The sequence below is a fragment of the [Clostridium] aminophilum genome, assembly GCF_900101295.1.
Taxonomy (GTDB): Bacteria; Bacillota; Clostridia; order Lachnospirales; family Lachnospiraceae; genus Clostridium_R; species Clostridium_R aminophilum_A.
On the sequence record NZ_FOIL01000007.1, the window covers coordinates 1 to 91,734 of the forward strand.

The following is a 91,734-nucleotide window of genomic DNA, read 5'->3' on the forward strand; positions in this document are numbered from 1 at the left end:
CACATGTGTAGACTTTTCTATCAAGGAAAAACAACATCACCTAATTTAGAAACCATTATTGCAAGAAATATTATACCGATTAGACCCGACAGGCACCGGGAACGAAAGCTAGCAGTAAAAATATTTCATGGTTTCCTCTACAGAGTAGCATAAAACAGATAAAATGAATATTTATTTTAGGCAGATATGAATCTGTCTTATTTGTGTGTCATAAATCAAGAAAAAGCAGGAAAGTCATTCACTTTCCTGCTAGTTTTTCTTTAGAGACGTCCAATAGCCAATGTTAACTTAATGACATTGACCGATTCGGTGGGAATCTTTTTTTGTTGAAAAAGGTAATCTATAAATGAAGTAATGACATGTTTACGTAGAGTAAACAAGAAGTAATTTGATAACTGCCGACAGACAGACTAATCTAAATATAGAAAATTGCAGAATCATTTTGATAAATTTACATACCAAATGCGATCATGACAGACGTTTTGAATGGTCGTGTGACAATTCTGGAAATGCAGGACGTATATGTACGGTATCGGATGCTGATTTCACTACAGCGTGCAGCCGTTGTCAACATGGTGAGGGGAAGGACGTATGAAAGAGCAAAGCTTGGGAAGGTTTATTTCAGCAAGAAGGAAAAAAATGCGACTCACACAGGAAGAATTGGCAGACAAAGTCAATGTATCCAAATCTGCAGTTGCGAAGTGGGAAACCGATGGCGGCCTGCCGGACCGGGATAATCTGAAAAGAATTGCAGAAGTGATGAATGTCTCCGTGGACGATCTCCACCGCGTGATCAAGAAGGAACCCCCAAAAACGTTTGATTTGAGCATAAATATTACGCCGGAAGTGATCGCAGTGCTGGAGGCACACGGATATAAAGTGATCCGTCCGGATAGGGAAGGAGAGATGTAAGATGGCAGTGGAATTTATTTCTGTAAAGTGTCCGAGTTGCGGTGCCGATCTGTCTGTTGAACATGGGCGCGGAATCACATACTGTAATTATTGCGAAACCAAAATTTTGATTCAAAATGATCGGGAACACGTTTAGCGCAGCATTGATGAAGCGCGGATTAAGGAAGTGGAAAGCGAACAGCTTCTTAGGCTGCGTGAAATGGAAATTGAGGAGAAGGATAAAGAGCGCGAAAGTAATGATTACATATCATTGCAAATGAAAGTGACAATTCACGATAGAAATAAGGAAGATCGTGAAAAGTGAGGAGGAAGGTTATGAAAAAAATGTTTCAGAAACTGCTGATTCCGAGTGTGGTGTTATCGATGGCTCTTCCGATGACAGCATCCGCCGGCTGGGAGCAGAACAGCATTGGATGGTGGTATACACATCCGGATGGCACGTACACGACCAACAACTGGGAGCAAGTCGACGGAAGATGGTACTACTTTGACGGAAGCGGATATATGCTCCATGATACATCGACGCCGGACGGGTTCTGGGTCGGATCAGACGGGGCATGGGTGGAATCTGTGGTGATTGGACAAACTGCAGTGTCCGGTCCGGCGGGGAACGGACAGATCAATCCGGGAAATGCTTCCGAGTACAGGAGACTGAATTCGACCAGTCAAAAGAGTTCGTATCAATCAAATGCTACCTTAAAAAAGAAGAGTTATAAGTCAACGAAAAAAAGGACGGAAGAAAAAGAGAAGAACGCAGAAGAGAAAGCGGAATCTAAATACGAATCGATCTATAAGAAATACAAGAAAAAACTTCAGAAATGCGATGGGAGCATTGAGGATTTAGCGGAGATCCAGGTTGAAGGAACAGAGAAGATGGCGGATGTTTGGCTGAAAAACGGAGGAAAATATAAAGTATATGAAGACTGGGCCATGAAGTTATATGCCGTCTATGAAAAAGAGGCAAAGAAGAGATTTTGAAACTGACGGAATGATTAGATTGAGAAGGAGGAATAACAATGACTGCTAAAAATATTATTGTTTGGTTGTGTGCAATGATTGTTTCGGTTTTTTGTTCGTTTTCCGCAATTGCAGATGAAAATGTTCCGCAGTCTCTGGAGAAGATGAGTGATGGCGGATATTTTGATCCTGATTTCTTTCAACAGATGTACCCTGAACTGATCGCATCCATCGGGACTGATCCGACAATCAATTATCAGCATTATCTTCGGTATGGTCAGTGTCAGGGATGGAAGCCTTTTTCGGATGAGGTAGCATCAAAGATTCAGTCATTAACCTATCAGCCCGGAAAAATCGTGGTTCCAGCATCGGTAAAGAGTCATCCGGAAGGAAAGCATACGTTGGTATACACGGATTCCAATGTGGATATTTTCTATCAGAGCATCAGTTCCGCTGCAAGCAGTCTGAATGGAACAAAGAAAATGGGGTTATGTTTTGACGTAGTCAATAAAACATCAGATACACTTCATATGCACGGCGATTTACTGTCTATCAACAATCAGATGCGTAAGAATATTTTTTCGGTTACTTCTTTCCCGAATTCTTCCTCGGAGGAATACTGCCGCACCGATTATCCGGATGAGGAATTTGATCAGATTGCAAATGCAACTTTTCAGGTACAATACAAAATCGGTGACGATGGATATGATTATACACCTGTCAAATTCAATCTGATTTTCTATCATTGAGAAAGAAAACGTTTTTATCAGTGAATATTTGATTTCGGAGGAATGAGAAGGATGAAGATTAGAATATTTGCGGTAATGATTGCAGTTATGAGTCTTTTAATGACAAACATTGTTTTGGCAGGGGTATATGGTAATTCAAATCAGGAAATGTTTGATAATCCAGCCTTTCGAGAGTATGTAGATAGTTTTATGACGGATGCATATGGAGAAGGAAATTATCGCCTTGAGTGGCTGAATCAGGAAACACCAAAAGTTGATATCCTTTCTATCTATACGCAAAACGGAAAGTATGACGATCGTATCTCTCTGCGAGTTGACGGATATGCATTAGTCGCCTCATATTATCACACGGATGGGATGAAATGTGAGGACAAAGATTATGCATATGGCGCAAGAATTGCGTTAAGGGATGTCGATTTCGGCAAGTTTTTTAAACCGGATCCGTAAAAATGCAAATAAATAATAGGAAAAGAGGTCTCAACTGACAATAGAAATCCCACATTGGCAGAAGAAATGTCAATGTGGGATTTTGAGATAGAAATGGTGTTTGGGAGAGTGCATGAATTGTGATGAAAATAAAAATGATATCGTAGGAATCCAGAAAAAATGATAGAATTATTCTTGCATAAAACATTATTCTCGAGAGTATAGAGGACGTGTTTTTGGACTTGTTTTTCTACGCACAGTTCATAAAAATGTGATAATAGTTGTCAACGTTATAATCAGGGGGGAATTATGCAAAAAGAAGAGGAGTCTTTAAAAAAATCGAGAAAGCAGCGGCAAAAGGCGCAAGAAGAGGAAGATTCTCATCCTGGATTATCACCAGCCTGCTGCCAATCGTCATTGGAGTAGTCGTTTTGAGTATAATCATGAACGTGATGCTGACCAATGCAAGTAATATGCTTCATGATACGATCAGCAGTATTCCACAGGCGATCAAAGAGCAGTTCTCTTTTGAAGATCCGGCAGATTCTCATGACAAAGTACTGGAGAATCATGGTATTTTGGGATATACGGCAGCTGATTTTGAAGAAGCGATCCTTGGAGAACAGAAACAGTTAAGGAAAATTGAAGTATATGAATCGAAGGTTTCGGATGCTGTTACGTTAACAGAAACAGGATTGGCTAATCTGGCGATTTTTACAAAGTCTCAGGTGATTACCTATAATGGAATTGCAACATACACGGTTGACTTATCAAAATTAACAAAGGATAGCGTAATTCTGGATGAAACTCACAAAACAGTGAAATTACTTATTCCGCACGCGGAATTGGGTGTGATAAACATTCCGAGTTCCGGAATGGAATTCAGCGATACAGAACATGGCTGGTTGGCTTTTGGTGAAATAAAGCTTTCAGCAGATGATTTAGCCGATGTTCAGACAGAGGCAAGCGGTCGAATGGAGAAAAAACTGGAGGAATTGAACGAGAAAGAGAAGGCGGACCGATTTGCAAAATTGTCCGTCTGGGAGATTTATCAGCCGGTTGTATCTGCAGTATCAGCCGAATATAAACTTGAGGTAGAGTTCGAATAAAAGTTGGGGGAAACGGACATAATCAGGTTATTCCTTGAGCATTGAGGCTTGATTGCTGAACAAAAATGAGCCGGTGAGGATGAAGGGTCTCATCGGCTCATAGTTTTTTCTACCATCAGGGAAATCAGCATTCGTGCTAACGGAAGGCTGGATCTGATATATCACGATTAGTATTTTTATGATGCAGAAAAAATCGTGCTATTTACAAACGGCCCTCCTATGTACCATCATCCGCCGAATTCCTGAACCCAGTAATATACCCCGTCTGCATAATTGACGCTAATGCCGATTTCGGTGATTTTTGAATTCAGGATGTTTTTCCGGTGGCCGGAGGATCCCATCCAACCGCTCATGACGCTGTCCGCCGTTGAAAAGCCGCTGGCAAGGTTTTCGGCGATGATACGATAGTTATCGTATCCGTTCTCTTCAAAGGCGGTACTGAAAGAACTGCCGTCCGGGCGGTTATGGGTTTGATCCATAAAGATCGGGATTTCCTGCGCACGGACACCGGCAACCGCATCCAGAGTGTCGTCCCGTTTCAGAGATCGGAGTCCTTCCTTTGCCCGTTCCTGGTTGACGAGCTGAAATACCTGATCTGCAAGCTGATTTCCGACCGAAACGGTGGAGCCTGCGGATTGATCGGATGCAGCTCCAGCTGCCTGTTTGTCATAAGCGGAAGAAGCAGCGGAAGGAAGCCATTTGCCGGAACCATCGACATAACAGCCGTCCGGAAGGAGTGTGTCGGCTGCCATCGCGCCGCTGTCATAGAGAAAATACCATTCATTGCCAAGTTTCTGCCAACCGGTCATCATGGCGCCGGAGGGGGCGAGATAGTACCATGTTCCGTCAATCTTCTGCCAGCCGGTCATCATGGCGCCGGAGGAAGCGAGATAGTACCACGTTCCGTCAATCTTCTGCCAACCGGTCATCATGGCGCCGGAGGGGGCGAGATAGTACCATGTTCCGTCAAGTTTCTGCCAACCGGTCATCATGGCGCCGGAGGGGGCGAGATAGTACCACGTTCCGTCAATTTTCTGCCAGCCGGTCTGATGGGTGCCGTCTGTGCCGGTGTAATACCAGACGCTGCCGTCCTGAACCCAGCCAGTCTGCAATTTTCCTGCTTCTCGGGACGAAGGCGCCTTGTCGTGAACCGGGCCGGTGCTGTGTGCAAATGCAGTCAATGGGGTGAGGGAAGAAAGCAACAGGCCGAAAACGGCAATCCGTGTCATTTTTTTGCGAAGGGTTCTTTTGTGCATTGGTGACTCCATACTTGATATTTTTGCTGAAAGTATTCGTTCTGAAAGATGATATCTCAAATCCATCCCGGCTTAATCGGGATATGCTTTTCGGATAATTTCGATGTCGTTATAGCATGAACAGAACGCATCGACAACAGCCGGAGAAAAGTGCTTTCCCGTCTGATTCAGGATCTCTGCTTTCGCCGTCTCCGGGGGCCAGGCGTCTTTGTAGGCGCGTTTACTGGTCAGGGCGTCATACACGTCGGCCACGGCGACGATCTGTGCAGTAAGGGAGATCTGATCTCCGTGAAGACCGCGGGGATATCCGGAGCCGTCCCACTTCTCATGATGCTCATATGCGATATCTCTCGCAATATTCATGACCGTTCCGTCCGAATGGGAGAGCAGCTGATCGCCGTATGTCGTGTGTGTCTTCATAATCTCAAATTCTTTTTCATCCAGAGAACCTTGTTTTTCCAAAATCTCCAGAGGGATCATCAGTTTTCCTACATCGTGCATCATGGACGCAACGCGAATGTAAGCGGCATTTTCCGTATCCTGCCCGAGTTTTTTTGCAAGGAGCTGAGAATACTCGGCAACACGGCGCACGTGTTTGCCGGTTTCACCGGACTTGGCCTCCATGATCTCCGCGAAGGTCTGGATAATGTTCTCCTGCGCATGGAGGAATTTATTCATATAATCCAGTTTGATATCCGATTCCCGCGCACTGCTGATGCCCATTTTGAAAAAGGCGGAGAAAAATGCTGCGACGATCAGGGCGATGAAATCAATCCAGAGCATCCGGAAAGTGAACTGAGACTGTCTTACCGTAAAAATCATACTGGCAGACAGCATTTCCGAGAGGACGACTTTGAGTGCAACCATGTAACCGGCGATTACCTTCCGGTTGATGGAGTTATCGGATGCCATAATGTAGGAGAAACAGCCCTTGTAATCCACATACACGATGAGCTGAAGTACCGTGAATGCGAGGAGTTTCGTGGGCAGATCAACCGAAAGGATCGTGGACATGGAGTCGGCACAGGAAAACTCCAGACAGAGCACAAGGGCCAGCCAGTAATTGGAACTTTTGATTACTTTTCGGTACAGAAAAATCGGAAGGCTCAGTACAAGGATTTCCAGCGTGATGGAAATCTGTGAGAGGATGGAAATCAAGTGTTCTTCCGCTGTCCAGCCGGTGATTTGATGGAAGGTGCCGAACCCGAACTGATAGGAAATCAGGGTCAGGACGGAGGGAGAAACGAACAGCAATGCCAGGGATTTCCAGCTGAGGCGTTCATGTTCGGGATGATATTTATAGATAACATGTGAATTCGCCACAGCGAACCAGATGGATATGAATATCGTTGAGATCAGATGATCTACTATCGGTGGATGCATAATGAGTACTCCTTCGGTATAATGGCGCTGTTTCTACTTTAATGAATGATTTTTCGTTGGAACAGTGAGATATACTGTATTAATTATACATTGAAAATGAAAAAATGAAAAATGATCTTTTTGCAATTAATTGAATAAAAAAGCGGGATTATACGTCATTGGAGAGGATATGACAGAATTGAAGGCGGCGGAAGAAAAAGATAAGAACATTGCCGGATAAAAAGGCAAAAGAGAAAGACAGGACCGGATGGCATACCCGGATAAAAAGACGAAATGAAGGATAGAGCGGGAAAAACAAGAAAATAATAACCGTATGAAAAAAATGAATTTGGTCAGAAAGAATTGGATGACGAATAACAGAAACAGGAAATGGCGCAGTCAAAAATCCGAAGGATATTATGACTGCGCCATTTCCTTTGAAAAACCGTGGAGATAATTTGCGTTTTCTCAGAGGTCCAGTTTCAGATCTCCTTCCCGGATCCATCCCATCTTCCGCATCATTCCGCAGAAGACATAGGAGAGAACTGCCGGAAGGATAAAGCAGATCAGCATCATTCCGATCCAGTCAAAGGAAGTGATGGCGGTTTTAGTTCCCTCTGCGATGTCACTCAGCCAACCGGTGTAGACACCGATCTGACCGACCAGACCGCAGGTTCCCATTCCGGAGGAAACCGCCGCGCCGTTCATCCGGAAATCAAAGATGCAGGTCGCAATGGGTCCGGTGATGGCACTGGCAAGGATCGGCGGAAGCCAGATCCGGGGATTGCGGACAATATTTCCCATCTGGAGCATGGAGGTTCCGAGTCCCTGAGCGAAAAGTCCGCCCCAGCGGTTTTCTTTGAAGCTCATCACCGCGAAACCGATCATCTGCGCACAGCAGCCGGCTACCGCAGCGCCTCCGGCCAGGCCGGTCAGACTGAGTGCCGCGCAGATCGCTGCGGAAGAAATCGGAAGGGTGAGGGCGATTCCGACGATCACCGACACGAGAATGCCCATGAAGAAGGGCTGAAGTTCGGTTGCCCACATGATGGCATTGCCGACACTGGAAGCAGCAAAGCCGATGGCCGGTGCAAAAAAGATAGAGAGAACGGCACCCACGATGATCGTAACGGCCGGAGTCACGATGATGTCAATCGGGGTTTCTTTGGAAACGGCTTTTCCGAATTCGGCAGCGACAATGGTGATCAGAAGAACCGCCAGCGGGCCGCCGGCACCGCCAAGAGAATTAGCGGCGATTCCGACTCCGGCAAGCGTAAAGAGAACGAGAGGCGGTGCCTGAAGCGCATAACCGATGGAAACGGCCATCGCCGGTCCGGTGGCCTGGGATGCGTATCCGCCAATCTCCGTCAGAATCGGAATGCTGAGCTGCTTTCCGAGGGTGGAGATAATGGTTCCGATCAGGAGTGACGCGAAAAGGCCCTGCGCCATGGCTGAGAGCGCATCGATCCCATACCGCTGCGGGCTGAATTTAATGTTCTTTTTCTCAAGAAAACGTCCGAGAGAGGACGGTTCTTTCCCTGTGTTCTGCGCATTCATACTGAAATCCCTCACTTTGTTGTTCCTGAACAGGCTTCCGTCACGGATCAAAGCACTTCTCCATCGCCGAACCCCCGATTCCATCTGTTGAAAATCGTTCCACATTCTGCAGGACGGTTTCGCGATCCAGCACGGAATTATTTTCCGGCAGCTTCGGGATCATGTACGGAACTGTTCTGTGGGACGATTTCGCAATCAGATACTGAAATGTGAAATAAACGGAGAAAAATCAGTAAGATTTGTGATCAATTTGTGCTATCATGAAACCATGACAGAGGTTATTCTGATGTCTTTCGGTCAAATGTTATGGTTTTGGATGACCGACGGGGTCAGTATATCAGAGCGGAATTTGATTTTCAACCGATTTTCAACCATTTGTTTAACAAATGTATAACAGGTGACAAGACAGTACACGGAGCAGCGTACCGGATGAAACACATCGGTTCGCGAGAGAGGACGGTACTGCTGCCGCGGTACGGGAGTCATGCCGCAGAAAGGGACGGGACATCATGAGTTCAAAACAGATTAAGCTGGCGGTCGGTGAACTGACCGCGATACTGACCGGAAGAAAATTCCTCAATCGCACGGGACTTACCGCCAAAAAGGTTCGCTCCCTGATCAGCGGAAACTATCTGGAGAGCTTTATTTCGGGTGTATGGCCGGTAAAGCGTCGCTTTACGTGTGTGGAAGTTCTCAATCTGTGTCTGCCGATTATGAATGAACTGGTGGAAGATGCATTTTCCCGTCAAAAGACCGAGAACAGCGGGAAATCGTCCTCACAGCCTGAGGTACGGGGGGCAGAGCTTACACCGGAAAAAGGATGGCTCTCCTTCATTTATCAGTATGTCTGCCATATTGTATACCCGGATGATGAGTTTTCGGAGCAGAATGGGATATACCATGCCGCTGTGCTGTTTTATCTGACGGTTCTCCAGTTCTTTCTGGATGCGGAGCGGGAATCGCTTCCCTTCGACCGGTTTGTGGATTTCGACTTTCTCACAGAAGATGAGGCAAGAGTCTGTGAATCCTATGAGGAGTATCGAACCTTCCGCAAGGAATGGCATGATCAGTTTATCTATGAAATGATGCGCATCAACATGGAGGCGACTTCCTTCAAGACCCTTGAGCACATCGCCGGTGTTCATTTTGTGGCGATGCACTGTGCGCGGGATCTCAAAGCAGCCGGTGTTCCGGTGGATCTGACTCTTGTCAGCGGTGCGGCAGCAGGTCATGACCTGGGAAAATTCGGCTGCAAACCGGGCGAGGCTGTTCCCTACATGCATTATTATTACACAAATGTCTGGTTCAGCAAATTCCGCATGCCTTATATCGGCCACATTGCGGCCAACCACTCGACCTGGGATCTGGAGCCGGAGGCGCTTTCGGTGGAGGCGCTGCTTCTGATCTACGCGGATTTCCGTGTCAAGCAGCACCGGGAGGGCAATGAGACCGTCACCCACATTTCGACGCTGAAGGAAGCCTTCGACGTCATTTTGGCAAAGCTTCAGAATATGACGCCGGAGAAACTGGAGCGGTATCGGTTTGTCTATTCCAGACTGCATGATTTCGGTGAATACATGCAGTATCTTGGCGTGGATACGGATCTGGACGGGGACACTCCACTTCCGGAACGGATGCCCGAGATCACGCTCCGCAATGTGCAGGACACCATCCGTTCACTGGTATTCATGGGGGTGGAACACAATATTGTTGTGATGCACCGGATGAGTGCGGAACGGCAGTTCGGTATCTTTCTGGAGTCGGCCAGAAGCATTAAGAAATGGAAAAATCTACGCGTTTACCTGAGTATTTTCAATCAGTATACGGCGTATACCAATGACGAGCAGAAGAAACAGACACTGGCGTTCCTGTATGAGCTGCTCATGCATCAGGAAGGAGAGATTCGCGCGGAAGCGGCGACCCTCATCGGGAAAATTCTGGCGCAGTTCAACTTCGGATACCGGAAGCGTTTCCCCAGCGGAATGGCGGACCTCAATACCATGCAGGCGGTTGCCCTGAGCCGGGAGTATTTCCTGAAAATTCTGGAACCGGATCTGAAACTGACTCATGTTCAGAAGTACCGGATACGCTATAACCTGAAGAATGTTCTGATCGGTATTCTGCAGAATGCGGTGGAGGAGGACCGGGAGATCCTGCTCGGAACATTTCTGGAACTGTTTAAGAATCCGGGAAAATGGAAGCCGGCGGCACAGTTTGTCATCCTGAATGCGGTGTTCGATCTTCCGCTTGCGGAGATGAGCCGGGAAGCACTCAATGACGTCGGTGTTTTTGCCGAGGAGGTTGCGGCGTCTCCGGATGTGGAGGCGTCCATCGCCGCGTGGAGAGCGGAGAAGGTGCTCACATCCTACACGGCGGATCTTCCGGTATGCACGAAAATCGCGGAGCGTGTGGAGACTTTTGATCCAAAGGGGAATATCACATTGACTTTCCTCAAATACCGCATCCTTCAGAATCTCGGAAAGGATACGACGGAAGAAGAGAAGATCATCTGCGGACCGGATGTGATCTCGGACATCTTTCTGGATAATCTCAAGGCCGCGACGCCATGGATTATCAAAGCAGTGAATATCAAGCTTCTGAAGCACTGCAGCATGCTGATTAAAAAAGAACATCACCTTCATATCGCCGCGCACCTGTCGAATCTGATCAAAGTCAGTGAGCACATGGTGATCCGGCGCGATGCGACGGATGCGCTGCTGGATCTGGTCCCGTTTCTGACGTCGGATGAGCGCAATGAGATTGCGGTGGAGCTGATGCGTGCACTGGAACTCGGCGATGCCCAGTATTCGCGACATCTTCCGAGATGTCTCGGCATGACGGCACTCTGGCTTCCGCCGGAGCAGATGGAAGAACTGATTTCCTACCTCGGCCGGATTCTCTCGGCGGGGTCGGATTCGGTTGCATCCGGTGTTCTGGATACCATCGGCATCATTCTGGAGCATTATTCCGAATACGGGATTCATTTCTCTGTGAGTGACGAGATGATGAAATCCGACAGACAGCGGCTTCTCGGCATGATCCTTCGCGGAATGGCGGCGTATCAGCCGATGACGAAGCGGGAGGCAATGCTGGTCCTCGGCAATATTTTCGCCTCGAAGGATATGTCCGCCGATGACAAGTATGCGCTGTTTGAGATGGGATACCGGAAATTCCTGTATCTGCTCAATGAGGGGCAAATGTCTTCCATCGGTATGTTCTACCGGGCGTTTGCGGTATCGGCACTCTCGACCTATATCGTTCGGCTTCGCATGGAAAAGGGAGATGTCTCCATTCCGGAGCGGGAGAAAGTTGCATTTTTCCCGGGAACCTTTGATCCGTTCACCAAGTCACACAAAGAGATTGTGCGGGAGATCCGGGACAAGGGATTTGAGCTTTATCTGGCGGTGGATGAGTTCTCGTGGTCCAAGAAAGCGCAGCCCCACATGGTGCGCCGCAAGATCCTGAATATGTCCGTTGCCGATGAGTTTCACGTCAATGTCTTTCCGCTGGATATTCCGATCAATATCGGGAATCCCGCAGACCTTAAGACCCTCAAGGGGATCTTTGCCGACCGGAAAGTATACATGGTGGTCGGAAGTGATGTGGTCGGAAACGCGTCGTTCTACAAAAAAGATCCGGTGCCGGATTCGATCCACAGCATGAATCATCTGATCTTCCGGAGAGTCGGCAATGACCGGCTGGATTCTCACCGGAACCGCGATATGCTGAAATGCATCACCGGTAAGATTTTTGAACTGGAGCTTCCGCCGGAATTTGAGGATGTCAGTTCCACGGTCATTCGCGACAATGTCGATATGAACCGGGATATCAGCAATCTGATCGATCCCATGGCGCAGGGGTATATCTACAGCAGCGGCATGTATCTGCGCGAACCGGAGTATAAACCGCTGGTGTCCGGAAAGATACTGAGTTTCGAGAAGCTGGAGGAATTTACCGAAGACTGGAGCGCGGAATGCCGCAAAACCGTCTTCGCATATTATGAGAATAAGAATGAACTGATTGAGTCCATACGGAATTCCGGAGAACAGGTTTTGCTCTTGCGGAACCGGCTGAAAAATGACACTCTTGTCGGTCTGATCACGTACCGTATCATGCAGTCCGGCGACCTTCTGGATGTTCTGAAACATGTGGCGCTGGCCGATCAGGTCCGCCGGAGAACCACCGGATCGATTCTTCTGATCAGCGGAATCTATTCCTGCCATGACGATCATATCCGTGATCCGGAGCAGCTGCTTCTGAGTGAAGTGATTGTGAATTCCTTCCGATACGGCTGCACCTTCGGAATGTTCCTTCCGGAGCTGATGAAGCCGTCGACGGCCGCACTGGATGCGGTAAAGAGGCAGGGGTTCGTGCCGCAGGAAAAACTTCACGGCGGAGTACAGATGTGGCTTGTGGATATGCATGAGCCACTGGTCATTCTCCGGAACCTGGGAACCACCATCAAGGCGCCGATGAATGACGACCGCCACGTTCTGCGGATTCTGGACAAGACCCATCACGATCTGCAGATGTCGATGACGGGACTCTATCCGGGACAGCTTGTCCTTTCCCTCAGTTCTGCGGCCATCTATCCGCGGCTGGTGGAAAAAGTGACGAAGCTGAACGGTGTGCCGAATGTTCAGCTTGTGCCCAGACAGCTTGGTCCGTGTATGTGTGTTCCCTACGGAAAGATTCTGCGCGACAGAATCATCCCGAATACGGTGACGAAGACGCTTCACACCGATAAGGTGTTTTCACCGGACCTGAAAGAGAGCTGGATTGAGGCATTCCCGAACTATACGCCGCTGGAAAAACAGATCCGCATGATTCATTCCTTTGACCGGCCGGTCATTCTGGTGGATGACATCATGAACAGTGCCGGCCGCTTTGAAGCGCTGGAACCGATGCTGCGGAAGGAGAACGTGAAGATCCGTCAGGTTGTTCTCGGGGTTCTGACCGGACTCGGAAAGGATACACTGACACAGAAGAATGTTGATGTCGACAGTGTCTACTATATTCCGAACATCCGGCACTGGTATGTGGAGTCCTCGCTCTACCCGTTTATCGGCGGTGATACCGTAAAGAGGGAAATGGCCAAGGTGGCCGGACTTTCACCGTCCATCAATCAGATTTTTCCGTATATGAATCCGCGTCTTCCGGGGGCGGAGCGGGATGCGATGTTCGAGTTTTCCGCCACCTGCATCCGGAATGCAAGGGATCTCTTCCTGGTTCTGGAGGAGACGTATCGCGCGCATTTCGGCCGGAATCTCACGTTGGAGAGACTGTCGGAGGCGGTCATTGCACCGCTTTGCCCAGACCATGGCGAATGTATGGGATACGATCCGACACTTCCGGCCAGCGTCTATCTGGACAATGATCTTCAGATGCTGACCCGGGAACAGTACACGCGATGACGGAAGAAGAAAAAAGGCTGCGGAACAGCAGTTCCGGAATCATGGAAAACACAATCGGAGGAGACAAACGATGTTTTATTACAGGATTAAGGGCTTCATCTGCTGCGCATGGGAGAGTGATCTCCCCTACGCGGCGGCAGACGACAAGGAGAGAGCGGAAGTCAGCAAGTTTCTGTTCCGGAGGGATCCCGCAAAAAGCCGTGCGGTATTTTTGGTAAATCATCCCGCCCTGCTCTATCAGACCGCGGAATCGGCGGAATGGCTTTCCCTCGGCCGGCTGACAAAAGCCGCAGACCGCGGGATTTCCCCGGAGAGTCCTGCCGAGCAGGGAATCCCCGATCCGGAAGTGATGGCCGCCATCGAGGCAGGGCGTCTTGGCGCGGTCAATATAGCACATCCCCGGTTCCCGGAGATCATGGATGAACATCTTCCACTCGGCGAGATGACTAAAAAAACCGTGCATATTCTGGCGATCGGTGATGTCGGAAGCAATGTTCTGACCGGGCTTCATCTGCTCGGCGGAGACTGCATCCGCCGGATCGGGATCTGCGACATTTCCGATAAGGTCACCGCAAGATGGGAGTTTGAGGAGAACCAGATTGCCTATCCATGGGATTATGATGCACTTCCGGAAGTCTATGTCGTGGACAGAGAACATCTCTTTGACTGTGATGTGTTCGTCTTTGTGGCAAGCGCCGGCATTCCGCCGGTCGGTTCGGGGATCAAGGATGTCCGGATGTATCAGTTTGAAAAGAATTCCAGGATCATCGCCGAGTATGCGAAGATTGCAAGAAACGCGAACTTCAGGGGACTGTTCTGTGAGGTGGCGGATCCGGTTGATCCGCTCTGCAAGGCGGCGTATCTTGCGAGCAATACCGACGAAAACGGAAATTTTGACGGAAAGGGCCTTGTTCCCGAGCAGATTCAGGGATACGGTCTCGGTGTCATGAACGCGAGAGCCGCATATTACGCGAAGAAAGATGAGCGGTTCCGCAGTTTTCTTTCCGAGGGAAGAACCTTCGGACCCCACGGACAGGAACTTGTCGTCGCCAATTCCATCGAGCACTATGATGACGGGCTCTCAAAGGAACTGACAAAACTGACCGTGACCGCCAATCTCAGAATGCGGGAGATCGGATTCAAACCCTTTGTGGCGCCGGCCTATTCCTCGGGTGCGCTCTCCATTCTACTGACGATTCGGGGAGAATGGCACTGCAGTTCCGTCTTTCTCGGCGGAATCTACATGGGCGTTAAGAACCGTTACACCATAAACGGACAGGAGACCGAGATCTTAAAAATGCCGGAAGAACTGTTTGAACGCATTCGGGATGCGGAAAAAGCGCTTCATGCGATCAATTAACGGAATATCATCGGAATAAATCATCGGAATAAAGTAAAAGAGAGACCAACGCAGTCGGAAGGAACCGGAGTGAATTACAGGGAGGTGACAGCATGGAACAGACAGGAACGATAGAAAACGGCAGTCTTCTTATGGTCATACCCTGGGATTCAGAGAGCGATTCGGGATCGGAACGGCTTGATTTGGTGCTGAAGTTTGTAGAAACGGTGGAGGTTATGCCGCGGAATATCCGGCTCCACCGCGTTCATACGGCGGAGGAATTCCAAAGTTTTCTTCAGGAGCAGAAGCCGGCCTCCGATCCGAAGTCGCTCCGGCCGGTACTCTTTGCCGTTCGTCTGGGAAATGACGGCGTAAACATCGAATATGCGAGGATTCTGCGGCTTCTCCGCAGGGAACCGCATCTTTTGGAGGGATATATCGGCGGCGTGATTACGGATGCCGACTCCGAACTTTACACAAAATCGACCGCGACGGAACTGGTCCTTGCGGCCAATCAGTCCGGGTGTGCCTTCGTCGGCAAACCTCTTGTGGAGGGCACCGGCTCCCTGGACAATTTCCGCGTTGCGGCGAAAAACCTTGGAACCGCGGATTATCTGGAAGCATACCGCGTATCGGCGAGAAGACTTCTGCAGTCGATTCTGGATTTCCGCGGATATGCGGTTCCGGAGCCGTCGCTCTTATGCCTTCATGCTTCCAGCCATAAGACGTCCAACACCTTTTCTCTCTGGAGGGATGTCCGGGATCGCCTGACGCATACCACCTGTTCCGAGATCGGACTGCGAAACGGAACCTTGTACGACTGTTCGGGATGTCCTTATCAGATGTGTCTGCATTACGGGGAGAAAGACAGCTGCTTTTACGGCGGAGTGATGGTGGAAAACGTTTATCCGGCGATCCGTGAGTCCAATGCCATTCTGATGGTATGTCCGAATTACAATGACGCGCTCTCGGCGAACCTGACCGGTTTCATCAACCGGCTGACGGCGCTCTACCGGAAACGGCAGTTTTATGACAAGGCGCTGTTTGCCATCATTGTGTCCGGATATTCCGGCGGAGACAATATCGCAAGGCAGCTCATCGCTGCGCTGAATATGAATAAGAATTTTTATCTGCCGGCTCACTTCTGCATCATGGAAACGGCAAATGACCCCGGAACCGCCGAGAAGCTTCCGGGAATACGGAACCGGGTGGAAGAATTTGCTGCCCGGATCGAGAAGACTCTGGTATCCGAGTCCCGGCATTCCGATTCCGGGTGATCGGTGCGTCAGTCGTCTTCGCGGCGAAGCCTGACTTTATTTCTGGCACTGCGCCTGCGCTCGTCTTCGAGTGCGGCGTAGTGTTTTTTTGTGGTATTGACATCGGCGTGGCCCAGTACATCCGCGACAAGGTAAATGTCTCCGGTCTCCCGGTAAAGATTTGTTCCGTAGGTGGAGCGGAGCTTGTGCGGAGTGATTTTTTTCAGCGGGGTCACGATCCGCGCATATTTTTTGACCATATTCTCCACGGAGCGGACATTGATCCGTTTGTTCTGGAGCGAGAGAAAGAGCGCGTTTTCATGGCCCGGTTCCGGCGTGATACCTGCCCGCTCATCCATATAATCCCGGAGCGCGTCTTCCACCTCCATGCCGAAATAGATGATGACTTCCTTGCCTCCTTTGCGGTGAATCCGGATACCTCCGTTATGGAAATCCACGTCGTCGAGGTTGATGCCGACACATTCGGAAACTCGGATTCCGGTTCCCAGCATGAGGGTCATCATCGCCAGATCACGGATTTTGGTCTTTTCGTGGAAAAGTTTCTGGCGTTCGGTCATATGTTCGCCGCACTCCACCTCATCCAGAAAACGGGCCACCTCGTCAACCTCCAGACGGATGATCTCCTTTTCGTGAATTTTTGGAAGCTGTACAAGTTCGGCCGGGTTTGTCCGGATGGACTCCCGGCGGTAGAAGAAGTTGTAGAAGCTTTTTAAGGAAGATACCTTCCGCATGATGCCGCGCTCGGTGTTGGTCACATCCTCCCGGGAACCGGTGCTGTAACATTTTAAATATTCCATGTATTCTTCCAGATCCGGAAGGGTAATCTCGTCCAGAACGGAGATCGGAAGGTCCCGGAGCGCTTTTTTGGCAATGACCGGGTTTTCTTTCTGAAGATATTCAAAAAAGGTTTTCAGATCGTAGCCATAGGCAAGACGCGTTCTTGCAGAGGTCCGTGGCTCGATGCCGTGGAAGAAGTCGGTGCAGAACGGCGGAAGATCCCGTATTACCTCGCGGAGACGTTTGGTATTCTCGATGTTTTCCTGATCATGATATGTGAGCGACTTTGCCATAGCCGTAACCTTTCCTTTCTGCTGCATTATTGCTTCTCTATTGTAATCGTTCCTCCGGAAAACGTACAGCGGTGATTTTGGTGCAGCATCTTCCGGGAGCCGGATGACAAAAAATCACCATTGTTGTCATTGATTCTTTTTATAACTGCTATTACCGGTTGCAAATAATGCACAATTTACGCGGTTCAGAATATTATGATGTTGTTAAAAATAACAGGACACGTTTGAACTTGCCATACAAAAGGGGTATGATAGAGCCTGCATGGTATTGTATGAATTTTAGTACATTCCGTGCCGAACAAGGAAATACATCAGGAAGAGAGGTAGTGAAAACATGGAGGAACTGGCTTCCAGACTTCTGGAAGAGCTGAATGTCAAGACCGCTTTTACGATCCCGGTTCTGGGGGGAATCGAGGTCGCGGAATCGGTCACCGTCTCCTGGATTGTGATGGCGGTGCTGATTCTCGGCGCGGTCTTTCTGACGAGGAATCTCCGGGTGCAGAATCCCGGAAAACGTCAGCTTGCCGCCGAATTCATCGTGTCATGGCTGGACGGGTTTACGGGTGAGATGCTGGGAGAACACGGAAAGCAGTACAGCTCTTACGTCTCCACGGTGCTGCTGTACATCGGACTGGCCAATGTCATCGGCGTGTTCGGTCTGAAGCCGCCGACCAAAGACATGAATGTGACCATCGCCCTGTCAGTCATGAGCATTCTTCTGATCGAGGCAGCGGGCATCCGGCAGAAGGGAACCGGAGGATGGCTGAAGAGTTTTGCCCAGCCCATTGCGATTGTCGCGCCGATCAATATTCTGGAGATCGTAATCCGCCCTCTGTCGCTCTGCATGCGGCTTTTCGGCAATGTTCTCGGCGCGTTTGTCATCATGGAGCTGATCAAATACGTGCTTCCGGTGGGACTTCCCGCCGTGTTCAGCCTGTATTTTGATCTTTTTGACGGCCTGATTCAGGCATATGTCTTTGTCTTTCTGACGTCGCTTTTTATCGCGGAAGCGGTGGAGTAAACCGCGGACCGGTCCGTCCGCGGTCAGCGATGCAGACAGAGAAAATGACGGAAATCGAAAGAAAACGACAGAAAACAGTTCCGTACAGAACAGGCTGACGGAAAAGTTTGAAAGTAAACTTTCAAACTTTGATTGACGGCTCAAATAGACAAGCAAGCTTGTCTGCTTGAGCCTGGAGGACAAAAATATGATACGGGAGAACCGGCCCTGGCCGGTCACAGAAAGGATGTATGAATATGAATGTTACAGCTTTGGGAGCAGGAATTGCAGCACTGGCATGCCTCGGTGCAGGCATCGGAATCGGCATTGCGACCGCGCATGCGGTTGACGCCATCGCGCGCCAGCCGGAGGCAGACAGCAAGATTATGAGAAACCTGCTGCTTGGATGCGCACTGGCAGAGGCGACCGCGATCTACGGTTTTGTACTCGGCATTCTGATTATCTTCTTCCTCAAGTAAGGAGGCGGGTGAAATGCTGAGAATTGACTACAACATCCTGTTTACGATTGTTAATCTGCTGATCCTGTTCTGGGCTCTCCGGAGATTTCTCTTTAAACCGGTCCGCGAGATCATGGAAAAGAGAGCGGATGACATCCGGAATTCTTTTGAGGAGGCCGATCAGGACCGCAGAGAAGCGGAAGAATACAAGGAACAGTGCAGAAAACAGCTTGGAAATATCGACGAGGCAAAAAAGCAGGCCGAAGAGGAGGCCCGGCGCGACGCGGCGAAAGAATATAACCGCATTCTTGCGGATGCAAGGAAGGAAGCGGCGCGGATCATTCAGGAGTCCAAAGAGCGCGCTGCGGCGGCAGCAGATGAGGAACGCCGTCAGGCAGAGTCGGACATTGTGAAGATGATCAAGAGCGCGGCGGCCAAGATCGCCGAGTCCGAGGATGATTCGAAGATGTACGATGATTTCCTGAGAGAAGTCAACCAAGAGAAATGAGGCGTCATATATGAGTGAACATATCGGGACATCGGGCGTGCGCGCTCTCTTAAAGTGCGTAACCCGTCCGACCCCGCAGCAGGAAGAACAGTTTCGGATTTTTCTGGACCGGACGTATCATGCGGGCGGAACGGAAAATGTAGAGCTGGAGATCCGGGTCACACCGGAAATTCACGGCGGTTTTATCCTGGATGTGGGCAGTGATGAGTATGACTGGTCCACACACGGCAGAGAGCGGCAGTTTGAGACAGCGATCGATGAGGCGAGAAAAAAGAGCCGCGGCGATCTTTTGCCCATGCTGAAAACCGCGATCAGTGAGTTCCGTGTTCTGGCACAGAAATCCGAGGTCGGAACGGTAGAGACCGCAGGCGACGGAATTGTGACAATTCAAGGTCTGGACCATGTCATGTACGGAGAGATCATTCTCTTCGAAAATGGCGTAAAGGGAATGGTTCAGAATATCGAGCGCGACCATGTGGGCGCCATCCTCTTCGATCAGGAGGGAACCATCGGTGAGGGAAGCCGGGTGACGGGCATCGGAAAGCGGGCCGGAATACCGGTTTCCGACGCATATCTCGGGAGAGTTGTCGATGCGCTGGGCAATCCGATGGATGGTGGCGGCCGGATCGAAGCCGATGAATACCGGCCGATCGAGGAACCGGCCCCGGGAATCATAGACCGACAGCCGGTCAGTGAGCCGATGGAGACCGGAATTCTCGCGATTGACTCGATGTTTCCCATCGGACGCGGTCAGAGGGAACTGATCATCGGAGACCGTCAGACGGGAAAAACCTCCATTGCCGTGGATACGATACTGAATCAGAAGGGAAAAAACTGCATCTGCATTTACACGGCCATCGGCCAGAAGGCATCAACGGTGGCATCACTGGTCAATCAGTTAAAAAAGAGCGGGGCCATGGATTATTCTGTGGTGCTGGTATCCACGGCCGCCGATCCGGCACCGCTCCAGTATATTGCGCCCTATTCGGCGACCTCCCTTGCGGAGTATTTTATGCACCGAGGAAAAGACGTTCTGATCGTGTATGATGATCTCTCCAAACATGCGGTTGCATACCGGACCATATCGCTTCTTCTCGGACGGTCACCGGGGCGTGAGGCGTATCCGGGCGATGTTTTCTATCTCCATTCAAGGCTTTTGGAGCGAAGCGCAAGACTTTCCGAACGCCTCGGCGGCGGCTCCATCACCGCACTTCCGATCATTGAGACCCAGGGCGGCGATGTGTCGGCTTATATTCCGACCAACGTCATTTCCATCACGGACGGACAGATCTTTCTGGAATCCAATCTGTTTTTCCAGGGACAGCGGCCGGCGGTCAATGTGGGCCTTTCCGTATCCCGTGTCGGCGGTGCCGCACAGACGAAGGCGATGAAGAAGGCAGCAGGTTCTTTGCGAATTGACCTGGCCCAGTACAGGGAGATGGAAGTGTTTACGCAGTTCAGCTCGGACCTGGATACCTCGACCCAGAAACTGTTGAAAAAAGGAAAGGCGCAGATGGAGCTTCTTCGCCAGCCGCTCGGTCATCCGATGTCGATGGCGGAGCAGGTTCTGTCGCTGATCGCGGCGGAACACAATCTTTTTTCGGATATGGATCACTTGCCGGTCAAGGAGTGCCAGGGAAAACTCATCCGGTTCTTTCATGAAAGCCACCCGGATCTCATCGCGCGGCTTGAAATGACAAAAACGCTGGAGGATGACCTGAAAGAACGGATTCTCGCGGCGTGCGATGAATTTGCGGCTTCCGTAAAGCCGGAGGACGGCACGAACGAAAAGAATTCGATTTCGATGGAGGATCCGATACGGGCGAAGGATAATCCTGCTCGTGCGTAAACCGGGAGGAAAAAATTATGGCAGCTTTACGTGAGATCCGGGATCGAATCGACAGTGTCAGGAATACGATGAAGATCACCAATGCCATGTACATGATCTCATCGACCAAGCTCAACACGGCCCGGAAAAAACTGAAATCAACGGAACCGTATTTCTACACGCTCCAGTCCATGTTCGAGCGTATCCTGCGTCATCTTCCGACGGGGTTTGCCCATCCGTATCTGGACCGGAGAACAGAGATCCCGGAAGAGGAGCGGTCACGCGCCTTTCTCTGCATTACCGCTGACAAAGGCCTGGCCGGTGCCTACAATGCCAATGTGCTGAAACTGGCGGAATCGCGGATGGGAAACGGAAAACGGGATCACCTGTATGTGGTCGGTGAGGTCGGAAGGCAGTATTTTCTTCACCGGAATGTGGATCTGGACGGAGAATTTCACTATACGGCGCAGAAGCCGACTCTTTCGCGGGCCCGTCACATTTCCATGGAAATGCTGGCACTGTTCCGGGAGAAGAAGGTGGATGAAGTCTATGTTGTGTATACGCGGATGAAGAATCAGGCGGAGTTTGTTCCGGAACTGATCCAGCTTCTTCCGCTTGTTCAGCTCGACAGCGATCTCATGAATGCGGGTAAACTGCCCGTAAACACAATTCAGGAGACCTTTTCCCTTGAACCGACGCCGACGAAGCTTTTGGACAACATCGTTCCGGAATTTGTGAACGGATATATCTACAGTGCGCTGGTTGAGTCCTACTGCGCCGAGCATTTTGCGCGCATGCAGGCGATGGATGCGGCGAACCGGAACGGAAACCAGCTGATCCGCGATCTGACGATTGAATATAACCGAAGCCGTCAGGCGAGAATCACACAGGAGATCACGGAGGTGGCTGCCGGGGCAAGAGCACGCCGAGAGCAGATGGAACGTGCAGGAAAGATGAGAAAGGACTTAGAACCATGAGAATAGGAAAGATCGTTCAGATCATGGGTCCGGTCGTAGACGCGGAATTTGAGGGAAAACCGCTCCCGGAACTCCGGTCCGCCCTTCAGGTGGATAATCACGGAGAAAAAGTCATGATGGAAGCGGCGCAGCATATCGGCGGCAATACGGTCCGCTGTATTATGCTATCCCCGTCCGAAGGACTCCAGAAAGATATGCCGGTACTGGAATTGGGAACACCGATTCAGATTCCGGTGGGAGAAGAGAATCTGGGACGGCTTTTTAATGTGCTGGGAGATCCCATCGACGGAAAGGGAGCGCTTTCCGCGAAGGAAACCTGGGATATGCACCGCAAACCGCCGAAATTTACGGACCAGAGTCCGGTGCAGGAGATTCTTGAGACCGGAATTAAAGTAATTGACCTGATTGCGCCGTACGCGAAGGGCGGAAAGATCGGTCTGTTCGGCGGTGCCGGTGTCGGCAAAACCGTCCTCATTCAGGAACTGATCCGGAACGTGGCCGAGGAGAGAGGCGGATATTCCATCTTTACCGGCGTCGGAGAGCGTTCCCGCGAAGGCAATGACCTCTACAGCGAGATGACGGAATCCGGTGTTATTCGGAATACCGCTCTGGTGTTCGGTCAGATGAATGAGCCGCCGGGGGCAAGAATGCGCGTTGCGGAGACCGGGCTTACCATGGCGGAGTATTTCCGAGACGTTCAGCATAAGGACGTGCTGTTATTCATCGATAACATCTTCCGTTTTGTACAGGCGGGAAGCGAGGTGTCCGCACTTCTGGGCCGTATGCCGAGCGCGGTGGGCTATCAGCCTACGCTGGCCAATGAGATGGGCGCACTTGAGGAGAGAATTGCGTCGACGACGAACGGTTCCATCACATCGGTGCAGGCGGTTTACGTCCCGGCCGATGACCTGACGGACCCGGCACCGGCGACGACATTTACCCATCTGGACGCAACCACCGTTCTGTCGAGAAAAATCGTGGAACAGGGAATCTATCCGGCAGTGGATCCGCTGGAATCCTCGTCGAGAATTCTGGAGGAAAATATTGTCGGCAAAGAGCATTACGAGACGGCACAGAAAGTTCTTCAGTTTTTGGAAAAATACCGGGAGCTGCAGGACATCATCGCCATTCTCGGCATGGAGGAACTGTCGGAGTCAGACCGGAAAATTGTGGCCCGTGCGAGAAGAATCCGGAATTTCCTGTCGCAGCCTTTCCACGTTGCGGAGCAGTTCACGGGCATTCCGGGAGAGTACGTTCCGATTGCGGAGACGATCCGAGGATTTCAGGCGATCATCGCCGGAGATATGGATGCGTATCCGGAAAACTGCTTTTTCAATGTCGGGACCATTGACCAGGTGATCAAAAAGGCAAAGGACGGCAGATGATATGGCTGATAATGCAAAAGCAACCTTTGGACTTCGGGTGATCGCATCGGACAAGACCTTTTTTTCCGACCGCGCCCGGTCGCTGACCGTTCAGACGCTGGATGGCCAGCAGCAGTTTTTGGCGCATCATGCGCAGATTATCCTTGCGGTGGATCCGGGAGAACTCCGGATTGTGGATGCGGAGGGAAAGCTGATCCGCGTCGTGGCCGGTTTCGGCACCATGATTTTTGCCAACAACCGCGCGACGGTTCTGGTCGACACCTGCGAGACCCAGGAAGAACTGGATGAAAGGCGGGCGGCAGAGGCACTGGAACGTGCGAAGGAGAGGATGCGGCAGAAGCAGAGTCTCCGGGAATACATGCTGAATAAGACGGCGATGGCGCGCGCCATGTCACGGCTTCAGTTCAAGGGGAAGAATTATCGATAACACAATTTCGATAAGATAATAAGGGGTTCAAAAAATAACGGTCATAATTTGAATCATAAAAACCATTATTCTGGAATATATATGATTTCTGTGTGGAATAGTACAGACAAGTGTGCTAAATTTATAGACAGAAAAAGCGTGATCTGCAGAGATGACTTGATTCACGCAGAGGATTGGTTCGAGGTGACCGGAATGAGTATGAACTGGAAAAAAAGGTTGATGACTTTTGCTGCGGCAGTCTGTCTGTCCGGAGCGATGAGTATGAGTGCGATGGCAGATGAGGGTACTCCCATTGAGACAACGCCCGTTGTCTACAACGGTTTTACCGCAGTCTATGATTCGGCAACCGGCCTGATGGTTCTTACACCGGCTCTCCCCATGTCCGGCACGGCCGATGAAACGTTTGCAGCAGTGACCTCACCGGCACTTCCGATGTAAAGACGGACGGCAGTGATATATATGAACGATTTTGACTCCCGAAGCGGAAGACAGGTTCTTCCCTTCGGGAGCTTTTTGTGTGATAGGAAAGTTCTTCACTTTTCCCTATCACACAAAAACGCTCCGCGAGGATGCACACGCCGCTGTAAGCAAATTCACTAAGCTCGAAAAGACCAGCCGCAGCACGCTATTTCACTAAGCGGCAAAGCCGCTAAGTGAAATATGTGTCGTTAAGAGCTTCGCCAAGGAAGCTGTCACCTAACGGTGACCAGCGGCGGACTTTGTTCTGTCATTAGGAAGATTTTCCGTACATCCGAAAGAATTTTTTAAAAATATATGAAACAGAATAATACGATGTGGTATAATTAACTGCAGAAGGATAATGTGTGTTATGATATCGGTATGAAATGATCAATGCAGGAGGTGCCATGGATTCATTTTTCTACGGTCGAAAACATGAATTGAATCAGCTGAACGGACTGATCCGGGCGGGCACCGGTGGTTGCGCGCTGATCTGCGGACGGAGCGGAGTCGGAAAAACCGCACTTCTGCGTGAACTTATCCGGCAGAATCCGGAGTTTCACTTTCGGATCTTCAGTGTTCCGAGAGGCGGATACCCAACGGAGGAAGAGAACGGCCTGCGTGATCTGTTTCTTCATGCCGGAGTGTCCAATGAGATTCTTCTGATCGATCAGGCAGAGAATCTGGATGAGACACAGATTCTGCGGCTGCTCTCCGAGACGGCGGAGGGAAAAACGACGGCAGTGTTCTCAGGGATGATCTCCGAAAGAATGACAGAGATTCTCACCGGACGGCGAAGTCCGGTGAGGGAGCAGTTTGCGGTGAAGATCGGGCTCGGGGATTTTTCCTGGTGGAATATAAAGCCGTTTCTGAAAGCAGCGGGAATTACGGATCCGAACGGAATCCTTCCGCTTACCGCTTACGCGGTAAGCGGCGGTAATCCGAAGATCCTGAATGCGTTTCTTCGCACCGTCAGCGAAAACGGTGTGATGACCCGGCTGGACAGTTCCCTGATCAAGGAGCCGTTTTACCGGATGGATTCCTTCGCGCAGGAAAATGCCCCCTATTACCGGATCATGCAGGTGATTTCCGGAGGAGACGACCGCATGAGCAGCATTGCGGAGCGACTGGGCATGGCAACGACTTCATTGCCAAAATATCTGAACATTCTATTGGAAAACGGGCTGATTCTCCGGGAGAATCCCGTGACGGAAAAGTACCGTCAGAATTCGAGAAACGGACGGTATGTCATCCCGGATCCCTGGCTCCGGTTCTGGTTTCGGGCGATATATCCGAACATGGGGGAGATCGAATGCCGCATGGGGGAGGGAATTCCGGACATTGTTTCGGAAATAATGAAGGAAAAACAGATTCCGGAGATTTACGAGGAAATCTGCCGTTCGTCACTGTGGTCGATGTCGGAAAAATGTTTTGATTATGACCGTGTCGGACGCTGGTGGAACCGGGGAAGCATCCGGATTCCCATTGTGGCATACCGTTCGGACGGAACGGACATTCTGTTCGGATTAACCTCTTCGAATCCGGAGCGGAAGATGGATGTGAGTGATCAGAAGGAATTGGAGAAATCTGCGGCTAAGGTCGACTGGAAACCGAAGAGCGGAAGCCGGAGAGAGCATTATATTCTGTTTTCCGAGGGCGGATTCACCAGGGAAATGAAAGAGTACGCAAAAAAGAAAGAGAATGTCATTCTTGTGGATTCTCTTCCGGGAAAATGACGGACGGAAACAGCCGGTATCCTCCGGTTTGGATTCTTTCACAGGAAAGTGCTTCGCATTTCCCGGGAAAGAAACGCTCCGGGAGGATGCGCGCATCGCTGAACGGAAGATGTCACCTTTCTGTGACCGGCGGCGGCGCACAAAATCCGTGGCGATCCTCTCAGGATTGAGTGGGGAGCCGAAATCCGCTCGCAGACTTTGTTCAAACGAATACATTTTTTATGGAGAGGGAAGGTTATAAAGGTTATGAAAATGAACAGCAATCATTTCTATGGAAAAATGGGACTGGTTCTTGCAGCATCCGCGTGGATCGGAATCTCAAATCCGATGAGTGTACCGGCGGCAGTAAAATTTCTTCCGGGCGTCACGGCTGAGATGAGCAATCCGTCTTACTGGGTGAGGGATCTGACCGGCACCGATGACATTCTGGCGGACAGTTCCCGGATCGCTTCGCTGAACCAGAAGATTCGCGCTTCCGAAGGATCCAATATGTTTGATCTTGATTCCATGAGTGCAACATTCAACGCGGCGGAGCTGACAGCGAAGATCCGTGAATCAACACGGAAAGAGCTTGCCGCATACGCGACAGGCGGCAATTATGCCGCTGACGGCTCTGTGATGACACAGGAAATGCTGGATCCGGTGATTGAAAACTGTTTTGATCCGACGGCGACGGCGTCCCAGAGCAGAGGATACGGAATCTGTGTAAAGCGAACGGATATCCGCGCCTATCCGTCATCGATGATTATTGCTGATGATCCCGGCGACAACGATTTTGACAACGGCGTTCTGTCGGCACTTCTAGTCAATGAACCGGTTCGAATCAATTTCCGCTCCGCGGACGGCGCATGGCTCTACATCACATCCGAACTGGTGGCCGGATGGGTTAAGACGGAAGATATCGCGATCTGTCACAGCAGGAATGAGTGGAAGTCCGCATGGGATATCGCGGCACCGACCCGGGTTGTGGTTACCGCAGGAAAAGTGTATCTGGAAGAGTCACAGACGAATCCGGACATCTCTGAGACCATGCTGACCATGGGAACCATTCTGGAGGCGGCCGATACGACGGGAGGAGGTCTTGTGGCGAACCGTTCTCCGTATCAGAATTATCCGGTATACATTCCGGTTCGTCAGGCGGACGGAACCTATGCGAAGAAAAAGGCGCTGATTTCGCAGCACAATGCGGTGTCGGAAGGATATCTGCCGCTGACGACGAACAATATTCTGAAGACAGCGTATTCGATGCTGGGAGATACCTACGGATGGGGAGGAATGCTTTCCTCGGTTGACTGCTCCTTCTATATCCGCAATATTTACCGGTGCTTCGGTCTGAATATTGCCCGGAACACGAGCTGGCAGGCATCCATGCCGGTTCATAACATTGAACTGGAAGGAAAATCGGATTCCGAAAAGCAGGCAATTCTGGATTCATTAAAGCCGGGCGCGACATTATTCTTTAAGGGGCATGAAATGATGTATCTCGGGGAAGTCCGTGGGAGACATTTTGTCCTCAGCGCCGTGAGCTCCATGCGTCAGCCATCCGGAACCGGAAAACTCCGAGTTCGAAGTGTGGTGGTCAGCAGTCTGGAGGATACATACCGCATGAACGGCCTCAGCTGGTTGGCAAGTCTGTACCGCGCGCAGATCCCGTATGAGGAACCAAAAACAGAATAATGCATAAAAATATCGGAGGATCTCTTATTTATTTGAGATGTAAGATCACAAAAAAGTAAAACCCGACGGAAATAGTTAATGAGACCTTTTTAAGGGAATATTTCGAAAAGCCCTTAAAAAGGTCTTTTATTGCGTTCAACTGCACTTTGAATACAACTGCATTTTTGGGATTCTGTATAAAAAGTTGAAAATTTATGTAATTTATTAGATTAGTCGATAAAGTTTAAGGTGATATAATAAGAATATGATTTTGGATTTGCCATGAGTTCAGATTATATTAAATAGGGAGTTAACAGAAAGATGCTTTCTATAGAAGAAAATGATAGCTTAACTCGTGATGTAAGTGTTGATGAGTTAATTGGAATGAGAGTTATGATTGTGCAGAACCATCAGATTGGAACAATCAGATATATAAAAGACGGAGTTGTTTCATTAGACTGTCATGGTTCTGAAAAAAAATATCTGTATCCAGCAGCATTTGCAGGAACACTTGAATTAGAAGATGAAGATCTTAATGAAAGAATTCTGATGCAGGGACAGGAGGCATCATTTGAGGAATTTAAGAAAACTTATCGTTTTGCCCTAACCAATGAGATTGATTTTTTAAAATTAACTGGTGGAAAAAAGTATAGGATTGTTGATGGCGAAAGAATTGCGTCTCGAGATGGTGAATACTTGTATGCTTTTGATACGGATTCAGACCTGCATTTCCCGGATGGTACAACAGTTAAGTTGTGGTTTCCAGAAAAAATAGTGACGGGTTATGTTGTTTCGTGTGAGGATTTTACAATTCTTATCAGAACAATGGAATATATAGGTGAAACTATTGACAGCGTTGAGTTCACATCGGAACAATGGCAATTACTGGAAGCTTTGATGGATCGAATAAAGTGTATGGAACCATCAAGGGATTCTATAGCATATGAAATTGCCTGTAACGGAAGAAAAAAACTTATTCCATGGAGTAATATAAGATGCGGTCAGAATTCTGCAATGAATAGAGCAACTTCTGAAAAAGTCACTTTTATTTGGGGCCCACCAGGGACTGGAAAAACAGAAACACTTGCAAATATAGCATTAGAACATATTGAAAAAGGGCGGAGAGTCCTTATGTTGTCATATAGCAATGTTTCTGTAGACGGGGCTTTAATGAGGGTTGCTAATAAAGCCGATCTTGAAGCTGGAAGAGTAATTCGATATGGTTATCCAAGAATTAAAGAGTTAATTGATAATTGTAATCTTACATCATATCAGTATGTTTTACAGAATAATCCTGAACTATCAAAAGAATACAGGGAACTCAACGAAAAGAAAAGAAGTCTAAAACGAAAGGATCCGGAAAGAATTGAAATAAACAAATGCATAAATAGATTACGGGACCTTTTGCTGCAACAGGAACGGGATCTCATTTATCGAGCGGATTTTATTGCGACTACTGTATCGAAAGCAACCGTTGATCCATCCATCTATATGCAGCAGTTTGATGTAGTTATCTTTGATGAGGCAAGTATGGCATATGTGCCTCAGATTATTTTTGCATCAAGTTTGGCGAAAAGTTTTTTTGTATGTCTTGGGGATTTTTGTCAGCTTCCTGCGATTGTTCAGAATAATACAGATGATCGATTGACAAAGGATATTTTTGAATACACAGGTATCACTTCGGCTGTCGAGGATAATCAGAGTCATGAGTGGTTGGTAATGCTTGATTTACAATTCCGAATGCATTGGGATATAGCGGATTTTGTCAGTCAAAATATGTATCAGGGAAGATTAAAAACAACAGATAAAATAAGTGAAAGCAGACAAGAAATTGCCATGTGCGATCCAGTACCGGGGGCAGCTATGTCTATGGTAGATCTTAGTGGCATGTATTCTGTATGTACAAAAACCATGGATGGTTCAAGAATCAACATTATGTCTGCTTTGATGTGCGTGAGAATAGCTGAAAAGAACTTGAAAAACTATGAAGTAGGAATAATCACCCCCTATAGCGCACAGTCAAGGTTGATAATTGCAATGTTACGAGATTTGCAGGAAAAAAACAAAAAATGGTTGAGGGTATCATGCGCTACTGTTCACCAGTTTCAAGGATCGGAAAAACCGGTTATAGTATATGATTCAGTGGATTGTTTTCGAATGCCTTATCCGGGAATGATGCTCTCCTCGATGAAGAATGATTCAGCGAATCGATTGTTTAATGTTGCTCTGACCAGAGCAAAGGGAAAGTTTGTTTTGGTGACAAATGCTGATTATTTACTTCGAAAGCATCTGTCAAAAAAGTTGGTTTTTACCAAGGCAATTACTAAAATACAAAGGGAGCAGTGCTTGATAAGGGGGGCATCTGTGTTAGATGAAATGATGCCTATAGAAGATGAAGATCCATGTATTTATATCGGAGATCGGGAAAACAGCTGGAAAAGATATATTGAAGATATAAAGAATTCAAAGGATTCAATTCATATGGAGATACCGGATGTAATGGATGAGAATGATACCGCAATGGAACAATTTGGTTCTGTTTTGTCGATAAAAAAGGCGAATGGGGTTCATATTTGTATTCGAACACCTGAAGACATTGATTTGCCGATGGAACTTCAAGAATTTATTAAGCTCAATGATTATGTGACAAATCCGGTAACGGTGATTGATAAAAAAACAGTGTGGTTTGGTCAACCGCTATATGCAGCAGATTTCATATCGGAGGGAGATATTCTAGATACAGAATATTTTCCCTGTATCAGATTTGAAGGAAAACACATGGCAAGGTTGATACAGGCCTTTCTTGAGTTCTGATTAAAGGAGAATAGAGTTGAATCTAAACGAATACCCTGAAGAATTGAAAAATGAAGAACAATTTGCACTTGATAAGCTTATTGCCAAAATGGATAGGGTCCTGAATAGTCTTGATCACAGGATGAAAGAATATGTTCGAGAGGCAAAGAACGCAGACATTTCATTAAACCCTGATTTATATTTGAGCCAGCTTATGGCTCAAAAGGGGATTAAAGATACTGCTGAGTATCGCGAAAAATTGTTGCAGTCAAGGGATGAACTGTATCGTTCACGCTTATTATTAAAGTATAATGATGGGACGGAAGAAGGGATAAGAGAAATTAAGGTTGGTTTACACTCTTGTTCATATGGCTCAAAAAAATACGTAGTGTCGTGGACAATGCCGGTGTGCAGGCATTATCTCTTTGATAATAATAATACAGACTTTGAAAGCATAGTTAAGGATAAGGACGGAAAAGAATATCATACGAAGTATTCGTTACTGATTAAAAATGAAGTCACGCTTAGATTTACGCGAGTAAAAAAAGTAATAAATATGTTTCCGGGCGTTTTTAATGATACTGATTTAGAAAAAATAAAAAATACAGATTTTTTTAGCAATGACTTTATAGAAAAAATGATAAGTAGATTCAATCCGGACGAGTATAAACCCGATCAGGCAGCGGAGATAATTTCAGATGAATTCCTTCAGGAATTATTGCAGAGACGTTCATCACCGGAATTTCGAAATATAGTTTTTTCTATTCAAAAAAAACAGGGCGAAATCATTCAGGCACCATATGAGAGGAATTTGATTGTCCAAGGTTGTGCAGGTTCCGGAAAATCAATGATTATGCTGCACCGGCTACCAATTTTGTTGTACGATAACCCAAACAGCTTTAGTCGGACTTCGCTCTATATTATCTCACCATCTCAAACGTACACGCAATTAGCTGATAATATGAGGCATCAGCTGGAAATTTCCGATATAAACATGGGCACAATAGAACAGTATTATGATTATTGTATTGAAAAATACCCTGGTTATAAAGCGAGCGAATATGGGAGGATAAGTTATAGTGATAAATTAAACAGCGAACAAGAAGCTTATATTTATTCGAAGAAGTGTATTTTTGATATTAAGCAACATTTTGAGGGCATCTTAAATTCTAAATTATCTTTGAAACTAGCGTTCTCTGAATTGGGAATAAATGAGAACGAACGAAGAAATATAACCACTTATTACCAAAAAATCAATTATCGTCTGTTACTTTTACAGAGTGCTCTGACAGCAAATGAAAATGTTATTGAAAGATATTTCGTTTGTATACAAGCAGTGGTCGATTCATTAAAAGATTTAAGCGCTACATTACGTTATCGGAAACAAAAAACAATTCAAGCGCTTAGTAATAGGATTAATTCGTTTGAGAAGGAAATAGAGAGGGCACAAATCGAATTAAAAAAATTGGATGAGAATAAGAATGCGGATGCGATAAAGAATAGATTAAATATAATCGATTACAACAGAAAACATCTTGAGCAGACTATAGAAGAGAAACGCGTTGCAGAGTTAGATGACGATTATTTTAATTCTTTAAGTCTTCTGAATGATAAAGTTGAAGCAGTTATTGATCCTTTTCAGGGATTGAATAATGGATTTACTCAAAATACCATAGAGAGCGTATATCATGCTGTAGGATTAGTTGGTCAACTGATTGGTGGATTCTATATGCTTTCATGGGAAATATCTAAAATTGAAGACAAATATTCGGGATATCTTGGAGCAATAAGTCAAGATGTTGATAAAACTCAGCAGGAAATAAAGAGATTACAAGAAAGAAATGAAAAATATCTTGATTTAGAATACTATAATCGGATTCAAGAAGAACACAATGCTTTGTCCGAAGAAAGCAAAAAGGCGGTAAAGAACGCTTATAGAATTGTGATGGCGAATATTGGCATAGAATCAGATGAAAAGGGAAATATAAAAGCCCTGAAGTGTTCGCCATATGTATATCTTCAGATTCTTTTTCAGTACCGAGGAATCTCATCTATGCAAAAAGAATCACTTTTAGCAATTGATGAAGCACAGGGAATAGCACCGGAAGAACTTAATCTTTTAAAGAATGTCAATGGTGGTAATGTTATCTTTAACTTGTATGGTGATATTAATCAGCATATTGAGGGATCAAAGGGAATTGATAGTTGGGAGGAGTATTCGGATATTATTGATTTTGACATTCAAGAAATGAAAGAGAATTATAGAAATGCTTCCCAAATAACTAATTATTGCAATAGATTTTTTAATATGGATATGGTTCCTATCAACACATCTGGAAAAGGCGTTCATGAGTTGAGCAATATATTTGAGTTTCGAACGGAATTGTACAATCAATTGTTTGACAATAAGAGAACAGGGTTGGCAGCAATCTTAGTTGGAAATGATGCTGAAGCTCGTTATTTGATGGGAGAGTATTCTGAATATGAAAACAAATTCCATGATATGACTGGTGAGGACTTTGGAATCCATAGAACTCGATGGAATATCATTCATATTGACGACGCAAAGGGTCTGGAATTTAGTTCAGTTATCGTGTTGGCTGGAAGAATGAGTCGCAATCAAAAATATATAGCTTTTACTCGTGCATTGGATGACCTTTATGTTTACTCAGAAGTAATTGATGTAAACGGTTATGAAAAACAAGGGCAAAATAAGCAACAGAATAATAATGAACAATCAAAAACGAAACCAGTAATTGTTCATATTGATTACGCAAATGCCTCAAATTGCAAGAAACAAAAAAAAGAAAGCAAAAAGAAGGAATATAAAGATAGTGAACTAAGAAAATTCTTCGAGGAATCCGGTTTAGATGTTGTTGATAAACGAGATAAAGTCGGAGGAAGATTATGGGTTCTAGGCGAAAAAACCGCAATTAAGAGTGTTATTAACGCTGCTATGTCAAAATTTCAGATTTCAGGAAAATATATCAGTTCAAGTAAAGAAATCGGGAATAGGAATGGATGGTGTACAAAGTCAGATAAATGATTTGATGGTGTTTTAAAGATTATAGAATTGCTCACAATATGATATTGAAAAACGATACGCGTGGGGTTACAATCGAGATATGATAAAATCTTTTTCGCACAAAGGATTAAAAGATTTCTTTGAAACGGGCTCCAAAAAGGGAATTCAGCCGGAGCATGCCACAAAATTGGAAAGAATGTTGGATAGGCTTGATGCCAGTATGTGTCCGAATGATATGAATCTACCCGGATATCGTTTGCATCAGCTCAAGGGAGATTTGAGCGAAATGTGGTCTGTCACGGTTAATGGAAATTGGCGTATAACATTTTACTTTGAAGGGAATGATGCCTTTTTGGTGGACTACACGGATTATCATTGAATGGAGGGATGAATCATGACAAGAAAACCGACCCATCCCGGCAGAGTGTTTTTAGAAGACGTACTAAAGCCGTTAGGATTATCTGTCACAGAGGCAGCAAAGATGTTAGGTGTCAGTAGGAAAACTTTGTCGGAGTTTGTAAATGAAAAGGCTGCTTTAAGTCCTGAGATGGCTTTGCGGATCAGTAAGGCGACCAATACCTCGGCAGAAAGTTGGCTCAATATGCAGCAGAAACTTACATTATGGAATGCAAGCCAGCATGAACCGATGAATGTGATAATGTTTCCGATGCCGATAAAAGCAATGGAAGGATGAATCTCGACGAAACGATGTTGGATGGCAGAATCAAGCGAAAATATCGTGCGCCCCTCATCCATCTATTCGATAAAGTGGACTTTCACGAATAGATGGATATCACATCTTCTCTCGCCGGGTTCCTGCTTCTGTCCCCTCTTTTCGGTAAAATGCCCTGGACTGACGATTTACAGCGGATAATCCATCTGATTTTGGGTTATCCGCTGTTTCTCATTTATTGGGATGTTCCGTTGTCTGTGTACCGAAATCCGCTATCTGCAAGGTATTTTAGATTCACTTTATGGATCCATATTCATTTCTTCAGATTCGGCATCACCGGACTCCGGATGATCGCATTTGGCATACAAAATCCTCAGCTCACTGGCCAGTTCATCACGGATGACAAATCGGTCAATGATTCCGTTATTCTGATACCATCCAAGATTCGGATCCATTGTTTCAACCAGAACAATCAAACGGATCTCCGGATTCTGTCTTCGGATAATTTCTGCCAGATCAATCCCGCTCATCGCCGGCAGCTGATAATCGATCAGCATCAGATCGAAACAGTTCGGGTCTTTTGTGATCCGGTCCAGAACCGGCGCAGACTGCTCGAATACAGACACACTCATATCGGGCAGATGAAAAAAGTCCCGGTACTGGCGAATTTTCAGATCTGGAGAAACAATTCCAACATTTTTTATGGAGTTGAGTCGTTTTCGGCCGCCGAAACCACGGTTTTCCGTGATTTCCGGGATCTCAATCCGAAATTCCGTGCCCTCTCCGACTTTGCTGTATACACGAATGGAACCGTGAATTGAATTCAGAATATTCTGAATTACTGACAGACCGAGTCCGGTTCCCTCCCGCGATCCTTTTGTGGTGTAAAACGGATCGAAAATTCTTGAAAGCGACTGCTCCGGAATTCCGCACCCGTTGTCTTTCACAAAAAGGATCGGCTGTCCGCCGTTGTTGCGGCCAAATTGTATACAAAGAGTCGGCTGCTTCGTCTCTTCCATTGCCTGAAACGAATTTTTTGCCAGATTCATCAGGATTTGTTCCACCATCCCCTTTCGGATCAGGCAGAAAATGTTTTCGTCCGTAATGTCGGCGATGAAGGTGATGCGCGCCGGGCAAAGCTGACGGATCAGATTGGAGGCGGTCTGCACTTCTTCCGTCAGATTGAGCTCGCTCAGTCTGATGCCGGTGTCCTGCCGGGAAAACTCCAAAAGCTGGCGGGATAGATCGGAGGCGCGGTCGATGGAGGAAGAAATCTCTCGGACCATCTCTTTTCCGTCTTCGGACAGTGTTTCATCGTTTTGAAGCATATCTGCGTACAGAAGAACCGGCGTCAGGTAGTTGTTGAATTCGTGTGCGATGTGGCTCGACATCATGCCGAGGGACTGAATGCGCTGATAATGCCGGATTTCCTCATTTTTCTGCAGGATGGTCTCCATTCCCCGGTTGATTTCCTGTAAGTAATGGATTTTGTCCTCCTGGGATCGGGCCTGATATGTGATCCGGATGATGAGATACATCACGATAAGCACCAGAAGGACGTAAATCGTCAGAATACGGGTCAGCATGGAAATCATGCTGTTCAGAGGTTCCTGCAGTTCTTCCAGGGGAAGGGTCGAGTTGATGATCCATTGTTCCCCCCGAAATCGTATTGTGGTGAATGCGATCACCCTTGTGATGTCCTGCGGCGGATTCTGATCCCAGTCATAGGTGTGAAGAACCTGACTTCCCGAGTCGTGCTCGGTCTGATAGGTGATCCATTTTTCCAGATCGGACAGATTGAGATTCGGGTAGATCCGGGCACGGTCGGAAATGGCATCCAGACCGATCTGGCTTTTGGCATGGTGCATGAGGATCGTCAGATCCTGATCTTTGACGATGGAATATCCCCCTGTGCCTATGCGGACCGGTGCGACAATCCGGCGATAAATCTCATTTAGATCCATCGCCAAAAGAACGATGCACCGTTCGTTTCCGTAGGAAAAATATTTCCGGATATACATGTGATATCCCTGACCGCCGGAAATCTGCCGTTTTCCGACGATCTCCGCTTCGATCTCCGGTTTGTTTTTTAGGCCGGCTGCTGCCGCCTCTTCCGCTTGGGAATCCGGATCGGACGCTGCTTTTGATAATTCATCCGTGTCGGAAAAATCGCCCGAAAGCCGGTTTTGGCTTTCTGCAAAGGATCGCAGATCCGGATCGGCATCCTTTTGGGATACCGCTTCTCCGTTCCGGTCAAAATACAGGACCGGTCCGTTTTCCCGCCGCAGTATCAGGCCGCTGTAAAGGTCATGTTTCCGGTTCAGAAAAGCGGAATTTTTCCGCTGTAATCCGTCGTCCGGCTCGGTCTGCATGCGCTCGGAAACGATTTCATCATAGAAAAGGTCGATTTCTCCAAGGTTTGCCATGATAAAATCGCCGACATTCTGTCCGATTGTGTCGGCGATGGTCTGAAGCTGTTTTTCTTCGCTGCGGATGATGGAATCGCGGTACCGGACATAAAACAGGTAACATCCGGAAAAGACCGCCAGGGACACCACAATGATGGCGGTGAAAGCGAGAATGATGAAACGGCCGGATCGGCGGGTCAGATTATTATGTCTATTTTTTTTCATGGCTGACGCTGTTTCTCCTAAAAGGAGGTGTGATGTCACACACCCGGAACTTCAAACAGGTACCCGATGCCGCGAACGGTTTTGAGATACTGCGGATTTTTTGGATCGTCCTCTATCTTGGCGCGGATCCGCCGTACATAGACGATGATGGTGTTGTCGTCGACGACGGAATCTCCCCAGACCTGATTGTAAAGCTGTTCTTTTGTAAAAACCTGCCCCGGATGCTCCATGAAAAAACGGAACAGGGTCAGTTCCCTGCCGGTCAGAGCGAGTTCATTTCCGCCTTTCAGACAGGTCATCCGCAGCGTATCCACAGAAAACGGTCCCTGCCGGATTTCATTTGGCGCTAGCCTGTTGTAGATCTCGCTGCGCCGGATGAGGGCCTTCGCTGTCTGGATCAGAACGGAATTGTGAAACGGTTTCGTCAGGTAGCTGTCTGCGCCGAAGCCGAGCCCCAACACCTGATCCATCTCATCGGATTTTCCGGACAGCATCATGACCGGTGTGCTGTCTCCCTTCCCTCTCATGGTCTGAAGGACCTGATAGCCGCCGACCCGCTTCATCATGACATCCAGAATGACCAGATGAAAATGTTCGGACCGGAGAATCTGAAGGGCCTCATCGCCGTCTTCCGCTTCGATCACCGTCATATTTTCTTTTTTGAAGGCCAGCCGGATAGCTGTGCGGATGGCTTTCTCATCGTCGACCACAAGAATTTTCTCGTCACTCATTTTCTTTCGCTTCCTTACATATTGTCATCTGTATCAAGACCGACTGCCGGATGTTCCGGGGCAAAGGATGTCATCATCCGCTCGATTGTCTGCGCTCCGGCGGCAATTCCGCCGCGAAAGGGCGCACCCCGGTATATCTTCTCTGAGTATTTCGTTTGCTTTCACTATAAATATAATGGTTTCGACGAAGTTCGTAAACCGATCCGGCCAATGTGACAAAACTGTCATTATTCTGTCACGTCCTTGTCACTCCGGTCTTCTACGATGTACCTGTAAACATCGATACAGCTCATGGGGGTTAAGACAGGAAAAAACAAGGAGGTACTTTTTCATGACTGCAGCTATTGGTTTTCTCATGATCGTCGCGATCGTGGCTCTCTTACTGAAAGGAAAAATGTCACCGGTCGTTGTACTGGCGGCGATTCCGGCGCTTGCCGCGCTGATTCTCGGATTCGGTCTTCCGGATATCATGAAATTCATTGCCGACGGAATCGGCACAACAACATCGAACGGTATTCTGTTTATTTTCTCGGTGATCTATTTTGGCGTTCTCGCAGATACCGGTCTCTTTGATGTCATCGTCAACTGGCTGGTAAAGAAGGCCGGAAACAATGTAATCGCCATCACGGTTGCGACAGCAATCATTGCTACCATCGCGCATCTGGACGGTACGACCGCAGTGACGGTTCTGATCACCATTCCGTCCATGTATCCGGTCTATAAGAAGATGAACATTGATGAGAGAATTCTTCTCTGCATCACCGGTGCATGCATGGGTGTTATGAATCTTCTCCCGTGGGGTGGTCCGACGGCCCGCGCGGCAACGGTTCTTCAGATGGACGCAAATGATCTCTGGCACATGCTGATTCCGATCCAGGTCATCGGATGCATCATCAATATTGCACTGGCAGTTGTCATGGGAATGATTGCCATCAAGATGGGCGCCGGTGCAGGAAAAGGTGTTGAGATTGAGAGCGCACAGGAAGAGAAAAAAGAGGACGATGCTCTTCGCAAGGGACCGAAGATGCTGTTCTTCAATTTCCTGTTGACAGCAGTTGTGATTGCCGGACTCTCCGTTGGAATCGGGAAATCCTATGTCGTATTCCTTCTGGGACTCTGTGTTCTTCTCGCGGTCAACTATCCGGATCAGAAGACACAGCAGAAACTCATCAAAAAGCACGCACCGAGCGCAATTGCCATCTCCGCTACCCTCTTTGCGGCAGGTGCCATGGTTGGTGTATTTGACGGAACCGGTATGCTGGAAGCAATGGCGTCTGCCATCATGGGAATCATCCCGCCGGCTCTTGGCCAGTATATTCACATCATTTTCGGTATTCTTGCTCTTCCGCTTGGTCTTTGCATCGGAACCGACGCATACTTCTACGGTATCATGCCGCTGGTTATGCAGGTCGGTGAGACTTACGGCGTTGCTTCTCTGAATACGGCAATTGCCATGATTATCGGTAAGAACCTGGCACTTATGGTAAGCCCGCTTGTTCCGGCTACCTATCTCGCAATCGGTCTGACCAACACAGAACTCAAGGATCACATGAAATTCAGCATTCCGCCGTACTACGTTACCAGTGTACTGATGGTATTTCTCGGAATCGTGATCGGTGTTGTGAAGCTTTGATACAGCTTTGATACAATGTTGAACTAAAATCAGAAGTAAAATCAGGATTCATTCAGAGAAAGCCCTGCCGCATTGATGACAGCGATTAAGGTTGATATAAGGATGAAATGAATGAATCCTGAATGGAGGAAAGAAGAATGGATAAACATACTGTCACGGTATTCCGCGGTGACGGAATCGGACCGGAACTGGTGGAAGCAGCGATGAAAGTTTTAGACTGTGCGGGCGCACCGCTGTCTTATGAGGTTTTTGATGTCGGTGAGGCGGAATATGAGCGAAACGGAAAGCTGATTCCGGATGAGGCACTGGCTTCGTTTGAGCGGACGCGCGTGATGCTGAAGTCTCCCATCACCACTCCGGTGGGAAAGGGTTTCCGCTCTCTGAATGTCACGCTTCGGGGCAAATACAATCTCTATGCCAACATCCGTCCGGTAAAGTCGATTCCGGCCATTGAAACACCGTTTAAAAATGTCGACATTGTCATCTTCCGTGAGAACACGGAGGGACTTTACGCGGGAGTGGAGGACGTCATCAGCGAGGATGAGGTTCACGCTTTAAAGATTGTAACCAGACCGGCATGTGAGAACATCATCCGTGCGGCTTTCGATTACGCGGTAAAGAACGGAAGAAAGAAAGTGACCTGCGTTCACAAGGCAAATATCATCAAGCGCGCGGACGGAATGTTCCTCTCCATCTTCCGTGACATCGCAAAAGAATATCCGGACATCGAGGCTGATGACAAGATCATTGACAACACCTGTATGCAGCTTGTCATGCGGCCGGAGCAGTTCGACATCATGGTGATGCAGAATCTTTACGGTGACATCCTCTCCGATCTCTGCAGCGGTCTTGTGGGCGGTCTCGGCGTGGTTCCGTCCTCCAACATGGGTGCGGATCATGCGATGTTTGAGGCGGTTCACGGCAGCGCTCCGGATATTGCCGGTCAGCGCATCGCGAATCCGACCGCATTTCTCTGGTCTGCCTGCCTGATGCTGGATCATCTGGGTGAGAAAGACTGTGCGGACCGGATCCGAAATGCCATTGATCAGGTTCTGAACGAAGGAAAGCATCTGACAAGGGATCTCCACGGCAATGCCGGAATGGATGAATATGTGGATGCGATCTGCGAAAAACTCTGATTGTGTTGAAGTAAAAAAAGGATAAGATTCTTCCCCCTAAGAATTGGATCATAAAAGCAGCGCCCCGGGCAGTCCGTTACGACCCGACCCGGGGCGCTGTTTGCGATAAAAGGCCGTTCGACACGGCCCCGGGGCACTGTTTGCGATAAAAGGCCGGCAGACGGGCCGTTGTGTATGCACTGGCGGTCTGTTGCCGGTCTTTTATGCTCTTATGCAGTTAGAAGAATGCTTTTTCCGGTTCAGCAGGTCTCACAGGTTCCGTCCAGCGCGGACCGGACGGCTCTTGCGAGCTGGTCCGGGCAGGATGTTCCGCGCCCGCCGCAGTCAACGCCCCTTAATCTCTCGATGACGGTCTCCGCTTCCATTCCTTCACAGAGACGGCTGACTCCCTGTGTGTTTCCGTTGCAGCCGCCTACAAAGCGGACATTGTGCAGAATGCCGTCGGTAATCTCGAAGGTGATTTTTCTGCTGCAGACTCCGAAGGTTTTGTATACAAACATGTCTCTACTCTCCTTTTTTCGCATGATTTGTTTCGTTTGTTCAGATGGTCTTTAATTCATTCAGAAACATCTCATAGTAATCGTCTTCTCCCTGAAGAAGCGGTGAATTTTCTCCGCCGCCGTTGGTGGAGCGCCGCATGGCAGCGTAATAATCCTCTCCCGCGCTCAGTATATCCATCTCGTAGAGCGGATAGCCTTCCCCGGTACAGACAGCGCAGAAATCTCTCAATGCGTGCTCGCTTCCTTCGGTGGCGAGAAAACGCTTCCGAAGGGCGTCGTCGTGTCTGGCTTTATTCAGTAATGTGTCAAGGATCTCTCCGGTTGTCATGATTCTTACCTTTCTTTTTTCGGCAGAAGGAACGAACCGATGTGCTGCGAAAGCAGATCAGTTCGAACCGATCCAAAATATCTTGTCAGGCTGCCCTGCTGCAGGAATATATTCCATATAGTACTGTATAGTACTGTCTGCAACAGTATACTATGTTTTTGCATATGTGAACATCCTGTTTTAGCACAAATTCCGTAAGCAGTATTCGGCTCTCCCATCCGTTTATCCATCACACAGGGGAGCTGAATGGATTTTTTCGCGCAGCCGCTGGTCACCGTAAATGGACAGGTTCATTTCGCCTGCGGAATGTCATCATATGGGCCGTACTGTTCTTCTACCCAGGCTTTCGCGTATTCCATGAATACTTTCGCCGCTTTCGGACACATTTCCATGGACCGGGCTCCCATACCGATGGTCCGGTGAACCGGTTCGTCGAATTCCATGGATTTCAGCTGATAGGGACAACCCTCGAGCAGGATTTTCGGATTGATGCAGTATCCGAGATTCTGCTCGGCCATCGCCAGTGCGCCGAGATCATTTTCGCAGGAATAGGCAATCTGCGGTTTGATATGGTACTTCCGGAAGATCGCGTTGGATTCGTCGTCATAGGAAAGACTGATATAGGGATATTTTCCGAGATCGCTTACCGGAAAGACATTGAGACCGGCTGCCGGATGTTCCGGGGCAAAGGATGCCATCATCGGCTCATGCATCAGCGGAATCACGTCGAGCTTACGCGTGAGCGGAAAGACGAAAAAACCGCAGTCCACATTTCCGGTCCAGGTCAGCATTTCCGCCTGCTCCCCGTTGTCACAGGTAACCTGATGAATCCGGATGTTCGGATAATCCCGGTGGAATCGGGCGATGATCTCCGGCATCCAGCGGATGGCGATGCTGTAAAACACGAGAACGCGGATCTCGCCGGTGTCCAGATTCTTCAGATCCCGGATTTTTTCCATAAGAAGCCGTTCCGAACCGGCAAGCTGACGGATTACCGGCAGAAGCTCCCGCCCTTCGGAGGTCAGTCTTATCCCGCCGTATTCTCGGTCAAACAGACGAAGTCCGATGGTTTCCTCCATGGAGGAAATGATGTAGCTGATGCCGGCCTGCGTGTATCCCAGGCGGTCTGCCGTTTTCTTAAAGCTGCCGAGTTCTGCCGCGGCGAGAAAGACTTCCGTGTTGATTTTCTCCATGTCGTTCCTCCGTTTGATGAATGACAGTTGGCCGTAAACGAAGAACGTTTTCGGGAAAATGAACCCGGACAACCCGTCCCGCGTTCTGAACGGCTGATGCTGAGATTTTGTATTTTTATAAAGAAGAATGGATTGATTCGGAATTGAATTAAAGAACTTCTTTAGAATTTTAAAAGAAATCCTCGTTTTACTTTAATTCCTGCCTTCATTATAATTGCTTATAGAAAAGAAGTAAACGCCCGGGCCGGAAAAGCCGATTTACAATCCTAGTTTTTTCCGTTAAGATGTTGCAGTAGTATCGAAGAAGGAGGAAGCAATGAAAGCGATCATCATCGGAAATATCATTTCGTTTTTTGCCATGCTGTGTCTTGTGGCAAGCTGTTCGGCAAGAGACCGGGAAAAGATGTATCGTTTCCAATTGTATGAAACGGTTCTCTGCACGGTTGCGTCTCTGTTTTTCGGTTCTTATTCCGGTCTGTCGACGCAGTTTATCGCTATATACCGTAACTGGAAGGTCTATAAAAAGAGATACACCTTTCTGGACATGATTCTGAGTGCCGTTCTGATCGTCATCATCGGACTGATCGTGAACAACCGAGGCCTGATCGGTCTTATTCCGATCGTCGCGACCATTGAACTCACATTGTGCAACTACTACCTGAAGAATCCGAATGCCATCCATTTCAGTATTCTTCTCAATACCGCCATGTGGATGGTGTACTCGCTTTTTATCTTTGATTTTTCATCCGTTGCGGGACAGATCATTTCCATCAGCGCAGGGATTTACAGCAGTTACCGGGTGTGGAGGAACAATAGACAAGCAAGCTTGTCTGCTTGAGCCTGGAGGACAAAATATGATATAATTCGCGGGTATGTGAGGAAATTCACATACCCGCATTTTTAAGCATGATTTGCAGGAAAACGCTGCCGTTGTACGCAAGATCGTATGTCTATGGCGTCTAACCCCACATGCAGATCATTTACCGAACAGAAAGGCAGTTTCATGGAAATTTTACTGAAAGTAATCCTTGTGCAGGCGATCCTGCTCATGATACAGTGTGTCCTCTACTTTGGCGTAGAGATATTTGAGGGAAAACCGCATAATGTTCTGACCCGGATCGATGATTATCTTCCGTTTTCCCCTTGCTGGGTCTATGCCTATGTTCTCTGGTTTCCGCTGATCGCGGTATTTCCGGTCCTTACATTTTCGGCAAATACCGCGATCTATTCGGTCTACATCACCGCCATTTTGGCAGACATTGTCATTAGTACCTTGATTTATTATGTATGGCCCACATCTTTTGATCGGCCGGTGCCGCCGGAGACATTTACCGGTAACCTGATGAAGAAAGTTTATGAGGGAAGCTTTCGCGGTGTAAACTGCGCGCCGAGCATGCACTGCTCGATGTGCTATCTGGTCATCATCGGCTGCGCTCTTTGTCCGGAACTTGCTGTCGGCGTACGACTGGTGTCGGTTCTTGTGGCCGCTGCCATTGTCCTCTCGACGATGTTTACAAAGCAGCATGCGTTTGTCGACGCCGCTTCCGCTCTTCCGCTGGCGGCGCTCTGCTGGCAGATCGGTCAGCGGTTGCCGGCGCAGTGGCTTGTGAATATGGTCACGGCATAATCGTCATCTGTTGAAATCTGAGGAAGCAAATGAATCGCTTCTATTCTGTGTTTTTCATTCAGACTGCTGCGGTTTCCCGGTAGGATGCCTTCGTTTTTCTTGTCTTCCATTTATGAACGGTCGGAACAAGCGCAAATCCCAGAATGACCAGTACAATGATCATTGATACCGGTCTGGTGAGAAAATACGCAATCAGTCCGCCTTTTGGCGCTGCCATGATCAGTGCTCTGCGGAAATTGGATTCCAGAATGTCGGCCAGAACGACACCGAGAACCAGCGGAGCCGGCTCAAATCCGGTAATCTTCATCAAATATCCAATCAGTCCGAAAATCAACATGATCAGAACTTCCGCCATACTCTTTTGAAGGGAGTAAGTACCGATGCTGGCGAGGGCAACAATGATCGGAACCAGAATGTGGTTCGGAACCATACAGATCCGCGCCATCTGTCGTGCAAGCGCTACACCGATGACACCCATCAGCAGATTTGCAAGAAGATAGCCGATGAAAATGGTATAGGTCGTATTGGCTTTGCTTCCGCTGAACAGACTGCTACCCGGCTGAAGTCCATGCATGATCATGGCTCCGTACAGGATCGCCGTAACCGGAGAACCCGGAATTCCAAGAGTGAACAGCGGAATCATTGCGCCGCCGCAGCAGGCATTATTGGCGGCCTCGGATGCCGCAATACCTGTCTTGGAACCGTGGCCGTATTCTTCCGGATGTTTGGAGAGCCTTTTATCGGTGGAATAACTCATCCAGGATCCGATGGATGCACCGGCAGCAGGAATAAATCCGATGACCGAGCCAATGACCGAACTTCTCAGAATGGTCGGCAGGATCTTTCTGCCGAGTCCCTTTTCCCATCTCTTTCCGCGAAGTCCTTCCCTCGGGTCCCGAATGATGGTATTTCCTTTTCCGCTCGCGGCTTTTTCTACCAGAATCATGCACTGAGAGATAGAGAAAAGTCCAATCAGGATCGGGGTGGAATCCAGTCCGTCCTCCAGCCAGAGCTGACCGAAGGTAAATCGCGGAACGCCGGTGATTTTATCCAGACCGATACAACCGATCACAAGTCCCAAAAGTGCAGAGAAAATTCCTTTTGAACGGTTTTCACCGGTAAGGCCGGCGACGACCAAAAGTCCGAAGCAGGCCACAAGAAAATATTCCAGCGCAGAAAACATCAGGCTGACCCTGCCGAGCATCGGCGCAAAAAGAAGCAGACAGATGGCACCGATCACACCGCCGGCGGTACTGGCCACGGTGACGATCGACACGGCTTCCATGCCACACCCCTGCTCGGTCATGGCGTATCCGTCCTCGGTTGTCGCTGCGGAAGCGGACGTTCCCGGGGTGTGACAAAGTACGGCGGTGATGGATCCGCCGTATACTCCGGTGGTGTAAAGCGCGACCATCATTACCAGAGCCGCCATTGGTGACATGGTAAATGTTACCGGAATCAGCAGGGAGATTCCGACGGATGGTCCGACGCCCGGAATGATTCCGATGATCATGCCGGAGACAACGCCGATGATAAGCGCGATCAGGACCTGCGGATCGGTGAAAGAACCGAATGCCGAAATAATGTATTCCATAGTATTTCCCTTTCTCTTATCGGATAAATCGGAACAGCGGTCCTGTAAGGCCGACTTTATAGATCGGCAGCTGAAGGATGACCACAAACAGAACAAAGGATGCGATCAGATAGACCGCTGTGACCAGGATGATCTGCTTTGCGGACCGTACACCCATATACCACTGGAAGACCACCATAAATACTAATGTTGCGATCCAGTATCCGATCACTTCAAATGCGACAAAATACGCAAAAGTCAGCAAGGTAAAGGTGAGCGCAGTTTTTGTTCCACGGAACAGGCCGGATAAGGTTTCCGGTTTGTCATCCTTCTTTTCAGAGGCGGTGATCCCGTTTCGGGCAATCACGACCGAAAACGCCAGCATGGCGATTCCGAGGGATGTCGGCACAATTTTCGCCTCACCGCTGATTCCGAGGGCAAAACAGATGATCAATAGACTGACAAAGAAAAGGACGATCCCAATGTAAAAATCCGGATGTTTTGTTTTCATCCTGAAACCTCTTTCCTCCCCCTGATCGTTCAGGGGGATATCTAATAATTCGATATTACTTTTTCTGAAGATTCCATACGTCAAGGCGGATATCCAGCTGACTCTCCAGAGTCTTTCGGAAATCATCTCCGGTGGAAGTATCCAGTGTGATGCCCAGTTCCGACATATTCTTGATATATTCCGGATCTTCGGAGGCTAGCTGAATTGCTTTTGCCATATACTCTGCCTTTTTCGGATCTACGGTCTTCGGATAGAAGTAGCCTCTGTCGGAAAATCCGAGATATTCTTTTCCGGTAGCTTCCTTGATGGTCGGAACGTCCGGGAGCTGTTCAACTCGTTTTTCGGTAAATACCGCGATCGGCGTCATTTCATCACTGTCACCGGACAGAATATCGGAGACATTGCAGAAGTATACATCCGTATCTCCGGCAAGGAACATGCTCTTTCCGTCTGCGGAACCGTCGACCGGTACGACCGTGATTTTGGCGTCAAAATTCTTGTTAAACCACTCTGCAGTCGAAGCATCTCCGTCAGTGATTCCGGTGGCCTGGGCGGAGATCAGAACCGGATTACTCTTTGCATACTCAACAAAGCTTGACGCATCGGAAAAACGGTCTTCGTTTTTACGGATGACCAGAGCGTTGGCGTCGATACACTGATTTGCGATCAGCTGAAGATCATCGAGTCCGTATTCGCGCTGATTTCCTTCGTCATACTCTCCGAATACAAAGTTGTGGTTTACCAGTCCAAGGGTGTAGCCGTCAGAGTATTTATCTGCATTTCCCAGGAGATCGGACCAGGATACCCAGCCTCCGGAACCGGTTGGATTTTCAATGACAACATTCTGTCCGGTTACTTTTGTGAGCGCGGTTGCGAGATGACGTGCGCCGATATCCGTTGCACCTCCGGCAGAAAACGGTACCTGAATCGTGATGGTCTCGCTCGGGAAGTCACCGACTTTTTCCAGCGATGATGATGTGTTTCCGGAGGAAACAGAGCTTTCTGCTGTCTTTGTTTCGGAACCGGCATTCTCGGATGCCGTGCTCTCGGAAACGGAGGCTGCCTTCGTTGTGCTTTCGGCGGCAGAATTTGCGCAAGCTGCAAGTGAAGCGCTCATAGCGCCGGCAAGAATAACTGCGGTAATGGATGATACTGTCTTTTTCATGTTTTCCCCTTTCATTCCATTAAAAAGTTTTTATATTAAGCAGGCTGAGGTTTGACCCGGTCTGCTGCATTACGAAGTAATTTTCAGGATGCGCTCCTCTTCTTCCAGCGTTTTCCTGACGTAATGAAGCATTTCTTCATTGAGAGGATAACGGATGACACACCCCGGTGTCAGGATAAGATTTTTCCCTCCGGTTATTTTGAGACATTTATAAATCTGATGGTGAATGGCGTTGAACTGACAATGGGTAATATCAAAACGTTTTAATCCGCCCATGAGACATTTTCCGGTGAACTCCAGCGTCTCATCCAACGTCGGATAAGTTTCCCATACATGCCAGTTGAATACATCTACCGGATAATCCTTTAGGATATTAAACATAATGTCTGTTCCATGGCAGTGAAGGGTGTTCATCCAGCCGCCGGCAGACCGTGCCGCTTCGAGAACACGAATATCGTAGGGTTTCCCAAATTCCTCATATTCGTTTTCCTTGAGCGGTTCCGTGGCCATCTCGTTTGTATAATTACTCATCTGTGCAGCGAGAAAAATTCCGTCGGCACCGAGATGAATGGCTTCCTTTGCGAGGTCGCAGGTTACTTCGGTAATCAGCTCCAGTGCTGCTTTGATCTCGTTTCCGTGTCCGTCATGAATATATGTGGCTGCATTTCCACCACAGAGTTTATTGACCGTCGAAATTGGACTGAAAACAGTAAAGATCACCGGCACATCGTCCTCTCCGAGACGCCGTTTGAGCATTTGCAGATAATGGAGTTCTCTTCCCAGTGCGCCCTCTTGAATGGAAGGACGGGAAAGATTCAACCAATCGGCAGCGGTGTGAACCGGTGTGCTGACAAGCTCTGCTTTTCCACCCTGCGCAACCGTGGAATAATCGATTTCTACTCCGAAATCTTCGATGGAATACATTCCGTTATTCATTGTCTTGATGAAATCCAGATCGTATTTTTCATAAAAGGCAAGAGTTTGATCTGTAATCTGATCGGCGTCATGATCGAACTGCGGCATATGACTCCATAGACTGTACGGAGTCTTATCCGGTTTTCCACCCCGGACTGCGGTCATGATCCGCTCTTTCTTTGTCATTTCCATGGTGATACTCCTCTTTGACTGATGCTGTTTTTTGCAAATGCTTGTGAAGTAAAAACAAAACATCGTTCTACTACTAAACCTATATAAATAGTATGTATATGTGAATGGTAGGAATTGTATCACAGAAATGTTTTTAAAAAAAAATACACAAAAGTTATGGAAAGATATAAAAAAATAATATATAGTCCGGATCTTAAGATAATATCAGGGGATAAAAGAAGGTAGCAGGCAATTTGCCTGCTACCTTCTTTTATCGGTGGAACATTTAGCAAGTGGGTTTTCGAAATTAGTGGCGTTGCTTTTTCGACATGTTTGATGATTCCGCTTAGAGTGGGCAGATTGTTACCTGCTACAGCCCCATCATTACCGTACGGAAAAAGTCGGACGGAACGAAATAAAGACCGTCAGTGGCTTCTTTCCGCCATGTCACAGAATGATACCATGGCATATAGAGATCCTGCATACCGTGATGGATCGGAATGCTGACGACTTCCGACAAAAGATCGCTTACGCTATTTTTTAGGACAGTGAGATAATCGTCGAAGTCAATGGTGATGCCGGAATTTATGGGAGAGCCGCTGTTGGTGGTGTGCCAGGCCTCATCGTCAAAATGATCCATGATCACATGGTGCGGGATGAAGCAGACGGATGTCCGCTGCTCTTTCATCGAGGTACAGATCAGATCAAACAGGACTTTTTCATTTCCGTGCATTTCGCCCCGAAGGGTCCGGTAGATCTTTCTGCAGTAATCCCGGTGAGAATTATCCTGCGACCAGGTATCCGGGAGTGAATTGGGATTCAGGGCGAGCAGGTAATTCATCACCTGATCGAACCATACCGGGCCCTCCAGAAGAGGCTCTTTTTCCGCGGTCAGGCGAAGGCGGTGGTCGGGATTGGGCTCTCCGGCGGAGATCATCCAGTCTCTTCCAATCTTACGCGCAGTGCGGAAGCCTCCGCGAAGCGCTTTCTGACGGGCGGTAGCCGGAGAAAGATCATGCATTTTGGCCCAGTCTTTTAACGGGATCATATCTTCCGGAACTGCCTCCTCGATCTGCCCTCTCTCATCCAGGGTGACCGGTGATCCGGCGCTGTCCAAAAGAGAAAACAGATTTTCTGCTGTATGATTATCTCTCATGAAGATTCCTCCTTTTCCTAATTTGTAACGGAAAGATTTATATCTTTATTATACTACGTTTGCGTAGCAATGCAATACTGCTCGGCATATTTTTTTATTACTTATTTTTTCGTTCCTAATAAACAAGTGTTTTGGTTCGTTATTTATGAAAAACCTGCCTGTACGGATGAATTCCGATACGGGCAGGTTTTCTCGAGTCTAGTGGATTTACTGGTGTAATTTACGCATCCTCTTGCGTTGCATCGTCTGCAGGATCCCCGGTTTTATCCTGTGAGTTTTCAGCTGCGATATCTCTGTCGGCAGGAATTTCAGGATCCGACTCCGGTGTAGATTCTTTCCGGTTCTTGTCATCGGGCTCCTCTTCCGGACCTGTAGTGGTCGAGGTATCTTCCGGCATGCTTGCTATTTCCTGTAATTCGGAACTGTTTTCTGAACTGCTGTCCGAAGGAATCGCATCTTCCGATGATGTATCCGTAATGTCTTTTGCATCTGTACTGTCTTGCGTACCGTCACTGTTCGGAGAATCGGTATTATTGGTATTATTATCAAAGCCGTCATTGCTTTGAGTTTCTTTGCTGTCATTTACAGCATCATCGGAAGGTACTTCGGAATCGACTGCTGCATCGTCTGACATCTCGTTGCCAGCTTTCAACGAAACTGAATTGATCTCGGGATATTGATGCATAATACTTGCCGCCATTGCCGTTCCGTTTTCAGTAGAATTGCTTCCCAATCCGGTTGTGGTTGACTTTCCGGCCGTGTCCAGAGCAGTGTAATAATCAGCGGTTGATGGCACATAGGTTCTCGAATCGACAACGTTAAAAAAGGTGCTTTTTACTACTTCATCTGTGAGCGGCGATACATATCCCTGCTCCTGACGGAGAATGGACCCGTTTGGCTGCATTGTGGTGGAATCCTCCAGGAAGTTCAGATAATCCGCCACAAACTGAAGGGAACTTTGATCTCCCTGATATACCCCATGTTCATCTTGAATGCCTTTCACAAATCGCTTAGTGAAATCATCTGTGTCATTGTAGGCCCCATCCGAGATTTCGGAAATGATGGTATCCAGGGGCTTATTATTATGAAGCTGGTACAGAATCTCTTCCATTCCGGCCCGGATGACCTCCATATTGTAAATGTTGTTCTGGGTATCATGGAGATCTTCGCTGGTGTAATCGCAGTATTTTACACCGGCGAGGCCTGCCAGATATACGCTGGCGAGATAACCGGAAACATAGTTTGCGGAAGCTAAGTCTTCATTCAGAGTCTGCTCGATGTCGTTGCAGATAGTGTAGTCTTGTGTCGGACCATGAAGAACTGTATCGAGATATCGTGAAAGAACGTGCTCTGTATCATAATCCATCTTATAAGCCCAAGTATCACGTACATTATCAACCTGCAAGTATCGAAAAAAAGTGACCCGTGATTGAAAAACATTTTGTACTGATGAAGCAGTTCCTTCAGTGAACCAAAATGGGAACAGATCGCCCGTTTTAGCGGAGGTTGACATTCCCGTATGGTTATAATCGTACATATATGCGTGGAATAATTCGTGAAGAATGATGTTTTCTAACGCCTTTCTTCCGCCTTCGACCAGGGTCCATTTTCCGTTATCGTCTTGTTGGATGATATTTTCAACACCTCCAGAGTCTGTTATAAATATCGCTCCTGTATTGACTAGGAATGTATACATATAAGTTGCAGTGCTTGAGCTGTTCTTTCCATCAAGAAATGCGGAGCCACCGGACCAATCTTCTTCTCTGCCGCTAAAATCGGTTGTATTGTAATAGATATTCAGCCCGAGCTGTGTTCCGATCTCCTTGTCCGGAGTCGCACTGCCGAAAGATTTCGGGAAACTTTCTTCCAAAAGTTTGGCCGCCTGCGGAATGATGGTATACCGGAGAAGCGTCACAAATTCGTTCAGGAATTCGGCGTCATACGTCTCAATGGCGGATTTATCGCAATGAATACGCACCAAGTACGGAAGCTCGTCCGCGGGATCCTTGTTTGGATCGTCCGGCTCTACCCGGTCACGATGGGGATCCTGGGAATCGGACGAATCGTCATCGGAGTCTTCCGGATACTGCTGATCCGTTGAATCTTTCTTTTCATTCAGCGGAACGGCAAAGGAGTCCGGAGCCTGGTTGGAAAATCTGGTGGATAGATCAAATTTCAGCGGGACCGGTGTGATGCACAGAAAACCCAGGGCCGGATCCGAAACAAAGAGGGATCCGTCCCGATCACCATAGAGGTTTTTGACAAATTCCGGAAGATAGATGGCAAAAGAGCCGTCGGATGCCGACGTCTTGATGGAGTATCCGGTGGGAATATACACCACAAAGATCGGAAAACAGGTAGTCTCTTCCGAAAAGTTTTCCACAGGATTTCCGGCAGGATCGATCCACAGAACCGGGATCTCCCATGAGACGCCCTGATCGGTGGTGATCTTCGCCCGGTCATCCAGTGCTTTTCCTTCTCGCGGCTCCTCAACGTCGGTTAAGGAAAGCCCGGTCAGGGCGATATTGCCGGATTCATCCCGTTCGACGGCGTCGATGACGGCATCATTTGCCGCAAAGGCACATACGGATGCCAGGTTGGAAAACAGAAAAACAAAGGATAGCAATAAAGCCAGCAAACGAAATCTTTTCATGACATTTTCCCCACATATAATTATCCATAATCATTAAAGCATTCTCCCTTTTTTCATTATCTATGAAGCTTCCGGATTTCGCAAATTATTTTCATTACTGATTTGATGCATAACGAGGCAAAACACGCTTTTCGCATTCTCGCGGAGCGTGTTTGTTCCATTGGAATTCCGGAGAAATCACCTATGAAACAAAAAACCATTCAGAATCTTTCGGACCGGAAAGACCTGAATGGTTTCGTAAAACTGTGGTTTAAACGATTGTTTGCTTTGGCTCTGTCACTTTGCCGCTACCTTTCACCTGCTTAATCCCGGCGGATCGAACAGGATGAACCGGTTGCGGAAGCCTTCATGGCTGCTGCTTCGTCCGGATCAACCAGAAGGAACATGTATTCCGGATGGCTGCTGAACCAGCTCTGCGCATACGGGCAGGTTACCAGACACCGGCGTCCGGTCTGCCGGATGGACTCGACGGTCTCCCGCATCAGGCGAGACGCAAGGCCCCTGCCGGAAAGCTTTTCTGCCACTTCCGTATGGGAAATGTTGACAAGTCCTTCGCCGACGGTCGGGAAATCCACTTTTGCGGTGATCGTGCCGTCCTCTTCTTCGATCCAGACACGGTTTGCTCCGGTCTGAATGATCGGGTCATCATAATTCATCGGTATTACCTCTTCTCGGAATTGTATTTTTCCTGCATATGTTTGATATATGCCTGTTTCTGTTTGGCAAATTCTTCTATGATATTGACCGCTCCGTCATATCCGACCACACTGCTGTTCAGGCACAGATCGTAGCTCTTGGAGCTTCCCCAGCGCTTGTTGGAATAATAATTATAGTAGCTGGAACGGCGTTTGTCGGTTTTGATCATGATATCTTTTGCACTGTTTTCGGAGATGTTATGCTTCGCCGCCAGATGACGGATCTTATCGGAGTCATCTCCGCGGATGAATACTGACACAACGTTCGGGTAGTCTGCCAGAGCATAGTCCGCGCACCGTCCGACGATTACGCAGGACTCACGGTCTGCCAGTTTTTTGATGGAATCGAACTGAGCCAGAAAGATTTTGTGATTCAGCGGCATATCCATATATGCTGACGCGGAATAACCGCCCATGGAGTAAGTATCCATGACCAGAGAATAAAGGAAACTGTTGGTCGGCTTCTCGTCATGCGTTTTGAACAGTTCTTCCGCGAGACCGGACTCTTTTGCAGCCATGCTCAACAGCTCTTTGTCGTAGCATTTGATGCCCAGTCTCTCCGCAAGCTTCTGGCCGATCTGACGGCCGCCGCTTCCGCACTCTCTTCCAATGGTGATGATCAGATTATTGTTCATAATATAAGCAGCTCCCTTCCAGAATCGTTGGACCGGCAGTCGGTCGGTATGCACAACCATGTGAAACCCGCGTTACGGATATCGGTTGAAGCGGATTTGACTTGTTGCCCGCAAATGACGGCTGCTGTTCCGCAGCATTTTCCGTTCATTCGTTCTTTATAGAATTATTATATCATCAATAGTCAGAAAAGTCACTTGTGGTTTTGTAAGTGTCACTTAATTATCGCAGCATTTTGCAGTGTCGAAATGGAACCTGCAAGTATCATTGCACATGCTGGATATTTCGTTATCCCGTCGCGGTCTTCCGGAGTTTTTCGAGGAGATCTTCGAAGTATTCCGGGAGCGGAGCGGAATATTCCACATACTCTCCGGTCCGCGGATGGATAAAACCGAGAATGCCGGCATGAAGGGTCTGACCTTCCAGATGGAAGGGCTGCTTTTCCGGGCCGTAGACGGTATCTCCGAGGATCGGGTGACCGATGGAAGCCATGTGAACGCGAATCTGATGTGTGCGCCCGGTTTCGAGTTTACACTCGATCATGGTGTACCGGCCAAAACGCTCAAGAACATGCCAGTGGGTGACTGCATTTCGGCCGCCTTTCGCGCCGGCACACATCTTCTTCCGGTCCGTCGGATGTCGGCTGATGGGTGAGTCGATGGTGCCGTCATCCTCCTTCAGGTTTCCGGAAACGATGGCATAATAGCGTCGGTTGATGGAGTGAACCTTTAACTGCTCTGCCAGGGAGCGGTGCGCCTGATCGTTCTTGCAGATCACCAGGACACCGGTGGTGTCCCGGTCGATCCGGTGGACGATGCCAGGCCGGAGTTCACCGTTGATTCCGGAAAGCTGGTCTTTGCAGTGATACATGAGTGCGTTGACGAGGGTTCCGCTGTAATGGCCCGGAGCGGGATGAACCACCATCCCTTTCGGTTTGTTGACGAGGATCACATCTTCGTCTTCATACAGGATATCCAGCGGGATATCTTCGGGGATAATTTCGGTTTCAACCGGTTCCGGAACATCAGCCTCGATGACATCGCCGTCTTCCACCTTGTAACTGCTCTTGACAGCGGACCCGTTCACGGTGATTGCGCCGTCCTTTAAAAGTTTCTGAACGCGGGAACGGGAGAATTCTTCATCCTGTTCGGAAAGCCATCGGTCGATGCGCTCTCCGGCTTCATCCGGTTCTACAAAATACTGTTTAATCAATGATTGCTCCGTTTCTGTGACATCGATTTATTTCAGAAAATTCAACTCCTCTTCCCGGTAGTAGAAAAACATCAGGAAGAGAAAGACAAATGCCGCACAGGTGACATAGATATCCGCGACGTTGAAGACCGGGAAATTAATCAGGCTGAAATAAAAGAAGTCAACCACAAACTGGTTCGTTACGCGGTCGATCAGGTTGCCGACGGAACCGGCAAAGATCAGGAAGGCGCAGGCCTTGAGCGGCAGGTAACGGGGCGTGCGCGGCATTTTCGCCAGAATATACAGGATGGCTGCCATGATGACGATGGTGATGGCGGAGAGAATCCAGTATCCGCCCTGCATCATGCCAAAGGCCATCCCGCGGTTTTCCAGATACTGGAGCTGAAATACGCCCGGAATCAGGATAATGTCATCGGAGCCTTTCAAATGAACGCAAGCCAGATGTTTGGTCCATTGATCCAGCGCAACGGCCATCAGTGTGAACATGCCAAGCTGCAAATATGTGGTAAATCGAGATGTTTCCTCTTTCAAAATATGTTCCCCCTGTAAAATAGAAAAACTCAGATCCTACCGCAACCAACAAACAGACAATCCCCCGAAAAGGAAGATTGTCTGTTCCTTGCAATTTTTATATTATTCGGCTGGATTCCTGCGTGAATCAAAGATGGAGATTCATACCGGAAATATTCAGAGATCCGTCTGCCATCAGCTCCGGAAATTCACCGGACAGAGATACGCTTGCCGGTGTTGCGATAAAGATATAATTCGAAATCTTCTGCAGATTGCCGTTCATGGAATAGGTCGCACCACAGGTGAAATCGATAATTCTCTGAGCCATCTCCATGCGCATTCCTTCCATGTTCAGAACAACCGCACGGCCGGAAAGCAGAAGATCACAGATCTCACGGGAATCTTCCATGGAACTCGGCTTCACAAGCGAAACTTCCATCGAGCGCTTCATCGGAACCACTTTGCTTCCGGATGTCTGTCTGGAGGAAAGGAAATGACTGCTGCGGCCGTTGTCTTCCGTCTCCTCTTCCTCTTCTGCATCGCGGGATCTTCCGAAGAGATGCTTCTTGGACTTCGGTTCTTCCTCCTCGAACTCTTCGTCCTCGTCGTAGTATTCCTCATCCTCGGTCAGACGCATGGTATCCATTAGCTTGCTGAAAATACTCATCTTCAATTCTCCATTCCCCTAACAGCGTTCTTATATAAAAAATGCTGCTACTTTTTTGTTCATAATAGTATTATCTTTAATTTTTTTAATACTGTCAACTTGTTAAATCCTACATTTTTCTGACGGCCCGAAAAAAGATCAGCGGTAGACCAGCTGACCGTCCTCCACGGACGACGCATCCAGAACAATGCGGTCATACACGGAGAGCCCGTATGCGGAATTGGGCTTGGCGATGATGTACTCTCCGTTTTCTGTCAGTTTGTCAATGACGCGGAAAACAGCATATCCCTTATTGATATTGTAAACGCCGGTCATTGTTTCCGTCTTGCCGACCTGATATCGGTCGTCCGTGCCGGAAGAATCCGGTTTAATCAGATAATCTCCGTCACCGACGGGGCCTCCGTCCTTCTTTTCCACATAGACAATACCCTGCTCGTCATCGGTGTCGGCCACATCGACCGGCGTGAAGACAACGGACTGATCTCCGTTCTGATTATAGGTTTGTTTCATGAATCCCTTTTGCCCCGAGTCGGCGTCTCCTCCGGTTGTCAGATATTCCTTCGGAATGATATAGAAATCATGGGACGCAACGGCACTGACAGGGATTTTCAGTCCGGTTGCCTCATTGGTGACCACTTCAAAGTTCAGAAAACGGTCTGACACAAAGCGGACCATGTATTTGCTGAAATCCAGTCTGGCGTATGTTTTGCCGTCTCCGCCGGTGAACGTGCTGTACGCCCCGCTCAACTTCAGCGACTGAGAGGACGGCTTAATGGTCAGATATTTCTTTTCGGAAAATGTCTTTTGGTCTTCTTCCGAAATCGGGAAAACCAGACTCCAGGTTTCACTTCCGATCAGTTTATAGATCGGAGAATTCTGTTCGATCAGGTCTCCGGACCGTGAGCTTGTTCTGGTATATTTCGACTTGTCAAATGTCTCTGCCGTCACGGACTCCGGGGAGACGTCCTCCAGAGAATCGATCACATAGGAAATGACTCCGGCCTGATCGGTGGTTATCTGCTTATAGTTGATACCCTGCTCCTGCATTGCCTGGGCAAGCGTGTCCAGAGCATTCAGGTTCATATACTCGGCAACCGCGGACTGAAGCTGATACTGTTCGGAGTATACATTAGAAAAGTTCGAGTCACCGTAGGAAAGGGAAAACGAACTCAGCTGCTGTTTCAGATTCGCGACACTGTCGCTGCTCATCTCCGTATTGGATCCGGAATTCTGTGCAAGAAATTTACCAAGCTCTCCGGTCTCGTCCAGGGAATAAATGGTAGATCCCCTGGCGGCTCTTTTGCCTTCCCGAATAAAGAAATTGACATACCCGGTGCTCTCGGTCGTCTTTACGTTTTCATCGCGGAAAATGACGCCGGTATAGGTATGATTGTTTACAATACTTCCCTCCGCCACCTCATAGAACTGGATTTTCGGCTTGCGGAAATAGGTAAAAATATTCAGGATGAGGTAAAAGAATATTACGGTAAAGATGATCATTCCGATATTGATGTTGAGTGGTTTCCGGTATCGGACGACCGTTCTGTCTTTCTGTTTCTTCTTCTTTGCCATCAAATATGCCTTCTGAATCGTCTGTGTTTTTTGGGGGAAAATTCGAATAACTCCGGAATATTCCGCCTATCTTATATATTATAGAGATTGAGCGCAAAAATGTAAAGGACCGACATCGTCCGATGCGGCCCTTAACGTTTTTGCTATAATTTGTTTCCGGCAGATCCGATGTGCATTATCCGTTATCCGGATGAAACGGGCTTACAGAGAAACGATAATGTCTTTCTGCGCGGATTCCGGAATCTCTGTTTTATCCAGCGATACGCTGAGAATAAAATCAACGTGATATTTCTCACCGATCTTCTTCAGGTGTGTCAGAGTCGGTTCAATATCCTGCCCTTCGAGGAAAGCGATTTTGAGGAAACTGTCCAGATACATCTGCTCCAGATCGTGGTTTTGGCAGATGATTCCACAGATGAAACCGATAAATCCGTCGGTCGTGTCAACCGGATAATCCTGAACATTGATCAGGCGGATTTTGTTATGCAGTTCATACATGTGTTTGATGCTCTTGTCGAGATATACAACATCACCTTTTGCGGTTTTTATGGCGTTGTTCGCCATATCCAGAAGATACTTTGTTTTGCCCTTACCCTTTGTTCCTGATACGATCTGAACCATAAACAATTTCCTCCTCGACGCGATTAAATTTTAAGAAATTAGTATAAAAACGACTTATTTCTGAGACAATTATAGTATGAAATGACGAAAAGTGCAATCACTATTCCTTAATTTTACCGATCATGTTTGTCATATTCTGATACAGCGTGTCATGATTCTCGGACTTCAGGACGATGGAAATGAATTCTTTTTCCTCCTCATTCTCGGAAGCCATCACCAGACAGGATCCGGCCGCGCGGGTTGTTCCCGTCTTGCCGCCGATGACGGTGACTCCCTTCGGGGAAGCCACCTTTTTCGTGAGGTACCAGTTGCTGTTATCCCAGGTTTTTGCCATCCCGGTGCCGTCACTGCTGATCCAGTTGCCCACATGCTGCCTCGTGGAGATGATCTCACGGAATTCCGGATATTCCAGTGCTTTTTGGAATATCAGGCAGAAATCGTAGGCCGTCGTGTAATGCTGATCGTCGGAAAGTCCGTTGGTGTTGACAAAATGGGTTCCCGCGCATCCGAGCAAAGCCGCCTTCCGGTTCATCTCCCCGACAAAAGCATCGACGCTTCCGCTGGTGTAAAACGCAAGGGCATTCGCGGCATCATTGCCGGAGGGAAGAAGAAGTCCGTAGAGGAGTTCACGGACCGTAATCTGATCGCCGGGTTTGATGCCGGCAAGGGATGCGCCGTTTTCTGTGATGACGGCATCTTTGGTCACTTCCACCGTCTCATCCAGACCGCCTTTTTCGAAGACCAGCAGCGCCGTCATGACCTTGGTCAGAGACGCCGGATAGAGACGCTCATACGGATTTTTGCTGTAGACTACGGTTTTATCCGTTGCGTTGAGGACGATGCCTGCCTCACTGGAGGTCACGGACGCATCGTATTCTTCCTGCGGGTCAATGACGGCGAGATCCTCCGTCATCAGAGGGAGATCTCCGGTTTTCATAAACCGGGGATAGCGTTTGGATGTGCTGTAGCTTTTTTTCAGACCCGACAGCATAAAAACGGCGATGCCGATCAGACAGAATAAAATCAGCAGGAACAGTAAGATCGGCAGATGCCGCTGCCTGCGGCGGCGTCTGCGCCGACCGCGGCGTGATCTTATTGTTCCTGCGGCGATATTCGGTGTACTCATTTATACATCTCTCTCCATTCGAGATCTCCGCGATCCAGCGCTTTGATCAGAAGCTCTGCAGTGGCAAGATTGGTTCCCATCGGGATATTGTGCATATCACAGAGCTGAACGACGTCATTGACATTCGGTTCATGGGATTTCGGAGCCAGCGGATCGCGAAGAAAGATGACGAGATCGATCTGGTCGTTTTCAATCTGAGCGCCAAGCTGCTGCATTCCGCCGAGATGTCCCGGAAGAAATTTGTGTACGGAGAGATTCGTGACCTCCTCGATCAGTCTTCCGGTTGTTCCGGTTGCATACAGATCGTGGCGGCTGAGGATGCCCCGGTAGGCGATACAAAAGTTCTGCATCAGTTTCTTTTTTGCATCGTGTGCAACAAAGCCAATATTCATGGTGTCCTCCTTAATATGCCCGGTAAAGATGGCCGGGGCATGTTGCATGGTTGCCTAATGATACTTTGCTGTGCCGTCAGGCGGCACTCGCCCTCTGCATTCCGATGTTCAGCACGATTCCCATTCCGACAAAGGTGCTGAGCAGGGAACTGATTCCCGAACTGATAAATGGAAGCGGCAGACCGGTATTCGGGAAAATTCCGGTTGCAACCGCGATGTTTGCAAAACTCTGGAATGCGAGCAGCGACGCGACGCCGGTGCAGATCAGTTTTCCTTCCAGATCTCTTGCGCGGGAAGCAATGAACAGACATTCAAACACAAGCAGTAAGTAGAGGGAAATGATGACTACGCAGCCGGCAAACCCCATCTCCTCTCCGATGATGGCGAAGATGAAATCCGTCTGCTCCTCGGAAAGAAAGTTTCCGTTTTTGACGGAGCCCAGCGCCTCGTTAAACAGACCCTTTCCCGTCAGTCTTCCGGAACCGATCGCCATGATCGAATTGTTCTGCTGGCGGTTCAGATCCGTGTAATCTCCGCTGGTATTGAAAAAGCGGGCCATGATTCGCTGGGCCTGATACTGTTTCAGGAAGGGAACCATGTCTTGCAGCGCTGCCCACAGAAGTATTCCGAAGGCAGGCAGACCGACCAGAAGGGTTCCCCCTATCCACCGGTAGCTGAGGCCGGCGGCAAAGATCATGCATAGAATCATAACGGAAATGACGATGGTTGTCGAGAGGTTCGGCTGCAGGAAAACCATCGCCAGCGGAATTCCGGCAATTCCCGCGGTGCGGGCAAGGGTTCTCGGCTGATTTAAGGTGTCGATATTCCGCGAAAGATAAATCGCGATGACAAGAATCAGGCCGATTTTTACAAACTCGGACGGCTGGATCTGAATCGGTCCGATCTTCAGCCAGCGGGTCGCTCCTTTGGTGCTGATACCCATGATGAGCACGGCACCAAGCATCAGACTGCAGACAACATAGATGGCTGCAGCGAACTGCTCGTAGCGGTGATAATCCAGCATGGAAACCGCAATACAGATGACAAACGCAAGAACTACGCCGCCGATCTGTTTGATCATTCTGGAACTGTCCGCGCCCGATGCACTTGAAATCGCAAGAATTCCAATCAGACTGAGTGCGGCCATGTAAAGCAGCAGTCTGAAATTGTAATTCCGGAAATCATAATCAAACAGCATTGTACACTTCCTTCTTCATAACATTTTACCCTAAAGTGATCATCATCACAATAGTAATTTGGTACTTTTTCACAAACATTATCGCGTTTTTTTGCGTGAAATTCGATCAGTCTCCGTTGATTCTCTCGTTGGAGGCATCCAGTGCTCCGCTGGCCATAATATCATCCAGAGAGGTAAAGCCGTAATAAAGGCTGTACACGTGCTTGGCTGCCATCGCGGCATTGGAGGATGAATATCCGTTCGGAATATTGACGGTTACCGCAACCTCCGGATTGTCAAACGGCGCGAAGGAGACGAAGAACGCGTGGTTTCCGCGTTTTTTGGACTCCTGGGCTGTACCGGTCTTGCCGGCAACCGCCAGCGGGAAATCGGCAAAGATCTTGTTGGTCGAGCTGTTCATGATAACCTGCCGCATTCCCATATGAACGGCATTCCAGGTGGAATCGCTGATCTTGAGCTGATCACTGACGGTTGGCGTGTAATCCTTAATGTGATTGCCGTTGGAATCCGTCTCGTGATCGATCAGACTCAGGTCGTAGACCGTGCCGCGGTTGGCAAGGGCCGTAACGTAGCGGGCAAGCTGTACATTTGTGAACTGGTGTGTACCCTGACCGATGGCGCTTCGCTCCGGATCGGTGTCGGAGATATGCGGTTCGGACTCATTGATCTCAATTCCGGATACCCGGTCCAGACCGAACATCGCGGCGTATTTGCGGATCCGTGAAATACCGGTGGCGGTGTTGTAATTCTTGTTTTCATCCAGAGACAGGCGATGGCCGACCTCAGAGAAAAATACGTTGCAGGAATTCTCAATTCCGCCGATGACATTCAGCGGGCCGTGTTTTCCCGGATAGATCCAGCATCGAACCGGAGTGTCAATCTCATCGTAGATACCGGTACAGTCGATCTGTTCGTCGACGGAGATGGCATGTTCTTCCAGACCGGCGATGCTGCTGATGGGCTTAAAGGTAGAACCGGGTGCCTTCAGGGTCTGCGTCGCGTTGTTTCGGAGCGGCAGCGACTGATCATTGTTCAGCTTTGAGAAATAACTGATGTCGTTGATCTTGTTGTTGTCGTAGCTCGGATAGGTGACAAGGGCCTGCACCTGCCCGGTCCGGACGTTGGTCATGACGCAGCTTGCGGTACAGGGGTCCAGTGCCAGCTGCGCCGGCGTGATCTCGATGGAGCGGATCTTTGCCATGAGCAGCGAGTAGGCGGTGTCATTTCCGCCGGCGCGGAGGGAATCCACCGCACCCTGATCCCAGGAGAGAACGCCCTGATCGTACATGGCGAGCATGAGTTCCTGACCGGTTACCACGTTGTTGTTGATCAGATACCGGTATACTTTCTTGCTGAACTGACGGTCGTCGGCCAGCGCCTTGGAGACGTACTCCGCCAGGGCGTCAAAGACTGCGTTCGCGTCCGAATAATTGCTCTCGATATTCAGTTTTGTGGTATCGATCCAGTTGGCGGAAATACCGTAATACAGGTAATCGCGCAGACTCATGGTGTTGTTCTTCCACCGGCCGTATTCCTCGCTGGAGGTGTCAATGCCGGATGAATGAATGATGCCTACGGCGTCGGACGCCAGATAGGTATAGATGTAATTCATGTAGGCCTGCATTTCCTCCGAAAGCTCGTTCATCGGCCGGGGATCGGCCCCCGTGAGCTGCTCGCGGATCTCGCTGTCGATCCGGCGGCGGGAGGTGGTGTAATCCGCGGCGATCTTCTTCTCGATGGAGGAGGCATCGTCGGCAAAGAAATGCTTTTCATCCAGCACATTGTTGTTGATCAGCTGGAAATACGCATCTTTCACCGGAATTTTGATGTGCGACGAGTCGGTGTACTGAATCGTTCCCGGTTCCTGGTTGACGATGGTCCCCAGAAGAACACCGGCCAGCTGACGCTCCAGAATGTTGTAGATTCCCTTCTGAAGATTCAGATCAAGTGTCAGGTACACATCATTGCCGGCTTTCGGCTCGGTCCGGTCGATCACCCGCTGAATCCGGCCCATGTTGTCGACGTACACGGTCTCGGAGCCCTTGGTTCCCTTGAGTTCGAGTTCCATGGACGATTCAATGCCGGTGCGCCCGACAATGTCGTTCAGCTCATACCCCGAATCGGTTTTTTTCAGTTCTTCCAGCCGTTCAGTGGTGACTTTGCCGGTGTATCCGATGATCGGTGCGAAATACAGCGACTCGTGGTAGACACGGTTGGTGGACTCTTCGATGCTGACTCCTTTGAGGAGGGGCTGGTGTTCCAGAATATCGGCCACTGTCGCGTCACTGACATTGACCGCGATGGTGGTGGTCTCGTATTTCTGGAATTCGGTAAAACGCATGGTATAACGGATGTCCAGAATCTGAAGCGCCGTCGGAACATCCGGAGTCCAGACCTGACTGTTCTCATCCAGTGTTTTATCCAGTTTGTAGCGGTCGCAGAGCTGATGATAGAGTTCCTCCGCGGTGACGGCGGACGGGTACTTCCCTCTCTCATCATCCAGTTCCTCGACGCTCTTCAGACCATAGTAGTCGCGCAGAAAACGCTTTCTTGCATTTTCGCTCTCGGATGTAAAAATGACATTTCCATCATCATTTACGCCGAGTTCCAGATTCCCCTGTGCCTTCTGGCCGTGTTTCTGAAGAATATGGACCAGACGCAGAAGCATGGAGTTCATGGAGGCGGAATCGCTGTAGGCGCCGACATCCTGAATGGAAACGTTGTATGCAAGCTCATTGCTTGCGAGGATGTTGCCCGCGCGGTCGTAGATATTGCCGCGGGTTCCGGCGGTACGGATTACCTTCTCCGCCATGGAGACATACTCCTGCTGGTAGTTGTCGCCGTTGATGATCTGCATCTGAAACAGATGGACGATCAGCGAACAGAACATGGCAAAAAAGATCGCGCCGAGCCCGAAGATTCGGGACGTCATGATCTTTTTTGCGAGGTCAACGATAAAATCTCTGAAATCTCCAAACAATGTGAAAAACTCTCCTTACCTTGTCTGCTTCTCATCCCATTCCGTAAGACTGTGGTTGATAAACAGAAGCAGCCGATAGATGACCAGGGTGGTGACGGTGGTGAAAATCACTTCGGGAAGAATAATCTTGACGAAGTAATAACCGAAATTCAGTTTGCCCTGAACCAGGAACCGGAAAATATAGATATACAGGTTATAAGCGAGATCGTTCAGGATCGCGAGTGTCAGCGGCAGTGTGATGTAATCCTCATAGTAATAACGGGTAAAACATCCGTTCAGAAACCCCATGTTGACGAAAAACAGGGTGTAAAATCCGAATGCGCCGCTGTAGAACAGGTCCATGACCAGTCCTGCCACAAGACCGTAAATGATTCCCATCTGCCGCCCTTCGATGAATGCGCAGATAGAGACGATGATCAGGAGCAGATTCGGCCACGAGGCGAGAATACTGATCTGGGGAAACAGGCAGACCTGTGCCGTAAATGCCAGAATCAGCAGAACAATGTTTATGATTATTTTTCTCATCGGTGTTCCTTCCCTGCGGCTTACCCGTTGGATCCGGTCTCTTCCTCGACGGTCTCACCGGAGGAAGAGGATTCTTCGGAAGTCTCCGAAGCCTTCTCGGTCTTCCGTTCTGCGATGGGATCGATGACCGGTTCGGTCTCCGCCTGTGTCTCTTCCTGCGGAACATCGTTGTGTTCACTGGCGGAACGCTTTGTATCGCTGTCGTCCTGATTCTGCATCTCCTCCCCTTTCAGTTTGGTGATGATCAGGACTTCTCGGATGTTGTCGAACTGTCCGACGGGAATGACGGTGCCGGATTTTGTGACGTTGTTGGAATCCGTGGAGAGAGCCGACGCATAGCCGATGAAGAGGCCCGGAAGATATACATCACTGATGTTGGACGTCACAATCCGGTCACCCTCTGCGATGTCCGCATCCTTCCGCACATGGTCGAGGCCGAGTCTTCCGTCCTCGAACAATTCCATGCTTCCGGACACATTGCAGGTTTCACCGGTCCGCTGGGACATTGCGCTGACGTTGCTGTCATCGTCAATGATGGCGCGGACTGTGGCATAATTCTGGCCCACATCGGTTACAATGCCGATCAGACCGCCGTTGGCAATGACGTTCATATCGGCGCGGATTCCATCGGACGCTCCCTTGTCGATACGGAAAACCTGAAACCAGTTTCCGGAGTCTTTGGCGATGACCCTTGCAGCAACCTTCGGATAATTCATATATTCCTGGTCGAGTTTGTAGAGTTCCCGGAGCCGCTCCAGCTCATACGTCTCGCTGGAAAGCCGGTTGTTCTCTTCCGTCAGGTTGGCAACCCGTTCATTCAGGCGTGCGTTCTCCTCCTGCGCGTCCCGGAGATCGGAATATGCCTGAATATTGCCGAACAGACCGGAACCCACCGCGTTGACGCCTTTTTCCATCGGCACAAGAAAAAATCCCGCTCCGCTCCGGAGTGGCATCAGAAAGCTGCTGTTTACCGACGTAACGATGATAAGAAGCAGGCACAAGGCGGAGATGCCCGCAATGATATATCTGTCATTTTTCATTTAACTTATCAAACCCCAATCTCTGAAACTGAAAAATGTCTGATCGCCGATGATCACATGATCCGCAAAATGAATGCCGATGGCGCGGCCAGCCGCTGCAAGCTGTTCGGTAATGCGGCGGTCTTCCGGGCTCGGAGACGGATCACCGGCGGGATGATTGTGGACCACCGCAATGGATACCGCCTGCCAGCGGAGCGCTTCGATATACACTTCCCTGGGGGAAGCGATGGACGCGTTGACACTTCCGCGGAACAGCGTTTCCTCATGAACCAGCATTCCCTTATTGTTCATAATGAACAGCCGGAATTCTTCCTGTTCGAGGTGCCGCATATCTTCCATACAGAACGCGGCAAGATCTTCTCCGCTCTGGATTCTGCGGACTTCCGTCCGGGCAAGCTTCCGCCACATCCGCTTGCTCAGCTCGCCGATACACATGATTTCGGCGGCCTTGACATTGCCGATGCCGCGGATTTTCCGGAGTTCCGGGCCCTTCAGATGAAGAAGGCCGAGAATTCCCTCGGGTCTTGCACTTTCAAGAAGCCGGCGGGCGAGATTCAGAGAATTTTCGCCTCTGGATCCGGTTCGCAGAATGACGGCCAGAAGTTCCGCATCCGACAGGCCGGAAGCTCCGGTTCGGAGACATTTTTCCACCGGCCGGTCTGCTTCCGGAATATCTTTGGTTTTCAGATTATCAGTCATATTGGCTCTCTTTCCCGTGCCTCTCCCGATACACAGCTGCGGAAAGCCGGCTGCTTTTGACGGTTTCGTCAAAAGGGCCAAATATTATTTTACCATAAAAGTCAATCTGACTTCCATGAAACTTTTTCTTAAGTCATAGAATCCGGAATCAGCCGATTTTTGCGAGTCCTGCGTCAATCATCTTCTGAAGGGACATGAGAATGCCGAATTTTGCGTGCTGCCAGGTAAGGCCGCCCTGGAAAAATGCGGTGTACGGCGGCTTTAACGGCCCGTCCGCAGAGAGTTCGATCGAAGCACCGGAGATAAACGCTCCGGCTGCCATGATGACATCCGAATCGTATCCCGGCATCGCCCAGGGTTCCGGTTTGACGAAACTGTCCACCGGAGCGGCGGCCTGAATACCCTCGCAGAAACGGCAAAGACCCTCCGGAGTTCCGAAATTGATGGCCTGGATGATGTCATAGCGCGGTGCCTCTGCTTTCGGGAAGCATTCGAAACCGAGCTTCTGATAGAGATTGGCCGCAAAGATCGCGCCCTTGAGCGCATTGGAGGCAACGGAGGGCGCAAGGAAGATGCCCTGATAGAAGGAACGGTTGACATTTAAGGTTGCGCCGACCTCTCTTCCGAGGCCCGGACCGCCGAGACGGAAGGCTGCATTTTCCACATATTCTTTTCTGCCGGCGATATATCCGCCGATGGGAGCCAGACCGCCCCCCGGATTCTTAATCAGGGATCCGACCACAAGATCCGCACCGACATCGGAGGGTTCAATGGTCTCGACAAATTCACCGTAGCAGTTATCAACCATAAAGATGACATCCGGTTTGATATTGCGGATGAAGGAAATGACTTCTCCGATCTGTTCGACGGAAAAGGTCGGTCTGGTCGCATAGCCGCGGGAACGCTGAATTTCCACAAGGCGGGTCTTTTCGTTGACGGCCGCCCGGATGGCGTCCCAGTCAAAGGAGCCGTCTTCCTTCAGATCCGCCTGACGGTAGGTGATGCCGTAGGAGGCCAGGGAACCGTTGGATTCGCGGATGCCGATGACCTCCTCCAGCGTGTCATAGGGTTTGCCGACCGGAGACATGACCTCATCGCCCGGGCGGAGATTTCCGGCGAGGGCAATGTACAGCGCATGGGTTCCGCAGGTAATGGTCGGGCGGACGAGGGCATCTTCCGTATGGAAAATGTCGGCGTACACTCTTTCGAGTGTCTCACGTCCCATATCGTTATAACCGTAGCCGGTGGTTCCGAGGAGGCATGCCTCGGATACTTTGTTTTTCTGCAGAGCCCTGAGGACCTTCAGCTGATTGTATTCCGTGTTTTCGTCGATGCGGTCGAAACGGCTCCGGAGATCCCGAAGGATATCATTTCCGAACTTCAGCACTTCCGGGGAAATCCCCATTTCCGCGTACATCTGATTTGTTTCCATTGTATTTCATTTCCTTCCTGTCGCCCCTTCCGGAGCGTTGATTGATTCATTCCTGTTTTTCTTTGGATCCACCGATCTCCCGGGCGATCATCTCCGCAATGGCGGGCGCCCCTTCGGGGTAATCCGGAAGCCAGATCCATCGGACGTCCTGCTCTCTTCGGAACCAGGTGAGCTGACGCTTGGCAAAATGTCTGGTGTTCTCTTTGATATCGTCCACCGCTTCTTCCAGCGTACATTCACCGGCAAGAAAAGACATCATTTCCTTATAGCCGAGTCCCTGCATGGCGGTGGAACTCCGCAGGCAGCCCATATCCCGAAGTTTTCTGGTTTCTTCCAGAAGTCCCTGTCTCATCATGAGATCGACCCGGCGGTTGATACGGTCATAGAGAACCGCGCGGTCCATGTTCAGGACATAGTAAAAGCAGCGGTAGGGGGACTTTCTCTCCCGCTCTCTCCGGTTGTGTTCGGATATTGTCATGCCGGTCTGGCGGTAAAACTCGATGGCGCGGATCATCCGCTTCACATTGTTCGGATGAATGGCCTTTGCGGATTCCGGATCCACCGCGGCGAGTTCACGGTGAATGGCTTCCGCCCCTTCCCGTTTTGCCCGCTGTTCCAGCTCCTCCCGAAGCCGGCTGTCCTCCTCGGTTTCGGTGAAATCAATGTCCCGCACCAGCGCCTGTACATAAAAACCGGTTCCGCCGCAGATGATCGGAATGTGTCCACGGTCCCAGATCTCCTGCATGGCTTTTTTTGCCATTTTCTGGAAGGTAACCACATTGAAGTCTTCCGTCGGTTCCAGCACATCAATCAGGTGATGGGGAATCCCGCAGGTTTCTTCCGGTGTGACTTTGGCGGATCCGACATCCATATAACGGTAGACCTGCATGGAGTCGGCGCTGATGACTTCACCGCCGATCCGTCCGGCGAGTTCCACCGAAAGTGCGGTCTTGCCGGACGCAGTCGGCCCGGCGATGATAATCAGAGGTTTTCTGGTCTCCATATTCTGTATGAATTCCTTTCGGCGGCGGATCAGACGATCCGCTTGAATTTCTTTTCCAGTTCCGTCCGGCTCATGGAAATGATCGTCGGCCTCCCGTGGGGGCAGGCATACGGGTTTTCGAGAAGAAGGAGTTCGTCGATCAGATGATCCGCCTCTTCTCTCGAGATTTCATTTCCGCCCTTGATGGCAGCCTTGCAGGACATGGTTGCAATGCGGTGGTTTAAGGTATCCGTGATGGTGACGCCGCTTTCCTCGGTCAGACTGTCCAGCATTTCCAGAAGAAGATCCTTCTTGGCCACGGAGAAAAGATTGTCCGGAACGGCGCGCACGGCGAAATCATTTCCCTCAAAGGGCTCGATCTCAAAACCGAGGGTTTCAAATTCGCTGCGGTAGATCTCGAAGATCCGCTGCTCTTTTTTGGTCAGCGTCAGAATCAGCGGAGGATTCAGAAGCTGTGATGTAAAAGTCCGGTCTTTCAGCGACCGCATGGTCTTTTCGTAGAGAATTTTTTCATGCGCCGCGTGCTGATCGATGATATACAGGTTGTCATTGTACTCCACGAGCCAGTATGTGTCAAAGACCTGTCCGATGAGTTTATGGCGAAGCCTTGACTGCGGCGAGAGAAGTTTTTCCTCAAAGAAATCGAGCTGCTGCGGTTTTTCCGGGGTGTTTCCATCGTCCCGGAGTCCGGAAATGTCCCCGGTGATCTCTCCGGACGAAGCCGGAGAATGGCTGCTCATTTCCGCTGACACCATCGGTTCGCTTTTTTCCGCTTCCGGTGCATCCGCCGTCACAAGTTTCTGCGTCGGGCCCACATTTTCGCGATCGAATTCCGACTTTGCGGGCATCACGGTGGTTTCGCCGGATTCCCGGACAATTCCCGGTACAGCCGGGGCGGATTCGGACATAGGCGGAAGCTGGGTATTGGTCTCGTTCAGTGCTCCGTTCACCGAGTGAAAACCGGACTCTCTGAGGCGGTTTTTCTCGAAGGGCTCCGGCCGGTTTCCGCGCATCAAACCGGAATCCGCGCCGTTGGATTCTCCGGCATCCGGGGCCTGAAAACGGACTGCCTTCAGACCGGAGGCGGCAGGTGTACCGGTAAAAGATGTGGTACGGTTTCCGGAGGAAAGACCGGTCTGCGGCGTTTCCTCCGGAACTGAAACGGATGACGGTTCCTCGTCCGATACCTCCGGAATCATCTCCCGTCCCCGCAGGATCATGGAAATGGTGTGAAATACCATGCGGTAGATCAGTTCATCATCCCGAAAGCGAAGTTCCATCTTGGCCGGATGGACATTGACATCGATAAATGCCGGATCGATGCGGAACGTGAGCATGGTGAACGGGTATTTGTGCTGCATCATGTAGGGTTTATACGCATCCTCGATGGCTTTGGAGATCAGAGGATTCCGGATAAAACGCCCGTTGATGAAGTAGACCTCGAAAGTGCGGCTGGCGCGGCTGATGATCGGTTTTCCGATGAAACCGCCGATCCGCACCGGCTCTGCCCCGGCTTCCACCGGCATGAGATTGCCGGCAATCTCCCGCCCGTAGACGGTATACACAATATCTTTCAGATTATGGTTTCCGGTGGTGTGAAGCTTGTTCTGCCCGTTCTGCATAAAGCGGAAACTGATCTCGGGATGGGAAAGCGCGATCTTCTCGACCAGAGCGGCAACGTGGGCCCCCTCCGTCGATGCGGATTTCAGGAACTTTCGTCTCGCCGGTGTGTTGTAAAACAGATCCCGGACCAGAAATGTGGTGCCCTCCGGCGCCCCGATGTCTTCGAGTTCCAGTTCCTTTCCGCCTTCGATGCGGTATCTGGAGCCGGAGACCTGATCGGAGGTCCGCGTGATCAGCTCTACCTTCGAGACGGAAGCGATGCTCGCCAGCGCCTCACCGCGGAATCCGAGGGACGACACCGTGATCAGATCCACCGCGTCCCGGATTTTGCTGGTCGCGTGCGCCAGAAATGCGGTGTGGATCTGTTCTTTTTCGATTCCGCAGCCGTTATCGGTCACACGGATCATGGAAATGCCGCCGTCGCGGATCTCCACAGTGATCGCCGTTGCTTTGGCGTCGATGGCATTTTCCATCAGTTCTTTGACAACAGATGCGGGTCTTTCGATGACCTCGCCCGCCGCGATCTTGTTGATCGTATCGGCATCCAAAAGACGAATCTCAGGCATGGCTCATTCCTTTCTGTCAGTTATTCCACCGGTTTTTGAGCTTTGACTGCAGCCGGTCGAGCTCGTTCAGCGCTTCCAGCGGGGACATCTGGTTTACTTTCAGTTCCAGAATCTCACGGACAATGTCGTCGGAGCGGATGGTATCCGACATGGAAAGCTGGCCGCGGTCAACCTCATCCTGCTTTTCGATTTTTTTCCGGGTTGTGGCGCTGGAGCCGGCAATCTCTCTGGCCCGGTCGACGATATCGGCGTCGCTGAGCTGCTCAAGAATCTCGTTGGCCCGGGTGATGACAGCTCCCGGAACGCCGGCTAGCTTGGCGACCTGAATACCGTAGCTTCGGTCCGCACCGCCCTTCACGATCTTTCTCAGAAAGACGATGTCGTCTCCCTGTTCACGGACGGCGATGCAGTAGTTGGTGACACCGGTAAGGGCGCCCTCCAGCTCGGTGAGCTCGTGGTAATGGGTGGCAAACAGCGTCTTGGCCCCCAGTGTCTTTGCGGAAGATACATATTCCACAACCGCCCAGGCGATGGCCATTCCGTCCAGCGTGCTGGTTCCGCGGCCGATCTCGTCGAGAATGACCAGGGAATTCCGGGTGGCATTCCGGAGAATGTTGGCGACCTCGGTCATCTCCACCATGAAGGTACTCTGACCGCTGGCGAGATCATCCGAAGCGCCGACACGGGTGAAGATGCGGTCGACGATGCCGATGTCCGCCTCATCCGCCGGAACGAAGGAACCGATCTGGGCCATCAGGGTGATGAGGGCGGTCTGCCGCATATAGGTGGATTTTCCCGCCATGTTCGGACCGGTGATGATGGCGAAGCGGTTCCGGGAGTTGTCGAGGAGGGTATCATTTGCCACAAACAGATCGTTCTTCATCATGCGTTCCACCACCGGATGACGTCCGTTTTTGATGCGGATCTGACCTTTCTCGTTGATGGACGGCTTGACGTATCCGTATCTTGTCGCAGCGACGGAAAACGATACCAGCACGTCGGTTTTGGCGATTGCCCGCGCCGTCTTCTGGATCCGCGTCACCTGCTCGGCGATCCGGTCGCGGACATCCACGAAGAGATCGTATTCCAGCGAATACAGCCGGTCTTCCGAGCCGAGAATCTTCTCCTCGGTATTCTTCAGTTCTTCGGTGGTATAACGCTCGGCGTTGACCAGAGTCTGTTTGCGGATGAAATAATCCGGGACGAGATCCTTGAAGGAATTGGTGACCTCGAAATAGTAGCCGAAGACCTTATTGTACTTGATTTTGAGGTTTTTGATTCCGGTTTTTTCCCGTTCGGAAGCCTCTAAGTTTGCAAGCCAGTTTTTGCCTTCGGTCTTTGCCCTGCGCAGCTCGTCGGCGTCTTTGGAGTAACCTTCCCGGATGATGCCACCCTCCCGGAGCATAACCGGCGGCTCGTCGTTGATGGCGGACCGGATCAGGGTGCGGATGTCATCCAGCGGATCGATCTCCTCTTCGGTCTCACGGATCAGATCCGACGTGAAACTCTTCAGCTGATCTTTGATGGGCGTCAGCATTTCAAGGGAAGAAGCCAGAGCGATCAGATCCCGCGGATTTGCGGTCTTGTAGCTGATTCTTCCGATCAGGCGCTCCAGATCATAGATGGGGCCGAGGTACTCGGAGATCTCCTCGCGGGAAATGTAATTCATGTTGAATTCATCCACTGCGTTCTGACGGTTTACAATCCGTTCCCGGTCGATCAGCGGCTGCTCCACGACACTGCGCAGAAGACGCGCGCCCATGGCCGTTCGGGTGTGGTCGAGCACCCAGAGCAGCGTTCCTCTCTTCTGCTTTTCGCGGAGGGTTTCCGTGAGCTCCAGATTCCGGCGTGTGGAGGTGTCCAGCATCATATACTGGCCGGTGGTATACGGCGTGATATGCGTCAGATGGTCGAGATGGTTTTTCTGCGTTTCATAGAGATAAGACAGAACAGCGCCGGCCGCAATGGTTCCGACCGGATAATCGCTGAGACCGAGGCCGCCCAGATTGCCGACATGGAAGTGTTCTTCGAGAAGTCCCCGGCACACGTCGTCAGAAAAATAACGGTGTTCGAGCACCGAAACCGCAATGTTCAGCCGGGCTTTCAGGTCATCCATATCCAGACCGCTCATCATCAGCGGTTCATTGCACACGATCTCTGCCGGCTCAAAACGGTTAATCTCGTCCGTCAGACTCCGCTTGGAGGAGACTTCCGTCACCAGATAATCGCCGGTCGTGACATCGACGGCGGCCAATCCAAAGGTGCGGTCGAGACACACAATTCCCATCAGATAATTGTTTTTTGTCTCTTCCAGGCTGCCCTCTCCGAGAAGCGTTCCCGGGGTAACCACGCGGATGACTTCCCGTTTTACGAGGCCTTTGGCAAGTTTCGGATCCTCCACCTGTTCCGCAATCGCGGCCTTATATCCTTTTTTTACCAGACGGGTAATGTATCCGTCCACCGCGTGGAACGGAACGCCGCACATCGGCGCGCGCTCTTCCAGACCGCAGTCTTTTCCGGTCAGTGTCAGTTCCAGCTCACGGGATGCGGTCTTGGCATCCTCAAAAAACATCTCATAAAAATCGCCGATCCGGTAGAACAGAATGCAGTCTTTGTACTGCTTCTTCATCTCCAGATAGTGCGCCATCATCGGTGAAAGTGCCACTGGTCGATCTCCCCTCTAATAGACAGATAGAGCGCGGTGTAACAGGGCATCTACCGGCCCTGATCGCACCGCGCTTTTCTTTATACGATTCGAGTCCCGCTCTTCGGGATTCTCTCGTTCCGCGGCAGCTGCCGGCGCCGCATAGAATTATGGACGCCGGCTTTTTGCACACGCAACTCAGTTTCCAAGTTCCGGATCGGTCGGATCCCAGTTCTGGTCATCGCGTACCGTAATCTGATCCGGAATCATAAACGGTCCCGGATTGGTTGCATCCTCATAGATTGTGACGGATGTGCCGAGCTTACAGTTGTCGTAAACCCACTTTGCATTCTTTGCAACAAGGCGGATACAGCCGTGAGACAGAGAAATACCGAGACGGTTGTAGCCGGCGGTATTCAGTGTCTGGTTGTTCGGAGCGGCATAGGTAATGGAGTGCATCATGACCCCGCCGACCACTCTGGTCGCCCACTGGGTATAGCTGTCGTCGATCATGAATCTCCAGCGGTACTTGTCCAGGGTGTTGAAGGTGCCCACCGGTGTGTTCTCCCCGCCGGTGGAGGTCTTCATTGCTTTGACCGGAATGATGTAACCGTTCTGTCCGTCCTTGGCATATACCGTCAGACAGTTCAGCGTCTTGTTGATGCGGATCTGATAGCTCGGCTGCTTTCCGATCAGCGCGTCCACGTCCTGATTCAGCTGGCCGTTCGGCTCGAAATAGAATTTCAGACCGTCAATGTACTGCCATCCGGTCAGCGCCTGTCCGTCGCGGAAATAGTATCTCTGGTGCTCTTCGTCGAGCCAGCCGCTGTACGGGGTGCCGTCTTCCGCCGTCATGGTGGTCGCGTTGTCCGCAATGTTCAGACGACCGGACACATTGGAACGGTATCTTGCGCTGCCGTTGTCCTGCGGAGCCTCGGAACCCTTCGGAAGAACCACGACCTCAAGGTTGGTGATGCACTCGCCGAGATCTACGGTTCCGGCAATCTCACCGTTTTTCGCCCATCCCATCTGTCCCTGTCCGGTTGTGGTGGTGCGGTAGTATACATCATATTCTTTTTCGGCTGTTCCGGTCAGTGCGATCTGAACCGCCTGCATTTTGTTGTCATCGCTGACAACGGTGGATTCCATGCCGTCGTGATTCCACCACAGAAAACCGCCGTAATTGTTGTAGGTCCGGTAGGAAATGCCGCCGATCCCTCCATATCCGCCCAGATTCATGGTCATCGCGCAGATCTGGTTTTTGGAATCTCTCAGATAGTTGATCTCCACCGGGAGCGCAGACTCCGGTGTCGGCAGAACCTGTGCCGGAGCAGCGGCATCCGGATTCTGACTCGGTGAGGCTACAGAGGAGGAAGAAACCTGCTTTACGGTTTTCCCTTCTGCTTTTGCCTGTGCAATCTCCGCTGCCGGGCCGGCATAGACAGCCGGAGCCGCGGTACAGCTGAACATTGCGGCCGCCATTGCCGCGATTAGTAACTGATTCTTTTTCATAACGGATAAACCCTCCTTGATTACCGAATCATGGTTCCCATATAGTAGAAGCCTCTTGCCTCATCCAGATGAACCGGGACGATACTTCCGATCAGATCTTTGGATCCCTCAAAGTGAACAACGCTGTTATTCGAGAGACGTCCGGTCACGTAGCCATACATATGGTCATCCTCCTCTTCCACGAGAACCTTCTGATCGGTTCCCTGAAGAAGCTCGCAGCGCTTTGCCGCATTGGCCTGAACCAGAGCGAGAAGCCGGTCAAACCGGTCTTTTATCACGTCAGCCGGAATCTGGTCTTCCATTTTGGCCGCCGGCGTGCCGCTTCGCTTGGAATAAATAAATGTGAAGGCGCTGTCATACTGAACCTTTTCCACTACATCCATGGTTTCTAGAAAATCCTCTTCCGTCTCTCCGGGGAAACCGACGATGATATCGGTGGTGATGGCCATGTCCGGAATCTCCTGCCGGATCTTGCGGGCCAGCTCCAGATACTGTTCTTTGTCGTAATGACGGTTCATGATTTTCAGAATCCGGCTTGAGCCGGACTGAAGCGGCAGATGAAGATGCCGGCAGATCTTCCCGGAATTCTTCATGACCTCAATCAGTTCATCGGACAGATCCTTCGGATGGGATGTCATGAAACGGATCCGCTCCAGCCCATCGATCTTCTCCACCTCTTTCAGAAGCTCCGCAAAGGTGATGGGATTGGCGAGCGTCTTTCCGTAGGAATTGACGTTCTGCCCAAGCAGCATGATTTCTTTTACGCCGTTTTTCACCAGAAGACGGCATTCGTTCAGAATGTCCTTCATTTCCCGGCTGGTCTCACGCCCCGTCACATACGGGACAATGCAGTAGCTGCAGAAGTTGTTGCAGCCGAACATGATATTGACGCCGGATTTAAAGGAATATTTCCGCTCTGCCGGAAGATCTTCGACAATACGGCGCCTGCCGTTCTCAATGTCGATGACCTGATGACCGCAGTCGATTCTCTCGGCCAGAAGCTCCGCCAGACGGTAATTATTGATATGACCAAGAACCACATCGACGAAGGGATAGCTTTTCCGGATCTTTTCGATGACGTGCTCTTCCTGCATCATGCAGCCGCAGATTGCAATCATCATATCCGGATTCTTCTTTTTGATCGTGCTCACGCGTCCGAGACGGCCGTATACGCGAAGATCGGCGTTCTCACGGACCGTACAGGTGTTGTAGAGAACAAGATCGGCGGTCTCATCCCTTCCCTCTTCGAAGCCGGCATCTCTCAGAATGCCCAAAAGTTTTTCCGATTCGTGGGCGTTCATCTGACACCCGAAGGTGGTGACGAAGCAGGTGAGCGGTCTTCCGAGGGCTTCCCGGCGCTTCTTTGTCCAGTGGCGGAGTCTGGCGATGAAATAACGCTGTCTTGCCGGCTCCGTCTCCGGCGGAAGTGCCGCCAGATCGATGCTGTCATAGTTAAATGCTGTCATATATAAAAAATCTCCTTCGTTTTCGCGAGCAACGAGTGAAACCCGAACAGCGTGTTTCAGCTCGTTCCATGCATCTCCTTATATTACTATAAGATGGTTGGATTCGCAAGTTTCCCTTGACGGCGAGTCGTCTGTTATCCGCCGGCCACCCCGGATTGCGGGGATGAGGGGAGCGAAATCCGATGGCGGCTTTATTCGGCCTTTTTCTGCAACGCAGGCACCGCTTCTTTTCAGAACCTGAAAAGGAACGGCGCCTGTCGTTTTAACCTGTATTTTTTTATTCTGTTCCGGAGTTTTCTGCCATAAACGCTTTAAACTCTTCCGGCGGGAGCGGTTTTGAGAAATAGAAGCCCTGCTCATAATCGCAGCCCAGTTTGATCATGGTATCCATCATTTCCTTTGTCTCGATTCCCTCGACGACAATCTCCATATTCGAGTGCTGAAACAGCCGGATGAGATCCGGAAGGAACGGAGCCTTTCCGTCAAAGAAGGACCGGGTAAACAGCATATCGATCTTGACCACGTGGATCGGAAGTTTCATCAGACTGGTCAGATTGGACGCTCCGGTACCGAAATCATCCAGTGACAGTTCCGCGCCCATTGACTGGAGCCCCTGGATCTGCATCTGAATCATATCGTAATCCTCGACCAGGGATTCCGTGATCTCGAAATCAAACATGCTCATCGGGATTCCATGTCTTCCGGCGATCTCGGAGAGCTCTCTCAGAAGACTGTGACTCATGCACTGAATCGGTGAGAGATTGATGTTGATAAAATCGATCCCGAGCTTCTTCGTATCGACTGTTTTCAGAAATATGCAGGTCTTCTCAAATACCTGCCGTCCGATCTCCATGATATCGCCGTTCTTTTCCGCCACCGGAATGAAGTCGAGCGGTGAAATATAGCCGAGAACCGGATCCTGCAGCCGCGCAAGGGCCTCTGCTCCCTGAACCGTTTTTTCTCTTGTTGAGTAGATCGGCTGAAAATAGACCTCAAAACGATTGGCTGCGATCGCATCTTTGACCGCTCTCTCCACGGATTTCCGTTTCCGGACACTTTCGACCATCTGATCGGAAAAGACATCGTGCCCTCTCCGGTTTTCATCGTAGGATCTGGCGTTGGAATACCGCACAAGGTCGCCGAGATCGATTTCATTTCCGGAAAGGATGGAATCCGGAATCAGCAGGGCGGAGATTTTCATCGGAACCGTTCCGGTATATGATTTCTGAAATTCGTCATAGTTGCTCTTCCACTCCTCCATCATCTGAGGCGCAGTCATATGGGGATGACCGCGGAGAAGAAGGGAAAAGTTTCCGTTCCGGATATAAAATGCAAGCGAATGCGGAAAGGTTTTCATCAGCCATGAAGCAAAGATCCGGAGGCCGTCATTTACCATGCTGACTCCATAGATGGATTTGGATGCCTCATAGTTGTGAATGGACATTGTCAGCAGACTGAACGGAATTCTCTTTTCCCGATAATCTCTTTGAATCAGATCCAGCGCCTCTTTATTCATCAGTTTTGTCCGGCTATCCCGATACAGGTCCGGGTTCTCGGCCGTAAGGTAGATGATGATAATGGAAATGATGCTGAAGTAGCTGGTCACCAGAATATGGTAGAACTGCTTCCGCATAATGATTCCGATAAAGAGAATAATGTTGAAGGACAGCAGTCCGGCCCGCATTCTTCCGGACAGACGTTTCCAGGAACGGGCGATCATACCGACCGATACGGCGAGATAAAAATAGGTGACGGTATAAATCAGCTGATACAGGCCGCAATTCTCGTATCCGTTCTCTCCGATTCTGTAGATCGTATGTGTCCACGGCGTCGACAGAACCAGCAAAATCATGACCACGGTCGGAAGAGCTGTCAGAATCATAAAAAGGCGGCTGTCATTCCAGCAGCGGGTGGTCTCCATGGTGTACGCAAACAGAGCCCATCCGCGGATGACAAAAGCCAGAAAAAAAGCGTGATTGATGGCGTAGAGAGACCAGACCGGAAAATCGGTCCAGATCGTGATCCACTCACAGGCCACAATATCCGTGCTTGTCATGATCAGATTGGATATCATAATAAGCCAGAAATAGGAGCTCTGCCGAATGGGCAGATTTCTCCGGAACCCGTAGAAAATGAGAAGAATGATCTGTACCGGTATCGATGCAATTGCAAAATCATAATTAAAAGGACTAATCCATTGGAGCATGCTGTTTCTCCCTTTTTCCTGACCGGAAGCAATATCTGTAATCAGTGCCTTCTGTATTTCACGAAGCTCATCCATTCATAGGATCCGTTTTGTGGAATCATAAAAGAAATATCGTCAATTACTTATGATGTATTCATCATTTCTTCGGCTTATCCGATTTCAGAATTACGAGTGTCCCGGATCCGGTGGTGAATGAATCAGTCGCTGGTTTTCCGGCTCTTCTCCGGGGATTCGTCAAAACGGAGAATTCGCTTTTCCGTGACGATCCGGTCCGGGCGAAGGTCAAAATCTGCATGAGGAACAGTGTCAAAGAACTGCTGTTCATAGGCGATCGCAATGCGCTTGTGGTCAGGTTCGGCCGCAAAGAAACGGTCATAGAATCCGCCGCCGTAACCGCACCGCCATCCCTCGTCACAGAAGGCGACTCCCGGCGTGATGACAGGACAGGTCTTGTCGTCCGCCTGTTCGCATCCGCTCTTCGGTTCCAGAAGGTCAAACCCGCCCCGTTCGAGATCCTGCGGTCCGGAAATATAGTAAAAATGCATGGTCTTTCCCGCAGCATCTTTTTCCACACGGGGAACCGCGACGCGGATTCCGCGCTTCAGGAGATGCCGGATGATACCTTCCGTGTCCGCTTCTCCGTGAACACTGACATAGGCGTAGACGGTTTTACCGTCTCCCAGCACGTCATCCATTATCTGGGTCAGGTTCTCCAAAAGGCCCTTTTTCCACTGTGCACGATCTTCCTCGGAGGTGTTCTTCCGGCGCTCTGCCACCTCGGCTCGGAGGTCTTTTTTGGTGATCAGGGCATTTCCGGGTGAATACTGTTCCGCAATCTTTTCCGCGCATTTCAGGCCGTCCATGGCTGCAGAGGTGATTCCTCCCGCATAGCCTGCCCCCTCGCCGCAGGGAAACAGTCCTCTGCATGCGACGGACTCGAGACTGTCCTTATCCCTCGGAATCCGTACCGGGGAGGAGGTCCGGCTCTCCACGCCGGCGATGACGGTATCGGGACGGTCAAAGCCTTCAATGATGCGGCCGAAATGATCCATTCCCTCGGTCAGCGATTCCGCGATCTCGTCCGGGAAGATATGACGCACATCGCCAAAGGTGTATTTTCCGCCGAATACCGGCTTCACTTCGCCGAAGTGATCGGAAATGCGGCTTTTTCGGAAATCCTCCAGAAGCTGAACCGGAATGGCGCCGTTTCCTGCCTCATAGGCCGCTTTTTCCAGCCTCTGCTGGAAGGACATTCCGCGAAGCACATCGTCTCCCTCGAAATCTTCCGGGCGCACGGTCACAATGATCGCGCTGTTGGCCGTTCCGCTGTCCCGTCTGGAATTGGACATTCCGTTCACGGCCAGCATGCCCTTTTCACTGGACGCATTGACGACGATACCGCCCGGACACATACAGAAAGAGTATACGCCGCGGCCGTTTGCAGCCGTGTATGTCAGTTTGTAGGACGCCTCGCCGAATTCGCCCGCTTCCGCTCTTCCGTATTGGGATTGGTTGATCATGGACTGGGGATGCTGTACGCGGACACCTACGGCAAAAGGTTTCGGTTCCATGCCGAGTTCCTGACCGTTCAGGAGCTGGAAGGTATCCCGTGCCGAGTGTCCGATCGCGAGGATGACCGTCTCCGCAGGGATGACCTCACCGGTGGAAAGCATGACACCGCTGACACGACGGTTTCCGTCTGCGTCATTTTCCGTCAGCAGTCCGCTGAATTTTGTGCCGAAACGGATCTCTCCGCCGAGGGCAAGGATCTCTTTCCGGATATTCCGCACGACGCCGATCAGAACATCTGTGCCGATGTGCGGATTGTTCACATAACAGATGTCCGGATCAGCTCCGGCTTCCGCGAACATCTTCAGAACTTCACGATTGCGTCCGAGGGGATCTTTCACCATTGTATTCAGTTTTCCGTCGGAAAAAGTTCCAGCTCCGCCTTCCCCGAACTGAACGTTCGATTCCGGATCGAGGGGACCGCCCTCCCAGAATGCACGTACGTCTTCGGTCCGTTTTTCCACCTTCTGTCCGCGTTCGAGGACAATTGGGCGGTAACCGGCACGGGCGAGGTTCAGCGCGGCGGTCATGCCGGCGGGGCCAAATCCGATGATGACGGGACGGGTTTTCATAACCTTCGGCCCCGGCAGCGGGAACTGATAGGCCCGGTCCCGGCTGACCGATACGGAGCGGTCGCGGCATTTTCGGACGATGGCCGCTTCGTCGCCGCGAACGCTGAGATTCAGCGCAAACGAGTAGTGAATGTCCTCTTTCTTTCGGGCATCGAGAGAACGGCGGATCAGATGAATTTCGGAGATCCGGTCCTCCGGAATGTTTAAGATTTTTGCTGCTTTTCTGCGCAGGTCCTCTTCGGTATAGGAAATGGACATGCGAAGCTGACTGATACGGATCATATGGTTTACCTGCTTTTTATGGAATGTAAATTTTGTATTCACTTTGGCGTGGATCTCTTCGTTCTCCGGTGTATCGTCTGCACGATACGGCGAAAATACCGGTCCGGAAATACGAAGGACCGTTCCCATTGTACACAATACCATGTAAAATGGGAACGGCTGTAACTAAACTGTAATAGAACTGTTCGCTTTTAACAGACGCATGGAGTTCAGGATGCATAAAACCGCGACGCCGACGTCGGCGAATACGGCTGCCCACATATTGGCGATACCGACTGCACCGAGAATCAGGATCAGCACCTTCACGGTGATGGCAAACACGATATTCTGAGCGGAAACGGCAGCGGTTTTTTTTGCGATGGCGATCACGCCCGGAATCCGGGAAAGATTATCATCCATGATCACCACATCGGCGGCTTCGATCGCGGCGTCAGAGCCCATGGAACCCATGGCGATGCCGACATCAGCGCGGGTGAGAACCGGCGCATCGTTGATCCCGTCCCCGATAAAGGCAAGTCTTCCCCGTCCCGCCGTGTCACCGTTTTTCTGCAGCCCGGTCAGAAGAGATTCTACTTCGCTCACTTTATCCTGGGGAAGAAGTTCGGCGCGCACAAGATCCACACCGAGTTCTTTTCCGACCGCATCCGCGGCCTCACGGCGGTCTCCGGTCAGCATGACAAAGCTGCGCACGCCGGCTTTTTTCATCCCGCGGATGGCCTCCGGCGCAGATTCTTTGATCCGGTCGCGAATCAGAATCGCGCCGAGATACCGATCGACTTCCGCGACAAATACGATGGTTGCCGCAGGATCTTCGATGTTTTCCGGGAGAATCCCCTGATCCTCCATGAATTTCCGGCTTCCGACAAGGATCTTCCGGCCGCCTGCTCTGGCGGTAATTCCCTTTCCGGATACATTTTCCGAATCTGTGGGCCGCTCGGTGATCGGCTGCGTCTTTCCGAACCGCGTTTCATACTCCGCAAGGATGGAGTGGGCGATAGGATGAAGGGACAGGCTTTCGGCGATGGCCGCGGTTCGCAGAAGATCTTCCGGTGTCACGCCCTCCGCCGGACGAAGATCCGTGACGGTAAAGCTTCCTTCGGTCAGTGTTCCGGTTTTATCGGACACCACGGTGTCGAGATGCGCCAGAAGTTCGAGATAATTCGAACCTTTTACCAGCACGCCGCTCTTGGATGCGGCTCCGATCCCGCCAAAAAAGGCCAGCGGGACGGAAATGACCAGAGCACACGGACAGGAAATAACGAGGAACGTGCAGGCACGGTAGATCCAGGTCATCCATCCTCCGAACATGAGCGGAGGAAGAATGGCGAGCATGACGGCGAGTCCGACGACGATCGGTGTATATACTCTGGCAAAACGTGTGATAAATGCTTCGGTCCGGGATTTTTTCTCGGAGGCATTTTCCACCAGTTCCAGAATCCGGGAAACGGTCGAATCCTCAAATTCTTTGACCGCTTTTACCCGGAGAAGCCCCTCTCCGTTCACGCATCCGGAGATGACATCGTCACCTTCCCGGACGGTTCGGGGAACGGGTTCCCCCGTCAGCGCGGAGGTGTTGATCAGGCTTTCACCGGAAAGAACCACGCTGTCCACCGGGATTTTTTCACCCGGACGGATCACAAGGATATCGCCCGGACATACATCATCCGGATCGACTGTCTCGAAGCTGCCATCCTCCTGTTCCACATTGGCAAATTCGGGGACGATATCCATCAGATCGGAAATGGACTGTCGGGATTTGCCGACGGCATATCCCTGAAACCATTCGCCCACCTGATAAAAGGCCATGACGGCGACGGCTTCGGAGTTTTCGCCGGTTGCAAACGCACCGATTGTCGCGATAAACATCAGAAAGCATTCGTCGAGGGGCTGTCGGTTCCGGATTCCGAGAAACGCTTTTCGGACAACCGGATAACCGCACAAAAGATAGGGAATCAGGTAAAGGACAAAATTGATCTTCCTGTCGCCGAACAGAGCCGGCAGCATTCCGGTTTTCTCTGCCGTCATCATGATCAGGAACAGAATAACGGCAGAACAGATTTTGATCAGTTCTTTTTTCTGTTTATCATTCATGGATGTATTCCTTTCATCCAACCGGGAACGACGGGCTGTTCACGTTCGGATTCAGATATCGACACGGAAGTCCGGCTCGATTTTACGGCCTTCTTCGATCGCTTTATGAAGAATCTCGTCAAAACGGTCATCGTCCGCATCCAGCGTGAACTTCTGCATCATAAAGTTGACTTTTACGTCGTGAACACCATCCATCGCGCTGATGGCTCTCTCTACTTTGGCGGCGCAGTTTGCACAGTCAATGTCACATTTGAATTTCTTTTTCATGTTTTTTCTCCTTTTGTCTGTATCGGAATTCTATCCTGTTCGTGACTCTCCGGTTTTCCGGAATGACTCCGGACATCCGGAATGCGATGATCGGTTATTCTTCGATGTGTTCTTTTCCCATCGCAATGATGGTTTTGACGTGTTCGTCCGCGAGGGAATAAATGATGGTTTTTCCTCTTCGCTTTGACTGAATCAGTTTGGAACTCTTCAGCAGCTTCAGCTGATGACTGACCGCCGACTGATTCATCTGCAGATCTTCGCAGATTTCCGTGACGTTTCGTTCGCCCTGAAACAGATCGTAAAGAATTCTGATCCGCGTTGAATCGGCAAATACCTTGAACAGTTCCGCCAGATTGAACAGCTCATCTTCCGAAACATTGGCAATCAGGTGCTCGATCTTCTTCTCATCGTAAACGATGTTCTGCTCCATCGGTACCTCCTTCTCTGTAAATAATATTTTCATATGAATATATTATCATATGTTCGACCTATGTTCAAGGGATCACGGAGATATTTTTCTGAAATTTCTTACTGCCGCGAGGTCAGGGCTGTTTCCATCATTCGGCCCGAAGCCGATGAAAAACGAGTTGAAACACGCTTAGGGGGGCACTCGTTATCGAGGCAGTCGCAAGGGCCTCACTGGGGCGTGGGCTTTGGCGACTGCCGTGAAAACATAAAAAAGGAAGACCCGCGTCTGTACGGATCTTCCTTTTCACAGCAGCGGGCCGTCAATGAGTCGCAGTCAGCCTGCCGCCTGATATATATTCCGGACATTATTCTTCTTCCGGACCGCCCTCTTCGTCAAAAAGTTCGAGGCTGTCGATGACATCCTCAAAATCTTCCCGGAGTTCCTCCATCGTATCGCCCTCATAGCTGTAGAGAACACCTTCGATCTCAACCTCACCCGAATAATACTTTTCTTTCAGATGATAGATCACAGACCCCTTATAACCGTTATATTCCAGTTCATGAGTGTTGTCACTGTTCATGGTGGTTCCTTTCCGTCAGAGATTTCTGCAGTCGGTCAGTCTTCGCTTGACGCCGTTCAGTACAACATAACCCATTTCCGGTTCCTCATGTACGATATAGCGCGGACCGGTGGATGCGTGATGATGTCCGTGTCTGGTCTCACAGGTCAGATCCTGTGACTCCGGCACGACATGGCCGTCATCGGATATGGTTTTCCCGAAACGTTTCTGAAGCATATCGGGAATAACGGTTTCGGATGTTTTCCGTTTTTGGGGCGGCGTCTGGATGTTTCCGGCGGACCGGTTTCGCTGTTTGTTTTCTTTGCTTGCCTGAAGCACTTTTCGTATGACAAAGACGATGAATACGACGTAGGCCAGGCTGAATGTTAACTCCATAAGCCCTCCTTAAGAACCGGATTTCTCAGAATCGATCGTGTATGTCTCAGGCTTTCGGAGCCGGGTCGCAATTGCTGCCGTTATCCGTTCCGGAAGCTACCGCGTGGATACCGGCGGCAAGACCTGCAAGACCCTGAATTTCTGACGGAATGATGATCTTTGTCGCCTTACCGTCCGCGGCATGGGCAAAGGCCTCCAGACTCTTCAGCTGAAGAACATTCTGATCGACGTTGGCCTCTTTGATCATCCGAAGACCTTCCGCGGTCGCTTCCTGAACCTGGCGAATCGCTTCGGCACGGCCTTCCGCTTCTTTCACAGTCTTCTCCTTGAATGCTTCCGCTTCCAGAATCATCGCCTGCTTCTTTGCTTCCGCGTCGAGGACAGCAGACTCTTTCTTACCTTCCGCTGTCAGGATCATGGATTTTTTCTCACCTTCCGCTGTCAGGATGGCTGCTCGCTTATCTCTCTCTGCCTTGGCCTCTTTTTCCATGGACTCTTTGATCGCCTGCGGCGGAACGATATTCTTCAGCTCGCAGCGGGAAAGCTTGATTCCCCACGGATCGGTCGCCACATCCAGCGTGGCAAGCATCTGGGCATTGACGCGCTCGCGGCTTGTCAGCGTCTCATCCAGCGTCATATCACCGATGATGTTTCGAAGTGTGGTTGCGGTCAGGTTCTCCATCGCCATGATGGGATTTTCCACGCCGTATGCGTATAACTTCGGATCCACCACGCGGAAATAGAGGACAGAGTCAATGGTCATGGTGACATTGTCCTTGGTGATAACCGGCTGCGGCGCGAAATCGGCAACCTGCTCTTTCAGCAGAACTTTGCGGGTAATATGATCCACAATCGGAATCTTTACATGAAGCCCCGCGCCCCATGTGCCGTAATATACACCCAGACGTTCAATGACGAACGCGTAAGACTGCGGTACGATTCGAATGTTCGCTGCCAGAAACATAATGACAGCAATGATAATGATGAGAATGAAAACAAATCCCATACTGCTTCCTCCCGACTGAAAACCAGTCAAATCAGATTCAAGTCTCGCTTCACGAAACCTGTGCCGGATTCGGGTCTATGAAAGCAGACTTTCTGCCATCCGAATCCGCGCATTCTCGCGGAGCGTATATCCCCGGCGGGGGTAAATTCCCGTCTGAGATATAGTGGTTACTGTCGGAATTATATCATAATTGACGGACTCATTTTCTTACAATAAGATTATCAGAACCTGACATTATTGACAGGTCTGCTCTGTTTCATCCGCGGTCAAACTCTTCGAGATAACGCAGGGACCGCTCGTATTTTTCCTTCCGCGCTTCATCTTTCGGCGAAATTCTGCGCAGACGCGTCTCATCCATATTGTGCCGGAGATCGGACATTTTTACCTTTCGCGCAATCTCATTCGGCGCAATCCGCCGGATATAATCGTCATAGGATACACCTTCCGGCCGGGTCAGAATTTCCAGGGCCACAAGAACCGGTTCGGAAAATCCTTCTTCCGCCAGTTCCTCGATCGTCATATCGGTATCTTCGATCACGTCATGCAAAAGAGCCGCACAGGCAGTCTGCTCATCCGTCATGGATTCGGCCACGTGCCACGGATGAAAACAGTACGGCACGCCGCTCTTATCGGTCTGCCCCATGTGCTGCTGATACATGATCTTCATCGCTTTTCGGGTTGCATCGGTATATATCATACGCTTCCTCTCTCCCATCGGGCGGGGATGAAACTCTCGTTTTTACAGCGTTATATGTATTTTTCGGATGAAACCGCACTTTCAATAAATCCAGAATAAAAAATAGTTGGAAGGCAGACGTATAAATTTCACGGCGCAGTCGTTCTTTCCGGTGAGGACACCGATAACCGGAGGCCTAGCCTCATCCCGAAGGATCCGTCCTGAAAAGAGGAAGAAATCATGATCCGCAGGCTGCGGCGCTTCCGGCGGCAAAACCGGATGCCCATGCCCAGTGGAGATTATATCCGCCGCAGATTCCGTCCACATCAACGATCTCACCGGCAAAATAAAGACCGGAGCGTTTTCTTGACTCCATGGTCTCCGGAGTGATCTCGTGGACATCGATTCCGCCGCAGCACACCTGTGCCTGTTCGAAGGAATTGGTGCCCGTCACATCCGTCGGAAACGAATGAATCAGCCGGGCAAGGTTTTTGAGATTTATGTCGGCAAGGTCGGAAACCGCACCGGAACCGGCATCGAAACGGATACCTGCCCGCTCCATCAGGAGATTTCCGAGTTTCCGGTTGAACCAACCGGTCAGAAATTCCGAGAGCTCCGTTCCCCCCAGTACCGATCTTCTCTGAACAAGCATGTCAAAAAGCTCTTCTTCTGTCCGGTCCGGCCAGAAATCCAGCACCGCACAGACTTTCTTTCCGTCGGCCAGCGCCCGGGACGCATAGCGGCTCACCTGAAAAACCGGGATGCCGGAAATGCCGTAGTCGGTGAGCTGTACTTCTCCCGTATCCTCGGCAAGAACTGTTCCGGAGACTTTCTCCCGCAGTGCAGCGCGCGCACGGATCCGGACACCGCTGATTTTTTTGTAGAAATTTTCCGCACAGCGAAGCTGAACCAGAGCCGGCAGCGGCTCAATGATCCGGTGCCCGTATCGTTCGGCGATGGCGTAACCGGATCCGTCCGATCCGGATTTCGGAGCCGCCTTGGAGCCGGCGGCCAGAATCACCGCATCCGCCGTGAAATTTCCGCAGTCGGTTCGGATCTGAAAACGGTCCGAACCCGATTCATCCGAACCCGCGGTCAGTTTTTTCTGATCCCGGATCTCTTCGATATGGCAGTTGACCACTGTCCGGACGCCGAGATGATCTGCCCGATGGCGAAGCACATCCAGAATCGACGCGGCCTGACCGGATGCCGGATAGAGATATCCGTCGCGCTCGGTGACCACAATGCCGAGATTTTCAAAAAAGCGTTCCACTTCATCCACCGGAAAACGGGAAATGACGGCCCACGGAAAATCCGGATCGCCGCTTCGCCAGAATTCCGGTTTCTGGAGCCGGTTGGCAAAGTTGCATTTTCCGTTTCCTGTGGACAGAATCTTTTTTCCGACCCGGTCATTGTGTTCCAGAATGGTAACCCTTGCGCCGCATTCTGCCGCGCGCACGGCAGCGGCAAGCCCGGCTGCACCTCCTCCGATTACGGTCACAAAGCGTTTATTTGCCATATATTTTTCCTCACATCAGTCTGCATTTTTTGACCAGGCCCATAAGTTTTGTTCCGCCGGGCATATGGCGGAGCTCCTCTTCGGTAATGCCGCGAAGAAGGAGAAGAACCGCTCCGTATACAAGAACCGCGAACCCAACCGAACCCGCAATGGCCAGAATGTTGATCGGGACAACCGCATAAATGCCATGGTAGATCAGCCAGGCAAAGATGCCCATGACGGCGCTGGAGGCTCCCGGAACAAAAAACGTTCTCCGGAACTCCTGCCGGTAGGGGATCGCGGCCCGGATCGACCGCTGATTCAGCCAGCACATCAAAACCGCAAAGAAGATTTTGGAGTGAACCAGCGCATAGATTCCCATCCGGAGCGGAATCAGCATAATCACGAGAACGACGATATGAAGAATCAGCGCAATCAGCGCATTTTTCACCGGTTCTCGGAAGCGGCCCAGTCCCTGCAGTATCGCATTGCTCACCGTGGACATGGAGAGAAAAATGATGACGCTGCTTCCGTAGATCATCATGCGGATCGCTTCGGTGTTATCGCCGCTGTGGAACAAAAGGTTCATGGAGGGCTCCGCAAGAACAGTCAGGCCGACAGTACACGGAATGGCGATTAACATGGAAAAACGGATGACAAGTCCCGTCTTCTTCACCATTTCCCGTACATCTTTTCTTGCGCATGCGCCGGAGATTGACGGAATCAGGGATGAGGACAGGGAGTTTGCCATCGCCAGCGGTACATTGACCAGAAGCATGTATTTATTGTTGAAAATACCCCAGAGTGAGAGAAAACGGTCTCCCTGTCCGGTCATGGCCATTCCATGGGCCATGATTCCGTTGTCAATGACACTGTTAATGTTGTAGATGGTGGAGCTGAGAATGACCGGAATGGTGATGGAAAGCAGCGCATTTCCGACTTTTCCGAAACTGTCAGACAAGCCGGTCGCGTCTCTGCGGCACCGTCTCCGGATGATCGGACGGTAAAGAAAAAAGAGTCCGAGGACAAAGAGAAACGCGGCAAATGCGCCCATTCCGGTGCCGATGGTTCCGCCGGCCGCACCGAACGCCTCTGCATATCCGTCCCCTTTTTCCGCCCAGAAAGCTCCGTTTCCCATGCGGAAAAGGTAAAAGGCAGCGACCACACTGATGACCGCATTGACGATCTGTTCCAGAATCTGGGAAACCGCGGTGGGAAGCATCGTTCCATGGCCCTGAAAAAAACCACGCAGAACGCCCAGATATGCCATCAGCCAGATGGTAGGTGCCAGCGCCCGCAGCGCATAGACGGCGAGGGAGGTTGCGAAGACCTTGCTCGCAAAAAAATCCGCGCCGAACCAGGTGACGAAAAAGGCCGTGCCGCCGACGATGGTCGCGTAAATCATTGCGACAGCAAAGATCCGGTAGACATTGCGGAATTCCTTTCTGGCCAGCTTGGCGGAGACCATGCGGGATACCGCCACCGGCAGACTGTAGGAGGAAAGGATCAGCATGATGTTGTACACATTGAATGCCGTTGAATAATACCCCATTCCCTCATCACCGATGATGTTGGTCATCGGAATGCGGTACAGAATGCCGATCAGCCGGACAATGATGCCCGCCGCAGCAAGGATGGATCCCTGAATCAGAAAGTTCGATCCGGTTTTTCCTCTTCCATCCGCTCCGCTCATCTTGTATACCCCTTTGACTGCAGAATCTCTTCCTGTTTCTTTTCCATGACGATTCGTTCATCGTCTTCCATGTGATCATATCCCATCAGGTGAAGCATACTGTGGGCCACGAGGAATGCCAGCTCTCTGGTTTCGGAGTGGCCGTAGCTCTCGGCCTGCTCGCGGACTTTGTCGATGGAAATGACGATATCGCCCAGAAGGAGTTCTCCGGTTTCCGGATTGAAGCAGTCTTCGGCGTCGTCTTCCAGCCGGTCAAAATCCGCCGGCGTCTCATAATCGCACATGGGGAAGCTGAGCACATCCGTAGGTCGGTCGATGCTGCGGAACTCCTTATTCAGCGCGTGGATATTCTCATTATCGGTCAGCACGACGCTCACTTCCGCCTCGTACGGACATTTTTCATAATCAAGGGCTGCGAGAACGATCTCTTCGATGATCTTCTCATAGGGAAGATTCAGTTCGCCCTCGTACTCATTTTCAATATTGACTGTCATTACAACCTCTTTCTCACACACCGGACGCGGTGTCAGTCTTTTTCTTTTTTGGATGTCTTGACGTTTCGTGCCGGTGCATGGCCTTTCCGGCTTTCTTTTCCGCTCTCCGCCTTCTCTTCTCTGACGTGACCCGAGCGGGCGGTCTCATAACGGTCGTAGGCCTCAACGATCTTCTGAACCAACGGGTGCCGCACCACATCTTCGCTGGTCAGATAACAGAAACCGATGTCGCTGATCCCTTTCAGGACGCGAATTGCCACATCCAGACCGGATACGGTGTCGGCCGGAAGATCTTTCTGCGTCCGGTCACCGGTGATGATGACCTTGGAACCGAAACCGATTCTCGTCAGAAACATTTTCATCTGCGCCGGTGTCGTGTTCTGAGCCTCATCCAGAATGATGTACGCATTATCGAGGGTACGGCCTCTCATATATGCCAAAGGCGCGACCTCGATCAGCCCCTTCTCGGCATTGTGGAGATAGCTGTCTGCTCCCATGATCTGGTAAAGGGCGTCATAGAGCGGACGAAGATAGGGATCGATCTTGCTCTGCAGATCCCCCGGAAGAAAGCCGAGTTTTTCTCCCGCTTCTATCGCCGGGCGGGTCAGAATAATGCGGTTGACTTCTCCGTTTTTGAATGCATGGATCGCCATCGCCATGGCAAGGTAGGTTTTTCCGGTACCCGCGGGACCGATGCCGAACACGATCATTTTCTTTCGAATGTTGTCGATATAGGCTTTCTGTCCCACTGTCTTCGGTTTGACCGGGCGTCCGTCAATGGTGTGGCAGATCACGTCGCGGTCAATCTCCAGAATCTTTCCGGCTTCCGACCGGAATGAAAGCGCAAGCGCATAATCGACGTTCTGATCAGTGATCGTATTGCCTCTTGCGGAAAGAGCAGTCAGGTTTTCGATGACGCTTTTGGTCTGCCGGATGGACTCTTCCGGTCCGATCACCTTGAGGGCGCCGTCACGGAGGATGATGGTGCTGTGCAGTGTCCGCTCGATCTTTTTTATGTAAGAATCAAACTGCCCGCAGACATTCGGGAGATGTTCCTGCGGAATATCGATGGTTGTCTCAATGATGCTCATAGATCTGTTCCGACTCCTTTAAAACATGTTGTCACATCACAGTCTATTCTAATACAATTTTGCGAAATTGTCTGTATGTTTTGCCGCAGCACGCCCCGGGAAGCCCCGCGGATTGTTGCTGATGCAGGCAAGGAAAGCCGCTTTTCAGGCGTTTCGGCACAAGAACAAAGTCCGCGGGGCGTTTTTGATTCATAGGGAATTTCGGAGAAATTTCCTATGAATCGAGTAGGAGGGAGTGATTAGCTCCCGTCCTCTCACAGCACCGTACGTACCGTTCGGTATACGGCGCTTTCAATAGTTGACGTGCACAGACTGATAGGCTGTGGCTAAATCATAAAAGCCACTGTTTATCAGTCTTTCTTTTGATAAGGCACGGTTAACCGCACCCATACCAGACACAAACCAATAGCCTCTACGGCTGTTGGCTGTGATATGTGCATAGTATTCGGGTATCCCCAGTTTAATAAGATTCCTCTTCTTAGTCTTGGGAAGTTTCCACTGTTTCCATATGCACATGCGTATTCTGTG

Annotated in this window: 73 protein-coding genes and 3 pseudogenes; 26 read left to right on the forward strand and 50 right to left on the reverse strand. The window is 49.9% G+C overall.

Going from position 1 to position 91,734, the window contains the following annotated elements:
- The first annotated feature begins 591 nt into the window (after nt 1-591).
- The 5 genes from BMW41_RS03280 to BMW41_RS03300 all read left to right on the forward strand — a co-directional run bounded on the left by BMW41_RS03280 (nt 592) and on the right by BMW41_RS03300 (nt 4,153).
- Nucleotides 592-912, forward strand: coding sequence for a helix-turn-helix domain-containing protein (locus tag BMW41_RS03280; RefSeq protein WP_074648824.1), 321 nt, complete (start codon nt 592-594; stop codon nt 910-912).
- A gap of 315 nt (nt 913-1,227) precedes the next feature.
- Nucleotides 1,228-1,890, forward strand: a complete 663-nt coding sequence (locus BMW41_RS03285; protein ID WP_074648826.1) for a hypothetical protein — start codon at nt 1,228-1,230, stop codon at nt 1,888-1,890.
- 38 nt (nt 1,891-1,928) lie between these two features.
- Nucleotides 1,929-2,618 carry a hypothetical protein gene (locus BMW41_RS03290; protein ID WP_074648828.1) on the forward strand — a complete coding sequence of 230 codons (690 nt, stop codon included), beginning with the start codon at nt 1,929-1,931 and terminating at the stop codon, nt 2,616-2,618.
- A gap of 51 nt (nt 2,619-2,669) precedes the next feature.
- Nucleotides 2,670-3,065, forward strand: coding sequence for a hypothetical protein (locus BMW41_RS03295; protein ID WP_074648830.1), 396 nt, complete (start codon nt 2,670-2,672; stop codon nt 3,063-3,065).
- A 410-nt stretch (nt 3,066-3,475) separates the two neighbouring features.
- On the forward strand, nt 3,476-4,153 hold the full coding sequence (locus BMW41_RS03300; RefSeq protein WP_143050801.1) for a DUF4230 domain-containing protein: 678 nt from the start codon (nt 3,476-3,478) through the stop codon (nt 4,151-4,153).
- A gap of 227 nt (nt 4,154-4,380) precedes the next feature.
- Here the strand turns inward: BMW41_RS03300 and BMW41_RS03305 are convergent, their stop codons facing one another.
- The 3 genes from BMW41_RS03305 to BMW41_RS03315 all read right to left on the reverse strand — a co-directional run bounded on the left by BMW41_RS03305 (nt 4,381) and on the right by BMW41_RS03315 (nt 8,328).
- Nucleotides 4,381-5,265 (reverse strand): CAP domain-containing protein, encoded by an 885-nt coding sequence (locus BMW41_RS03305; RefSeq protein WP_074648833.1) that lies wholly within the window; start codon nt 5,263-5,265, stop codon nt 4,381-4,383.
- A gap of 216 nt (nt 5,266-5,481) precedes the next feature.
- Nucleotides 5,482-6,792 (reverse strand): HD-GYP domain-containing protein, encoded by a 1,311-nt coding sequence (locus BMW41_RS03310; protein ID WP_074648834.1) that lies wholly within the window; start codon nt 6,790-6,792, stop codon nt 5,482-5,484.
- Between the two features lie 447 nt (nt 6,793-7,239).
- On the reverse strand, nt 7,240-8,328 hold the full coding sequence (locus BMW41_RS03315) for a PTS sugar transporter subunit IIC (RefSeq protein WP_074648900.1): 1,089 nt from the start codon (nt 8,326-8,328) through the stop codon (nt 7,240-7,242).
- 509 nt (nt 8,329-8,837) lie between these two features.
- Between BMW41_RS03315 and BMW41_RS03325 the strand changes: the two genes are divergently transcribed.
- The 3 genes from BMW41_RS03325 to BMW41_RS03335 all read left to right on the forward strand — a co-directional run bounded on the left by BMW41_RS03325 (nt 8,838) and on the right by BMW41_RS03335 (nt 16,358).
- The gene (locus BMW41_RS03325) at nt 8,838-13,742 is read left to right on the forward strand and encodes a nucleotidyl transferase family protein (RefSeq protein ID WP_074648837.1); all 4,905 of its coding nucleotides are present in this window, start codon (nt 8,838-8,840) and stop codon (nt 13,740-13,742) included.
- Between the two features lie 70 nt (nt 13,743-13,812).
- On the forward strand, nt 13,813-15,102 hold the full coding sequence (locus tag BMW41_RS03330; RefSeq protein ID WP_074648839.1) for a lactate dehydrogenase: 1,290 nt from the start codon (nt 13,813-13,815) through the stop codon (nt 15,100-15,102).
- A gap of 92 nt (nt 15,103-15,194) precedes the next feature.
- On the forward strand, nt 15,195-16,358 hold the full coding sequence (locus BMW41_RS03335) for an NAD(P)H-dependent oxidoreductase (RefSeq protein ID WP_074648841.1): 1,164 nt from the start codon (nt 15,195-15,197) through the stop codon (nt 16,356-16,358).
- Nucleotides 16,359-16,366: 8 nt separating this feature from the next.
- Here the strand turns inward: BMW41_RS03335 and BMW41_RS03340 are convergent, their stop codons facing one another.
- A complete protein-coding gene (locus BMW41_RS03340) occupies nt 16,367-17,455 on the reverse strand; it encodes a tyrosine-type recombinase/integrase (protein ID WP_242870286.1) in 1,089 nt (362 codons plus the stop codon).
- A 307-nt stretch (nt 17,456-17,762) separates the two neighbouring features.
- Here BMW41_RS03340 and BMW41_RS03345 point away from each other — a divergent pair, with 307 nt between their 5' ends.
- The 14 genes from BMW41_RS03345 (at nt 17,763) to BMW41_RS03410 (ending at nt 34,374) form a co-directional block, all read left to right on the forward strand.
- On the forward strand, nt 17,763-18,449 hold the full coding sequence (locus tag BMW41_RS03345) for a F0F1 ATP synthase subunit A (RefSeq protein WP_074648843.1): 687 nt from the start codon (nt 17,763-17,765) through the stop codon (nt 18,447-18,449).
- A gap of 236 nt (nt 18,450-18,685) precedes the next feature.
- Complete coding sequence (gene atpE, locus BMW41_RS03350) at nt 18,686-18,907, forward strand: ATP synthase F0 subunit C (protein ID WP_031471485.1); 222 nt, start codon at nt 18,686-18,688, stop codon at nt 18,905-18,907.
- A 13-nt stretch (nt 18,908-18,920) separates the two neighbouring features.
- The gene (locus BMW41_RS03355; protein ID WP_074648844.1) at nt 18,921-19,394 is read left to right on the forward strand and encodes an ATP synthase F0 subunit B; all 474 of its coding nucleotides are present in this window, start codon (nt 18,921-18,923) and stop codon (nt 19,392-19,394) included.
- 10 nt (nt 19,395-19,404) lie between these two features.
- Nucleotides 19,405-21,243 carry a F0F1 ATP synthase subunit alpha gene (gene atpA / locus BMW41_RS03360; RefSeq protein WP_083378760.1) on the forward strand — a complete coding sequence of 613 codons (1,839 nt, stop codon included), beginning with the start codon at nt 19,405-19,407 and terminating at the stop codon, nt 21,241-21,243.
- A 17-nt stretch (nt 21,244-21,260) separates the two neighbouring features.
- On the forward strand, nt 21,261-22,199 hold the full coding sequence (gene atpG / locus BMW41_RS03365; RefSeq protein ID WP_074648845.1) for an ATP synthase F1 subunit gamma: 939 nt from the start codon (nt 21,261-21,263) through the stop codon (nt 22,197-22,199).
- Nucleotides 22,196-23,584, forward strand: a complete 1,389-nt coding sequence (gene atpD / locus BMW41_RS03370; RefSeq protein WP_074648847.1) for a F0F1 ATP synthase subunit beta — start codon at nt 22,196-22,198, stop codon at nt 23,582-23,584. The genes atpG and atpD overlap by 4 nt, the downstream gene beginning before the upstream one ends.
- A gap of 1 nt (nt 23,585) precedes the next feature.
- Nucleotides 23,586-24,011, forward strand: coding sequence for a FoF1 ATP synthase subunit delta/epsilon (locus BMW41_RS03375; RefSeq protein WP_074648848.1), 426 nt, complete (start codon nt 23,586-23,588; stop codon nt 24,009-24,011).
- Nucleotides 24,012-24,230: 219 nt separating this feature from the next.
- Entirely contained in the window at nt 24,231-24,449 is a 219-nt protein-coding gene (locus tag BMW41_RS03380) for a hypothetical protein (RefSeq protein WP_207646866.1), read from the forward strand.
- Nucleotides 24,450-24,877: 428 nt separating this feature from the next.
- On the forward strand, nt 24,878-26,206 hold the full coding sequence (locus tag BMW41_RS03385) for an ATP-binding protein (RefSeq protein ID WP_207646867.1): 1,329 nt from the start codon (nt 24,878-24,880) through the stop codon (nt 26,204-26,206).
- Nucleotides 26,207-26,452: 246 nt separating this feature from the next.
- The gene (locus BMW41_RS03390; protein ID WP_074648854.1) at nt 26,453-27,883 is read left to right on the forward strand and encodes an SH3 domain-containing protein; all 1,431 of its coding nucleotides are present in this window, start codon (nt 26,453-26,455) and stop codon (nt 27,881-27,883) included.
- 300 nt (nt 27,884-28,183) lie between these two features.
- On the forward strand, nt 28,184-30,676 hold the full coding sequence (locus BMW41_RS03395) for an AAA domain-containing protein (RefSeq protein WP_074648855.1): 2,493 nt from the start codon (nt 28,184-28,186) through the stop codon (nt 30,674-30,676).
- Between the two features lie 16 nt (nt 30,677-30,692).
- A complete protein-coding gene (locus tag BMW41_RS03400) occupies nt 30,693-33,701 on the forward strand; it encodes a helicase domain-containing protein (RefSeq protein ID WP_074648856.1) in 3,009 nt (1,002 codons plus the stop codon).
- Between the two features lie 79 nt (nt 33,702-33,780).
- Entirely contained in the window at nt 33,781-34,059 is a 279-nt protein-coding gene (locus BMW41_RS03405; protein WP_074648857.1) for a type II toxin-antitoxin system RelE/ParE family toxin, read from the forward strand.
- 15 nt (nt 34,060-34,074) lie between these two features.
- Nucleotides 34,075-34,374, forward strand: a complete 300-nt coding sequence (locus tag BMW41_RS03410; RefSeq protein ID WP_074648858.1) for a HigA family addiction module antitoxin — start codon at nt 34,075-34,077, stop codon at nt 34,372-34,374.
- Nucleotides 34,375-34,652: 278 nt separating this feature from the next.
- Here BMW41_RS03410 and BMW41_RS03415 read toward each other — a convergent pair whose 3' ends face one another.
- Both BMW41_RS03415 and BMW41_RS03420 read right to left on the reverse strand, forming a co-directional pair.
- Nucleotides 34,653-36,986 (reverse strand): ATP-binding protein, encoded by a 2,334-nt coding sequence (locus BMW41_RS03415; protein ID WP_074648859.1) that lies wholly within the window; start codon nt 36,984-36,986, stop codon nt 34,653-34,655.
- A 35-nt stretch (nt 36,987-37,021) separates the two neighbouring features.
- Nucleotides 37,022-37,717: a response regulator transcription factor gene (locus BMW41_RS03420; RefSeq protein WP_074648860.1), complete on the reverse strand. Its 696-nt coding sequence runs from the start codon at nt 37,715-37,717 to the stop codon at nt 37,022-37,024.
- 331 nt (nt 37,718-38,048) lie between these two features.
- On the opposite strand from BMW41_RS03420, the gene BMW41_RS03425 reads away from it, so the two are divergent.
- Both BMW41_RS03425 and BMW41_RS03430 read left to right on the forward strand, forming a co-directional pair.
- Entirely contained in the window at nt 38,049-39,350 is a 1,302-nt protein-coding gene (locus tag BMW41_RS03425) for a CitMHS family transporter (protein WP_074648861.1), read from the forward strand.
- Between the two features lie 137 nt (nt 39,351-39,487).
- Nucleotides 39,488-40,489, forward strand: coding sequence for an isocitrate/isopropylmalate dehydrogenase family protein (locus tag BMW41_RS03430; protein ID WP_074648862.1), 1,002 nt, complete (start codon nt 39,488-39,490; stop codon nt 40,487-40,489).
- Between the two features lie 239 nt (nt 40,490-40,728).
- Here the strand turns inward: BMW41_RS03430 and BMW41_RS03435 are convergent, their stop codons facing one another.
- The 3 genes from BMW41_RS03435 to BMW41_RS03445 all read right to left on the reverse strand — a co-directional run bounded on the left by BMW41_RS03435 (nt 40,729) and on the right by BMW41_RS03445 (nt 42,510).
- On the reverse strand, nt 40,729-40,989 hold the full coding sequence (locus BMW41_RS03435) for a TIGR03905 family TSCPD domain-containing protein (protein ID WP_031471501.1): 261 nt from the start codon (nt 40,987-40,989) through the stop codon (nt 40,729-40,731).
- A 40-nt stretch (nt 40,990-41,029) separates the two neighbouring features.
- A complete protein-coding gene (locus BMW41_RS03440) occupies nt 41,030-41,317 on the reverse strand; it encodes a hypothetical protein (protein WP_074648863.1) in 288 nt (95 codons plus the stop codon).
- Between the two features lie 290 nt (nt 41,318-41,607).
- The gene (locus BMW41_RS03445; RefSeq protein WP_074648864.1) at nt 41,608-42,510 is read right to left on the reverse strand and encodes a LysR family transcriptional regulator; all 903 of its coding nucleotides are present in this window, start codon (nt 42,508-42,510) and stop codon (nt 41,608-41,610) included.
- Between the two features lie 316 nt (nt 42,511-42,826).
- Between BMW41_RS03445 and BMW41_RS03450 the strand changes: the two genes are divergently transcribed.
- Both BMW41_RS03450 and BMW41_RS03455 read left to right on the forward strand, forming a co-directional pair.
- A complete protein-coding gene (locus tag BMW41_RS03450; RefSeq protein WP_074648865.1) occupies nt 42,827-43,348 on the forward strand; it encodes a YgjV family protein in 522 nt (173 codons plus the stop codon).
- A 165-nt stretch (nt 43,349-43,513) separates the two neighbouring features.
- Nucleotides 43,514-44,137, forward strand: coding sequence for a phosphatase PAP2 family protein (locus BMW41_RS03455; protein ID WP_074648866.1), 624 nt, complete (start codon nt 43,514-43,516; stop codon nt 44,135-44,137).
- Nucleotides 44,138-44,195: 58 nt separating this feature from the next.
- Here the strand turns inward: BMW41_RS03455 and BMW41_RS03460 are convergent, their stop codons facing one another.
- The 41 genes and pseudogenes from BMW41_RS03460 to BMW41_RS14735 form a co-directional block, all read right to left on the reverse strand.
- On the reverse strand, nt 44,196-45,731 hold the full coding sequence (locus BMW41_RS03460; RefSeq protein ID WP_074648867.1) for a tripartite tricarboxylate transporter permease: 1,536 nt from the start codon (nt 45,729-45,731) through the stop codon (nt 44,196-44,198).
- Nucleotides 45,732-45,747: 16 nt separating this feature from the next.
- On the reverse strand, nt 45,748-46,221 hold the full coding sequence (locus BMW41_RS03465; protein ID WP_074648868.1) for a tripartite tricarboxylate transporter TctB family protein: 474 nt from the start codon (nt 46,219-46,221) through the stop codon (nt 45,748-45,750).
- Between the two features lie 55 nt (nt 46,222-46,276).
- On the reverse strand, nt 46,277-47,386 hold the full coding sequence (locus BMW41_RS03470; RefSeq protein WP_074648869.1) for a tripartite tricarboxylate transporter substrate binding protein: 1,110 nt from the start codon (nt 47,384-47,386) through the stop codon (nt 46,277-46,279).
- A gap of 69 nt (nt 47,387-47,455) precedes the next feature.
- Nucleotides 47,456-48,493: a uroporphyrinogen decarboxylase family protein gene (locus BMW41_RS03475; protein WP_242870287.1), complete on the reverse strand. Its 1,038-nt coding sequence runs from the start codon at nt 48,491-48,493 to the stop codon at nt 47,456-47,458.
- A 349-nt stretch (nt 48,494-48,842) separates the two neighbouring features.
- Nucleotides 48,843-49,628 (reverse strand): hypothetical protein, encoded by a 786-nt coding sequence (locus tag BMW41_RS03480; RefSeq protein WP_074648870.1) that lies wholly within the window; start codon nt 49,626-49,628, stop codon nt 48,843-48,845.
- Nucleotides 49,629-49,848: 220 nt separating this feature from the next.
- Nucleotides 49,849-51,966, reverse strand: coding sequence for a hypothetical protein (locus BMW41_RS03485; protein WP_143050803.1), 2,118 nt, complete (start codon nt 51,964-51,966; stop codon nt 49,849-49,851).
- Nucleotides 51,967-52,583: 617 nt separating this feature from the next.
- Nucleotides 52,584-52,937, reverse strand: a complete 354-nt coding sequence (locus BMW41_RS03490) for a GNAT family N-acetyltransferase (protein WP_074648872.1) — start codon at nt 52,935-52,937, stop codon at nt 52,584-52,586.
- Nucleotides 52,938-52,942: 5 nt separating this feature from the next.
- Nucleotides 52,943-53,611, reverse strand: coding sequence for a cytidylate kinase-like family protein (locus BMW41_RS03495; RefSeq protein WP_031471513.1), 669 nt, complete (start codon nt 53,609-53,611; stop codon nt 52,943-52,945).
- A gap of 286 nt (nt 53,612-53,897) precedes the next feature.
- Nucleotides 53,898-54,821, reverse strand: a complete 924-nt coding sequence (locus BMW41_RS03500; RefSeq protein WP_074648873.1) for an RluA family pseudouridine synthase — start codon at nt 54,819-54,821, stop codon at nt 53,898-53,900.
- A 27-nt stretch (nt 54,822-54,848) separates the two neighbouring features.
- Nucleotides 54,849-55,352, reverse strand: coding sequence for a signal peptidase II (gene lspA / locus BMW41_RS03505; RefSeq protein ID WP_074648874.1), 504 nt, complete (start codon nt 55,350-55,352; stop codon nt 54,849-54,851).
- 127 nt (nt 55,353-55,479) lie between these two features.
- Nucleotides 55,480-55,998 (reverse strand): cell division protein SepF, encoded by a 519-nt coding sequence (locus tag BMW41_RS03510; protein ID WP_074648875.1) that lies wholly within the window; start codon nt 55,996-55,998, stop codon nt 55,480-55,482.
- A gap of 138 nt (nt 55,999-56,136) precedes the next feature.
- Complete coding sequence (locus tag BMW41_RS03515; RefSeq protein WP_074648876.1) at nt 56,137-57,570, reverse strand: biotin/lipoyl attachment domain-containing protein; 1,434 nt, start codon at nt 57,568-57,570, stop codon at nt 56,137-56,139.
- A gap of 201 nt (nt 57,571-57,771) precedes the next feature.
- Nucleotides 57,772-58,191 (reverse strand): twitching motility protein PilT, encoded by a 420-nt coding sequence (locus tag BMW41_RS03520; RefSeq protein ID WP_074648877.1) that lies wholly within the window; start codon nt 58,189-58,191, stop codon nt 57,772-57,774.
- Nucleotides 58,192-58,291: 100 nt separating this feature from the next.
- Complete coding sequence (locus BMW41_RS03525; protein ID WP_083378763.1) at nt 58,292-59,128, reverse strand: D-alanyl-D-alanine carboxypeptidase family protein; 837 nt, start codon at nt 59,126-59,128, stop codon at nt 58,292-58,294.
- A gap of 185 nt (nt 59,129-59,313) precedes the next feature.
- Nucleotides 59,314-59,709 carry a methylglyoxal synthase gene (locus tag BMW41_RS03530; RefSeq protein WP_031471520.1) on the reverse strand — a complete coding sequence of 132 codons (396 nt, stop codon included), beginning with the start codon at nt 59,707-59,709 and terminating at the stop codon, nt 59,314-59,316.
- Between the two features lie 76 nt (nt 59,710-59,785).
- On the reverse strand, nt 59,786-60,907 hold the full coding sequence (locus BMW41_RS03535) for an FtsW/RodA/SpoVE family cell cycle protein (protein ID WP_074648879.1): 1,122 nt from the start codon (nt 60,905-60,907) through the stop codon (nt 59,786-59,788).
- 106 nt (nt 60,908-61,013) lie between these two features.
- A complete protein-coding gene (locus BMW41_RS03540; RefSeq protein ID WP_074648880.1) occupies nt 61,014-63,887 on the reverse strand; it encodes a penicillin-binding transpeptidase domain-containing protein in 2,874 nt (957 codons plus the stop codon).
- A gap of 15 nt (nt 63,888-63,902) precedes the next feature.
- Entirely contained in the window at nt 63,903-64,412 is a 510-nt protein-coding gene (gene mreD, locus BMW41_RS03545) for a rod shape-determining protein MreD (protein WP_074648881.1), read from the reverse strand.
- 227 nt (nt 64,413-64,639) lie between these two features.
- Nucleotides 64,640-65,452, reverse strand: a pseudogene (gene mreC, locus BMW41_RS03550) (rod shape-determining protein MreC); the annotation flags it as partial.
- Nucleotides 65,453-66,151 carry a RadC family protein gene (gene radC, locus BMW41_RS03555; protein WP_074648883.1) on the reverse strand — a complete coding sequence of 233 codons (699 nt, stop codon included), beginning with the start codon at nt 66,149-66,151 and terminating at the stop codon, nt 65,453-65,455. It lies immediately after the preceding pseudogene.
- A 148-nt stretch (nt 66,152-66,299) separates the two neighbouring features.
- Nucleotides 66,300-67,583: a methionine gamma-lyase family protein gene (locus BMW41_RS03560; protein WP_074648884.1), complete on the reverse strand. Its 1,284-nt coding sequence runs from the start codon at nt 67,581-67,583 to the stop codon at nt 66,300-66,302.
- Nucleotides 67,584-67,629: 46 nt separating this feature from the next.
- Nucleotides 67,630-68,586 (reverse strand): tRNA (adenosine(37)-N6)-dimethylallyltransferase MiaA, encoded by a 957-nt coding sequence (miaA, locus tag BMW41_RS03565; RefSeq protein ID WP_074648885.1) that lies wholly within the window; start codon nt 68,584-68,586, stop codon nt 67,630-67,632.
- A gap of 29 nt (nt 68,587-68,615) precedes the next feature.
- Nucleotides 68,616-70,775, reverse strand: a complete 2,160-nt coding sequence (gene mutL, locus BMW41_RS03570) for a DNA mismatch repair endonuclease MutL (protein ID WP_074648886.1) — start codon at nt 70,773-70,775, stop codon at nt 68,616-68,618.
- A 16-nt stretch (nt 70,776-70,791) separates the two neighbouring features.
- Nucleotides 70,792-73,425 carry a DNA mismatch repair protein MutS gene (gene mutS / locus BMW41_RS03575; RefSeq protein ID WP_074648903.1) on the reverse strand — a complete coding sequence of 878 codons (2,634 nt, stop codon included), beginning with the start codon at nt 73,423-73,425 and terminating at the stop codon, nt 70,792-70,794.
- A 192-nt stretch (nt 73,426-73,617) separates the two neighbouring features.
- Entirely contained in the window at nt 73,618-74,931 is a 1,314-nt protein-coding gene (locus BMW41_RS03580; protein WP_074648887.1) for a L,D-transpeptidase, read from the reverse strand.
- Nucleotides 74,932-74,951: 20 nt separating this feature from the next.
- On the reverse strand, nt 74,952-76,397 hold the full coding sequence (gene miaB / locus BMW41_RS03585) for a tRNA (N6-isopentenyl adenosine(37)-C2)-methylthiotransferase MiaB (RefSeq protein ID WP_074648888.1): 1,446 nt from the start codon (nt 76,395-76,397) through the stop codon (nt 74,952-74,954).
- Nucleotides 76,398-76,674: 277 nt separating this feature from the next.
- A complete protein-coding gene (locus tag BMW41_RS03590; protein ID WP_074648889.1) occupies nt 76,675-78,678 on the reverse strand; it encodes an EAL domain-containing protein in 2,004 nt (667 codons plus the stop codon).
- A gap of 122 nt (nt 78,679-78,800) precedes the next feature.
- Entirely contained in the window at nt 78,801-79,439 is a 639-nt protein-coding gene (locus BMW41_RS15295) for a 5-formyltetrahydrofolate cyclo-ligase (RefSeq protein WP_278280324.1), read from the reverse strand.
- Nucleotides 79,419-81,026 (reverse strand): annotated as a pseudogene (locus tag BMW41_RS03595) (NAD(P)/FAD-dependent oxidoreductase); the annotation flags it as partial. The gene BMW41_RS15295 and the pseudogene BMW41_RS03595, both read right to left, overlap by 21 nt.
- Before the next feature lie 165 nt (nt 81,027-81,191).
- The gene (locus tag BMW41_RS03600) at nt 81,192-83,117 is read right to left on the reverse strand and encodes a heavy metal translocating P-type ATPase (RefSeq protein ID WP_074648891.1); all 1,926 of its coding nucleotides are present in this window, start codon (nt 83,115-83,117) and stop codon (nt 81,192-81,194) included.
- A gap of 51 nt (nt 83,118-83,168) precedes the next feature.
- Nucleotides 83,169-83,384 (reverse strand): heavy-metal-associated domain-containing protein, encoded by a 216-nt coding sequence (locus BMW41_RS03605; protein ID WP_031471535.1) that lies wholly within the window; start codon nt 83,382-83,384, stop codon nt 83,169-83,171.
- Nucleotides 83,385-83,478: 94 nt separating this feature from the next.
- Entirely contained in the window at nt 83,479-83,814 is a 336-nt protein-coding gene (locus BMW41_RS03610; protein ID WP_031471536.1) for an ArsR/SmtB family transcription factor, read from the reverse strand.
- A gap of 343 nt (nt 83,815-84,157) precedes the next feature.
- Nucleotides 84,158-84,373: a hypothetical protein gene (locus BMW41_RS03615; protein ID WP_074648892.1), complete on the reverse strand. Its 216-nt coding sequence runs from the start codon at nt 84,371-84,373 to the stop codon at nt 84,158-84,160.
- Between the two features lie 15 nt (nt 84,374-84,388).
- The gene (locus BMW41_RS03620; RefSeq protein WP_074648893.1) at nt 84,389-84,748 is read right to left on the reverse strand and encodes a hypothetical protein; all 360 of its coding nucleotides are present in this window, start codon (nt 84,746-84,748) and stop codon (nt 84,389-84,391) included.
- Between the two features lie 46 nt (nt 84,749-84,794).
- Nucleotides 84,795-85,754: an SPFH domain-containing protein gene (locus BMW41_RS03625; RefSeq protein ID WP_074648894.1), complete on the reverse strand. Its 960-nt coding sequence runs from the start codon at nt 85,752-85,754 to the stop codon at nt 84,795-84,797.
- Nucleotides 85,755-86,010: 256 nt separating this feature from the next.
- On the reverse strand, nt 86,011-86,451 hold the full coding sequence (locus BMW41_RS03630; RefSeq protein WP_074648895.1) for an HD domain-containing protein: 441 nt from the start codon (nt 86,449-86,451) through the stop codon (nt 86,011-86,013).
- A gap of 217 nt (nt 86,452-86,668) precedes the next feature.
- Nucleotides 86,669-87,949 (reverse strand): BaiN/RdsA family NAD(P)/FAD-dependent oxidoreductase, encoded by a 1,281-nt coding sequence (locus tag BMW41_RS03635; protein WP_074648896.1) that lies wholly within the window; start codon nt 87,947-87,949, stop codon nt 86,669-86,671.
- Nucleotides 87,950-87,959: 10 nt separating this feature from the next.
- Nucleotides 87,960-89,621, reverse strand: coding sequence for a putative polysaccharide biosynthesis protein (locus BMW41_RS03640; protein ID WP_074648897.1), 1,662 nt, complete (start codon nt 89,619-89,621; stop codon nt 87,960-87,962).
- Complete coding sequence (gene ybeY / locus BMW41_RS03645; RefSeq protein WP_074648898.1) at nt 89,618-90,115, reverse strand: rRNA maturation RNase YbeY; 498 nt, start codon at nt 90,113-90,115, stop codon at nt 89,618-89,620. Before ybeY ends, BMW41_RS03640 begins: the two co-directional genes overlap by 4 nt.
- A 32-nt stretch (nt 90,116-90,147) precedes the next feature.
- The gene (locus BMW41_RS03650) at nt 90,148-91,206 is read right to left on the reverse strand and encodes a PhoH family protein (protein ID WP_074648899.1); all 1,059 of its coding nucleotides are present in this window, start codon (nt 91,204-91,206) and stop codon (nt 90,148-90,150) included.
- Between the two features lie 291 nt (nt 91,207-91,497).
- Nucleotides 91,498-91,734, reverse strand: a pseudogene (locus BMW41_RS14735) (group II intron reverse transcriptase/maturase); the annotation flags it as partial.

Coding starts and splice junctions, on each gene's coding strand:
- BMW41_RS03280 (WP_074648824.1), top strand. CDS start 592: ATGAAAGAGCAAAGCTTGGGAAGGTTTATTTCAGCAAGAAGGAAAAAA.
- BMW41_RS03285 (WP_074648826.1), top strand. CDS start 1,228: ATGAAAAAAATGTTTCAGAAACTGCTGATTCCGAGTGTGGTGTTATCG.
- BMW41_RS03290 (WP_074648828.1), top strand. CDS start 1,929: ATGACTGCTAAAAATATTATTGTTTGGTTGTGTGCAATGATTGTTTCG.
- BMW41_RS03295 (WP_074648830.1), top strand. CDS start 2,670: ATGAAGATTAGAATATTTGCGGTAATGATTGCAGTTATGAGTCTTTTA.
- BMW41_RS03310 (WP_074648834.1), bottom strand. CDS start 6,792: ATGCATCCACCGATAGTAGATCATCTGATCTCAACGATATTCATATCC.
- BMW41_RS03315 (WP_074648900.1), bottom strand. CDS start 8,328: ATGAATGCGCAGAACACAGGGAAAGAACCGTCCTCTCTCGGACGTTTT.
- BMW41_RS03325 (WP_074648837.1), top strand. CDS start 8,838: ATGAGTTCAAAACAGATTAAGCTGGCGGTCGGTGAACTGACCGCGATA.
- BMW41_RS03330 (WP_074648839.1), top strand. CDS start 13,813: ATGTTTTATTACAGGATTAAGGGCTTCATCTGCTGCGCATGGGAGAGT.
- BMW41_RS03335 (WP_074648841.1), top strand. CDS start 15,195: ATGGAACAGACAGGAACGATAGAAAACGGCAGTCTTCTTATGGTCATA.
- BMW41_RS03340 (WP_242870286.1), bottom strand. CDS start 17,455: ATGCAGCAGAAAGGAAAGGTTACGGCTATGGCAAAGTCGCTCACATAT.
- BMW41_RS03345 (WP_074648843.1), top strand. CDS start 17,763: ATGGAGGAACTGGCTTCCAGACTTCTGGAAGAGCTGAATGTCAAGACC.
- atpE (WP_031471485.1), top strand. CDS start 18,686: ATGAATGTTACAGCTTTGGGAGCAGGAATTGCAGCACTGGCATGCCTC.
- BMW41_RS03355 (WP_074648844.1), top strand. CDS start 18,921: ATGCTGAGAATTGACTACAACATCCTGTTTACGATTGTTAATCTGCTG.
- atpA (WP_083378760.1), top strand. CDS start 19,405: ATGAGTGAACATATCGGGACATCGGGCGTGCGCGCTCTCTTAAAGTGC.
- atpG (WP_074648845.1), top strand. CDS start 21,261: ATGGCAGCTTTACGTGAGATCCGGGATCGAATCGACAGTGTCAGGAAT.
- atpD (WP_074648847.1), top strand. CDS start 22,196: ATGAGAATAGGAAAGATCGTTCAGATCATGGGTCCGGTCGTAGACGCG.
- BMW41_RS03375 (WP_074648848.1), top strand. CDS start 23,586: ATGGCTGATAATGCAAAAGCAACCTTTGGACTTCGGGTGATCGCATCG.
- BMW41_RS03380 (WP_207646866.1), top strand. CDS start 24,231: ATGACTTTTGCTGCGGCAGTCTGTCTGTCCGGAGCGATGAGTATGAGT.
- BMW41_RS03385 (WP_207646867.1), top strand. CDS start 24,878: ATGGATTCATTTTTCTACGGTCGAAAACATGAATTGAATCAGCTGAAC.
- BMW41_RS03390 (WP_074648854.1), top strand. CDS start 26,453: ATGAAAATGAACAGCAATCATTTCTATGGAAAAATGGGACTGGTTCTT.
- BMW41_RS03395 (WP_074648855.1), top strand. CDS start 28,184: ATGCTTTCTATAGAAGAAAATGATAGCTTAACTCGTGATGTAAGTGTT.
- BMW41_RS03405 (WP_074648857.1), top strand. CDS start 33,781: ATGATAAAATCTTTTTCGCACAAAGGATTAAAAGATTTCTTTGAAACG.
- BMW41_RS03410 (WP_074648858.1), top strand. CDS start 34,075: ATGACAAGAAAACCGACCCATCCCGGCAGAGTGTTTTTAGAAGACGTA.
- BMW41_RS03415 (WP_074648859.1), bottom strand. CDS start 36,986: ATGAAAAAAAATAGACATAATAATCTGACCCGCCGATCCGGCCGTTTC.
- BMW41_RS03420 (WP_074648860.1), bottom strand. CDS start 37,717: ATGAGTGACGAGAAAATTCTTGTGGTCGACGATGAGAAAGCCATCCGC.
- BMW41_RS03425 (WP_074648861.1), top strand. CDS start 38,049: ATGACTGCAGCTATTGGTTTTCTCATGATCGTCGCGATCGTGGCTCTC.
- BMW41_RS03430 (WP_074648862.1), top strand. CDS start 39,488: ATGGATAAACATACTGTCACGGTATTCCGCGGTGACGGAATCGGACCG.
- BMW41_RS03435 (WP_031471501.1), bottom strand. CDS start 40,989: ATGTTTGTATACAAAACCTTCGGAGTCTGCAGCAGAAAAATCACCTTC.
- BMW41_RS03440 (WP_074648863.1), bottom strand. CDS start 41,317: ATGACAACCGGAGAGATCCTTGACACATTACTGAATAAAGCCAGACAC.
- BMW41_RS03445 (WP_074648864.1), bottom strand. CDS start 42,510: ATGGAGAAAATCAACACGGAAGTCTTTCTCGCCGCGGCAGAACTCGGC.
- BMW41_RS03450 (WP_074648865.1), top strand. CDS start 42,827: ATGAAAGCGATCATCATCGGAAATATCATTTCGTTTTTTGCCATGCTG.
- BMW41_RS03455 (WP_074648866.1), top strand. CDS start 43,514: ATGGAAATTTTACTGAAAGTAATCCTTGTGCAGGCGATCCTGCTCATG.
- BMW41_RS03460 (WP_074648867.1), bottom strand. CDS start 45,731: ATGGAATACATTATTTCGGCATTCGGTTCTTTCACCGATCCGCAGGTC.
- BMW41_RS03465 (WP_074648868.1), bottom strand. CDS start 46,221: ATGAAAACAAAACATCCGGATTTTTACATTGGGATCGTCCTTTTCTTT.
- BMW41_RS03470 (WP_074648869.1), bottom strand. CDS start 47,386: ATGAAAAAGACAGTATCATCCATTACCGCAGTTATTCTTGCCGGCGCT.
- BMW41_RS03475 (WP_242870287.1), bottom strand. CDS start 48,493: ATGGAAATGACAAAGAAAGAGCGGATCATGACCGCAGTCCGGGGTGGA.
- BMW41_RS03480 (WP_074648870.1), bottom strand. CDS start 49,628: ATGAGAGATAATCATACAGCAGAAAATCTGTTTTCTCTTTTGGACAGC.
- BMW41_RS03490 (WP_074648872.1), bottom strand. CDS start 52,937: ATGAATTATGATGACCCGATCATTCAGACCGGAGCAAACCGTGTCTGG.
- BMW41_RS03495 (WP_031471513.1), bottom strand. CDS start 53,611: ATGAACAATAATCTGATCATCACCATTGGAAGAGAGTGCGGAAGCGGC.
- BMW41_RS03510 (WP_074648875.1), bottom strand. CDS start 55,998: ATGAGTATTTTCAGCAAGCTAATGGATACCATGCGTCTGACCGAGGAT.
- BMW41_RS03515 (WP_074648876.1), bottom strand. CDS start 57,570: ATGGCAAAGAAGAAGAAACAGAAAGACAGAACGGTCGTCCGATACCGG.
- BMW41_RS03520 (WP_074648877.1), bottom strand. CDS start 58,191: ATGGTTCAGATCGTATCAGGAACAAAGGGTAAGGGCAAAACAAAGTAT.
- BMW41_RS03525 (WP_083378763.1), bottom strand. CDS start 59,128: ATGAAAACCGGAGATCTCCCTCTGATGACGGAGGATCTCGCCGTCATT.
- BMW41_RS03530 (WP_031471520.1), bottom strand. CDS start 59,709: ATGAATATTGGCTTTGTTGCACACGATGCAAAAAAGAAACTGATGCAG.
- BMW41_RS03535 (WP_074648879.1), bottom strand. CDS start 60,907: ATGCTGTTTGATTATGATTTCCGGAATTACAATTTCAGACTGCTGCTT.
- mreD (WP_074648881.1), bottom strand. CDS start 64,412: ATGAGAAAAATAATCATAAACATTGTTCTGCTGATTCTGGCATTTACG.
- radC (WP_074648883.1), bottom strand. CDS start 66,151: ATGACTGATAATCTGAAAACCAAAGATATTCCGGAAGCAGACCGGCCG.
- BMW41_RS03560 (WP_074648884.1), bottom strand. CDS start 67,583: ATGGAAACAAATCAGATGTACGCGGAAATGGGGATTTCCCCGGAAGTG.
- miaA (WP_074648885.1), bottom strand. CDS start 68,586: ATGGAGACCAGAAAACCTCTGATTATCATCGCCGGGCCGACTGCGTCC.
- mutL (WP_074648886.1), bottom strand. CDS start 70,775: ATGCCTGAGATTCGTCTTTTGGATGCCGATACGATCAACAAGATCGCG.
- mutS (WP_074648903.1), bottom strand. CDS start 73,425: ATGATGGCGCACTATCTGGAGATGAAGAAGCAGTACAAAGACTGCATT.
- BMW41_RS03580 (WP_074648887.1), bottom strand. CDS start 74,931: ATGAAAAAGAATCAGTTACTAATCGCGGCAATGGCGGCCGCAATGTTC.
- miaB (WP_074648888.1), bottom strand. CDS start 76,397: ATGACAGCATTTAACTATGACAGCATCGATCTGGCGGCACTTCCGCCG.
- BMW41_RS03590 (WP_074648889.1), bottom strand. CDS start 78,678: ATGGATGAGCTTCGTGAAATACAGAAGGCACTGATTACAGATATTGCT.
- BMW41_RS03600 (WP_074648891.1), bottom strand. CDS start 83,117: ATGAATGATAAACAGAAAAAAGAACTGATCAAAATCTGTTCTGCCGTT.
- BMW41_RS03605 (WP_031471535.1), bottom strand. CDS start 83,384: ATGAAAAAGAAATTCAAATGTGACATTGACTGTGCAAACTGCGCCGCC.
- BMW41_RS03610 (WP_031471536.1), bottom strand. CDS start 83,814: ATGGAGCAGAACATCGTTTACGATGAGAAGAAGATCGAGCACCTGATT.
- BMW41_RS03615 (WP_074648892.1), bottom strand. CDS start 84,373: ATGAACAGTGACAACACTCATGAACTGGAATATAACGGTTATAAGGGG.
- BMW41_RS03620 (WP_074648893.1), bottom strand. CDS start 84,748: ATGGAGTTAACATTCAGCCTGGCCTACGTCGTATTCATCGTCTTTGTC.
- BMW41_RS03625 (WP_074648894.1), bottom strand. CDS start 85,754: ATGGGATTTGTTTTCATTCTCATCATTATCATTGCTGTCATTATGTTT.
- BMW41_RS03630 (WP_074648895.1), bottom strand. CDS start 86,451: ATGATATATACCGATGCAACCCGAAAAGCGATGAAGATCATGTATCAG.
- BMW41_RS03635 (WP_074648896.1), bottom strand. CDS start 87,949: ATGGCAAATAAACGCTTTGTGACCGTAATCGGAGGAGGTGCAGCCGGG.
- BMW41_RS03640 (WP_074648897.1), bottom strand. CDS start 89,621: ATGAGCGGAGCGGATGGAAGAGGAAAAACCGGATCGAACTTTCTGATT.
- ybeY (WP_074648898.1), bottom strand. CDS start 90,115: ATGACAGTCAATATTGAAAATGAGTACGAGGGCGAACTGAATCTTCCC.
- BMW41_RS03650 (WP_074648899.1), bottom strand. CDS start 91,206: ATGAGCATCATTGAGACAACCATCGATATTCCGCAGGAACATCTCCCG.